Source organism: Pradoshia sp. Z6_59, assembly GCF_058267515.1.
Genome location: NZ_JBZCPP010000010.1, coordinates 1 through 115,343 on the forward strand (window position 1 = coordinate 1; position 115,343 = coordinate 115,343).

Below are 115,343 nucleotides of genomic sequence, written 5' to 3' on the forward strand. Positions count from 1 at the left end.
TATTACGTAAGGATCGAAAAAAAGTTGATACAACAGTTACGTCTAATGTTACGATCGGTAAGGATGAAGAAGATGACGGATTTAAACTCGCTGTCCGTTTAGATGTCTCTATTCCTGGATTGGATAAAGAAGAAGTTAAAAAATATGCTGATATGGCCCACCAGGTTTGCCCTTACTCTAAAGCAACACGAGGAAATATTGAGGTAACCATCATAACGGTGTGATGCTTACTTTCTATATAAGTATTTTTATAGGATAGAGTCTATTCGCTTATAAATAACAGAAAAAACGACTGGAAAACCAGCCGTTTTTTCTTTTTTACTTAAACCGTCCGTTTATCATTGCTAAAATTCTTGGATGAAATCCATTCGATTAATTGATTTTTAGGATAATAGGTAGTCCCGTTTAACACCAGCTTAGGGACATCCTGATATTCAGTCAATAAAGCCTTTATTTCATTCCTATTTAAGTTAAAAACATAGGCTAGGTCACCCTCTTTTAAAAACACATTATAATCAATTACCTTTTTAGACTGACCAAAATTTGTCAGTCCTTTACCTATGTAATGCCCCATTAAAGCTAATCCAGCTCCAATACAAAATAGCCCAAAACTTAGTCCTGCACCTGATATGTCTATTTCCAAATCTATCTCCCCCTCCTTTAATTCTAATCAACATAAAGAAATTTCCCTTCGAATACTGACTCTTTTTATAGCACCTATATTTATTCGATAAAAATACTGTTTAAACCTTTTATGAAGTTTTTTTGATTTTGCAATTTAATCATAAAAAAGTTTATACAAGGTTGCTAACACCTTTGTTTATATAGGAAAAAATATTCACTGTTTCACTTCTCAGCTAAAACTCTATTTCCATCTTCTTAATCTTCTCTCCTAACTTAATAGGAATACTTCTTCTATCCTTGGCATTCATTTAATGGTATAGTATCCATAACAAATCACTTCTAATTTAAAAACTTAAACGGAGAGTTGCCAGCCATGATTGGATTATTAATTGAATATGATTATGATGTCATACAACAGACATTAATAATTGCCTTTTTATTCTCGGTTGTCTTTCCGTTAGCCGCCCTATTCATAGTACATAAGCAAAATAAAGTTCTTTTCAGTAATCACTATGAAGAAGGAACGAATCAACCGATTTTAAAAAGTAATAAGAAACAGCCAATTATAGATAAACGCCATATTCAACGCTTTTTTACTTTATTTCGCATTAAGGTAAATCCCGGAGATAAAGAATCAGCCATTTCCATCCCATCGTATAAATAAATACATGATCGGAGGAAATGGATTGAAAAAATTAATAGGTATTTTATTCGCAGGAATGTTGTTGAGTGGATGTTCAGCCAATTCTAACGGAGACGGTTTTTTCCAACACTTTATTGTCTCCCCCTTATTAGCCTTCTTGGAATTCAATGCAGAATTATTTCAGGGGAATTATGGGCTCGCGATTATTTTGGCTACGTTGCTGATTAAATTATTGCTCATGCCGTTGACTGTTAAACAGTATAAAACTCAAGCTGATATGAAACGGAAAATGGAAGTCTTAAAGCCTGAGATGGAAGCTATCCAAGAAAAATTAAAACAAACAACTGATGCAGCGAAAAAAGCAGAAATTCAGCAGGAAATGATGCAGCTATATCAGAAGCATGGCGTAAATCCCCTCAATATCGGGTGCTTACCAATGCTGATTCAAATGCCAATATTAATGGGGTTCTATTATGCCATTAGGGACTCACATACAATTGCAACTCATGACTTCCTTTGGTTTAGTCTTGGTGAGGCGAACATCATTATGGCGTTAATAGCCGGGTTGATTTACTATCTCCAATTCAAAGTCAGCTCAAGCCAAATGCAGTCTGAACAGCAGAACCAAATGAAGCTTATGGGACTCTTGTCACCTATGATGATTATGTTCATTTCTTTTTCAGCACCGGCTGCTCTTCCGCTCTATTGGATAACAAGCGGAATCTTCTTGATCATCCAGACATTCGTTTTACAAAGTATCTTCAAACAGGAAGAACCAAAAGACCTTCCAAAAATTCAAGCTGAGCCTTCTTTAAAGAAAAGCTAAGCCCTTAGTAAATAAAATTACCCCATAAAAGACAGACATTTCTCTGACTTTTATGGGGTCTATTTATGTTCTTATCTTACTGAATAAACATAATAAAAAAACAGTGTGATTACCATCCATAACCACACTGCATTCTATAAAAATCACTCTTTATAATTCTTAGTCCATATTAATCCAAACACTCTTCACTTCTGTGTAGTTATCGAGTGCATAGCTTCCCATTTCACGACCAATACCGGATTGTTTATACCCTCCAAAAGGAGAAGCCGCATCAAATGTATTATAGGTATTTACCCATACTGTGCCCGCTTGTAATTTATGAGCGATATGATGAGCCTTTTTCAAGTCCTGCGTCCATACACCTGCTGCTAACCCATAGTTGCTGTCATTGGCTTTTTGTATAAGATCATCAATATCATCAAATGGCATGGCCGCTACAACAGGTCCAAATATTTCTTCTTTTGCTATTGTCATGCTATGGTTTACATCTGCAAACACGGTCGGCGATACAAAATAGCCTTTGTCAAATGGAATATCGCCCCCAATTAACACTTCGGCTCCTTCTTCAACACCTTGGTCAATATATCCTTTAACCCTGGACTGCTGCTGAGCGGAAATAAGCGGACCCATCGTTGTATCTTCTTCTAACCCATTACCCTGTTTAATATCCTTGGCACAAGTTATTAAATCAGAGACGACATTATCATACATTTTCTTTTGAACATATAAGCGGCTGCCTGCACAGCAAACTTGCCCTTGATTGAACATAATACCCATTAGTGCACCTGGAACAGCCTTTGATAAATCTGCATCCGGAAGAATGATATTCGGCGATTTTCCTCCAAGTTCCAATGTTACGCGTTTCAGCGTATCAGCAGCTGATTTCATGATTTGTTTACCAACTTTAGTCGAACCCGTAAATGCAATCTTATCGACCATTGGATGATCGACCAATGGTTGTCCTGCAGACGGACCATATCCTGGGACAATATTGACTACTCCATCCGGGAATCCAGCTTCACTAATCAGTTGTGCCAGGTATAATGCAGAAAGAGGTGTATTTTCTGCTGGTTTTAATACGATTGTACATCCGGTAGCAAGTGCCGCTCCCAGTTTCCAGGCAGCCATTAATAATGGGAAATTCCATGGGATAATTTGCCCAACCACTCCAACTGGTTCATGTTTTGTATAATTAAAAAAATTACCGGCTACAGGGATGGTTTGTCCCATGATTTTAGTCGACCAACCAGCAAAATAGCGGAAGTGTTCAATGGCTAATGGAATATCTGCATTAGATGTTTCACGGAAAGGCTTTCCGTTATCCAACGTTTCCAGCTGAGCCAACTCAAGCTTGTTTTCTTCCATTAAATCTGCCAATTTGTATATTAAACGACTGCGTTCTGCAGCGTTCATCGTTCTCCACGGTCCTTGATCAAATGCTTTACGTGCCGCTTTGACAGCTAAATCAATATCTTCAGATTGCGCTTCTGAAATCACAGCCAAAACTTCACCAGTAGCAGGATTCATTGTTTCGAACGTTCTACCAGATACTGAGTCTACGAATTCACCATTCATATACAACTGTTTTGTACCTTTTAGAAACTCTGCTAATTTCGGGCTAATATTGGGGCTTATAGTAGTGGTCATTTAATTCCCTCCATTTATATCCATCATTTTGTGAACGCTTTCAGTATATTCCATCTATTTTCCATTTTCAATTAATTACCATCTATAGAGCGAATGAATCGTTCGCTCCTTTTTGACACGAATTAGTTCAGTACACCATATATTTGTTGAAAAAGAGCAAAGCATGATCTATATTGTACTTTTGTGTTCTTTTAGCAGAATGGATGCGCTTTTGCATTGTTAAACACATGCTTTCAAAATGGATAATAAATTGTTCTCATACAAGATAGTTTCTCCACTTGCCAAAAGGGAAATATATCCATTGTGTAGAATAGTATTAAAGAAGATCCATCTTTACTTTAACGAGGAGGTTCCAATTTGAATCAGTCATTACTTATTGAAGATTTTAAGTCCTTCTTTCTTGAATTTCAGTCTATATGGAATAGCTGTAATACTGAATTGATGATTTCCAAGCTTTCTCCCGATTTATCCGTTCGTTGGGCTAATGCGGATGGTATCGTTTCAGATTGGGGATATAAGGAGGCTTGCCTAGGATGGGCAGAAGCTTTTGAGCAATATTGCGGGCATAACCCAAAATGGAATTTTACTACTCTACATACTACTCCCGCTTCTGAGGATGAAGTGATTGTTTTATTTTGGGTAACATTTGAAATGGACGGTGAAAAGAAAGAGGTTGTTAAGCTGTTTGTACAGCGATTTAAAAGATATATAGATGGATGGAAAGTGCTGCATGAATACTGTGAAAGCTTACGGCCAGAAGCAGCAATATTATAGACTCCATACCTTTCTTCCATACAAAAAAACGAACTGTTTTGAAAACAGCACGTTTCTCTTTACTACGATTGGATTTCGATAAATTGCTCAATTTTATTAATCAAGATTAACAGGGCAGCACGGGTTTCAAACTCTTCCCTTGTTTTTGGTAAATCCATATTCTCAAACTTACCTCTCAGATCCTGTAATTTTAATAATAGACGATTCCGGTCTTCTATATTTGCACCTAAATCATCTACAAAGTCAGCTACCATTTCATTCTGCTCAAATGTTGTTGGCAGATTGATGATTAAGGGAACCATTCGTTCAACGATTTGGAATTGCTGATGCACTTTTGTGAAGTATTGCAAATAATAGGAGTCTCTTTTAAAAAAGGAATTTTCCTCACTTCTCTTAGCTAATTCCATACCCATTTCGATTAACTTCTTTGTTTTAATAATATACTCATCATTCCATACACGTTCTTTTTTTCGAATAAACTGACCAAATTGTAGGAAAATCACTTTGAAATTTCCTTCTAGCTCCTTTAAAATCTTCTTAATCTCACCTTCAACACTTGGCATATATAAGTTGAACAAAAGAGCTACCAGAATCCCAATTGATACGATGCAGATTTGGTTTAAAATAAGCTCATACGTAATATTTTGTGATATGTATAATTGCATGACAATAACAAAACCAGGTACAATACCATCCTGAAGACCCAGCCTAGCCATGACTGGTATATAAATAAATAATAATAAGCCTACCGCAACAGCTGTATAAGCACATCCTTCAAATATCAATACAGCCAATAATATTCCAAGGATACAAGCTGCAAACCGTTGCCAGGCAATCTGGATACTTCTGCGTTGTGTACTCTGAACACTTAATAAGGTGATGACTGCAGCGGTTGCTGTATTTTCCAATGATAAAACTTGAGCAATAACTAAGGCAATCATCGCTCCAATCGCTGTCTTAACTGTGCGGCTTCCAATAGTAAACATGGTTGTATCGATCCCTTCTTTCTTTCATCCCCATTATATAAGAATACCCGAAATAAATAAAATTACCTCAGTACGGAAATATTAACCTAAAGAAAATTCGAATAACTTTTTGTTGATCAATAAAACTTTCGTTATAATAGGAATACAGAAGGAGATGAATCTGATGAATCAAAAATTAGTTGAACGCTTTCTTACATATGTAAAAATTGATACCCAATCCGATGAAAACAGTCAAACATGCCCTTCTACAGAGAAGCAATTTGACCTCTTAAATCTTCTGAAAGATGAATTGCAGACAATTGGATTGGAAGAAATAACACTTGATGAAAATGGCTATTTATTTGCCACCCTTCCCGCGAATACAGATAAAGAAGTACCAACAATCGGCTTCCTTGCTCATGTCGATACGGCTACCGATTTTACAGGTAAGAATGTAAAGCCACAAATCGTAGAGAATTATGATGGCGGTGATATCACGCTTAATAAAAATCTTAATGTCATCCTATCACCGAAAGACTTCCCTGAGCTAAAAGAGTATATAGGTAAAACACTTATCACCACTGACGGCACTACTCTGCTTGGTGCTGATGATAAAGCGGGCATCGCTGAAATCGTAACGGCAATGGATTACCTAATTAAACATCCGGAAATTAAGCACGGTAAACTTCGTGTCGCTTTTACACCGGATGAAGAAATTGGCAGAGGTCCTCATAAGTTTGATGTGGGGCGTTTTAATGCTGACTTTGCTTACACACTTGATGGAGGTCCCCTTGGTGAACTTGAATTTGAAAGCTTTAATGCCGCTGGGGCAAAATTGACTTTTAAAGGAACAAATGTCCACCCTGGATCTGCTAAAAATAAAATGGTCAACTCCTTAAAGATTGCCATGAGTTTCAACGATGAGCTTCCAAAAGAAGAATCACCCGAATATACAGAAGGCTACGAAGGCTTCTATCATCTCCTATCGTTAACCGGTGATGTGGAACGTACTCATGCTTCTTATATTATCCGTGACCATGACCGTGAAAAATTTGAAGCCAAAAAAGCGACAATGAAAGACCTTGTCGCAAAATACCAGGCTAAATATGGAGAAGAGAATATACTATTAGATATGAATGATCAATATTATAATATGGGAGAAAAAATTGAACCTGTAAAAGAAATAGTGGATGTCGCACATCAAGCCATGGAAAACTTGGGGATTAAACCAATCGTTAAACCGATTCGCGGCGGTACAGATGGTTCCCAACTATCCTATATGGGCCTACCTACTCCCAACATCTTTGCCGGAGGAGAAAATTTCCACGGAAAATATGAATATGTAGCTGTAGAAAGTATGGAAAAAGCCACCGAAGTCATTATAGAACTTGTACAATTATTTGAGAAACGGGCATAACTTCTCTTATATGTATATGAGTGTGCAGAAATAGAGGATACCTAATCTTTTATAGAGGCTAGGTATCCTCTTTTATTTGAATGTTAGTTAAACACCTTCATTTTAGTAAATAGATCAGATTGTTGCATTCTTTAATTGTAATATTTTGCAGGAAGTGCAATTATTTATTATTGACCTATAAAACCCCAATTATATCCCTCCGTAAGCCGTAAAATATATGCTACTTATTTTCAATTTACTCCAATAAGGCAATAACTTTTTCATTTTGTGCAATTATTATTTCATTTTGCTTTCTCAGTTTTACAAAGTCAAAGAGAAAGACAAATAAAATCACTATAATAAAAATCACAATCCTATTCCCCTTTCACTGTACAAATTAAATCCATTTATTATTCAACTAACCTACTACATGCCAGTAGGAAAATCCTATTCTATAGATTACGAATCATTTCCCTAATTTCGTCACGTGTTTGAATGGTCGAATCTTTCCCGTTAGGAAAAATCACTGCAATACCACGGTCATTTTCAATATCAACAAGTGTATCATCTAAAAATTCAGTTAATGGAACGTTAAAAGCTTCGTATGAATGATGATCTATTTTAGCAGCCTCTATTTCAGCAAAACTTCGGCTTGGCCAAACTGGAAGCAAAAAATGATATTCTCCTTCATCTTCTAATAGTAATAAGTCGCCATTATTTTTATCACGAAGCAGCCACACCTGTTCATCCGTAACAACCATAGCATAAAAATAAGTAAGCCTTTTTTCAGCAGGACGTTTTAATATAAATTGTTTAATTAACTTCATATAGACCATTCCTTTTCTCGACATATAAATTAAATTTATTCGACAGATACAATAGAAGTCCTGCTTTCTTATGCCGACCTGCCCTTACCTTTATAAGAAATTCATCGAAATAAGGCATTGATTTTTTTGAATCAATACCAATGTCAGCTCTATAACATTATTTATCCTTAATTGAAAAAACAACGTCTGCATAAAAATTATTGTCTAATTTAACTTCATAACGCCATAACCCACTTTGAGGAACTTCAAAATTAACTGTAAAACGTTCTAAAGTAGAATAACCTGGCGATGGCTCTTTTATCTTTATTGGATTTAGAGCCGTTATCTTCTCTTCTGTTTCTTTATGATAGGCATATATAACTAATTCTTTACCCTCAAAGGTTTTAAAAGGGGCAGTGAACTGGAATACATATCCAAATGGTTTACCTGCTATTAGATTGGGTTCTGGATTTACCGTTAATATAATCCTGCCATCTTTTTTATATTCATTACGAACTTGCCATTCTTGATTCATTACGGTTTCTTTTGGTTTATTATTTTCGGTTTCTTTTTCTGGTGAACAACTGACTAAAGTTACAAGAAATATAACCAAAAATATGGACAGAAACCTTTTAATATTAATCACTTCCTCTCCGTTATTTCAACAAACTTCCTTTTATTAAATATCCATATATTCGTGTAAATAGACTTAAAGCTTTGTATTCTGGAAACGAACAAATAAATGATAGACAAAAAAGATAGATATAATTATGATGAAATTATATCCAAAAATTAGGAGAAGTAAAGGAGATGGTTTTATTATAATTTTTAAAAAAACCGCAGTAATGATAACAGAAGTGCTTATAGCCATTTTTGTTATTATCTGCGTTAGCGCATTGCCAACACTCTTCAGAAATATATCTGTTAATTTTTTTGCTTTCATAGTAGAAATCAGAAACACTTTTCTATCTTTATTACACCCTCTGGATATCACTTACGGGATGGGCCTCCAAAGGCCAGTTTTTCCACAAATATTCTACCATTATAAAGAATCAGTCCTACTGATCGTTGCATCACTTTTAATTTCAACCATACTTGCATTCTTATTAACTTACCTAATCCTATTAGTTTTTCAATCAGTAAAAAGTAAGATCATGTGGTTTCTAACGATTATTGAGTCCCTGCCAGATATATTTTATATAATCGTACTTCAATTTCTTGCTATTGTGATTTACAAAAATACAGGTACACTCATATATAATGTTGCTTCCGCTGGTGATGATCGGGCATTCTTTCTACCAATCGTATGTCTTTGTTTACCTTTAACTTTGCTATTGACCAAATTTTTAATACAACAATTCGAGAAAGAAGAAGGAAAGTTATATGTAGAATATGCGGTTTCTAAGGGAATGACATCACTTTACATATTCAATATTCATATATTTAAAAATGTATTATTCAGTTTATACCATTATTCTAAAACAGCGATTTGGTTTGTCATATCCAATTTAATCATATTAGAATATATGTTTAATATGACAGGGATTATGTATTTTATATATAGCCATAAATCAGCAGAAATATTTGTGGTAGGTATATTGATGATATATTTACCGGTATATCTTATTTATCGCATATGCGATTGGTTAATCCCTCCGATTGTAAGAGGAGAAGCCAATGATTAAACTCTTACTAAAAAACAAAACTTTTATGATTGGATTCTCTTTTGTAGCTATTTTATTAGTTTCGAGTTTGACTAATACCATATTTAACGACAGTCAAATTAGAACAGTGCCTATGTATATGGACAATCAAGCAAATATAGTAGATACTCCCCCATACCAGCCGTTTACACATTGGTTTATAGCTGGTTCTGATTCAGGAGGTAGAGATTTATTACATATGCTTATACACGGAGCAAAGTTTACGATAGGAATCGCTCTTCTCATTGCATTCCTGCGTGTATTATTTTCGATAATATTCGGTGCGATAGTAGGAGTTTATTTCAGAAAATATATCCGTTGGTTTGAAAAGATATTTGATCCTATCACAGTAATTCCTTTAACATTAGTGGCCAATTTTGTTTTATTTAGCGTATTGGTCTTTGGTTCATTAGGTTCTGAATATCCATTTTGGCAAAGAGCAATGTTCGAAATTGGTATTTTAACTTTTTATGCGGTACCCACACTGGCCATCTATCAAGCTAATGAAATCAAAAAACTTTTTAATGAAGAATTTATGGAAGCAGCTATGGTATTAGGTGGAAGCAATCTACATAAATTAAGAAAACATATTATTCCTCATTTAAAAGAAAACCTCTTTATTATTTTGATTCAGCAATACATACAAGTATTAGTGGTATTAGCTCATCTAGGAGTGCTGAAAATTTTCTTTGGCGGTACTTATATGGACTCCGAAGGGAATACTTATTCTATTTCATATGAATGGTCAGGCTTGATTGGTAAATATTATGCGAATATGATAACAGATCCTTGGTTAACGCTTGTGCCAATTCTTTTTCTAGGTTTGACAATCTTATCCGCTCAAATGATGTTAAATGGGTTTAAAGATGTGATAAATAATAAGGCTATATATATACCTAAAGTATCTAAGCCAAGAAAACGTTTTGCTAAGAAGAAGATAGAAACATGACAAAAAAATAAATGTGACTGCCCCGTTAGTTTAATAAGATAGGTTAAATCTATTAACCTTAGGAACAAATCATTTAAAATAGCCCAGCCATATCATATAATACGGTTGGGCTATTTATTTACATAGATTTGTAGGTTGGGTATTCCAAGATAACATAAATTGGTACCCTCTCTTCATTAATCTACTTTGAACTTAATTATTTTCCTGGAGTCATCCTTCATCCCTTTGGCTGTTAACCATGCTTCTAGAGTGTATTCTCCAGGTTCAAGGTCTTTCAAATGGATATCATGCGTTAATTGTGCTCCTTTAACCAGTTCTTTTTCAGTAATAACCTGTATGAAGGATTTTCCTTCTGAATACTGGATGATCGTTTTTCCTGCTTGATCCTTTAAAATATAATCAAAGGTTTGGCCGCTATTAAACGTTAATTTAATCGGTTTCTCTGTCTCGTTTTCAACTGTATATACGAACAAGTAATCATTTTCAGCTTTGTTCTTTTGGACTAAGCTTGACGTTAAACTTGCATCATTGACACGATTTGTATTCTTATCTACATTCACTGGTTTATCATCACTTCCTTTGTTTGGACTGGATTCTTGCCCGCATGCTGCCAACAGGAGGATACATAAAATGAAGCTTAGACTTTTTTTCAAACTAACACATCCTTATAATTGCTTTGTTTGTTAGGTTCTACAATCATCTGCCATTCCCCTGCTCAATCATTCTTTGATTTTATTTTTTCCTTTATCCATTTATAGACTGTTACGATTCCTAACACTCCACCCAACGCAATTCCGGATAATGCTACAAATAAAGCAATATATTCAAAGAAGGAATAGGAAGCAGCCTGGGACCAGTTAATATTCCCCTTCCAATCCTGTTCAATGACCAGATTCATGCCGTAAATTCCCGAAATAACCGTATATGTAGTTAAAAACGTAAGTAAATATTCATGTCGTTTCCCTGTTAGCTTTTCGTGGTTTTTATAGAGATTGCCAAGTGTTCCATTCACATGATTATACAGCTCATCCATATGAAAAATTTCTTTCATTTTTGTATAGATTTCTTTCCCAAAAATCCGGCTATGTACTTCAGGCTGATAAAATTGTGCAGAAAAATTCGTAATTCGGATAATAAGCTTTTCAATAGAACCTTTTTTATCGTCCACTCTCAGCTGGGAATTCTCATAGGATAATGCTAATAAGAGCAGTCGATTAAAAAAAAATAAAATATTTGTATAAAAATTTTCTCCATACATACGCTCAGCAATAAATCTACTATTCTCTTCACATTCATTCGATAGACAAACAAACGCATAATTGCTGATTATATAATAGGATGAATCACCCCATCGATCATATACATGCTGATCACAAAAGCGATGAATGTATGCCTCCGATTTAGCACCGGCATATGGATGTCCTTCCTTATCATAACCTTTAATTAAAGCCGCTCTGTATAAAGAAATTTCATCAAGGATGGTATTCTTTTCAAAAGCTAAATAGTAGTATACTTGCATCCGTTCTTCTATAAAAAATGGTAAACTGCCAAAATAGGTTGTATGCTCTTTCTTGGATAAATGATCCTCCAGCCATGGACAAAATTTATTGAAAATAATTCCTTTTGTTTCAGAATATTCTTTTCCATCTAACCTAATAACTATATCATGAGGTTTGTCTAGTTGTCTGAATAGGTCTATAAAATGAAGGACATCATTATAGCTCATATGATCAGGCAAATTAACGCGCATATTCATAATGCCAATATTATATGGACAAACAAAGATATCAAAAGATATTAAATGAAAGTCAGTTTCTAAATACTTGGATTGTAAAGAGCCCTTTTGATTGATAATTTTACTAAAGCGACGAAATGCATTTTTATTCTTTATAGTTGGAGGAAATAAAATGGGCTCCATATTAGGCAGAAAAAATTTCTCCATGCGTTCATGAGATACTCGTATATCTCCATAAAATTTGCATTCCTGACTTGTATCTCTTAAATCAAAAAACTCCCACTGCTCTTTTATTAACTGCTGAACCAAATCTTCACTCCGTGAGTCCTTTATTTGAAATGGAAAGATGAACTGTAGGTAGGATTGTTCCACTTGAAGTTCTGGGATTTCTATCTTAGACATTCTATATACCCCCATCTCTATCTATCTCTCTTTTCCCTCAATACTGGAATAAAAAACTTATTGATTGGTTTATATAATAAGCTATGCTAAATAATATGGTTGATACTTAATATACACAAAACAAGTACTAGCATTAAAATGAATTTAGAGTGGACTATATTCTTTTATCACACCAATTCACAGTCCAAAATAAAAAACCTTCCAGAGAGATTACGACATCACTCTAAAAGGTTTACTAACCGATTTAAAAGGATTAAGATTCTTTTAGTAAATGAATTTGTTAATCGATCATATATACCAATCGCTAACCTATCATCAACTATTCCTATTTGTTTCAATGTGACAATAAAAATTGTAAGGATATCTCATTGAATTGGGCAGCTTGATCTATATTACATACATGACCGCTATCCTTTAATATGACTAACTGACTTGATGATTGTTTTTTTACTAATCGCTTCACTGGTTCTAAAAACACATAATCCTCATCTCCCATAATATATAATGTTGGAATATGTGTATCTTTTTCATTGATTTTCAATAAATAGCTTGCGATATCACCAGTTAGTGATAACCAGCGCAAAAATTCTCTATGCTTTATTTTTCTCGCCTCTTGAACAAATAAATGACGTGAAGTTTCATGGGTTTTTCTCGGCATTAAAATCCAGGCGAATAGTTTATATAACCACATAAACGGGATTATTTTTTTAAACATATTAGCGATACCAAGTAAAAAGTGCAGCCTTGGCGTTATACGTATAACAGCGCCTGCTAGTACCATCGAATGGAACCTTTCAGGGTTTGTTTCAGCTAATTGACGAATCAGCATTGTCCCCAGTGAAATTCCTACAAAATGAGCCTTATCAATCTTTACTGCATCTAGCACCTTTAAAATATCTTCACTAACCAACTCAAGTGTATATTTAGTTGGACTGTTCTCAATCTCACAATCACCATGGCCTCGAAGATCGACGACCAACACGTTAAAATGCTTACGGTATACTCGAATTTGCTTGTACCAAATGGTTGAGCTACCACCTGCACCGTGTACTAAAACAACCCATTCTTTATGTTTTTGACTATAGATTTTATAATGTAACAAGTTTTTCATCCTTTAGTTATTTAACATATGCTATCAATACGAACAGAAACACATTATGGTTTCAAATTTTAGAGTATTTCACATTATTTGTATGCCCAGAACTAATATCCGTAAACATTTATTTATATATTAAACCCAAACGCATCTTTTCTTTATACTGATATCTATTATTAGATATCAAACATATAGACAATTTCATCGTATCCTGCTAGCATTTGTTTAAGCATTTATCACTTCTTACATTTATTTCCTGTTAGTTGCTGGATATACAAATATTTTTATAATGAATGAAGGAGTAGTGCAAAAGGCGAATGATAGCTAATCGTACAGAATTTTTCAGTAAATGACTTTGTGGAACAAACGATATTGAGAGTATTTTATGAAGCCCAAAAGAGAAAAAGGACTTTCTATTCAATGGAAAATTATCATCGGCTGCTATAATAAAAGTCCCATAGACAAGTCTATGAGACTATAAAGTATTATTTCGTTATAATAGCATTATTCAAATATTTATTTTTTCGGACTGCGCCATTTTTCAAGTGCAGTCTGTAGTACAGATGCTAAAAAAAGCGTTTCTCCAATACTGATTAAAATTCGATTCATTGGATTGTGCATATTAATCGATTCTCTATCAAGTTTACCAATTTGTTCTTTTTTTAATTGAATAATAGCTTCTTCAGCTTGCCCTTTTGAGAACCTCAAAAGCTTATTTCCCCAGTCCTGATCATCCTTCGTAAATAATACAGAGTCTTCTTCAATGATTGCAGCAAATTTTACACCGTAATTATTTTTGTAGTGATACGGAGCTTTTTCAAAGAAATCCTCAGGCGTGTCTTCTAACATTTCATGTTCAGCTTGTATAGCCTTAATCTCTTCTTCTACTTCTAAACTAGTGCTTGTAACCATAAATACCAACTCCTTCTGCTAAGTACTTAAAAGTATAAACGGTTTACCAAAAGTTGTCTTCTTATATATGGAAGGATATAAAAAGTAATTATATTTAGAATTTTCTTTTAAATATAACTATCATATCGAAATAATAATTACATTATGTAAGGAATAGTTCTATCCTTATATAATAGTTAATTCTAATTTTCGCCTGATCGTTTATACTCTGATTTATCACTTTAGTACCAACTATAATTAATTATTTTGTTATTTTGGAGACCTTTATGATCCCAATTGTGAATACCTATTCTATGATTATCGTACAATTATTTTATTAAAACTATTTACTCCTTATCCTCTAGACATTTTGTAACCTTCATTTATTTACATTTGTTTCCATACTTGATATTATCAAAATAAAGAGGTAAAGCTGATGAAAAAAAGAATCCATCCACCTTTTTCTCATTCCTATGAAGTAATCTTGCAGGATGCCGTCCAATTGTTACTAGCTATATTCTATAAAAATCCCTCACACCGTTTAATAAAAGAAACTCTTAATGTATCCTATGATTCTATTAGTCATGTAACACAACCCATTACCCACCAACTTCAGAATCGACCTACAGAAAAATTTGAATTCCAGCTTGTTACAGGCATGATTAACGAAATTTATTACGATGAAATAGAGGACCAAAGCATTATCGATATGTATTATAAAAATCTTTCACTTAATGACTATTCCAATGACAATTTAGTTTCTAAGCTGAACGAATTGCTGACAAGAACTCATAATCCTCAGCTCTCCTATTCATCCAGCAGAAAAGCTCTCCATTCATGGGTTGATCTGCGTGAAGATGGTCAAATAAAGAGTATATATTCCGGCCAAAGCTTAAATCAAAGTGATTTGATTGAACAGGATAAACTGCTGGAAGATGCGGCAATTCAGCAAATGAAACAAGTATTGAGTGAAAATTTTGGAGTACTTCATGAACATAAGGAAATACTGATTGAGTCCGTATTACGGTCTCTCCAATTCAATATTGAACATGTCATTCCACAATCGTGGTTTGAGAAAAGACATCCCATGGTTGGTGATCTTCATCATTTATTTACATGTGAAAAAGAATGTAATTCATTCAGAAGTAATATTCCTTATTATGATTTTGAAGACTACAAACCCGGGGCTTATAAAGAAGTCATAAAATCCTTTTGCGGAAAGAGAGATGGCACTCAAAGGTTTGAACCTGAAAATGGTAAAGGTGAAATAGCACGAGCTTGCTTGTATTTTTTATTAAGGTATCCTGATGAAATTGTAGAAGAAAAAACGTCATTGCTTGATGTCAACCTTTACAAAAAATGGCACAATGACCACCCAGTCACTCTTCATGAAAAACATCGAAACTGGGCAATTTTTAAACTCCAGGGGAATCGAAATCCCTATATTGATTTTCCTGAGCTGGATTTCACATGATTATTAGTATATTCTTTCAGAGTTTGCTAACACTTGAAAACTACAGTCATATTTTTGGGGTAACTACATGATCCATACTATAAAAATGAGGGATACGAATGAAACTTAAAAACATTATTCCGCTTTCTGCTTCATTGTTATTACTATGTTTATCAACAATGGCCGCTTTCTATGAGGGAAGTGCTCTCAGAGATGACATATTCGAATGGCGGTGGTCCACTCCATTTACTATGCTGACGACAGAAAGTATTTCACATGCTGATCAAGTATCAAAATTAGATTACCTGGTTTATGCTGCAAAATTCCAACCTTTTTTTCCTGCTATTATGCTGATATGTCTCATTAGTATCCTCATCTTAGCCAGTTATATTGGTATTAAAAACCCGTGGACGCGTGCTTATTATTTTTCTATCTTGGCTTGTGTAATGGCGATTGCAGGTTTAATGATACTCTCTGATCATGTGGCGTCAAAATTTATTTATGCAAGCATCCTACTATCAGGTGTTATTATATCTACTCTCTTAGCCAATCAGCACTTTACTCAAACGAACACACAATCTACATTAAAGCAAAATGAAACATAAAATTATACCAGTAATGAATAGAAGGAGTTGAAATTCCACTCCTTTTTTTCATTATTTTTTGTTTTAACTCCGTATCTAACATGAGATTATCGGCAAAAGCAATCCCATGGTTGATACGTCTAATGGACTAAGTCGATGTTTTTATCATGAATATTTAAAAGGGGAGTATTCCAAGAGGCATAGCTTCTTATGAATTCCTAGCTTCGAGTTGATCTAAACACATAAAAATAAAAACAATGACCAAATTAATAATTGCCAGTATTGCAAAATGGTATCCTTCAAGGATCTTTATAAAATAAAAAAATACGGGGAAAGTAACTGTTTCAAAACCAAATAAAATTAATAGCCACCCTATTCTTTCAGCCAATTTTTTCTCATTCCTCGGAATAAAGACTTCATTAATCCCTGCGATAAAGGACGTTTTTCTTCTTTTTCTAATCGAGTTTCCGCTTATTATGATTAATATACCAATCACCGCAAGTACAACAGAAGGCACAAGCATACGTTTTTCTCCTCGCAATTTCATTAGCAAACTCTTAAAACCTTTATTCTGATTATTCAATAATTAAATCAGAAACTTATTATCAGTTTCATCACCAAAACTTACATTTATGATTTTTAGATGTTGTTTTAAAGGAGAGGATTCCAAGTGATTAAAATTTTACAACTGGATTTCACAAAAATTGGAGGTATACCTTTGCCAATTACTTTATAGTATAAGGTAATACCTAATGTAGGTCTCCTCCCTTATGTTATAAAAACTTCAATTGACATAGTATAAATATAAGTAATGAATACGTGGCTGAATTAAGGTATCAGTTACATTTTTATTTGAATAATGATGTTTTAAAATGTTCCCATTCCTACATCGTGAATAGACTATAAAGGAAAGGAGCGGGTTTTTTTGAACAGAGATAAGTACGATGGTCTTCATTTCTTAGCGATTATTTGTATAACCTTCTTACAGTTGAACTTTGGCTTTAATGACTGGATTTTTGGATTACTGATAACCATATACGCCTTATTTGCTATTTTAGTTATTGAAGGATTATCGAAATACTCCGTGACCAAATTTATCATTTTATTACCGATGATTTTCCTGCTAAGAATCTTCATTACTTTATACTCATGATCTCAAACGATTTATGGCGTACTAATACAGATATCAATATGACCTGCACCAAAAATATATAGTCTTAAGCTCATAATAGCGCAGGTCATATTTAAATGGATTGTTTGTTCGTTCTAATTGCTGGCAAGAATGACAGCTAGCTGATCTTCGATTTTCTTCAGTTGTTTTTCTTTCTTGGCATTGTTAATAATGATGGAGAAAACGTATTTATTCCCCTTCTTTCCATTTACATATCCCGTCAAACTACTAACAGTTGAAATCGTACCTGTTTTGGCTATAACTTTACCTTGTGCGGCTGTGCCCTTCATTCTGTTTCTTAGTGTCCCGCCTATCCTTCGATCACTATTACCTGCTACTGGTAAAGCATTCTTATACGTTTTGTACCATGGTTTGGTTTGCGCTTTATAAAGTAAATTCGTTAATGCGTTGGCTGAGATCATACTTACATGAGACATCCCCGAACCGTCTCTCATAAGTATGGCATCATTTACAATCCCCAAATTGGTAAACTGGCCCTCAATAACTGATAATCCCTTATCCCAGCTTCCCACCTTTCCTTTTACCCTACCCATTTCTTTTACAAGAACCTCAGATATTGTATTATTACTAAGCTTCATATATGGTACAAGAATCGTACCCAATTTAGGTGAATAATCGGTGACAAGCTTTGTATGCTTAGCTGGTAATTTTCCGGCTGTATAATTCCCAGTAATTTTAACGCCTTGCTTTTCTAAAGATCTTTTAAATAACTCAAGGGTATATCGAGTAGGCTCCCAAACAGAAATCCATGTTTTTGTAGTTCCGGAATTTAGAGGGACATTCCCGGTGACAGTAATTCCATTGCTGCCATGTTTCCTATGTATCTTAACGGTATTTTTACTGTTAACCTTACCAACTTTGGTTTTGTTCGATATCTTCACATAACCAGTTTTAGGTGTTACCGTTATAGAGGCTGCTTTACCCACTTTATTGCCAGATTTAACTTGTATAATCACTGTACCTGCATCATAATCGGCATTAGGGGAAAAGGTTAATCCTGAAATTTGAGCTCCATAATACTCTTGCTCGTCACTCCATGGCATATCCAATGATAAACGGATTTGATCATACCATGTGTCATCCGCCACAAGATTTCCTTTAATCTTCTTTATCCCCTTCTTTTTTAGAGCTAAGGCAATATTGTCTAGGTCCTTCTCTCCCAGAGTAGGATCCCCTTTCCCCCTGATATAAACATTTCCCTTTAGGGTGCTTCCTTTTTGTTTAGCATCTGTATAGATTTCTGTTTTGAAACGATAGTTTTCTCCAAGTAATTGAAGAGCAGCAGCACTGGTAACTAACTTCATACTTGAGGCCGGCCTTAATCTGGTATCCCCATTATGCTTGTAAATTATTTTTCCGTTAGATGCATTTCTCACGCTGATTCCTATACTGGCACCTTTTAAATCAGGATGGCTTAACACCTTGGCGATTTTAGAGCTTAACTGGCTTCCCCCAGCCGCATTAGAAGCCTCATCCTTTTTCAAGGGACTGACAGAGCTAAAACTAATAACCATAACAACCATTAACAGACATAACCATTTCATCTGCTTGTACAATGGACTCTCCCCTTTTATATATTTTTTCGGTATTAAACACTTTTATTAAACAGCAAAGTATATATTAGCAAGAAAGGGCATCCACGATATCAATATGAAAATGTCCTATTAATTATACATAAAAGCACCTAAAAGAGAATCACTCATAAAAAATGAACTCACGCTTCTACTAATTATCCTCTCCCTAATCACATGTACTAGTACTGCTTCTATTGTTAATAAATCTGGCGAAGAACATCTTAATCAGAAGTAGTTCGCGGTTATATTGGTTAATTCCCCTTAAAACTATATACGGTAGGATGAATAGACAGCTCAAAAAGACTGTAAAAATAGAAAAAATATATACAAACACGTTCTCAGAAACAGGACTAGTTCCCCAGTGCTTGTCTTGATGTTTGAAGAAAATTTTTGGGGTGGTCAACACTTACGAAGTCTGTGGATGTACAAGTCTGAACAAGGAGTTTACATGGGTGGAATTATTAATACGGAAAAAAGAATATAATTCATAGCGTCGTCCTGGTGCCAGCATTCAAACAGCTTGAATTACCAATCATACTATAAAAGAATAACGCCAGGCGTTAGCATCCTTTTTTTATGATTGGAGCAGCCAAATCCTATTTTAAAATATCTAGAACAAAATTCATGTAGTTTTACAATTTCCGATTTAATATACTAAATCTTAATGACCAATGCAGAGACAAACTGTCATCTTTTCTATGTAGTTAATTCTTATTATACTTTTGGTGGTTTTTAGATACTCTATTCAAAACTTTGACTTATATGTAATCATTCATTTTTAATCCAACTTCTAACTATGTGTTTATAGCGTGCACAACCTAAATAATCGAGGAAATCAGTTCTTCTAATATCATAAATGTGTAAATCACTAAAGCTATACCAGCTACAGCAATGAATCCAACAAATAGTGCAGAGCAAATCATCTTTATAAAAGAAATAATAATAGTGAGCATATTTTTGTTAAATAATATAATATGAGCCATCTTCTTCAACCTTTCTGGTAGTCTTCTACTTTCACTATACCGCAATCCATTACCAAATGTTAACACCTATTTTCCTTTATTTTGTTATAACATTTCCGTAAATCCTGAGGACATCAAACAAAACAAGCCATAAATCCTTGCAGTACGAATGATTTATGTTAGCTGTAATTATAAATATAAAAATCATATTTACATCATATGAAATCAAAATATTTTGTTTTTTTCACCATTTGTTCTATCATAGATTATTAAAAAAGGAAAGTAAGGTCTTAAGATGAAAAAAAACACATATCAGACAATTATTGCAGAACTAAATCAATCAGGCCAAGTTTCTCAAAAATTATTACATTCTTTATCAGCTCCGATTATTATAAAAATGTTTTATAATTTATTCGGACCTTCCGGGACACACCAGTTAAGTGAAAATGCTTATTATAAACTTCTTACTGAATTGAAAGGCCACAAGGAAGAGCTACCAAACACTTCTGTGCCATACGCCAGTTCAACACTGATTCATTTATTTTATGACATGATTGGCCGGCACGTAACTGCTGAGACTATTTTTGAGGACGATGAAGAGAACTCCACAGAAGAAACAAGTGACTTAACTGTAGATGACCTACTGGATTTACTTAATTTCGCAAACGAAGATCATGATGAACGTTATGCAGAACATATTAAAAATCGCCTTTCTCAAATTTGTTCTTTATTACGATAAACAATATAAATGTGGGGATGCTTTATTAGAGGCATCCTTTTTATTAAGTACAATTGTCAATTACAATAAAGTGACCAAAATTGACCAGCAACTATTATAAATAGATTGTTTTGCCAAGCGATCACATAAAGAAGTATGTCCAACAAAGATGTCATCTAATTACAGGGTATTCCTTCTAATAAAGGTAAATTATTTACTATATTGTGACAATTGCAATTATTCAGTTCGCTACAGTGTAAATGATATAAAGGTATATGTTATTATGGTCCCAACAAAATATTGTGCGATTATTATTTTTTGAGGGGGATTTAAATGAAGTCAACAACAAAGGAAATCATAGTATCAGAAATAAGACAGACAAAAACTGTATATGAAAAGCTATTGATATCATTAACAACACCAATCCTACTTACTATTTTCAAGCAATTATTCGGTAGGGACGGAGAGTTTTCTTTATCAGATAAAGGGTTCGATTGTGTTGTAGAAGAACTTGAGTCTCAGAATCGACTACCCGAAACAAATGGAGAAAAAATCACGGATGCTTTATTGGTTGATATTTTCACCGATTTTTATATCAATCAGAATGATGATAACCGAAGTTTAAATCAAATGCCTTCTGATGACGAACAATCAACCTCTCATCTGACACTTGATGATTTATTAGATTTACTTAATATAGCAATGAAACATAATGATATCCTATATGCCAATGAATTAAAAAGACGTTTATTGGTCCTTAACAGGAATCATAAAAATGGAATAGAAGCTTTCTGAAAGTCTGCCTTCCAAGCGAATGAAGCATCCCTTCATTCGCTTTTATTATTCCTTCACTAAGGTGAGTTTAAAAATCAGACAGTTGGATTATTTTGAACTCTAAGCTCCCCAGTTACAACATTCGACCATGTCTTCATTGACGAAATACCCCTGTTTTGGGATACTGAAATGGCTGACTCTAATGAAAAAAGGTGTATAACATGGAATTTGAGATTAAGTTTTTATCTTTCTTTGTTGTGGAAACAGAAGATAAGGAACAGCCTATAGCTAAGCATTATCAAACACTTGATACAGATGAATATGAGGAAAGTGCCCTTAAAGATTTCCTTGATGGTGAATTCAAGAAAATCGTAAAGCGTAAAGTCGATCGTCATCCCAATTCAGAACAAGTACCAACAAAACTGGGCCATTTTATAATTGAACCAGGTCATACGTTGGATTCAAATCCAAACTACAATGCATTTAACCGTACTCGCTTCGCTGATAATAAAGAAGATTTTAAAGCATTCAGTGAGGAATTCGTTCATGCCTATCTTGATACAAGTGCAGTCCGAGGCGGTGTGTTTGTAATGGCTTCAGCCGTACCGCGAAAGTTTTTCGAGCATCGATTTTTATTTTTGATGAAATGTGATTTCGAACCAAAGGTTGCTTCCATTTCTGATGAAAAAACATTAATTCGTAATGTCGAGATGGCCATTACCACTAAAAATATGAAATCCATTCTATACCCTCATATGCCTGAAGAAGGCATGATTGAGGAAAGCGAATTAAAAATTCATCAATCCTCACATGCCCGCTATTTCGAAGATTTTTTAAAATTTGTTGAGTATGGTGAATCTAAACAAGAATTAGTAAAGAATCATGTCATTGACATGGTACAGGAACATATTGGTGAAGTATATGAGCCCGAAAGTGAAGAACGTCGCCAGTTTGAAGAAGCTATTGAAATCTGGGCTGACAGTCCCAAGCGTGAGCTTCAGGAACGATTAACAACTGAACAAGTTGTTGAAGCAGCAGCTCAAATTGTTGAACAAGAACCGGATATTGAACTCAAAATGAAGCTGGATAATACGAATATTAAAGGATTGCTGGCCGATTTTGGTGAAACCATTCATTTAGCCAAAATTAACAATCGTTACGTATTGGTGATTGAGGCAGAGCAAATCTTATTTGAGAAGGGATTCTCCCCTATTGAATTCCACAAACCTGATGACCTTCATAGGGTAATCGATAAAATAAATAAGAAGACCTATGAAAGTAATACTTTTTAAATGTGTTAGAACCTAGGTTTTAAAGCATTTGTGATAAATTCTGTGACACTTTTTGTGATAATTTATGTGATACGAAATCCACTAATATTCACGGCCATAAACTCCTAATAATTAACAAAAACCACCTATTTTCAGGTGGTTTTCTTTTGTCCATCATTCCCATTATCATTACCTAAGTAATGTTTTGTCTTATGGTAGAAATCGATATATGCCCTGACCATTAATTCGTAATTTGGTTCGTTCATGAAAGATGCTTTTACTTCAGGAATATTTTTTTTCTTTCCTTAATCCGTTCCTTGCCCACTTTTTTATCAGTCATTACACACTTCGATTATTTAGATGATTGTCTTTCCACTCATAAATAGTGTTTAGTTTTATGATAAAAATCTATAAACGCTTTAGCCATTAATTCATAATTTGGTTCATTTATTTCGTATACTTCACCTTTTGGAACAATCTTTGTCTTACGTTTTCTTTTATCTCTTTAATATCATCCTGTAAGTTCTTAATCTGTTCCTGTACGAGTTTACTTTCTTCTGTCATTGTTTATCTCCTTAGATGTCCATAAGCACAAGACAGCAACGCCTGAATATATGATAAATCTAGTAGAAAAAGAGAAATGAGCTGAGAAAGAGTCTTGTGATACGAGGTTTGCAACCGAAATAAAAGTCCAGAAGAAAACAGAGAATGTTAAACCAATAGTTCTAAGTCTTAAATTATCCAATGATTTTAATTAAGGCACTGAGCAACGCAATGCCTCCAAAAATATAACGGTTTCCAATGTCATTTAGTGTCTGCCAACTGCCTACAAGAGCATCAGGGTTGGATAACATGAAGAATGCTCAACCAATACTTAGGTAGGTTACTATAATTTCTACGGGAGTCATTGGCCTCATCATTTTAGTACTTCCTTTCAATAGATATCACATCCTTAATAATTAATGTTTCACCTACCAACTCCTTTGGGTATAATGGAATTGGTAGCAATACCAAAAAAGGACTGTCCTTTCTTAACGGGAGGAGACAGTCCTTTTTGATTGCATAAAAATAACCACATTTTATAATGTGGTTGAACAAATTATTTACTGTATTTAATTAACAGTTTGTAATAAAAATCCACAAACTCTTTACTCGTAAGTATGTCTTTGAATGTCAAATCCGTTTCAGTATTATATTTCTCAACAATCTTATATTCATCAAGTCTTTTTTTCTTACTTTTGCTCTTCCCCTTACTCTTGCCCTTTTCCAATTTTTGTTACCCCTTGATGTATTTGAACACTATTGTGACATAGGTAATAGTCAGTAACAATTAGGGATATTTGCATGAAGAGATACAAAAAATGTAAATTAAACAAGCTATGATAATCAAAGTAGCTGCGATTGCGTATAGCATTCTAATCAACTCCTTTCGGTAAAGAAGACAACAAAAAAGACGACCCAATTAAGAATCGTCGTAATAACAATTATTTTTCTATACTTAAGATATTATTTAATTTTTACATTTACAAAATTAATGACTCTATAATTACTATGGTCTCCACCACTACGGAATCTTATATCAAACTTTTTGACCCCTTTAACGTTTATACTGATATTTTGAGGTAGTTCCCCTTCTTTTATATCAACTGTTTTGATTAATTTATTATCTCCATAGAAATCAACAAATGTATCATAATATTCATGATCTGCTAAACCTATTAAGCCACTAATATTTGAATATTTTCCTTGTAGATTAAAACTATAGGAATCTGGTGAACCAGTAAGAAAACTATATCCTTTATTATATGTGATGCCTGCCAGTGACATTTCGTCATTCACATCAGTACCCTGATTATACGTTTGTAAGATATCGCTCATCATAACTCCATCTGTACCTTCACCAACAAATAACTTCTTCTGCTTAGTATCATACTTAATTCCAAGACTCATCATTGATGCCAATGCATTTACCGGGCTGTAATATACCCCTTTGTAGGTGACTAAAGATGGAACAGTACTACTACCGATTTTTATATCCCCAGATTTTGTTTTATCTTGATAAACCAATTGAGAGGCTATTGGAGTAAATACCCGCCCTTTAAGTGTAGTAATTTCTTTATTCTTGGCTACAATCGCTTTATCTTTATCAGCAATTTGTTTTTTCTTAGTAGTGATGTCTTTATCTTTAGTTGTTACTTTTGATTTTAAAGACTTGATATCCTTATCTTTAGTTTTAATCTTTTTATCACGATCATTTACTTTAGATTTTAAGGATTTGATTTCTTTATCCTTAGACTTCACCTGTTTCTTTAACTTATCAATCTGTTGTTTGTACTGCTTTTCTGATGTTTTAGCTTGTACCGGTGTGCCGGAGTAGAATATACCTACAAGCAATACCATAGATAACAAGACTAAAATACTTCTTTTCTTCACAAAAACATCCCCTTTATAATTAATACTATCTATATATCGGAAACGTTTTTATATTTTTAATATAATATTTAAATAAAATGAATATTATTATACTAAAAAAGACGACTACCAAAGTAATCGCCTTTTTCATGATATTTATCAATTGTTCTCAAGAATCTCATTCATTTCTGAAATATAATGAGACAATAAATCGAAATCATTCTTTAATTCGTCTATGCTCTCTTCATCATATGTACTAAGTAAGACACCCTCGTATAAATCAATAGCTACTAGAACATTGTCCTTTAATTTAACTGCATCTTCAGTTTCCACATCTTCTTTGTACACATCTAATTTGGCTTGTTCAAATTTATGCTGTAATTCTAAATTCTTATCTAAACTTTGCATAAATTCTTCGGAACTATCTTCTAATTCACCATATGGATAGTCTTCAAGATATTTCGATGTTTCTTTTATGACAGGTATATAATCCTCGTATACGACCGTTCTTAAAGAATCAAAGTCTTTGTATTCCTTGTAAATGTTAAAAGATACAACTGCTACTATCAAAACTAGAACCAAGCTAACCCCGTATAATATTTTCTTCTTCATCTTAAGACTCCCCTTATGTTGTACATGTTGATTTCACAAAAACAATAGTACCATATTTTAGTATTTTTGGATATATGTACACGAAAAGGAAGTGATTATAATGTAAATTTTCCACCATCTCAAAAAGACCCTCACTGGTTGGCGAGAGCAACTACAATGAGGTATTGTCAATTGAGCTTAACGATACATTATCATCGAAACTAGGAACATCATATTTTCCTTCAATGTGATTCATTTCTTCGATTATTTGCTCAATGTTTTTGGTTTGTGCTTTGTTAAGGGTTCTATCAACAAGTAACAGTGTAGATCCTAATATCAAAGCACAAATCATTACTACCCAGTTTGTAATTAATATCCAAGATGAAACTTCCTGTCCATTATATAATGCAATCAAAGAGAGTATTGCTGATATCCCTGCACCTAATAGTGAGAAACCAAACTCCTTATATGGTCTCCTATTTATCTGGACACAATTTGAAGCTATGTTCTTCAACTTGTCCCAATCCGATTCCTGTATAGGAAGGAATTTCTGTTCTTTTGGCTTATAAATATTGCTAAAATTATATTCAAACAAAATATTAATTATTTTTATAAGGATGCATTTTTTACAAATTTTAGGGTATTGTGTTATTGTTGATTTGATCATTACCCGTATGAATAACCTCCATATGCTCTCTTCATTATGTATCATCTCCGACATAAAAAATTCATTTCCTGATCATAAGTCCGATTGACCATTCAGATAAGCACTTGCAAACTTGCAATTAAATTATACATAAAATGCTTTGCTTAGTATGCTGAGAATGTACTTTGTTTTCAGTAATTCATTATCAAGGAGGAACATATGTTGAAGAAGTCAGTATCTATTTTGGGAAGTATTATTTTGATTTTATTTTTAACTGCTTGTAATCAGGAAGCTGCACCGGTATCTAAAGATGGCAATGAGGTAGCAAAGGCAGAGGAAACCAAAAATGGTGAATCTGAGCTAACAGCCAAGGAAGTATAAAAAAAAATGGTTGTGGCTTCTTCTGAAGTTAAAAGTCTTGGTCTTAAATTAGATATAGAGCAAGAGATATCTACTGAAGCAGATGGAATTGTTATGACCACAGAAACAAGGACAGACTCTAAAATGATTCAGGAACCTCTATCCTTACACCAACAGATTGAAGTTTATTATAATAATCCGGCAACCGGAGAACATGAAGGTAAAATCGAACAATATTTAACTAATGAAGGATTTTTCATGTATGATGTCGAGGGGGATAAGTGGGGAAAATATAATGCAGACTATGAAGAAGTGGCAAAAGCACTTAATTTACAGCCGGGCACGAATCAATTAGATTCTCTGAAAGATCTAGAATCATTTGCAGATGATTTTACCTTTGAGCAGGAAGCTGATCAATATGTTTTAACTTTAGCAGGAAATGATGAAAAATTAAATGAATATGTAAAAGGATCATTACCTACTAATATACCTGAATTAGAAAAGGCCATGAAATCTATGACCCTAGAAGAAGTCGAATATGAAATTTTTATAGATAAAAAAACCTTTTTGCCATCGGCCATGAATGTTGATATGAATATAGGTGTGTCAGAAAACGGAAATTCCCTTGTTTTAGAACAAAGTATTGATTCTAGCTACTATGACTATAATAAAATTGATAAAATCGTACTTCCTAAGGAAGCATTGGATAATCCAAGCGAAATAAATTTAAATGATCCAACCAGTATGTAACTATTAAAAAAACTAAAGCTCCTTATCGCGGAGCTTTAGTTTTTTAAGTTTTATTATTTATTCACATACCCATGAAACGCCGATTGTTCCTACTCCTGTATGGACTCCAGCAACAGGAACTAACAGCATTCGTTCAGTAGGGATGGAGTTAAATTCTTCATTTATTTGCTTTTCCAATTTACGCGCATTTTCTTCGTCATCAGCATGGATAACTACTATTTTACTAACTTTAGATACTTTTATATCTTCTCTTAATAAATCTAAAATATAATGAATGGCTCTCTTTTCAGTTCTAACTTTTTCTCTAATTTTAGCCCCTTCTGTTTCTATAGAAAGAATAGGCTTAATATTAAACAAGTTAGCAATGAGCCTTTGGCTTCCAGAAACTCGGCCGCTTTTATGGAGCTGATTAAGATTGGACGGGATAAGAAAAAGCCTTGCATTCATTTTGATTTCTTCAATTTGTCTGACAATTTCTTCAGCATCTAAGCCCTGTTCGAATAACTCTATACCTTTTTTCATCAAATAAGAAAGAGGGTAAGATCCGGTACGTGAATCAATTGCAAACAATTTAAAACCTACTTGCTCAGCAGCCATTACAGATGTAGAAAAAGTACCTGATAGTTTACCCGAGCAATGGAACGCTATTCCATAATCATACTCTTCTTTCAGTTTTTCATATAATTCAACAAATTCACCAATTGATGGTTGTGATGATTGGAAAGTGGTATTTTCACTTGCCATTCTTTCGTAAAATTCTTTTTCTGTAATATCAATTGTTTCTTTGTATGAAACTCCATCGATAACAATTTGTAAAGGAATAATATTTATTCGATACTTTTTAATAAAATCCTCGTTTAATGTGCATGTCGTGTCTGTAATCCAAGCAATTCTTGGTGGCTCTTGTTTCATTCCCTCTTCCCCTTTTAAACAAAATGGTATGACCAATTTTATATTAAAAATAGTATGTAGTAATCATTACTACATACTTAATATAATTTAACTACTTACTATAGTCAAACGTTTTCTTGGAAATTCGACTTTATTATTATTTATTCAACAAATTTTGCAGCCAAGGCTCAAATTACCTTAACTGTTTCTTCCTCTTTTGAAAGATAAGCTAATGTATCTATGTCGGAATTAGTCGGTAAAAGATACGTATTTTTATACACTTCATTACCTTTTCCCGTAATAAAAATCCAGTCGCCCTCTTTTGCGATTTTCCAGGCATATTCGATTGCCGACGTACGATCCGGTATGACCTTCCCTTTAGCAGCCGGCTTTAAATCATGGAGTGCTTCTATCATCCCCTCAAAAGATTCCGTCCCTAAATCATCCAACGTTAAAATACATAAATCACTGTGCTTTTCCGAGATTTCAACCATACCACGTCTCTTTGTCACATCGCGATTTCCCCTAAATCCAAATATATGAATGATGCGCTTTGCCCCCATTTCTCTTCCGGTTTTAAGACATTGTGCAAAAGCATCGCAAGTATGAGCATAATCTACAATTAACTGTGCACCTGTCGGATGATTCACTACTTCAAATCTTCCCGGCACGCCAGGAAATGATTGCAGTGCATCAATTATTACTTCACCTGGTACACCCATATTTCTTGCTGTTAGAAATGCAAGCGCCGCATTTTGGATATTATGTTTTCCCTTAATAGAAAGCCTTATAGGATAGATTTCTCTATTTTTATATACAAAATGTATATCACCCGTTTTATTTTGTTGGATATATAAATCAGTTCCTTTATTTCCTACACAAGAAATTTGGTCATTAGTACCGCACAACCGTCTTTCCAGTTTACTGCCCCATCTATTATTCGTATTAATTACAGCAGCACCATCTGGCTTTAATTGAGCGAAAAGCTGTGCTTTTACGGAAAAATAATCGTCCATATCCTTATGATAATCCAAATGATCATGGTCTAAGTTCGTAAAGAGGGCATAATCATAGCTAATCCCTTTCACCCTAAATTGAGACAGTGCGTGTGAAGACACTTCCATAATGACAATTTCATCTTTACTTCTTGATAATTCTTTTTGTAATTGCAATGCATCCATCGTTGTATTTACAGATGGTGTAGATTTTTCACCATTTATATAATTATAAACCGAACCAAATAAAGAACAGGATTTACCATAGGCTTCAAGGATATGTTTCAACATAAAAGAAGTAGTGGTTTTTCCATTTGTACCTGTTATTCCAATGATTGTTCGATTTGCTTGCATTGGATAAAAACGTTTAGCCAACTCAGCCAGGATAGCACGGCTATTTTCAACCCTAATATATGGGACCGATAAATCAGTGATTTCTTTTTCGCCGATTATAACTCTTGCTCCTGCTTCAATTGCCTTCTCAATATACGTATGCCCGTCCACCTGAAATCCTGTAATGGCTACAAATATGAATCCCTCTTTTACATCCAATGAATTATTAGCAATCCCTGTAATATATATTTCTCTATCTTTATCTGACACGTTAGCGATATCACTCAACAAATTTTTAAGCTTCAAGTCTTAGCAACCCCTTATGTTCTTCTGTTTCTTTTTATATTTTCTGTGGTATTCTATGGTAATTCATTATCTTTTCCGAATGCTATCTGTATAAAAGATAGTTAGTTATATGTTTTGTATTAGCTTTCATATTATACAAACAGAACAATACCTATACCTAAATTCCTCTATTTACAAACTTATAAACCTTTTTACACTTTTTGATTATTTTTACTTAAATATATACAGTTATTTCAAAAAAACAGGCCTATTTACCCAAAAAGAAAACTCCTTAATCAACTAAGGAGTTTTTTTATACTTTCACTCTTTTCAGAAATAAAGACAATAATAACCCGGTAAATGACGCAACCATTATCAGAATATACCCTTTTTTCACACCGTAAATGAGAGCTTCCATAAGAACCTCTGAATTAGGATTACTCCCTACTTCATTTAAATATGAATTTTGCCCCATTGTCATAAAGGTAATAGCCAATGCAGTTCCAATAGCTCCAGCAATTTGCTGAAGCGTGCTCATGACAGCGGTCCCATCAGGATAATATTTTTTGGGTAATTGATTTAAGCCATTTGTCTGTGAAGGCATCATGATAAAGGCAATGCCAATTGATAAGCAAACGTGCATTATAATAATTGTCGACAAAGGAGTATCAGCTGTGATTTGTAAAAATAAAATACTCGCTATACTAGTTAATACAAACCCAATAACCACCAACCACCTCGCCCCATATTTATCCATTAATTTTCCGTTAATTGGGGACATAATCCCATTCATTACCCCACCAGGCAAAAGCGTTAAACCAGCTGTAAATGCCGATAATAGTAGTCCTCCTTTTAAATACATCGGTAATAAAATGGCATTCGATAAAATCATTAACATAGCTAAAAAAACCAATGATACACCAAGGGAAAACATCGGGTAAGTGAAGACGCGCAAATTAATCATAGGATTATCAGTATAAATTTGACGGAAGGAGAACAATATCAAGAAAAATAGACCGATTCCAATAGGGAGTAACACATGCGCTTCTCCCCATCCACCCCCGCCCTCTCCGGCAGCACTAAATCCGAAAACAATCCCGCCAAACCCAATTGAGGAAAGTATTACTGACCTTATATCGATTTTTGGCTTGGTTAGTTTTGTAACATTTTTCATAAAAAATATCCCAGCACCCAAGGAAAGCAATAATATTGGCAAACATGTCCAAAAAATCCAGTGCCAACTTAACTGGTCTACAATGATTCCAGAGAAGGTTGGTCCAAATGCAGGAGCAGACATGATAACAAGCCCCATTAATCCCATCACTAACCCACGTTTATGCGGAGGAAAAATAATAAGCGTGCAATTAGTCATTAAGGGTAAAAGAATAGCTGTTCCAATGGCCTGGATGACTCGCGCCGAAACCAAGATAGGAAATGAAGGAGCAAGTCCACCGATTAATGTGCCCAAAATCCCCATAGCCAGAGAGAAAAAAAACAGTTGCCTGGTCGTAAACGTTTGGATTAAGATGGCCGAAACTGGTACCAAAATTCCCAATGTCAATAAATATCCTGTGGTTAGCCATTGTGCTGTTGAAGCTTCTATATTAAAGTCATGCATAATATTAATTAGAGCCAAATTTAACGCTGTTTCACTGAATAAACCAATGAATGCTGCAACTGCCAATACTGCCATCATTGGTACAGCTCTGAACGCCTTTTTCTCTTCTAAGTTCACTTTTCCAACATTCAATGAAATACCTCCTATAACTTCACATCAAAAAGCTTCTAATTCACCTATACTTAGTTCATCTGCTAGATCATCTATATGTCTATATAGATACTCCTATATTTTTCTGATATATCATGCCTTATATAAAGCAGATTATAGGTGGTATTTTTTTCTTGAATTAAAAGACAACCTGCTTATACAGGTTGCCAAAGTTAAAGACCCTACTAAATTCGAATAAAACAAGTAGTAATTAGTAGTAATTAGATAAGTAAAAGCTCATTTAACCCTATAATTAACTACCCTGAACATCTTTTCCTTACATATCCAAGGATTCACCGATCGCCTGTCCGCTTCATAGGTATGAATACTATAGACCATCCAGACATTTATAATTTATTTAATAAAAGGAGATAGGAATATGAATAATCCATATGACATGAATAACATGCACCCTGGTTACCATAATAATTACCAAAATTATGATCGTCAGCTTCCTCCAGTACAACCAGTAATATTTATTAATTCAGCTGGCGTCGCCAAGGAGCTTATAAATGATGCCTACACCATAACTAACCACATCCAAAACAACCCTCAGTTTTCAAGACAAATAATGACGTATGCTCAGCAAGGGCAAAAAAATGAAATCTTAAGAATGCTGAACAGTTTACCTTTAAAGCATCGCCCAGAGGTAGTCTTTACACCAGGAGCCATATTAATTAAATTATTCCCAGGCAACCCAAATGACTCGAGCAGCGCCTTAACCATAACCATGCTGTGGCATGAAGCATTTTAAGTCATTAGACAACATAAAAAATCCGAAGAAATGCTGATTTAACAACATTTCTTCGGATTTTTTGTTATTCATTATCATACGGATAGTTCTATGCTACTATTATTTTATACTATATTCCTAAAGGAGAAATCTTGTATGTTCACTTTTTTTAATAAATGCTCCATTTGCAAAAAGAAAGATAAAGATTTGCGCAAATATCAAAATGATAAAGGCAAAAAAATGAAAATATGCAAAGCTTGCACCTTGTATGCCGAAAGAAGGGCATTCCGCAAGATCTGACATCATTTATTACAGCTTTTTACGAAAGGAGTAACACCATTTATCGTAGCCCAACTTTTCTTCATAGAAACGATGAGCATCCGTGCGTGGAAGAGCAGATTCCAACGCTACATAATTCGCACCATTTTGCTTAGCCCATTCATGGATAAAAACAAGCAGCTTTTCCCCATATCCTCTCGAACGTTTACTTTCAGTTGTTACCAAATCATGAACAATGATATGACGTTTATTATAGAAGTTTACACGAGAACTAACACCAATTACAGCTACCACTTCTTCACCTAAAAACAACGCAAAAAGCCTGTACCCTTCTTTACGCATTTGATTCATTAATTCTAAATACGAATGCTTATCCAAATCAGTACGTAATTGCTTCATAATTGAATAGGCATCATCCCACTGGTCAACCGTAATCAATTCCATAATATTTTCTGTGATTATCGTCATGTTTTTCCTCCTGAGGTTATAACTAAATCAATTATAACCCTGCAAAATTTTACGGAGTCAGCTCCGTTACCATTATACACCAACCATTCCATTTCGCTATTGTTTTACATATTTCTATAAACGAAATGAATGTATATACGGATGATAACAACTAAAAATTAATAGACCTATCACGTTAGAATCAGCAGAAAATCATGTATCACATATAAAGTGTGAGCTGGTTAGAATTAAACTCATTAATGGTGGAGCAAATACCTTAACCTTGCCGTATTGCAAGGACTTCTTCAATCGCACAAGCAACACCATGTTCCACATTCGTTTTAGTATGATAGTGGCAAAGTTCTTTCACCTCATTAGAAGCATTTCCCATGGCTACTCCACGTCCAGCCAGCTGAAGCATGGAAACATCATTTAAATGGTCACCAAGTGCCATAACATCCTTCATCTCAATATTAAATTGATCAGCCAATATCTTTAAGGATGTTCCTTTCTGGGCTTTTGGATGATTAAATTCTATGTTTCCGCGCTCCGAAGAGGTAATGATATACTCTGTTTGACCGGCTAACTCGCTATTTATACGTGCCAATGCATCCATATCAGCTGATAATACTAAAATCTTATAGATAATCAATTCTTCATTCTGGTATATACCATCAAAGTTATCTACAAATTGGCAATGTTCAAATTTAAATCGTTCCTCCGCTCTTCTTCTAACATCCTCTAGCATTAGAGCCTCATCGGCATTTGGGAATCTCTCCATTTTTAATTGCATTCTAATATCAATATACTGTTCCATACTTTTAGAAAAAACTCCAACATTAGTAAAAAACTCGATATATACGTTTTTATTTTCCAGTACATTTTGAATAGAGCGGCACCATTCTTTTTGTAATGGGAGTTTTTTTAATACTTCTCCCTGTTCATCTCTTATTTCAGCTCCGTTTAATGCAATGATTGGACAAGACAATCCAGCTAATTCCAATGGCATTAAAGCATAACTGTATGGTCTTCCCGTAACAATTACTACCTGAATCCCTTCCTCTTGGGCTTTCTCAATTGCAATTATATTCTCGTTACTGATACGACCCTTTTCATTCAACAAAGTCCCATCCATGTCTGTTGCGATTAATTTCAATATCTATCATTCCTTTTACTATAACCTAATTAAATACCATACTAGTATACTATTATATTCATCAAATTCGTAGAAGGCACCCATTTTTATAATTGTAAAAATAATGATTTCTATCGAATAATTAAGCAACAAGCATTAGAAGAAATAATGTGAGTTTTGGTATGCAAAATCTATCTTTTAACAAGCCTACGTAAATAAATTTAGAAAAAAGGAAACCTCGATAACTGATTTCCTTTTCTTGATCAAATGTAAATTTACAAATAAACTTTTATATAATCTGTCAATATAGCCTTTTCTATTCTCTCTACATAAAAAACATAAAAAGGATATTAAGTAGTTATTGAAACTATATAACATAATATTATAACAACAATATAGAGTGTTAATATTTACAAACTAATGATATTGCATTATACTAATGATAATAATTCATATTGTACTAGAAAGAAGGAAATTTAATGAAGGACATTCATGTTTATAGTAAAGGGGAAGAAATCGCAAATGCAATTACCCATGGCTTAGGTGTAATTTTAAGCATAGCAGCCCTGGTTCTGCTGGTTTTCTATTCTTCTATATATGGTACCGCTTGGCATATCGTCAGTTTTACTATATTTGGGATAACCATGCTTCTTATGTATCTGTGTTCCACTCTTTTGCATAGCTTGCCTCATGGCAAAGCTAAAAATGTATTTGAAATATTCGACCATTCAGCTATCTATTTTTTTATAGCAGGTACGTACACACCATTTTGTTTTATTGTATTGGACGGTTGGACACGTTGGACTTTATTCGGTATTGTCTGGGGAATCGCTGTTGGGGGAACAGTTTTTAAATCATTTTTTGTTAAAAAATATATGATTGTATCAACACTCCTATACATAGTTATGGGTTGGATGATTGTCTTCGCATGGAAACCATTGGTCAACTTTCTTGAGCCAAATGGAATGATTTTATTAGTTACTGGAGGTATTCTATATACGGTGGGTGCTATCTTTTATGTATGGAGAGGCTTCAAATTCCATCATGCCGTTTGGCATCTTTTCGTTATCGCCGGGAGTGTTATGCTTTTCTTCTGTATACTCTTCTATTTACTCCCATGGGATAAATAATCACATATTCAAGGCAGCTTTCCCTATTCGGAAGCTGTCTTTTTTATCTTTAACGAATGTTCTATTTAGCCTAAAGTCTCTTCTTTTATCCAAACCTGCCTCGAAGTTTTTTTAAAACCCTAATGGCTTCTTGATTCATTTTACTAACTCGTAATGCCTTATTACCCAAAACTGTGTACCTTCTATTTTTTCCTGATTGTTCTGTTACATTCTTAGATGTCATATTTTTCGCTCCCTAACATGTGCTTATTGTTATAGCTTATGTTATAAAACGAAAAAGCAATACAAAAAAAATAACAAAGTTCCATAACTTTGTTATTTTACCGAGTATATATAAGCCAATGCCTTTTTATTCATTTCTTTTACTTTCTTTGTCTGCTTACTGACTGATTTATCAGAGAGATGGGTGATTTTTGGACCTGCCTGAGAGTTTTTCTCCATTATTTCAGCGGATTCTTCAGACTGAATGTTATTTCTCCTACGCCTCATAGCCATCTTACTCCTCTCTTCCTTATCTTTTATACCCTTATTATACCAAAGTTTTACATAAACGAATCATAAATGTGAACTAAATTAGCAATATGAACACCATCCACTTCAATGGGGATGCCCTTGTCTTTCTTTAAAACAATAATAAAATTATACATTTGTAAATGGATAGGAATTAACAAAGCATCGTGATCTTCGAGAGTGATAACCTCTAAATTGAAAATCGAATCCGTAAAGCTCTGTAAAAGCTGCTGATTAAAATCGAAATTATGTATATGATCAATCCTGATAAGCTTCTGTTTAATTCTCTCCCTGACGGATATATCTAAGTCCATCGATTCGTCCGCTTCGTATTGATTGATATCTACTGACAAACCAAATTCATCACCATACAGGGCAAGATATTTCTTTAATTCACTCTCATATTCTTCTCCGTTTTCAGGAACAGGCTTTTGCTCAAAATAATAGATAGCATCCTGTACTAATACGGACATATGCTCTACCTTTGTTACCGTCGCTCGTTGAATCTTTTCATTTTCCTTTATAGTAGCTTCAAGAAATTCAGACCCTGTTATAAACTCTGCCTGCCATATCTTTAAAATGCTTGGTGTTAAAAGAACAGATAAATCAATAAAAACCACGATTGCAGTTAAGCTTAATATATATGTCCAGTTGGTTATATTTATTCCGCCTGCAATAATGCCGATCCCGAGGCAAATCACAAATAACGTATAAAGGCTTCGGCGGAAATTTTTTAAATGCAAGTCAAATATGGAAGGTTTTACGATGGCCATCATACAAGAAACGAGAGAAAAACATACTAGAATAGCAATATAAATTTTTCCAAACATTTCATCCTCCATCGATAATCGTTTATATGAATAATCATACCATTTAATCCCATATTACCATATAGGTATATCTTCTGAATTGTCGGATGAATGTTTGTGATCTATTTCACCTTTAGTTTATAGTGATAGGCAATCTCCTTACCGTTATACATTAGTACTTTATGATTATTGGTATTTAATGTAACCTTCACCTTGTACACCCCTGGTTTAAGTGTTCCTAAATCATAATATTGACCATAAATTCTATTCTTTTTATCTCCATTTATATATAGATGAGCATGTCCCTCGTTGATTTGTTGGTCATTTGAACCAAGTTTTTCAGGTTTAAAGGAAAAGTCTTTTGTGTTTATTTTCAGCATCCAACTCCCTGTTTGATCCTGCTTGATCCACCCATTGATTTCCGGGATTTCCCCTTCACTTATATTGCTTATTTCTAATCCATCATGTTTTCCGGTATGCCCCGCATGAGCATCTTTGCCGAAATGGCTGCTTTGTTGATGAAAATACAGCATGATGGATACAAAACCAGCGATAATAATAAAGCTAATTATTCTATACATGAATCTCTTCCCCACCCTTATTTCTGGAGGCACTTTTTTTCAATAAAAGACCAATAAAAAATAAAATACCTCCCACTATCAGAAACGCTATATCATAAAATAAAGCATTTGGATCACCTGGTTTTACCCTATGAATCTGAAGGATATGATGATTAATAATTCCTTCCAACACATTGAATAAACCTGAGCCAATTAAAAACCAACCAATAACCTTTTTGATGCCCCGATTTTGGTCTGATGGGTTACCTGCAAGCCATAAAATAAAGCCCCCTGCAACCAAAGCGATCGTCACCGCAAAATGAAAGATTCCATCACTTATGATTTGGCCTGAGCGACTCGTTTCCATCACCACACTATGCCATTGTAAAAGTTGATGAAAAATAATCCCATCCATAGCCCCCATGAAGCCGAATCCCAGCAGAAAGCTCCCTATTACTAATAATTTCTTTTTAGTTTGATTCCTCAATCAAAATCCCCTCCATCACCCATTTTTTTACTTAATATCCAATCAGTCTTCTTCGTAAACAACTCGTTTATCATGATTAGCTGATTTTTTTAACAAAACATGGGTATCTATATACTATATTGGAAAAACCGGAGGGGTTAAAATGAATCAATTACCAAATCAATCGAGTTCATATTGGACGAAGTTCATGCAGAATCATGAAGGACTAAAATTTAATAAGCTACAAAATGATTTAGAAACAGATGTTGTTATAGTTGGAGCTGGAATAGTCGGTATCTTAACGGCTTATCAATTGGCCAGCAAAGGAGTAAAGGTTGCATTAGTTGAGGCAAGCGAAGTGATGAATGGAACAACAGGCCATACAACAGCAAAAATAACCGCCCAGCATGGTTTGATTTATGACAAACTGATTAGCACGGTAGGTGAAGAAAAAGCAAAGCTATACTATCAGGCAAATATGGATGGCCTTGAATTTATCCATTCTCTCTACAAAGAAGAAGAGATTGATTGTGATTATGAAGAGCAGGATGCCATCCTTTACGCAGAAACTGAAACATTTGAAAAGAAAATCAAGTCAGAGTTCGAAGCTTATCAAAAACTAGACATTCCAGGTAAACTTGTCGAACAATTACCTTTGCCTTATCCAATCAAAAATGCCATTATTATGCCTAATCAAGCACAATTTCATCCAGTTAAATTTTTAGGCCATATTTTAAACCTGATTATAAAAAAAGGCGGACAAGTATTTGAACAATCGCCAGTAGAAGCTATTGAAGATGACGATAAAGGACCTGTTCAGATTAAAGTGAAGAATGGACATACCATTTATTGCAATAAAGTTGTGATTGCTTCCCATTATCCATTCTATGATATGCAGGGACTGTACTTCTCTCGCCTGAGCCCTAAACGTTCTTACATTGTTGCCGCTGAAATCAAGGAAGACCTTCCAGATGGAATGTATATTAGTGCGGACCAGCCTACACGCTCTATCCGCCATACAAAAGATGGGGATAAAACTCTGGTATTATTCGGCGGAGAAAGTCATAAAACCGGTCAAAGTGAAAATCCATTTAAGCATTATGAAGCACTAAAGGATTTTGCCGAAAAGTATTACACAGTCAATGACCTTCCATACAGATGGTCAGCACAGGATTTAGAAACATTGGATCATGTCCCTTATATTGGTCCATATTCTTCTATGAAGGATCATATTTTTGTTGCAACTGGTTTTGGGAAATGGGGAATGTCGAACGGAGCTGTCGCTGCTCTAATTTTAACTGATTTAGTACGTGGAAAAGAAAATCCATATTTTGATCTGTTTACCCCTACTCGTTCAGAAACACATATACAATCTGCCGGTAAATTCATAAAAGAAAATATAAATGTAGCAAAAGAATTAATTAAAGGAAAACTTGCTGATAAAGATATCAGTCCTGATGAACTTAAACCCGATGAAGGCAGTATCGTTACCTTTAATGGTAAAAGAGCCGGTGCCTATCGCGACCATACAGGTAACGTTTGTGTAGTAGATACTACCTGCACCCATATGGGGTGTGAAGTGAAATGGAATAATGGAGAACGCTCCTGGGATTGCCCATGTCATGGATCCCGCTTTGCATCCAACGGGGAAGTCATAGAAGGCCCAGCAGTTAAACCGTTGGAACGGTTGAATTAATAGATTGGGAAACGAGATCCTAAATTCCATCTATACTTCCTTTGAGTTTTAAAACTAAATACACTTTTTATGCCGGATAGACGTTCTATGTGACATAAAAAGTGTATTTTTTATGATTTTAATAAAGGTTTATATGCTGCTTAAGAACTTAATCCTTTAAACTATTACTGGGACATCAAAAATGGCGAAATAAGTTCTCCATAAGTATATGAAACCAAATGACTTTTTAAATAGAATTGAGTTATATTGAAAGGTAGATACTACCAGAGGAACAATCCGAATCTAAGTACATAAATAAGCGAGGATTTTCATGAGCATACTGTTAGCTTTACTGGCTGCTTTATTTGCAGCCTTAACGTCCATATTAGCAAAAATCGGTATTAATAATGTGAATTCAAATTTGGCCACTGCGATTCGAACGTTTGTAGTCCTAATTATGGCTTATGCCGTTGTTCGAATAACCGGGCAATGGGATGAGCTTTATACTATCCAACCTAAGGCATGGATTTTCATTATCTTATCAGGTATAACCACCGGCCTATCGTGGCTATGTTTTTTTAAGGCTATACAAATTGGTGACGTGTCAAAAGTGGTGCCCATTGATAAGTCGAGCGTCGTTATTACGATTATTTTATCCTTTATTATCCTTCAGGAACCGATGACTCCGTTAGTGATTTCAGGAGGGATCATCATTACGATTGGTACCTTTATTCTGATCGGTAAAAGGGAAAAAAAGAAGAAAGAAGGCTATTTTCAATCGTATATTTTCCTGGCTGTCTTATCAGCCGTTTTTGCAGCACTAACCAGTATATTGGCGAAAATCGGCATCGAGGATGTTGACTCAAATGTCGCAACCTTCATTCGTACTGTCGTCATCTTAATTTTTGCATGGAGCATTGTATTTTTCCAAAGGACGCAAAAAGATCTTAAAACAATCTCTAATAGGTCCTATCTCTTTTTAATCCTATCGGGTATCGCAACAGGCCTATCTTGGTTGTGTTACTTTGCTGCCATACAAATCGGAAAGGTTTCCATCGTCGCTCCTATCGATAAATTCAGCGTAGTCATTACAATGGTTTTAAGCTTTATCATTCTAAAAGAAAAACCAAATAAAAATACGATTATTGGTGGTATTGCGATCACGATTGGTACAATTCTGCTTATTTTTTAGTCAAAGCGGTATTATATCAAAAAATAAAAACAGTGGGAATCCTTAAGTGATTCCCACTGTTTTTATTAATTATATATAGTAAAGTACATGGCTATCCATGCAGTATTGATATTTCTAAATTAGAAGCGGGCAGCAAGTTTAGCTGTATTCTCAAGACCTTCTGCAACAATTTCAACCGTACGGTCTGGGTATTGATTATGTCCTTCAATAACCATAACTTCTGGGTTAGTAATTCCCCAAAGGCTAATAGCAGATTTAACTAAATTAACTGCCATTTCTGCTCCTGGTATAGCTGAGTAATCAGAGCCTCTGGCAGACAATAGCGCAACCTTTTTATCAGCTGCATACCCTATCGGACCTTCAGCTGTATACTTAAACATTTTTCCGGCTTGAGCCAAATACGAAATATACGTAATTAATGGTGCAGGAACAGTTGAATTCCAAAGAGGGAAAGCAAATACAATTTTATCCATAGATAAGAATTGATCGATATATTGATTTGCCAAATTAACATATTTAGTTTCTTCTTCTGTTAATTCGATTCCTTGATTGTTTTTATAAAGAGCGGTAATCGCCGCATTCCCATAGTAAGGGAGTTCTGCTTGAAATAAATCCAACTCTGTAATTTCATCAGTTGGATTTGCTTCTTTATATGCATGTAAAAATGCATTGTACATTTGAACAGAAACAGCTTGGTCTGCTGGTCGATCGTTTACTTTAACAAATAAAACTTTAGTCATATGTATACCTCCATGTAAGTTATATGATTTGTAAATTTATTTTAATATAGTTTGAATTCAAAGCAAAATAATATGCCTATGTTTTACCATTATTTAAAGACTGGACATCTCCTCCCCTTCTCTGCCATAATAAAAAATTGAATTGGTTAACTAAAGTAACTATTCAACAGGGAGGAAAAATGGAAAGACATCAACAATTATTCCACGAGTTGTCTATGGTGCATAAGCCTTATATTGACCAGTTAAATGAAATTCTAAGTAGATACGCTTTGAACAGACCACAATGGACAATTATGTATATCCTTTTTAATTATGGGCCACATACCCTTGTTGAGATATCTAAATATCAAAGTATCGAAAAGCCAGCGATAACCCGCACAGTCAACAGCCTCGAGCAGCAAGGGTATATTCAGTCATTTTCAAGCTCAGATAAAAGGAAGAAAAATATTCAACTGACTGCTAAAGGAAAGGAACAATATATAGTTGTAAGAAGTGAGATTGATGAATTTCAGAATGGAAAGTTAATAGGTATTACGGCAGATGAACAAGAACAATTCCTAAATATCATAGAAAGGATTAAGCAAAATTTTAATGAGTAAGGAGATAACTATGCAAACGGAACGAGCAAAATTATGGACAAAGGATTTTATTATTGTATCCGCCATTAATTTTTTATTAACACTTGTTTTTTATTTATTAATGGTTTCTATTTCTGTATATGCTGTTGAACAATTCAGTGCTTCAACGAGTGAAGCAGGACTGGTTACCGGAATTTTTATTATTGGAGCACTTATTGGCCGACTGCTGACAGGTAGAATTATCGATAAATACGGCAGAAAAAGAATATTATTATTCGGACTTGTCGTTTTTACATTAACAACTATTTTATATTTTGGGATTAATAGCTTATCATTTTTGATGGTTAACCGCTTATTACATGGAATCGGATTAGGAATTGCAAGTACGGCTACCGGTACCATTGTGGCGCAAATCATACCAGCAGAACGACGTGGTGAAGGGGTTGGGTATTTTAGCCTTAGTGCCACTCTTGCTACTGCGATTGGTCCTTTTTTAGGTATTTATTTAAAACAGCATACAACATTTGAAGTCATTTTCAGCTTTTGTATAGCATTGGGAGCTGTTAGCTTTTTAACTGCCTTTCTATTAAAAATACAAAATGAACAATCTCACACTTCTGTTGAATCAGAAAACAATAAAGCTAAAATCTCCAGTTTTATTGAACCAAAGGCTATCCCCATTGCCATTGTTATGATGCTGGGAGCCCTATGCTATTCAAGCGTCTTATCATTTATTACTTTCTATTCAGAAGAGATTCAATTAGTTGAAGCAGCAAGTTTCTTTTTTGTCGTTTATGCAGCAGCGGTTTTAGTGTCAAGACCTTTTACTGGCCGCCTATTAGATTTAAAAGGGTCTAATATTATTATGTATCCCTGCTTACTTGTTTTTGCCCTTGGACTTCTTCTATTAAGCTATGCTAATAACGGATTTATTTTGCTTTTAGCCGGCGCCATTATTGGACTTGGTTTTGGGAATATCCAATCTACAACTCAGGCTATTGCCGTAAAAGTGACTCCTCCTCACCGAATCGGTTTAGCAACAGCAACCTTTTTTATCTTTTTGGATGTAGGCTTCGGAATTGGCCCATATGTACTTGGAATGATTATTCCTTTCACTGGCTATCGAAATCTCTATCTAATCATGTCGATTCTCGTATTGACCTTAATCATAGTCTACTATTTTATGCATGGAAAAAAGGATTCTTTAGAGATGCGCAATAAATTAATAAAGCTAGAGCAAACAAAATCAAATTAAAGATCACCATTAAGGAAAAAAGCGGAAGGTCCGAGATTGGATATTCCGCTTTTTTCTATTAATTCGATTTCCATTCAGCATAATAGCATTCACATTCTCCAAGAAATATTCTGTAATGTAAAAAAGAGTGAGGCATGCATAAAATTGATGCCCCACTCTTCCCTGCGCTATTCTTCTATATTTCCCTGTTTAATATGCCTGAACTTCAGCGAAAAGGTTGCTGATTGATCTGTACTACTTACATCAATATTTATATCATAAATTTCAGAGACCCTTTTAACAATCCATAATCCAATACCTGATCCTGACGTAATCTTCTTAGCTTTACTTAGGCGCACATACTTATCAAAAATCTTATTAATATTGGAATAAAGTATAGTTGAGCCAGTGTTAGTTACATCAATATTAATCGTATTATCAAGCTTGTTCTCTCTAATTCCCACAAAAATGGTTGATCCACTTGTTGAATATTTCACAGCATTATTCAATAAATTCTGTAGGACTAATTCAAATGAATACTCATCTATCCATATTTTAGCAGTTGTACTTATGTTATCGTTTAAAATAAATGTATAGGAGGGGTAATTCCTCATATAGGCAGCCATTAATGGTTCAATACAACCTTTTGGTTCTATCCAGCTATCGGGAGGATTTCCTCCTAAATAATAAAGTTCATGCGATAATTTAATACCTGATAATAACGAATCTATATTACTAGATTCGTTTTTAATATGAAACAATCCTTCTTTAATCTCAGGATGAGTTTCGTTATCAATCAGGTCCTCCAAATATTCAATGGTATTCTTAATATTATGTGCAGGATTACGAACCTCATGGACAATCTCTTCCAAGAAAGCGTGTGTCTCGTCTGTTACAGCCAGCATTTTTTCAACACTACGATTCGTAACATCGTTTAACTCTTTCATCTCTCTTAACATAAAGTCATTCATAAAATGAGGTGTAATATTAAACTTGTTTTTCAACTTGTAATGATTGGTCATCTTTGATAAAGGTTTAAAGATAGTTTCAAATAATAAAGCTTGGAATAAATAGAAAAAGATGAATATGATTAAATATAAATAAGCATTCGTAATGAGTATTTCCTTAAAATCTTCAATAAGCAGAGCTGAGAGATTTATCTTCGTATATAACTGACCATTGAATGCTTCCGTTTGAATGGCATGCTCAATTTCCGCTATTACAGACCCGTTAACCTCATAAAGTTCAACCTTTATTTTTTTATCACTCAACCCATCTTTTACAAAAAACTCATCTTGATTTTGATTTAATAACCACTTAATAATTGGTAAATATTTTTTATCTTTTCCTTCATAAATATTGATATTCTTTGTTGTTTGGTTATAGGCAATATTTTGATAACTTGAGTCATTATCCAAAATCATCATATACTCATACGCACCAGCTAGCTTACCGAACTTATCATTCAAAAAATCTTCCTGTAAACCGTATTCAGCCAGATGAGTTTCAACCAAATAGAAGTTCGGCAATACTTCATTAATCCGTTGTTTTGCAGAATCGCTTACCCGATTAATATTTTGCAGTATTACTATGCATGTAAATATTAAGAACAAAAGAATATTTGACAAAATGGTAAAACGCTTAATGGTTAGCCAATTATTAATCATTGATTTCATATCCAACATTTTTAATCGTATTAATACTATTCTTACCTATCTTTCGCCTAATCCGATTTATCGTTGTATTAATAATGTCATCACTCATATCCCCATGCTCAGTCCAAATTTTTTCCCATAATTCTTGTTTACTGATAACTTGATTTTTATGTTCTAATAAATATGTATACACCTGCATTGGAATTTTTGATAGCGTCTCAACACTGCCATCTTCTTTTGTAATCGTCCCACGAAGAGGCTCAATTTTTAATCCTCTATGTATATAATACGAATTATTTTTTACTGCTGTACTTTCCATAATATTCTTTATATTAAGGACAAGTTCTTTGTAGCTGAAAGGCTTTGTAAAATATAAAAGAGCTCCTTCCTGTAATCCTCGCAATCTTGCATCTGACGAATCAGCTCCGGTTACTAGGACAAAGGGAATATTATGTTTTTTCCTTATGATAGAAGCAGCTTCCAACCCATCAATAATTGCACCATGAATGGTAATATCAAAAATTAATAAATCGTATTTCACTTTGTCACAAGCTATAATTGCATCCTCTGGATCGTCAAAATCATCTACTGTATATCCCTGTAATTCAAGCCTTTTCCTTAGAACTTTTCTCGCAACAGGCTCATCTTCTAAAATTAACATTCTAATGGGAATCACCCTCTTTAAAAAAGTAAATAAATTATATCACCATAATATTTTAAGGTAAATACTTACTTGTATTTTTATACATGAAATTGTCATTCTTAATTCAGGTAATGGTCAAAGCAAAAAGAGTGATTTCTTTAATAGCAGAAACCACTCTTTATAAATTGATCTTTTTAAACACATGAAGCGCTTATCAGACTATGGGCTTGTTAACAACACTATAGTAAAGCTCCATTAAATGTATTACAAGAAACTCACTTTATTAAATGATAAGGTACAGTAGTTATAACTACATTGCGTTTATAAAGCAAAAAAGCACGTATCAATAAGCTTGATTGGTTATGAAGGATATTGTGCCATCCTTTTTTCGGAATAAACTGAGGTATCATAACAGTAACCTGATAATTGGATCACTCGCTTTATGCTCTACTATATCGACAAATTTAGTAAGTGGCTGAATTAAGCTTCGATATTGCGAATGGAAACTAACCAAACGAATATCCGGTTGCCATGCCTTCCATTTTTGTACAAACTTCTTTTCTTCTTCCCGATCAAAGGATACATAAACAGCAATGATTTGTTGGGCTGATAAAGATTTTGCATAATTTAGTGTATTTTCAACCACTCTTGTAATCCCTGCTACCGGTACAATGATTATATTTCCTTCTATAGGAATATTCTTAACTTCTGCAGAAATACGTAATTGTTCTCCTACACCTTCATAATGATTATGAATTTTATGAAAAACAAAAATGATAATCGGTAAGAATACTAGAATAGACCAAACTTGTGTAAATTTCGTGAAAAAGAAAATCATCGTTACAATAAAACTAATAAACGCACCACTTGCGTTAATAGCCAGTTTCTTCATCCACCCTTTTGGTCGTTCACGAAACCATTTAATTGTCATTCCGGATTGTGAGAGCGTAAACGGAATAAATACCCCTACCGCATATAAAGGAATGAGCTGTTCTGTTTCCCCATGAAAAACTAGAATTAATACAATTGAAAGTAATCCTAAAATGATAATTCCATTCGAATAACCCAAACGGTCACCTCGTACCGTAAACATTCTCGGAATGTATTTATCCTTAGCCAAATTAACAGCCAATAAAGGAAAACCTGTGTTAGCTGCCAAAATCAAAATAAGTGCTGTTGTACCCTGCAAAAAATACGACAGTCACTTCATGCCTTGGCGATATACCATAATAAAAGGCTAGAAAAACAATTCCAGAAAATAAGGCGCCAAGTAAGCATCCCATACTAACCAATGTTTTGGATGCATTAAGGGGGGCAGGATCTTTAAAATTCGGGATTACATTCGATATGGCTTCCACACCAGTCAATGCTGAACTTCCTGATGTGAATGCTTTTAACAATAGAAAAAAGCTTATGCCAGCCACTGGTGTTCCAATTGATGTATGTAAATCGGCGGGGACTTGCCCAGTTATGATTTTAACTATTCCGGATCCAATTAAAAGAAATAACGAAAAGACAAATAGATATACTGGATAAGCTAATATACTGGCAGATTCAGTAATCCCCCTTAAATTCAAAATCGTTATTAACACAACAAATAACATAGCTATTTCAACTTTATATGAATGCAATACAGGAATTGCTGACGTAATCGCATCAGAACCGCCTAGACACTTACTGCTACGGTTAATATATAATCCACAAGTAAGGAACCACCTGCTATCAACCCAAAATTCACACCCAGGTTATTTTTTGAAACGAGATAAGCCCCTCCACCATTTGGATAAGCAAAGATAATTTGTCTATAGGAAGAAATCAAGATGGTTAAAAGCAGTAATACTCCAACAGCAATCGGGATGGAATACCAAAAGGCAGCCGCTCCGAGAGTAACTAAAACAATTAAGATTTGTTCAGGTCCATATGCGACCGATGATAAAGCATCGGATGACAATATGGCCAACGCTTTTCTTTTATGAAGCTTTTGTTCTCCAGCATCCGCTGACTTTAATGGACGACCAATGAGTATACGTTTAAATGATGAAACCACTCTGTTCACCCGCTTTTAATAAAGTATGAATGTGTGCTTATTAACGTCTTAATCAACAAAAAACGCCTGCAAGTCATCGATAAATAGATTTGCAGACGTTATATTAGTTTCGTCTCACAAGTTCCACCTTCCTTCTCATAAAACGCTGACGAGGTTAGCTGTCGGATTCGGGACTTCTGAGTAGTCCTACCATAAAGGATTCACCCCAGAAACAATGGGTCCCCCGCGCAATAATGCTTAAGCGATTTAGAAATTAGAAACTGTGATAATAATACTCCCGATATGAGAAATGTAAATATTTTCATCCATTAATTTTTATATAATTATTAATTTATTCACATAAATTTCTTTTTGTTTTTGGTCACAGTCTACTCTGCTTTCAACCTATACATAAAGGAAAAAATCCCACAAGCAAATCAAGCCTTATAAGGTTGATATGAAATTCAAAATGATTCCTAATACTAACAATCCGTTTTAGTATGATAAGAATTTAAATATCAACCTCTTAACTAGGATAAATCCCCTCTTTAATCCTCATATTATAAGTAGTTATCGCAAATAAATAATATAATTATTAATTTGTGGTTGAAAAATGACCGAAAAACGAATATTATATTAAATGTCGTCAAAAACGTTCGCTTTTTCAAGGTGAATAGATGGAGGTATACGAATTGTTAGACAAATTTTTCTCTATAAGCCAAAACGGCTCTACTGTTAAAACGGAAGTTTTAGCAGGTATAACTACTTTCTTTACGATGGTGTACATTGTAATAGTTAACCCGGCAATCCTTTCCGCTTCAGGAATTCCCTTTAATCAGGTATTTATTGCTACCATTATCTCGGCAGTAATTGGTACGTTAATTATGGGATTATATGCAAAATATCCAATCGCTGTTGCGCCAGGTATGGGAATAAACGCTTACTTTACGAGTGTAGTTGCCACACAAGGTCTTAGCTATCAGGTTGTCCTGGGCGCAGTATTTATAGCTGGTCTCTTATTTATTTTATTAAGTTTTACTGATTTAAGAGAAAAGATCATTAATTCCATCCCACTTTCGATTAAATATGGAATTACTTCTGGTATTGGTTTATTCATAGCATTTCTTGGTTTCAGGCAATCACAAATCTTTATTGCCAATGAAAGCAATCTTGTTGGTTTAGGTGATTTAACTGCTCCAGTTCCTTTATTAACAATTGCAGGCCTATTCATCACACTTATCCTGATGGTTAGAAAAGTTCCAGGTGCCCTGTTCATCGGGATGATTATTACAGCCATCATTGGCTATTTTACTGGTATGTTAGATATCACTGCCAAAGAATTTCTTCCTTCATTACCAGAAGGAATGGCATTCTTTGATTTAGATCTTGCAGGTGTCTTCACTAACGGTTTATACTCAGTTGTGTTTTCATTTTTACTTGTAACTATCTTTGATACAACAGGTACAATGGTGGCTGTGTCCGACCAGGCTGGATTGTTAAAAGACGGCAAGTTCCCTCGAGCTAAACAGGCTTTCCTGGGTGATTCTATCGCTACTACAGTTGGTGCCGCTTTTGGTACAAGCCCGACAACTGCTTATGTGGAATCAACAGCAGGTGTTGCTGCAGGCGGACGCACAGGTTTGACATCCGTTGTTGTAGCTCTATTGTTTGTTGTTGCATTGTTCTTTTCACCATTTATCGCAGCTATATCTAACTTGTCAGCTATAACTGCTCCTGTTTTAATCATCGTTGGTTGCTTTATGATGGAAGGTTTAGCAAAGATTACATGGTCAAAATTTGATGAAGCATTTACAGCATTTGTTATCATCCTTGCAATGCCATTAACATCAAGTATCTCTACTGGTATTGCGTTTGGATTTATTATTTATCCAATCTTAAAATTAGCAGGTGGCAAAGGTAAAGAAGTTCCACCTCTCGTTTACATCTTTGGAGTACTATTCCTTATTCAATTAGTCTTCTTAGGAGGACATTAAAAAATATAGAGCTGGATTTCTTTATAAATCCAGCTCTATATTTTTACCCCCGATAAATTATTGATATTTTCTGATATCTAGATGATATACTTTTATAGTAAATAATATTGTATGGGGAGGATTAATCCATGAATAATTTTGAAGAAAAATTAGATCGTTATGCTGACTTGACTGTTAAGAAAGCCGCTAATGTACAAAAGGACCAAATTGTATTCATCATATCCACTATTGAAACTGCACCATTTACACGTAAACTTGTTAAAAAAGCCTATGAAGCAGGTGCAAAGCAGGTTTTTGTGGAATGGAGTGATGAAGAAATTAACCGAACGAAATATTTGCTGGCACCTGACGAGGCATTTACTGAATTTCCTTCATGGATGGCTGCCTCCAGAAACGAAATGGTTGAAAGAGGCGCAACTTTTATAACGATTGTCTCTCAAGATCCGGATTTACTGAATGGGATCGATTCAAATCGGATCGCTAATTTTCAAAAGGCTGCAGGTAAGGCTCTCAATAATTTACGCGAAGCAATGCAGTCCAATAAGATCAGCTGGACAGTCGTTGCTGCTGCAGGTGATGGTTGGTCCAAAAAAATATTCCCCGGACAAGAAAACAGCTTAGATTTACTTTGGGATGCCATCTTTTCTTCAGTCCGTGTTGATCAGGAAGATGTTATTCAAGCATGGGAGGATCATCTAGATACATTAATCAGTAAAGCTGATTATTTAAATAACAAAAAATATAAATACATACACTATAAAGCACCCGGTACGGATTTAAGAATTGAACTTTCCGAGAAACATAAATGGTGTGCAGCAGGAGCTAAAGACTCGACCGGCAAAGAATTCATAGCCAATATGCCTACTGAAGAAGTATTTACGATTCCCTTGAAAAATGGAGTAAATGGCACGGTTTCAAGCACAAAACCGTTAGCTTATGGCGGCAATGTTATTGATGAATTTACGTTAACGTTTGAAGATGGAAAAATCGTAAATGCCGAGGCGAAAAAAGGAAATGATATTTTAAATCATCTCATCAATGTTGATGAAGGAGCTAAATACTTAGGTGAAGTTGCACTGGTACCTCACCATTCACCAATATCTGAATCTAATATCTTATTCTATAATACGTTATTTGATGAAAATGCTTCTAACCACCTCGCCATTGGAGCTGGATATCCATTCTGCCTCGAAGGTGGAGAAGAAATGAATGTCGAACAATTGCATAAGTACGGGGTAAATATCAGCCAAGTGCATGAGGACTTCATGATTGGCTCAGCTGATATGGATATTGATGGAGAATTGCCTGATGGTACACGTGAAGCCATATTCCGTAATGGGAATTGGGCGTTTTGATTTTATTATCAGACTTATAACCCTTTAATAATAGTAGTCCAAAAAACAAAACGCGCTTAGAAAAATATTTCTAAGCGCGTTTTGTTTTCGTTTAGCTAGTTGTTCATTCTTAACTATCACAAAAATTTATGTCTTGTGCAATTTATGCCTTCTCTTTTAAATTCTCATTAATTTTTAATTGCTGTGTTGCAAATTCATGATAAAGCTTGTGAATTTGCATTAATTCTTCATGTGTTCCTCTACCTGTAATTTCACCTTTTTCAATAAATAGCAACTGATCCGCATTGACGACGGTTGATAATCGGTGGGCAATAACGATTGTCGTCCTCCCTACCATTAGTTTATTTAATGCAGCCTGTACGATTTGTTCAGACTGGCTGTCTAAACTTGATGTGGCCTCGTCCAGCATTAGAATACTTGGATTTCTCAATAACGCTCTTGCTATCGCAATTCGTTGGCGCTGTCCTCCTGACAGCTTCAATCCCCTCTCCCCTACATCCGTTTGGAATCCTTCTGGAAGCTGCTGAATGAATTCAAGTGCATGAGCCATTTCAGCTGCTTGCTCCAGTTCAATGGAGGTGACTTCCCTTTCCAGACCATAACATATATTATCCTGGATCGTACCTGCCAAAAGCGGGCTTTCTTGAGATACATACCCAATATGCTTCCGCCACGATTGCAAATTGTATTCACCGATAGGAATTCCCCCTATCCTGATTGATCCCTCACTTGGTTCGTAAAAGCGTTCAAGCAATTTAAACAGAGTCGTTTTCCCGCCACCGCTTGGTCCAACAATCGCTGTTACTTTTCCCGCTTCAATCGTTGCATTTAAATGACGAAGAATCAAAGACTCCTCTGCATATCCAAATGATAAATCATCGATAACGATATCGACATTTGCTTTTACTAGTTCTTTCCCTCTGAGTAAATCCTCTTCTTTTTCATTCAGGATTTCAATTATTCTCATGGTTGCCCCCATCGAACGCTGCAATTGAGTGAAAAATGTCGTGATTTGTCCCATAGGCATAATAATTTGAAAAATATAAAGAATAAAAGCTACAAGCGAACCTGCTGTAATTATTCCGCTTGCTACCTGCATACCGCCATACCCGATAATTCCTACTAGAGCAGCCATTAGCACTAATGTGATAATTGGTGAAACAAGAGACTGGGTCTTCGCTTCTTTTAAACCGAGAGCGAACAACCGTTTTACACCTGACATTCCCCTATTATATTCAATTTCTTCTGCATTGGATGCCTTGACTAAGCGGATTTCAGGTAGGACCTGATTTAATACTCCTGTAAATCTACCAGTTTCAGCTTGGGTCTCCTTCGAGATATTAAGCATTATTCGGCCAATTGGTATTAAAATCATGGCTGCTATTGGGAATACAATAAATATTAACAGGGTTAATTTCCAGTTCATGATAAATAATATCGTTATAGACCCAATAACTGAAATCATTCCAGTAATAGCCCCAACTAAATGGGTAGTTATTAATTCTTTGACGACCATCGTGTCATTTGTTAACCTGCTAATCATTTCACCTGAACCATATTTGTCAGAGTACGAAACAGGCAGCTTAATCAACTTTTTCCATAATAAATCCCGCAAGCCTGCAATGATTTTTTGACCATTATATCCAAGTGCATAGGTCGCGTATGCACTTAAACCAGCTTGAGCAATAAACACCAATACAATTATAAGAATCTGACTTTTAGATAAAGAAGACATACTGAAGCCATCTACCAATTCCTTTGTTAACAATGGAATGAGCAACCCAATAAGGGTAGTAATAATACTCAGACCGAGTGCAAAACCAAGTCTTCCATATGAAGGGTTAGTTGCATGCAATAACCGAAAAAAGCGTTTATAACTCCCCTTCTGTTTTCTTTCATTCATAAACTTTCTTCCTCCTGAGTTTAGCTTCTATATTAACGTTACCGAAGAACTGATATAAAGACAATCCTAATTATGTAAAACATTGGGATTTTAAACTGAATTTAATATGTTTTATACATTATACATTTTTTCAAATCCTATTTCTTTTTTTAAAAGACCTACAAAACCATCGTATTTAAACTGTCATATTTTACACTTTCCGAAACTGTATAGCTATATTGACTTGTATATATTATATAAATATAATTTTATTTGCTTTTAATTTGGTTACTTAACTATTAGGAAGGCATTATTTTAGTAGTGGAGGTATGACAGTAAACAAAGACCAATCAGTTGGAAAATTGAACAGGGCTTTTACACAGTTTGACAAATTGGATTGGGAAAAGAAAACAATAAAAGGATATAAACCAAGTGAAATAAGAGTTTTGACATGTATCAAGAAAAAAACTCAACATATTACCGAGATTAAGGTATCCGAGATCAGCAAACAGTTAAATGTTAAATTACCATCTGTTACCCCAATTTTAAATAAGCTGGAACAGCATAACCTAATTACCCGCAGAATTGATAAAAATGATCGCAGGGTGGTACTGGTTACATTAACATGTGAGGGAGAATCTGTAGCAGATGCAGCACTTGCTAAATTACATCATACTTTTACCCTTCTAGAGGAATATATCGGATTAGATGATAGTAAAGAACTTACCCGATATTAACAAAAGTACATGAATTTTTTGATGAAAATCAATATTAAGGAGTTGTATTAATTTTTGAGGAAATTGTTTCGCTATTTAGCACCGTATAAATTACCGATTGTTTTTATATTCGCATTGGTATTTATACAGTCATTATCAGAATTATTCTTACCCACATTGATGTCTGACATCATCGACACAGGCGTCATTAATCAAAACATACCATACATATGGAAAATTGGCGGATTTATGCTTTTGGTTGCTGCGGTTGGTACGCTTTGCTCTGTTACGGCAAGTTACTTTAGCGCAAAAGTATCCATGTCATTTGGCAAAAATCTTCGCTCCAGAGTATTCTCCCATGTTGAGAATTTTTCACTTCATGAATTTGAACAAGTTGGTACTGCTTCCTTAATTACAAGAACAACCAATGATATAACACAGGTGCAATTGGTTCTGAACATGATTCTTAGAATGATGATAATGGCACCATTAATGGCTATTGGTGGCATTATTATGGCCTTTTCAAAAGATCCTGAACTTTCCTGGGTTATCATTCTTGCGATTCCAGTCCTAGTTGGAGTTATACTTTTTGTCATCTGGAAAGGCGTCCCTCTATTTAAACTGGTTCAACGCAGATTGGATGCTGTAAACCGTGTCATTCGTGAAAATTTGACTGGTGTCCGTGTCATTCGTTCCTTTAATCGGATCCATTTTGAAAAGGAACGTTTTAAGAAGGCAAACACTGACTTAAGAGACACTACTATCAAGGTAAATAAATTAATGGCTACACTTATGCCGCTCATGATGCTGATTATGAACTATACAACGATTGCGGTTGTTTGGTTTGGTGCAATCAGGATTGATCATGGAGAAATGCAGGTCGGTGATTTAATGGCCTTTATGCAATATGCCATGCAAATTATGTTTTCCATGGTTATGCTTTCCATGATGTTTGTCATGATTCCTCGTGCTTCTGCTTCAGCAGCTCGTATTAATGAAGTATTGGCGATTAAGCCTACTATTAAAGATGAGCCAATTAAGCATGAAGCTAAACCAACTAAAACTGGCTACCTGGAATTTAAGGATGTTACATTCAGCTATCCAGGTGCCGAAGAACCTGCCTTAAAAGGCCTTTCATTCAGCGCTGGTCCTGGTGAGGTTACAGCCATTATCGGTGGAACTGGTTCCGGGAAATCTACATTATTAAAATTGATTCCTCGTTTTTATGAACCGACTGAAGGCAGTATTTATGTAAATGGAATCAATATTAAGGAATTGGAATTAATGGATTTACGTAACCGAATTGGTCTAGTTCCTCAGAAAGCTGTTCTATTCACCGGTACCGTAAAGGAAAATATCCTCTACGGAAATGAGAATGCCAGTGATGAAGAAGTCATCCATGCTGCAAAAGTCGCACAAGCCTATGATTTTGTTTCTAATATGAAGGAAGGCTTTGACTCTCCAATCTCTCAAGGTGGGACAAATATTTCCGGCGGACAAAAACAGCGTCTATCGATCGCGAGAGCCTTGGTTCGAAAACCGGAAATCTATATGTTTGATGACAGCTTTTCTGCACTGGATTTCAAAACGGACGCTAAGCTGCGGAAAGCTTTAAAAAGTGAAACCACGGAAGGAACGGTTTTATTGGTTGCCCAACGTGTATCTACAGTTATGGATGCCGATCGTATCATTGTGTTGGATGAAGGAAATATTATGGGAATTGGTACACATGAAGAATTACTAAAATCATGTGAAACCTATCAAGAAATCGTGAAGTCACAGCTTTCTGAGGAGGAGATTGCATGAGCAGAATGACAAGAAGACAATCAAATCCGGGATTTGGTCCTCCAGGCGGTCCAGGAGCACCGATACAAAAAGCAAAAGATTTTAAGGGAACGTTAAAACGATTAATTCGTTATTTAGCGCCTTATAAATTTCGCCTTTTAACTGTTTTGCTGGCTGCTATCCTCAGTACGGTTTTTACCATTGTCGGCCCAAAAGTTTTAGGTAAAGCGACAACCAAAATATTTGAAGGCATTATGGAAAAAATGTCAGGTATTCCTGGTGCAGGCATCGATTTTGAGTATATCATTCGAATTCTCTTCCTACTTGGCGGTTTATACTTGTTTAGCTCACTCTTCGCCTTTATCCAGCAATATATTATGGCAAGCGTTGCTCAAAATACGGTATTTACATTAAGAGAAGAAGCTGAAGCTAAGGTATCTCGGCTCCCTTTAAAGTATTTTGATGGAACAACAACGGGTGAAACTTTAAGCCGGATTGTAAATGATATTGATAATATCAGCACTACCTTACAACAAAGCTTAACACAGCTTATTACCAGTGTAGTAACAATTATTGGTGTTATTATTATGATGCTGTCAATCAGTCCGGTTATGACAGGAATTCTTCTGTTAACATTACCTTTAAGCGGAGTTGTCGCTGTATTTGTAGCCAAAAAATCTCAAACATACTTTGCTGGCCAACAAAAATCACTTGGAAATTTGAGCGGCCATGTTGAAGAAATCTATACTGGTCATGAAGTCGTGAAAGCCTTTGGCCAAGAGGAAAAAGCTTTAGAAGAGTTTGAGGTAATAAATGAAAAATTATACGAATCTTCCTGGAAAGCACAATTTATTTCAGGTGTAATCATGCCTTTCATGCAATTTATCGGAAATATCGGATACGTACTCATTTGTGTAGTTGGCGGTATTTTTGTTACAAACGGAAGAATAACAGTTGGTGATATTCAGGCTTTTATACAATATGCACGTCAATTTACACAACCGATTACTCAAACGGCGAATATCGCTAACATTATTCAATCTACTGTTGCTTCTGCAGAACGTGTATTTGAACTGCTAGATGAGGAAGAGGAAGAAGCAGAAACTCAGAATCCACAAGTGATTTCTAATCCAAAAGGACAAGTTGTTTTTGATCATGTTGCATTCGGATATAAGCAGGATCAGCTATTGATCAAAGATATGAATCTTGAAGTCAAACCAGGGCAAAAAGTGGCCATAGTAGGTCCAACCGGTGCAGGTAAAACAACAATGATTAACCTGTTAATGCGTTTTTACGAATTAAATGACGGTAGCATCAAAATTGATGGTGTCGATATTAAAGAAATGAAACGCGGAGATCTCCATGGATTATTCGGTATGGTTCTTCAGGATACATGGCTCTTTAATGGTACCATTGCAGATAATATTGGCTATGGTCGTGAAGGTGCCACTCGTGAAGAAATTATTGAAGCGGCCCAAGCAGCTCATGCCGATCATTTTATTCGTACATTGCCAGAAGGATATGAAACTGAATTAAATGAAGAAGCATCTAATATATCACAGGGTCAAAAACAATTGCTTACAATAGCTCGTGCCATTTTAGCAAACCCTTCTATTCTAATCTTGGATGAAGCAACAAGCAGTGTGGATACACGAACTGAAATCTTTATTCAGAAAGCGATGAATCGCTTAATGGAAAACCGTACAAGCTTTGTGATCGCTCACCGTTTATCCACGATTAAAGATGCAGATTTAATTTTAGTAATGAATAAAGGAACCGTTATTGAACAAGGCACTCATGACGAGTTACTGAGTCAAAATGGTTTCTATGCGGATCTTTATAACAGCCAGTTTGCAGATGAAGCCGTATAAAACACAACAGATGTGCCGGGAAAGAAAACTTCCCGGCACATTTGATACCGCTAAATAATATTTCCGGAGCCCCACTCTTTGACCAATCACCCCCCTTGTCCTTTTGTTTTTAGATGTTTTCGTTAACTATAATCCTTTAATTCAGACTAAATTCCCCTGTCATAAGTATTTGTCTGATGTTTTAAAAGAACTACTTAGGGATAAATGATAAGAAAGTCGCAAAGCCTGAGGTGTATGATATGGAGAAAACGAAAGCCGAAAAAGACATTAGCAGTTATATAGGACGAATGCTAAGAGAAACCTTCGGACGAGGCCCCAGCCACGTTATTTGTACGTTATCGTCTCCTACTCTTGCTGTGCATCTTACCGATTTCCTATCCCCTATGGAGAAATCCTTATTGGCGAATCAAGATGGTGAAGTTTACGTGCAAAAGAACCGGGACCTTCTCATGGAAACCATAATCAAAGACATCACCTCCTATATTGAAGCAGTATTAGGAACAAAAGTTGATGAATTCTTTTATGATTGGAATTTGCAAACTTCGACCGGCATGTTTATTATTACATTATTAAAAACAGCGACGAGCATCAGTGAATATAGAAATAGAGAGAAAGTCGAGCGAGAGTTAGCAAAGGTTACCGAGCTCGCTCAAAAAGAACCAGAAGAAATCTATTCAACTATGCTCAATAAGCGGCAACTGATGATTGTCCGAAAAGGTATAATGGTCCCGATCGAAAAGGAATTCATAAAATTCGGATTTACAGAACAACTAACGATCACGAAAAGAGATTTGGAGAAACGTCTGATAAAAGAGCATAAAGGCAATTTCGAGAACTATTTAAACACCAAAATAATTGAAGTTTACGTTTTGGAATTTCGGGAAAGATACCAGCTATATTATTTTCATTTTACAAAGTTGATTGGTCGATTGACAATAACCCCCATCTGCGATAAAGTTAGCTGTAAATCTAAATAAAATAACTGATAGCAATGAATGGGCATAGAACCATACATAAGTCAGAAAAGGATCCTTTTCTGGCTTTTTTTATGAATAAATTCAAAAAAACAGGGGATGATTACCTATAAATATGGAAGAATGTATACAAATAAAGAAGGAACTGTTAGACAAGCTAGAATCATTTAAGAAACAGAAATTATTAAGCTGCCATCTAATCAAACGGATGGAAATGGAACATTATTTCGAAGAAGTCGCAAGCTCTTTATCAATTGATTATAAAAAAGAGCTAAATTCGACTAACACTGTTTATTATTTCTGTATCAAAGAGTGTCAATTACAATTGAAATTTTTATTTCGCTACGGTACATATTATACACGACACCAAATTATTAACCGATATGAATAGAGAAAGATTTTATCGGGTGATCCTTTTATTAAATATACTGACTATCCAGCCATCAGCTGTCTTTATGAAATGTCAATTCATTCATATGAAATGTACATATAGACAAAAGAAACCTGATTTTTGTGTACAGCTCCAGATTAATCTTTAGGTTTAACCAGCTGAGATAGTTGTGTCACTAAACATACCGATTTAAGGCAAGAAGTATTAGATTAATCCTTAGGCACTTCATTTGAATGTCTTTCTCTAAACAAATGACAGTAATTAATACCTGATCAACAAACGCACTAAAGGTGCTTGAGGAATTCTTCTTATTGTTTTTTATAATCTTTATCTCTGTATATTCCTTTACCATCCTCCCCTCTTTTAATCTATTAAACCAATCAATTCAGCGCACACTTTTGTAATGTTTGGTATCGTTATAGAATCAGAAAATCATGTCGAGTTACGGAGACAAAACATATTCTATGCTGATTTTCACAACAGAAGTTTAACAGACGAAGTATGTATATAAAAAAATATGCCAGGAATAAACTTCCCAGCATGTTTTTTTACACGTTCTCTGCTACTGTTTCTATTTTCATGGAGGGTCCAAAAAATTCATACCGTACTTTATCTTGCGGTACTCCTAGTTTATAAAGCATTTGAATAACTACCTGCATAAATTCAACTGGTCCACAAACATAGAAAATTCCATTCTGATCTAATTGCCTCAATACATCTTCATTGATTCTGCCTGTTTTATAATTCTCCTCGATTACATCAGCTTCTTCATTATAAAAGTTGATTGTCATATCATGCATTTGCTTGCTTAAAATGGATAGCTCATCAGCAAATGCTTGAAGCTTCCTATTTTTGAATGCGTGTATCAAAGTTATTTTTCTTAATGATTCCTGTTTATACAGTGTATTCAACATACTCATAAATGGCGTTATCCCCACTCCGGCTGCTATAAAAGTGATTGGCTCGGTGTCCTCTTCTAAAGTAAAATCACCCGCCGGTACCGTTAGTTGCAATATATCATCCACATAAACTTCCTTATGCAGGTAATTAGATACTTTACCATCAGGATTGTCATGCATACTTTCACTTTTAACAGAAATTCGATAGTATTCACCGTTGGATACATTAGTTAAGCTATATTGGCGATTCATCATAAACTGTTCTCCTGGAATCTGAACCCGCACAGTTATATATTGGCCTGGTTCAAATTCTGGCACTGCCAGCCCATCAGTTGGTTTTAAATAGAAGGAAGTAATAACGTCACTTTCCTTCACTTTCTTTATGACTGTAAATTCCCGATAGTCTCTCCAACCACCAACCTTATTTTCCGCTTCTTCATACATTTCACGTTCAACCTCTATGAAGATATCAGCTATTGCCCCATAGGCCTCTTCCCAAGCTTTTAAAATATCATCTGTAGCCGCATCACCCAATACTTTTTTAATGGCCTGCAATAAATATTTTCCTACAATCGGATAATGCTCAGGTTTAATCACTAAACTACGGTGTTTATGTGCGATTTGTTTTACAACCGGCAGAAGAACTTCCAATTGATCGATATAATAGGCCGCAGCTGTTACCGTATTTGCTAATGCAGTCTGCTGTCTTCCCCTTTTTTGATTTGCATGGTTAAAGATATTCAAAAGTTCAGGATGTGCTTCAAACATCGTTTTATAAAAAACTGTAGTTATTTCCTTACCTCTTGTTTCTAATATCGGTGCAGTTGATTTTACAATTTCAATTGTTTGAGTAGACAACATAAAAAAGTCCCCTTTTAAAGATGTATTTAGAATACATCTTTAATTTTACTCTATTGGAAAGTAAAAGCAATATTTCAAATACATCTTTTCTGTGAAGTTTCTTTGGCAGCCAATTTATGTATGGTAGTATTATAGATGAGTAGATAATCTGAAGCGGGGCGTGACTATGCGATTAACAAATTTCAGTGACTATTCCATCAGGGTGCTTATGTACTTAGCAAGTCATCCCGATCGACTAGTAAATATAAAAGAAATTGCTGATGCCTATGGCATTTCCAAAAATCATTTGATGAAAATCATATACCAGTTGGGCAAGTTAGGTTATATAGAAACCATACGTGGGCGTAATGGTGGCATGAGACTGGCAATGGACCCTCGTGAAATCAATATCGGTGGTTTAGTAAGAAAAACTGAAGAGGATTTTAACATAGTGGAGTGTTTTTCTGATCATAATACATGTCCCATCTCTCCTGTTTGTACGTTGAGAGGTGTATTAAATAAAGCATTGTATGCTTTTCTAAACGTATTGGATGGCTATACACTCGCAGATATATCACAAAACAAAGAAGTGTTAGCCCAATTTCTAGGAGCATATTCCGAAGTAAACAGTGATTCGAGAAATCCAGGTTAGAAACAACAATTATATACTAATATATTTAATAGGCAGTACGGCAGTCATTCATGGACTGTTGCACTGCCTATCTTTCTTTATAACAAAGGTGGAAATTCGCACTTTTATACACACTTACTTAACTCCAAATATTCCGTATCTCCTATAGAAAGTATCATCCTCTAAATGCCTTAATGGTTCAAGATACTGAATCTTTTTCTTTTTGAATATCTTTCAATGCGAAGGCTGGAAACCTACGGGAAAGAAAATCGACAAGACATTATCTTGTCAAAACAGTAAAGATCCAGTTCCAAAATTGGTTCATTCATTTCTGAGAGTTGACTCTAGACAATAGTTTTTAAGGAATTTGCTCAAAATTTACATAATATTTTGAATGTGGAAAAATTTTAAGATGAATTAACAGAATCTTTTGTGATATTATTTAAATATAACATCAAGAGTAAAGAAGGTGATATAGTGTGCGCTCAGAAAAAATATAATGATTTATTAAATGAGTTACGAAAAAATTATCAAATGTACTATGATAACCGGACAATATCACATAAGGATTTTTATAAACGCCGTGTACATTTAATTATGAAACTTCGTACATTGGATATCAATGAAGATAAATCATTATTAAGCGATATTTCAACCTATTCATCAGATTCCAATAAACACAATTAACCTTTCATATAAATTGAGTTAAAAAGAGATTGAGCAGTTTAAAAATCCATTCAATCTCTTCATGCAATTCTCTTTAGGAAGCAAATTCCTTATTTTTTATATCTTAGTAAGCCGCCTACTCCTATCGTTAGGATATCCCTTGAATGCTCCATATTCTAATGAAATACTAGGAATGCAGACACTATTTTTCTCGTTCACATTTAGAGGATCTGACAAAATTTTAGTGAATCTTCTTTAAATCAATAACCTCCTGAGCCAATGCCTGGATTCTATTATTCTCTTCTTCATTTACAATTTTATTGCCAGGTCCAAAGCAGCTTGTATGTAAAAATACATTATTAAATGGTATTATCGCTTTAAAATAAGATAATATCGGCTTTAATTGGTACTCAGTTACTAAAAAGTGTTTTTCAGATCCTCCATTCGTAACAATTCCCACCACTTTTCCCTTAAAACAATCCGGAGCTAAATGATCAAATAGATTCTTAAGTACGCCCGGTATCGACGCCTGATATATAGGTGTACCAATTATTATAATATCCGCATCATTTAGTTTATTGACTACCGTTTGGGTATCCTGATTATAGGAAGTAAAAGGAATACCTCTTACAAATTCCACATTATAATTTCTAAGATCTATTAATTCTGTATCTAGTTGATTATCTATATTGTTTATAGCTGCCAATACCTCTTCTACTGATTTAGGTGTTTTTTCACCAATAATGGAACCTGATAAACCTATAACTTTCATTACTTATTCACACTCCCACTCTATGCATCTCCATATTTTGTTAGTTCTATACTTTTATCATACTTTTTGGAGAACAGAATATCTACTATTTCTGCTTTTTGTAAAAAGCTTTATTCCAATAAAGTGTGAAATCCTCATTTACGCCAGCAAAACAAGACGTAACTCGAAAGTAGATTCTGAATAAACATTCTATTTTAAAAACAAAAAGCCTTATTTTTTGCAAATAAGGTGATGAAATAGGCTTATAGAATTTGAATAAATGAATTACATTAAAACATCCTGATATTCTTTTTTATTTTCAAGTACCATTTTGGCAAATGGACAGACGGGCTTAATATATTTATTTTCATTTCTGGCATGCAACACTACACGGTTTACTAATGCTTTGCCTAAGCCTTTCCCCCTGTAGCTATTTGCAACCAATGTATGATTTATGATGATACTGCCTTGGTCAGATACCTCTTGCTCATTTGCCACAAATTCTATCTGAGCAACAATATTCCCGCCAACTGCTATATAAAAATCGTTACTATAGCCAGGCACAATAACCCTCTCCCATCTTTCATTATTTATGACATCTGTAAGTAAACAGTAAACGCACTGTTTTAGAAGTAATGATCATAAGGACTATTGAAGAAATAATTGAATACAAATTTTATATTAAAGTGTTAAACTTCGTGAAAGTTAACGTTTCTTTATCATTAAAAGTATATGAATAGTATCTTTTTTTATGGCTGTTGTTTTTCACGTAATAATACTGATTTTATTTTGAGAATTTTCTGTTAAAATAGTTAAAACTGGAAATAAAGGAGTAAAGAAGAATGAATGTGGAGTATTTTATAGGAATTGTTCCACCTGAAGAATATTTGGAACGAATTGAGCATTTTCAAAGTTTATGGATTAATCAATCGGGTGTAGAGCCTCACATAACATTGAAAGCACAAGGAGGACTAACTCCAGATAAACAGTGGATTGATAAGGTACAAACAGTATGCGATACCTTCAAACCTTTTCAAGTATCATTAGATAAGCCTAACTATTTTGGAGATAGCGTTTTATATTTGAGTGTTAACTCAAATAATTTACACAAATTGCATCATAAAATAGTAAAAAAGATTTCACCGTCAGAAGATTTAATAAAACAGTATTTTGAACTCGAGGCCTTTGTACCTCACTTAACACTGGGGAAAGAACAATACAGTGGAAACATTTCTACTGGACTCTCTAAAAAAGAACTAAAAGAAATGGAAATAATAGCAGATAAAGAGTTGAAACCATACCCTGATTTTGAAGTAGATTTCATTAGAGTATATGAACTAAACATTGAAAAGCAAAAATATGAAAGATATTTAGATATCTCTTTAAGCAATTGACCTCACATATCGCGGTCTTTTTATACATTTCTAAACATTACAACAGTTTTATAATTAGATTTTTGCTGAAATAAACATTTGCTCCATGCGTTTATCAAATGCTAAATCTTTTCCTAATTCAAGACAATGGAACCAACAGAGATAGATTTCCAATATTATCCTTAAATCAATTATACCCATTTATACAGGGCACAAACTATACAAAAACAGCCTTATTATTAATAAAATCCATCATTCATGTATATATATCCTTTTAATAACATTAATATGAACTTTTTTAATAAATATGTTATAGGATATATGATTATAAAAAGCAGCAGTCCAACTCTAGATGAATTGAACTGCCATTGTTTTTATACTTATTTATAAAGATTATTCAAAAGTCATGAGGCCAAAGTACGCCAGGCATTAATCGAGGAAAAAGGCCTCTTTTAATTCATCACTAATTAAATGCCACGCCTCTTCAGCCTGTTTCAATTCCCCTGTATGGGTAAACGCATGGGCAGCTTCCATGTACCTTTTCTTCTTAACAGTGACCCCAGCTTCTTCAAGCTGACTTGCATAGTAGTCTGCTTCATCTGCAAGAGAGTCATATTCAGCAGTAATGATTAAAGCAGGCGGCAGATCTTCTAAATCCTCAGCATATACAGGTGAGACCAATGGGTTTTCCGCATCTTTCATTGATTTTAAATAGGATTCATTAAACAGTTTTGCCATTCTGGGTGGTATGGCTTTTTTATGCTTGAATTTCAGGTCCGGATCAGTAGCAAGGTCAAGCGGTGGATAATTAAGGATTTGCTTCACTATAGGGATCTGCTCTCTCTCCTTGTTCAGCAAACAAAGAGCAGCTGCTAAATTCCCACCTGCACTATGTCCCCCAACTGCTATTCGCTTATTGTCTACCTGAAGGACATTGGGGTTCTCATAAAGCCATTTCAGAATATCATAGCATTCGTATAATGCAGCAGGAAATTTGTATTCAGGCGCCAGATGGTAATCAATATTCACGACTAAACAACTGGCTCGGTCCGCAATTACAGGGCACCACGCATCATCCAATTCAGCACTTCCCATCACAAATCCACCGCCATGCATATTCACAAAAACGGGTAATGGTCCCCTTGTTTCAAGTTTTGGCCGATATGTAATGACGCGTGTACTTCCCAAACCTGTTTCAATTAACCGCTCCTCTCTTTCAATGTCAGGTTTTATGCTAGGTTTCAGAGAGGAGGCCTGTACCATCTTACGTTCCATCATACGAATGGTCTTTACGAGTACTTTTTGATTTAGAACAAGCAATATACACACTCCTTTATCCGAGACTGTAACAATTAAGTCAAATAGTACGTTTTTGTACAAAAAGTTTTTGTGATATAAATTATCTATATATTAAAATAATAATAACAATATTCTTTTACGACAGGAGAATGGTGATGGAAAAGACAGCGATTCTTTTAGTTAACTTGGGTACACCTGATCAACCAACCACGACCTCTGTTCGTTCGTATTTAAAAGAATTTCTAAGTGACAGTAGAGTAATTGATTTACCTAGGTGGAAATGGATGCCTGTCCTGCACGGAATTATCCTGAAAACCCGGCCGCCGAAAACAGCAAAGCTCTACCAATCTATATGGACGAATGAAGGATCACCTTTATTAACCATTTCTATTAAACAAAAACAAGAATTAGAGAAGAAATTCGCACATTCTAATGTTAAAGTATCACTTGCTATGAATTATGGTAACCCCTCTATAAACGATGAATTAGAAAAGCTACATAAATGGGGAATGCGCCGATTAATTGTCGTGCCCTTATTTCCGCAATATTCTTCCACTACTACAGGATCTGTTTGGGATCATTTGAACCAAACATTATCTAAATGGAAAGATATCCCGGAAGTGATATTTATACGTGATTATCCTGATCATCCAATATGGATTAAATTATTAAAAACACGTATTGAACTATGCACAAAAGAACATGGACATCCTGATGCAGTAGTCCTGTCTTATCATGGCATTCCTAAAAGATATGTATCAGATGGGGACGATTATCCATACCAATGCTTAAAAACCACTCAGGCTCTAAAAAAAGAATTGCCAGATCACACTATCATTACATGCTATCAATCTAAATTTGGAAAGGAACCTTGGCTTGAACCATCAACCAGTGAAACATTGCGTCATCTTGCCAAAAGCGGTTCTAAACATATTCACATTCTCGCTCCCAGTTTTACAGTCGATTGCCTGGAAACATTGGAAGAACTTCAGGTTGAGAATCATACTATTTTTATGGAAAACGGCGGTGAAAAATATCATTATATAGAAGCCGCCAATGATGATCCTTTATTTATTCAATGCCTGGTGGATATCATTAAGCCCTATTTGGTTCCCATTAAAAATTTCATGTAGAAATATTGAAAAATATCCCAATTTAATCTTATCATAACCAGCAAAAAAATAAACAATAAAGAACCAATCCTTTTCCTGGAACGTCCTTTATTGTTTATTTAGCTTGGTTCATGAAGTTCTACTATCACCTCATAAATTCCATTTTTATCATCTATTCATTTCAAGGACCCTTTTCACTTCGTAAAATAACCTATAAATAAAAACAGTATGATTTTTATATACTGCCCTAACGAACTATCTTGAAATTTTTAATTATGTATAAACTGCTCTTAAATAGGATATCTGATACAACAAGTCCGATTGCAATCCCAACTGCACAGTAACCAACATTTAAAAATCCGATTAACGCACCATCATAGTCCTGTAATGTTAATAAACGAAATGCCTGAAAAGCTGTTATTCCCGGAACGATTGGCACCAGCCCCGGTACATAAAAGACAGTCAGCGGCATCTTAAAGATTCGTGCAGAAATTTGTCCGGCAAAGGCTAATAATAACGAACACACTATACTGGATAGAAATACCCCGTACCCTTCTGTGCTTAAAATCCAGTATCCCATCCAACCGCACATCCCTACAAGTCCTCCTATTGGTATAGACCTGCGCGGAACATTACAAATAACGGCGAAGGATATCGATGATAGAAAGCTAAAAACCATATGAATAAGGATCTGATTCACTTTACCCGCCTCCTAATTGATAAATAAATAATAGACGGTAGCAATTCCCGTACCAATCGCTCCTGCAATGAAGACAGCCTCCACTAATCGGATTGTCCCTGAGAGATAATGCTTTGCCATCATATCGCGAATTGCATTGGTCATCGCAATACCGGGTACAAGCGGTGCAACCGTCCCTATCATGACGGAATTTAAATGACTTCCCATTATACTGTTAATATAATAGGCAACAATCCCTCCCAAAAATGCAGCGATATATTCCACTATGAATGGTGTTTTCATAATTTTAAAGCCAATCAAATAGGTTATATAACACAAAAGGCCCCCGATCATACTCGCCGGTAAATCTACAAATGTTCCATTCATAATCAGCATAACGCTTCCACTCAATACAGCTGTACAAATAAGTCTGAACCATAAGGGATAGTCAAGCGGGTCCTGATCAATTGCTTTCAGTTCCGAAAGAACTTCCTCAATTGTCAGACGGCCTTCCGAGTACATTCTTGATATTTGGTTGACCTTCGTTACCTTTTCAAGATTATGATCCCGATTATCGATTCTAACGAAATTCGTATTGTCCAAGCCTATATTCACGAAAATCCCATTAACTGTCACATATGTAAATGCATTTGTTCCATGCTTTATTCCTAGTGAAGTACTAATCATTCTTTCCATGGTATCCTCTACCCGGCTCGTTTCCGCTCCATTTTCCAGCATAATACGCCCGGCCAGAAGACTGGCATCAATAATAATTTTATTCTTGTCTACTGCCACTTTCGTCAACTCACTTCACATTTAATATCAGTCAATGCTAATATATTGTACAATAATTATTCTGAAAAGATAGAGGTAAAATGAGTGGAAACTAAAACTTTGTTAGTATAGAGGAAAAGAATACTAATCTAACCCTATAATTCACTATTTCGCAATGATTATGTCAATGTTCTCGTTATGAATTAACTAATTATCAGGAAATCTATTCATTACGCTAAATTACTTCAAAACTATTATAGCGCCTCCTCATAATGTACTATGATAAGTCAGTTAAATAACAGGGCTCTGTTCAGGAGTTTGTTGCTAATAAATATTGGAGGCAGCCGAAAAAAGCTGTCTCCATTATTGATCTAACGCCTGAATTTATATATTTAGGATTACTCAATTGAATTTAGTTCATCAATTGTCTTAAAAATTCTCTACACATCTTTTATATGTAGATCATTTTTCTCATCATTATATAAACCATATTCCCAAGTTTTTAATGTATCATCTTCTAATGTAAGAATTCCGACAGCATAACTATTGCAATTCATTGTTTTGTCGTATTCCAAATCTTTTTCAGTAAAAGGGGCATATTGATTTGTTCCCATAAAAAAGAAAGGGACGGCTGAATTAAAGTAAATAGCTGCATATTGACTTTCAGCGGCTTCAAAATGGTTATTTTCCGCAAGAGTTCAATTCTTTGTTTTCATTTCACCAAAAGAAAATTCAAGAAAACTAAGTAGAATAAGTGCAAAAGCAACCATATCTACGAACAAAGCCAAAAATAAAGAACATAACAAATATGACTAATCTGTTATGCTCTTTATTTAATCTACTTTTATTCAATTTATACCTGGATAATTTTTCTCAGCAATAGAGATGATTGGTTACCCTCTTATTTTTATAGATTGCTTAAAAAATCTCTGACTTGATCGGGCGTCTTAGCATTAGCACTATGTAAATGAGCTATTTTTTCTCCATTTTTATAAACTAATAAGGACGGAATTCCCATAACATTTTCTTTTTCTGCTAATTCGGGGAATTCATCTTTATCAATTGTAAACCATTGTTTATCTTCATGCTCCGCAATAATTTCGTCTATAAATATATCCAGTCGTTTGCAATCCGGACACCAAGTAGTCGTAAATATATTTACGGTTAGTTTATCGCTTTTTATTTGATTATCAAATTCTTCTACAGATGTAACTTGTAGCATTCTCTAAATCTCCCTTCCCTTCTCTATTACTATAATAAACATTTTAAATACTTTACACATTTTAAATGCATATAATGATGTTTACAATAATATTTTCATTAATCTATGCTACACCCGCCAACAATTGGTACAATAGTCTTATATAAGGAGATTACTGTAATGGAGGTTTTTTATGCTATTGTTACATCTAATGTCTAAAGAAGAAACAGAAGAATCGATTGAACTATTAAAAAACAAACTGCAGGAATCCGTAGAGAAATACGGACAATACGATTATCGGACTATTGAATTAAATAAACAGCTAACATTATATATCAATCACTACAAAAAACTAAAAAAGCAGAATTAAATGTTCCTGGCTATGATCAACAAATTAAAGTACAGCAAAAAAAGATGAACCTTGTGTTCAACAAAGCCCATCTCTACGTTTTATTCATCTGTTTCCATCTCTGAAAGTGGTAATCCTGTTGTTTTTTCCATTTCAGTAAGAACTTTGGTAACCATTTCATCTGACCATCCATTTGACCACTTTGTTAATTCAATGCTGCCCTCTTCATCAGGATTGCCAAAGTAAACTTGAATTGGCGCTCCCTTATACTCCACTGTACGCTCTGGTAATTCACTGGCTTGTTCATCACTTCGACTGGCACCTATAGATACTCCAGCAGCATAAACTATCGAAAATACAGTCATTAAACCAATTGTCACTTTTCCAAATTTCCTCATTCATTCCACCCCGTTCTTCAAACATTCTTTTATGCCTAATCCTCATCTTATAATCCTATTTTTACCAAATTTACAAACATCAAACATTAATTAAAGGCAAAGACTCATGTTTATTATGTTTTAAATAATTGCCATTTGAAGGAAATAATAAAGAAATACACGTAATAACCTATTCTCCTAATATTGGCTTTCATGATAAACCCATCATTTTAAAAGACATGAGTCGTGAATTTTAATGATATGGTAACACAATAAAATTCTATTTATATTGGAATAAGTGTGTTTTGGCCCTTCTCTTATCCGAATTATTCGAATCACACACTTGAATAATTGTAGTTCTATAAGTTCTATTCGAATTCGAATAACAGATTTATCGGTTCCTCTTTGCTACTGCCTTTTCTATAAATCCTTTTTCTTTGCTAAAGATCGATATGGTCAGTGCCAGCAGGTCCTTTATTCTAGTGTATATCCGTAAAAGCCAGGTTTGTTCTTTTTCTAAGATATTCATCTATTACTACATACATTATTGCTGCTACAATCCCAAGATAAGCAAAAAATATAGTCTCCATTGCTACAAATAAAAATCTTGAGAGGAACATTCCATATATCATAATTTTTATTAGAAGTCGTGCTTTTTTATGTTGTACTAGACCCGCAATTATTTCTCCGATGATTGATGCTATAAATCCATAAAGAAAAACAAACAGGAATGAATATGGAAATGCAAAGAATAAAAAAGATTCAAATAAATGATCACTTTGTTCTCCTAAGATGTATGAAGTAACCATAAGAAATAAAGATGTTAAGACAGAAACGATAATAACCGATTGCAAATTTCTGATGATTATCCTAATGTTTATTCCCCCCAGTACGTTAAACTATACCGTTATATTCTAGATACTAATTTTCTAATCCATATTGAATTACCACTTTCACGAAGTATAAGTTAAACGCATACCTCAAAATAAAATTAGCATATCCAATATTCAATTTCCACTTTTTTCTAAACAATTCGTATAAGGGGTATAAAGTTCTACACCCTGTCCATTCTATTTTCTATTGACTGAAAAATTATAGATGTTCTTATGCCGCTTATCTATCGTCCGGGTCATCTTCCTTATTGAGTTTTAATAATTTTATAGACTCCCAATTATAAGAATGTTGACATACTTCCAAATTAATGACCATAATATGGGATATGAATTTTTTATGAGGAGTAATAGGATGATCACGAAAAACACACAAAAAGTAATGCCATTAAGCCCTGATTATGACCCATGGGAAACCTATATGGATATAGAACAATATGGAAATCTAACCCTTTCTAATATAGAATTTACAACCACAACATTATGTAACATGCGTTGTGAGCACTGTGCTGTTGGCTATACCCTGCAACCGAAGGATCCTGATGCACTGCCTTTGGAACTAATCTTACACCGGTTGGAGGAAATCCCTAATTTACGTTCCATTAGTATAACCGGCGGTGAACCTATGCTCTCGAAAAAGAGTGTTGAAAATTATGTTCAGCCTCTATTAAAATATGCACACTCACGTGGAGTGCGAACACAAATAAATTCTAATTTAACACTTCCGCTAGAGAGATATGAAACAATTATTCCTTATTTAGATGTTTTGCATATTTCACATAACTGGGGAACCATCGATGATTTTATAGATGGCGGTTTTGCTATGATGGAGAGAAAACCAACTCGTGAGCAGCGCGAAGTCTTATTTAATAGAATTATTACCAATTCCCAGGCATTAACGAAAGCGGGAGTACTCGTATCTGCTGAAACCATGCTTAATAAAAGGACGCTTCCCCATTTAGAACATATACACAAACAAATTGTTGAAGAAATGGGCTGCCAAAGGCATGAGGTGCATCCTATGTACCCTAGTTCTTTTGCTTCTGCTTTAGAAACACTTTCATTGGATGAAACAAGGAAAGCCATTCACCATCTTCTGGATATTCGTAATGAAAACATTTGGATGCTGTTTGGAACATTGCCTTTTTATCCATGCAGCCCCAAAAAAGAAGACCTTGAATTACTGCAAAGATTATATTCAAGCAAAAACGTGACTGTTCGGAATGACCCTGATGGCCGATCTCGTTTAAATGTAAATATCTTTAGTGGGGATGTAATCGTAACTGACTTTGGAGATACCCCACCACTTGGCAATATTAAGGAGCAATCATTGCCTGCAGCCTATAATAATTGGATGAAATCCAGTCTGGCTGATTCATTAAACTGTCATTGTCCGGCAGTAAAATGCCTAGGTCCAAATGTATTGGTTAAAAACGCTTATTATCCAGAAATGAATTTCAAATTAAATACAACTAATTTATAACAGTTCAGATTAAGAATATTATTTTAAAGAGGGATGGTCGATTTTAAGAAATCGACCTATTTTTTTGTCTATATAGGGAAAATTGATCAATTAACTTATTGAAAAAATCTCGACCCTGTCAATAAGTTAAAATATAAAAGTTATAGCGATGAGGCCCATATAAACTACCAAACACTTTATTTAATCACCGAAATATCCGTCATTTCTTCTCCATTCTTTTATGTCTTTTTAATCACTCAGGTTTATCCAATTTAGTTTTGTAACCTTTTTACATTTTAAGGTAAAATTAAGTGTAATACCAATAGTTATTAAAGAATGGAGATTGGGGTGAATTAGATGGGGGAATCTATTCATTACAAATTTTGGACTGTTTGTATGGTTCAGAACGGAGATTATGTCCTGTTATTAAACAGACAGCACGATCATTTCAAGGGATTTATACCACCAGGAGGTAAAGTAGAGTTTCCAGAAAGTTTTACAGAGTCCGCTATTAGAGAAGTGAAAGAAGAGACAGGATTAAGTGTAAGTAATCTTGTCTATAAAGGGCTTTATGAGTATGTCAATCCCGAAAAACATGACAGACATATGATCTTTAACTATTTAACCACAAGTTTTAGCGGAACATTGTTGCAAAACTCACCAGAGGGTAAACCTATATGGGTTCATATAAATGAAGCTTCCAATCTCCCAATGCAGGAATCTATAAGAAGAAGATTTCCCTTGTTTTTTGAAGAAGGAACATTTGAGATTCAGGTCGAATGGGATAATGAGAGAAATCAAGAAGGTAAAGTTTCTATAAGGAAGACCTAAGCTAGTTTACAGGAAATACTAGATACTTCTTTTTAAATGCTTATTAAATAAAGTTCTTCTGATAAGACTTAATCATTAAAGTACTGTTCCTTATAATTATAGATATCTATTAGACGCACTTTCATTAATCAATCAAACAAAAACAGCGTCCGATAAACGAACGCTGTTGTTAATTAGAACCATTTTTTAACTTTCGCAAGACATTGATTATGCTTTTTTATGTAGGCTTTGGCTTTACCATACTTCTTAAATCCACCTTCACCTTTGTTATAAGCACTCAAGGTAGCCTCTTTTAAAGCAGTACCTTTATAACCTTTTTTCTTATATTTCTTTTGTAAATCGGATAGCATGTATGTTCCCCAATTCATATTTACATATGGATCATAGGGTTTATTCTTTGTCTTTGTAATTTTAGCTAAATTTTTATGGTTAATTTTATTAATTTGGAAATATCCGTAATTACTTCCACCTTTTGCTTTTACTTTCATATTGCTTTCATGCAGCATTACTGCAAGCGTTTCTTTATAATCTAATCCTCTTTGTTTAGTCATTTTAAACAGATATTGTTGTTGGGCTTTTGGCAAAGGAACTTTTTTAGAATATTTAAATCCAGCTAAACTGCTACTTGCTGCATCAGCTTTTTGTCCCGGTATAGTGGTACTTGCGATTAACGCAAAGATGAATAATAAACTGATAGCAATTTTTCCAAATAGTTTAGGTTGTAATTTAATCATATAAACTCCTTTTCACTAGCAACTTTTTTTTACGTTTTGTTACTCTTGTACTATATCAAAAGTCTTTGCTAGAAATATAGGAATTCATCAGATTATAACCTTATTGTAAGGATGATGTCTTCTATGTAATCTGTTTGTAAAATAAGTAGACTAATTTCAATATAAAATTGAGTGATTCTTATAAAAAGATTTACTTTTTCCAGGAAAATCTGTTTTTAGTATGGTTACAATATAAGTCGTTCTACTAGTGCTATTGGAAAATAAATGAAGAATTGTACAATCTCTTCTTTTCTAAAACAAAGTGTCACAAAAAGGCTATACTTCAATTTAATTTAATCCATGAATAGAAGGTGAATCTATGTTTTTACCCGAGTTAGAAAGATACAGAGAAATAGAAATTCTTCAAGCTGCTACTTTTGCTGCCAGCCTTAAACTAAGAAATGAAGAAACTAAATTGATTGATAATTGGGTGGAGTCGTTGATCGAACTCAATATAAAGAAAGAATATGGGGGCAAACAACCAGAGGATTTTTTTCGATTTATCATACTCTAAAGGAAGCATCAGGTTCTTTAGATAGTAGTTTTTTAAAATATATTTTAGGTCGACTTATTAAGATTAACGACTCTATGTGGGGCAACGTTTTTTCATCCTTTATAGATCGTTCTACCTGGAGGATTAAACAGTATAGAGATGAAGCATTTTCTTTAATAGATGGTTTCAACCAAATTGAGTTCACATCTTTTTTGGCCTATCTTAAAGGAACACCAATTGATCCTAACTCGGAAATTTTTGATTATATTTGGAAAATAGAAAAACAAAGTAAGTTCTTTCATTCTGCTGATTTTTTTATGCGTAATAAAGCTCTAAGATACTTGCTGGACCTAAATGGGGTTAGAGGATTCCATCATACTATCAAGGATTTTAAGAAAATTATAGGATTTATAAAATCAGATAATACGGATATCATACATTACCTTGTTAATTACAAAGTAAATAACAATCAGGGATGTTATCAAGTTATTAGCTTCATTTTTAGTGATCTGAAAAATAGTTATAAGACATTCCAAATAAAAAGAGATTGTATAATATGGTTAGATAATGCTGTTGGCAGTTCACCAAAAAAGCCTTGGATGAACAAATTAACAGCTATTCAGAAAGAACTTAAAGAAGAGGAACTACTAAAAATAGCTCGTTGGGTTTTGAATAATAGAGATTTTGAAAGGGAAGAAAGTACAGGGTGGACTGATAGCGTTTATAAAAAATTCCAAAAATCTTCATCATGGTATCTGGATATCCGAAGTAATGAAATTTAAGGGCGTGTCTGCATTCAACAGTATCATTAAAACAACAGCGGGAATTCTGCTGCCTTTAGAAATAGTATATATTACTGTTTCAAATCACTTTATGGATTCCATCATCGCTTTACGTGCACTTCGTCATATTTTTTTAACCAAGATAATCTTTACAATTACTTATTAGCAGGATTTATATCATTTAATTGATTAGCAAAAAGTGCTACTAATTAAAGAGGAAAACAAATAAATGGAGTTGAATGGTTATTTTATTTTATCAGCATCTATAATAGGAGTTCATTCAGCTTTTTTACTTGTCTTCCTATAAGGATTAAATTATTTTAACTTAATACCTCTTGAGATGTAACAAGCTTTTTCAATGCAAGAATATTCCCCAAATGGATGCCTTCATGAAAAATAGTTCTAACGAGGACTTGTTCCACTGTAAACATTCCAGATTCCGTTACAGAATATTCTTCTTCCAGTCTTTCTCCATATAAATCTCGAATCATAAAAGGCTGTACAGCAAGCAGTCTTTTTAAATAATCTAATTTAGGAACCTCTCCCATCCAATCTTCTGGGCTCGTACCATAACCAAACCATTCATTAAAATGATTAGGGAGGATGATTTGTTCCTTAGTCAAATGTTGAATCCACAAATATTGATCTAAGTATACATGTCCCAGGTTCCATCGTATATTATTTCGAAATCCCTCAGGTACAATATTCACCTCATCCTCATTCATCGAATCAACCGCCACTAACAATTCATGTCGATAATCAGCCAATTGCTTAAAGAGTACTTCATGTCTTTTTAACATATTCAACCCTCCTAATTGTGGTATACCCATTTATTTCGGGTTGTGATTGGCAATTCCCTTCCTACTTTGTAACCAATTAGAATAACTATTTAATTGAAACGAAAAATCAACTAAATCCTACTCGATAGTATGAGACCACTTAAAGTAAGAGATTCAATTCAATAATCATAAAAACATCCAATCTGGCTTGGATGTTTTCTTCTTATCAAGTAGATTTTAGACACTTGAGTATAGTAAGCTGCATCGATATACCGTCTGTTATGATTTTTTTCCGTTCCTTTATCTTGTAATTCATTCCATCAACGATAAAATGTCCATTGCCGGAGTAGACAACATATTTTCCCTGTTTCTCCAACTCATATTTAATGGCAACTACATATTCATTAGCATTTGGATACGTTTCATTCATCCTTAGTATAATTGTATTTCTCTCATCCTGTTTATATTTAATAAACAATAAAAAAGCAATCATAACAATCAATAAAGTTAATATATACACCATGCAGACTACCTCCGCCTCCATATATTAACTTTATTTTATAACAAAATATGACAATACTCCACATACTTTAATATAATTAATAAATTCACTTTTAAAGAACTACTACATGTACATAAAATAGAATCATTTTCACTGTTTTAAAAAGACCTCAGTCCAGTTTTCTTAAATCAGTAAATGGATAAAAGACATATATACCCTGGCCTATAACCTGCTCCTGTTTAATTAACCCTAATCCATTGCGACTATCCATACTTACAAGGCGATTATCACCCATAACAAAATATTCATTTTCAGGAATAAGGATTGCTTCGAAATCTCCATTTGATTTTCCGCCTTCATGAGCTTCTTGGTAATTTTTTTCCAGATATCTTTCTTTTTTCTGAACATCATTAATATAGAGGATATTATTTTTGACTTCCACCTTATCCCCTGCCACACCAATTATTCTCTTAATGAACATCTCATTGTTATAACCCTTAATGATGACAATATCTCCTGTATTATATCTCTTTTCTTTTAATGATTTACTGACCAGTATTCTCTCTTGATTGCGGAGAGTGGGTTCCATCGATACTCCTTCCACTTTATACGGAGTAAATAAGAAAGTCCTAATTAACATAATGGCAACAACAATGATGAAAATGGACTTTATCCAATCAAATGTATCCTTTTTAAAATTTCTTTCAGGGATCAAATAATACACCTCATCTTTCCAAAAAGGGTTGGAAGTCAGTCAATAAATACTCTTTTCAATCCTTCAAGCATATAAGGCTTTAGGTTCTTATGTATCCAATAATTTGTTTATTACATACTATCCAAATCTAGCGGCATCTCTCTATACTTTTCTTATCTTTTCTCCTCCTCATTTTTATTAGCTCGACATACCGCAATTTAAGTGTTCAAAAGCAGATTCCCAGCAAATAATTACCGTGTTTCTTCTATTATAATGATTCACTCAGGAACTAATTAATTATCTTTTTTGACGAATAACGTCTGTTAAACTAATTTATTTAAAAAAACCTTAGAACTATGTCATATTTTAGGTTATAATAGGAATAGATTATTTTATAACAACCAACGAATGAAAATCGGCCAGCTTCTATGGTTTCCTTTCATAGTAGTTAGTCAGAAAAACAAATTTACTAAAGTGGTCTTTCATTGATAATTTTCATTCTCTTAAAAACTAAAATTTCATCTTTTTTTAACTACGAACTATATAATTTTTGATATTTTCATCTTTTACTTTATAGCAATCACATCCATTCATTACCCTTTTCTCCCAATTTTAAGCGCAGTTTTTTGTATGTTTGATATTTTTTCTAAGTTTTTTTAATTCCTTTTTTTACCATTAATTCAAAATAACGGATATTTTTGTGACAATTATGACAAAAACTCCTCTTTTTAAATTTACTAGAAAAATATATTAATACCATGGTTTATTAAGTTTTTTTACCTAAAGTTTTCTGAATATTCAATATATTAGACATATATTTGACATATTCACGTTATATCAGTAATGGATTTAACATCTCCTCGTTATTACTTCTTTCTCGTAAACCTGATAAGATTGTCAATGTTAGCTCAAAACAAACAATTTTAGGAGGTTCAAACTACATGAAGAAAACTTTGTTATCATTCGTAGCGGTAGCTTCCATCGCCGTTGCTATGGGCGGACCCCAAGCATCTGCCCAAGAAATCACAATCAAAAAAGGTGATACACTATGGGGTATCTCAAATAAATACGACACTACTGTTGATCATATTAAAGAACTCAATAATTTAGATTCCGATATCATTATTGAGAATACTAAATTGATCGTAAAGGAAGACCAACCAAAAACTTATACCGTTAAAAAAGGTGATAGTCTTTGGAAGATAGCTGTTAAAAATAAAATCTCTATTAATCAGCTAAAAAGTTGGAATAGCTTAAATTCAGAAATTATTCAACCAGGTCAAGTCCTTAATTTGTCTGGTGTTGGCCAACCGGCAAAAAATAATACTGAAGCTGTTCAACAAAAAACAACAACTACATCAACAACTACTAAAACTGAAACAAAAACAGAGACAACTACTACTACTGCAAAGTCTACTGGACAAAAAGCAGGAAAAACTCTCTCTGTTTCAGCCACAGCTTATACAGCTAGTTGTAACGGTTGTTCTGGCGTCACTGCTACCGGAGTCGATTTAAATGCGAATCCAAATGCTAAAGTTATCGCAGTTGACCCTAGTGTAATTCCATTAGGTTCAAAAGTTTATGTTGAAGGTTATGGATATGCTACTGCTGCTGATACCGGTGGTGCTATTAAAGGGAACAAAATAGATGTTTTCATCCCTACACAAGATGCTGCTCTTAATTGGGGACGTAAACAAGTTAACATTCAAATTTTAAACTAACACATTTCGCTTTAAACGACACCTTCGAGTTTACATCCAGTTCTCGAAGGTGTTTTTTATATATCTTTTTCACTCCACTTTATCTCCTAAAAGAGCATCTGACATACATTCTTATCCATCCAGTCTAAACCTGCATAAATACAATTAATATATCAAAAACAATTACATTCATTTAATTTTTATTTAATGATCTGTTCATCCTCATGATTTCTTGAAGAAATTGGAGGATTTTATATAGCATAACCTCTTTAAAATCAGGTTCTCGCTCAATTTTCAATTAATGATAAAGATAGAACTTAGTGATGCTTCTGATAAAAGCGGTATCTCGCATCTTTATTAGCTTATTAAACTCACATATTTATTTTCGAATCATAAATTGAGAATCATCGCTCACTACCAATCATATATAGTCTCCACTCACTATTTAAACTTTCTTTCCGTATCATGACTTACTAATTAACCATCTTGAATGCTTTTATAAAAAGGCTATTTTCGTACTATTACACGTTAAATTACTATTTTGCAGTGCTATTTTATGAGGGTAGCTGCGGAAAAAGTGTATGTCATATCAAATAAACGTTTTGAGGATATTCCTACTAAGAGAGTTTCTAAAATTATTTGTGATAACGAAACAGGATTCCTATGTATTTTTTTAAAATAGTACTTCTGCCGGGTTAATTTTTTACAGTTTACATGGATGAAAAGCCTTTAATATAGTGGTCTCCCATTCCGCCATCCGGGACTTTAGTTAATGATCTATTGTCCATTTCCTTTTATATTTTTTTACACTAGCGTAAATGGTTTTCTAAGATTAAATTTACAACCTTAGTTAAAATCATTTGATTCACTGGTCTTTAGTCATAAGAAATTGATTAAATAGCGAAAATTTATGTAAATTGCTCTAAAAAAAGCATACCTGCATTAGGTATACTTTTTATCGATCCTCTAATCATGTACTACTTGTATTTATTCATTTTTTTCGACTTTATGGCCGCCAAACTCATTCCGTAAAGCAGCTACAACTTTGCCGTTAAATGTATCATTTTCTTGCGAACGATAACGCATTAATAGAGCCAGTGCCATTACTGGTGTCGAGGCTTGGAGGTCTAAAGCCGTTTCTAGTGCCCATTTTCCTTCACCGGACGAATGCATAACTCCCTTAATTCCTTCCAAACGAGCATCTTTAGCAAAAGCTTGTTCCGTTAATTCCATTAACCAGGAGCGCACAACCGATCCATTATTCCAGACTCTCGCTACTTGTTCATAATCAAAATTAAACTCACTTTTTTCGAGAATCTCAAAACCTTCTCCAATCGCTGCCATCATTCCATACTCAATTCCGTTGTGAACCATTTTTAAATAATGTCCGCTCCCCGAATCACCTGCATATAAATACCCATTTGGTACAGAAGTGGCTGCAAATAATGGCTCAATCACTTTCCATGCCTTTTGATCGCCACCAATCATATAACAAGCCCCATTTCTTGCTCCTTCCATTCCCCCGGAAGTACCGACATCCATAAAATAGATTCCAGCTTCTTTTAATACCCTGCTTCGTCGCATTGATTCCTTATAATTCGAATTTCCCCCATCTATTAAAATATCTCCAGGACTTAATAGCGGAAAAAGCTCTTCTATAACGTTATCAACAACAGTATGTGGTACCATCAGCCATATGACTCTGGGTTGCTCCAGTTTATTCACGATTTCTTTCATATTAAGGCTGCCAATGGCTCCATATTTTTGAATGCTCTCAACCGAAGCTGAATTTACATCATAAGCATGCACCATAATTTGGTGGTCTATTAAATTTTCAGCCAAATTCATCCCCATCTTGCCAAGACCAATCAAACCTACTTTCATCAGGTCTCCTCCTTATTAATATCTTTACTAGTTACATACCGTTATTTCCAACAAATAAACATTTCAACCCATTCCATCTTGTCAAATATTCTAATACTAAACTTTCGAAGCCTAAAATGTGCAGTGAATTTTCCAATTCTTTGCCTAATCAACAAAAATTAGTTAAAATTCTATATAGATAAAGAACGGAGGAGAGAAATAAGATGGCAATTTGCAAAGAATGCTTTGATGGGAATATAGTTGATGAACAACATGAGCAATATGAAAATCTAGATCGTGAGTTAGTTCGCCTTATTGAAGTAAGCCATTTTTCCTATGACGAAGCCTTTAAAAGGGCAACCAGATTATACCCTGCCATAAAGAAATGTCCTGAGTGCAATGGCAATGGAAAAATATAATAGCTTAATAATCAAATTTTGTAGTATTCCTTAAACAAACCATCCATCAATCAATCGTGTATATAAAAATGAGGTATTTTTATGGTTAAATTAAAAGATTCTCAGCAGGAAAAACAAGATATAAAGGTATATATCGGTGATCGTTATCATTCATTTTTAAATGAGAATCATAGAATTAAAAGATGGAATTTTTTCGGTTTAGTCTTTGGGATGTTTTGGTTTGCATATCGAAAGAGATATCTGATTGTCGGTATTTTCATCCTGATTGATATTTTGGTATCTATCCTATTCCGCAACCACCTGTTTTATTGGTTAGCTTTTGCTGCATTAATGCATCTTTATATAGGCAGAAGCGGTAATCTTTTATATTTAGCCGGTACGAAAAAACATGTACAACAGATAAGACATAAACATTCTCATCTCGAAGAAAAGGATATGAAACGCTTACTAATAAAAAAAGGGCGAACCAGCTGGTGTCTTATACTACCTTTACTTATCTATTTTGTTCTTATTCATACCTATCTGTTTATCGATGATATTAAAATTATAGTAGCCACCTATTTTTAAATGATACTTAACAAAAAATTAGAGTGATTATCAAAATCACTCTAACACTATTGACCTATATTGTTTTCAATTTAAATCAGATGATTCCTATCTTTCAGCAAGCATGCACATGTTTTCCTTCTGGCTATCATAATTAGACACCAAAATTACTTCAAGCGCAAATTCCATAATGAATATCCTTACATAGGTTTATTATTCTTCGTTCTTCTTTTGTTCTTCTTCAGATTAGATAGGAGCGGATTTTCGACCAAGGGTTCCTCTAATAATGGTTCCTCTTGTTTGTTGTCTAAAAGATTTTCTTCAATAACATCCTCTTTTTCAGCCTCAGGTTGATCATTATATTCCTCATCCACCTCATACCAGTCTTCAGGAATTTCGTAATAAACTCCTGGTTCATCAGTTGTAACTCCGCCTTCAAAATATCCTTCGTCAATCTCTTCTTCTTCCTCAAAATGATAATCTCCAGTATCCGTATAAAACAAGCCTGTTATATCACCCTCCGATAATGGATTGGAAACCCAACCACTGATTAACGAATAAACATCTTTAAGGGGAATGCTAAACCCAATGGATTCATCCTCAATTGATCTCGCTGAATTGATTCCAATTACTTTGCCTGATTTTACAGAGACCAATGGACCGCCACTGCTTCCAGGAGATATCCGAGCAGTCGTCTGATAAATATTTTCATAAATACGCTCCCCAATATAAAAACTCCGATTAATCGCTGCAATTGTTCCCAAAGTTGCTGTATTAGTCTTTCCGAGCGGACTCCCCAATGCTATTACTTCCTCACCTATCGAAGCATACTCGTCGGTTGCTATCCCCAAGGATTGATGATTCGCCAATTCAGGTATCCTGATAATTGCGACATCATGGATATTTGAATACCCAATGACTTTTCCTGTAAAGGATTGACTTGTATAATCTATTGCTGTTATATCAACAGAGCCCTCTACTACATGAGCATTAGTAAGGATATCTCCTTGATTGTTAATGATAAATCCAGTACCTTGATTATCCTCAGTGAAAATAGTATAAACTTTTGCAAGTGATTCCGTTATAATCTCAGAAACTTCTTTTTTGGTATCTACTTTTATATCAGTTACCGGTTTAGGCGTTGTTTTAATTTCCTCTGCTTGATTCTTTTTTCCATTCTCTTTATGTACCAATTTTATTTCTTTTATGCTTCCATATTCGACCCGCTTATGATTATCCGTTTGATTTGCAGCTAATAAATAGATGCTTGCTGAAAGAATAGCGATGATACTAAAAGAAACCAAGACAATTTTTGATCTATTTCTTTTTGGTCCATTCTTCAATTCACCACAATGCAAACAGTACTTACCTCGGGTTTTTATTTCATTCTGACAATAGCGACATTTCATTCCTTACACCTGCTTCTTCATTGACAGCTAAATGACCTTCATCTCTTATTCATTATTTCGTCATTCAAGCCATAAAAATGAAGTATGGTCATAAAATTTTCTATAATTCAACATAGAACAGCCTCAAAAAAGCTAAACTGAAAAAGAAAAGCGATATTCACGGCGTTTCCTATAGCTAATCTCTTATGTTTTGAACGTATATGTTCTATACACGTTACCAGAAACATCGATCCTATCGAAATATGCAAGTACGGATAAAGCCAGACACTATCTTTCACGATAATAAAATAAGCAATTACAATTACAAATGAAGAACTGATAAACTTAAAAACTTTCATATATCCACCCTTTATCTTTTATCCACTAAAATGATTTATTATATATCCATATTTACTATATCAAAATGAATGAACAGCATAAATAAAACAAACAAGGATTGTCAATAAACTGCTTCAGATCAGTTTATTGACAATCCTTTCATTTACCTGCGGGACACTTTAAATATTAGAATTTCTTAATTTTCTATGGTGGAAATTTTTAAACACGATTCCATGGGTAGGTGAGAACAAAAACACGATGGCAAAAATCAAGCCAGACACTAACAGATTTTCTATGATTATATGAAACTGTTACTAATTAATTAAAATAATTATAAATAAAATAATATCTCAGTTTTGGTCATTAAATAAAATATTCCTCTATGTAAAATTTTGGTCAACAATATTTAAATCTCGCTATGGTGAAAATTCAGATAAAATTATATAATTAAATCTTATAGGACAGCATACACATATGTTTCTTATAAAAACTCATGCTAAGAGTAGAAAAATAAATTAGGAGGGAACTTGTATGAAGGTCATTGTGTATAAAAAAGATATCGATCAATTCCTGGCTGATTTTAAATCTATCTCTTCTTATGATGAAGTTGGTAAGAAGTATTACTTTATCTTTGAAGACCATATTAGAGGTGGCCACTGGACCTTAATGTTTTATGATAAAGAAGGAAAATGGACTGCGCATGGTAAGGGAGAGTTTTATAGCGACATAGATGAATTACAGCTTTCAGGTGATCAATTAAAACTTTTCATTTACAAAAACAGAAAATATATTAATAATGTGATTCGACAATTAAAAGTAGCTATTTAATTCTTAGGATCACAGACAATATAAAGAAGCCAGTGTCTAAAACAGAACACTGGCTTCTTTATTAGTTCTCTAGCACCTTAATAAATTCACGCATGTAATCCGGTAAATCCGGTGGGCGTCGACTTGAAACAATATGTCCGTCTACGATAACTGCCTCATCATACCAGGAAGCCCCTGCATTTACCATATCATCTCGTATTCCAGGTGTACTTGTTACCTTTCTTCCCTTTAAAATATCAGCTGATATCAATACCCAGCCTGCATGGCAGATTTGTCCGATTGGTTTTTGCTGTTCATCCATTTTTTGAATAAACGCTAATATTTCTGGAAATCTGCGAAGTTTATCAGGAGCCCAGCCCCCAGGAACTAAAACTGCATCATAATCATCCGGATTTACCTCTGCAAAGCTATACTCACTTTCTGCAGGTACACCATACTTGCCAATATACTTGACTTTTTCCTGTTCACCTGCCAGATGGACTATGGCTCCTTCTTCACGCAGTCGATGAATTGGATACCACAATTCAAGGTCCTCAAATTCATGATGTACAAAACTTAAAATCTTCTTATCCTTTAACCTCATACTGTCACTCCCTATCTATCATTTCTTATGTACATATTCCCTATTCTTATAAAACTATTCTTCAAAAGAATATCAATCATTTATGTTTTTACTAAATCTTTTGTATCAATCCACTGCTTAGCGTTTCAAAATAAAACGGAATATTCATATTTTAGACTACACAGACAGCCTGTTTATTTATAAAATTATATTAAAATAACAAAAGGGGGATTCATATGAGAAAGTTAAACACAAGAAAAATAGTCCTTTTATTTGTTTTGGCAGGTATGTTTAGTCTAGGATTAATTACTCAATATTACTTTCAGCATTCTAAAGCTTCCGCAGAGCTGGAACAATTAAATAAAGAGATTAATCTTGCCAAAGAAAACAATAAACAATTGGAAATGGAAATTGTAAATTTACACAAAGAAATCGAAAAATATGCCGAAGAGGAATCATCCAGTACCGATAGTGTTGATTCAAATACAATCTCCACAGATGATAAAACAAACACAGCTGAAACAACGAACGCGGTTGAGGATGATGCAACTAAGATTGCGTCCGATGAAGAAAATGAAGAACAACAGGGCACTTCTGATCTCCAAACCGCTCATGATCAGGCAATCAATCTCGTAAAGGGTCATATTGGTTATACCAATGAATCAAATGTTCATTTTGAAGTGCAAGGGAAGATATCAGGCACTGAGGACTTATCTATACATGTTTATGAAGTAGTAGTTGATGAGGGAGAAAGCCAGCATACCGCAACCTGGGGATGGTATGGAGTAAACGTTACAGCAGGTAAAGTTTACGAAATAAATGGTTAAGCCACAGCGATAAGCAACTCTCCACTATGGATAACGTTCTTGCTTATACAGCAAGAAGTATATAAGAGATTATTGACACATTTTGGATGAATTCTAATTTAGCACGATAAATAGTTATATAAAATGTGCTATAAAGAGACATTTTACACCTTTTCACTCGCTCATTTGTAACTTTTGTCCTATAATATATATATACAATACGTTTCGTAAAAGGTGGGAGCAACCATGAAATCCTCTTTTGGAAGCAGGTTAAAAGAGTTGCGTAAAGAGAAGCGTTTGTCACAAGAAGAACTAGGAGCTATTATAGGGGTCGCACAATCAACCATGGGATCTTACGAACGGGAAACACGCGAACCAAGTATTGACGGAATATTGGAACTTGCCCATTATTTTGATGTATCTGTCGATTATTTATTGGGTAATTCTAATGAACGAAAAATACCTGAATTAACACATTTACAAGGATTCTATGACTTGCATAAATTCATGCATGAAAATGAGATTGTGCTATATGGCAGAACCTTAACAGAGGATGAAAAACAGCGTCTGTTAGATATCTCATTAGGCCTCTTCTATCGTTAATCATTTACTGGATACAGGCAGCTTGAAAGCTGCCTGTATTTAACTAGTTTCGTATAAATAGTACACTACTGTACCTTTCAGTACCTCAATTTCTTTTTGATTAATAGCAGACACGATAAAATGTAACTCATTTTCCAATTTTGTTTCAAGCTTTGCCTTTAATCTTATTGAATCGTTCAAAAAGACCATGTCGCGAAAACGAATTGTATAATCTTTTATAAATCCCTCCTCATAATAAGGGGTAAACAGTTTTGACAGATTTCCCATTGTCCACATTCCATGTGCTATAATACCCGGAAGCCCTAATCTTTTCGCTTGCTCCTCATCCTTATGGATAGGATTATGATCCCCTGAAGCATTAGCATACGCAACCAGTACTTCTCTAGAAACAGGTTCCAATCTAATTTCTTCCAATTCATCACCAACCTGCATATCAAGCAAACATGTCATGCTTTCAACTCCTTTTGCACAACTTCATTTATAATAATTACAATGGTAGAAGTAAATATCGCGTTTCCTTCTTTATCCTCACCATTGTTTTCAATCCGAAGAATACCCATCTTTCCGTTACTTCCGATTCTCTCTTTATAATCTTTAACTTTTGCAAAACAATAGACTTCTTCATCTACTAATAAAGGTCTCTCATAATGATAGATTTGCTCTCCATGGATTAATCCTTTAGATGGCAAATCCAGACCTTCTAACTCTCCATAATTGAATACTCTTGGGTATGTTGGTGGAGCGATATTATCCCCGTATCTGGATTTCTTGCCATATTCCTGATCAACAAATATAGGATGCTCATCTCCAATTGCTTTGGCAAATTGTATAACACGTTCTCTATCCACTCTATTTAAAACTCGATTGGAGCTCTTGCCTACCGCTTGAGCAAACATTCATCTCACCTCACTTAATTTTTAGGTCCCCCTGCCACATATAAAACCTGGCCATTTACAAACGATGACTTTTCATCTGCAAAAAATGAAACAGCGTTCGCAATATCTTCGGGTTTACCACTGCGTCCAACAGGAATGATTGAAACGCTTGCTTCAATTAACTGTTCAAATGATATCCCGATTCGAGCTGCTGTCTCCTTTGTCATATCCGTTTCGATGAATCCAGGAGCCACTGAGTTGGCCGTAATACCAAACCCACCCAGTTCAACAGCCAATGTTTTAGTAAACCCCTGTAAACCGGCTTTTGCTGCAGAATAATTCACTTGCCCTCTGTTCCCAAGCGCCGAGGTAGAAGAGATATTAATAATGCGCCCATACTTTTGCTTAACCATATATTTTTGCACGGCTCTAGTCATATTAAAGGAGCCCTTCAAGTGAACATCCATTACCAATTGCCAATCTGAATCTGTCATTTTAAAAATAAGGTTATCCCGGATAACTCCTGCATTATTAACCAGAATATCAATAGCACCATAGTGTTCATATACTTCCTTTACAGCTTGTTCCACTTCCTCTGATGAAGTAACATCTGCTACAAGAGTCAAACAATCTAATTCTTTCTGTTTAAAGTGTTCCGCAGTTGCTTGCAGAGCTTCTTGATTTACATCAAAAAGGGCAACCTTAGCTCCTTGTACCGCTAAATTTTCTGCGATTCCTTTCCCTATCCCTCTGCTTCCCCCGGTAATAATGGCCACTCTATTTTCAAATCTCCCAGTCATTCTACGTCCACATCCCTTTCAAATAAGATAAACGTTAACTAATTCTACAAAAATCTTAAAATTCCTTTTATTGGAAGTGAATTCAACTAAATTCTCCAATTTTCACATGACCTTTTATAAGATTACGGGCGATGATCATTCGCTGGATTTCATCAGTTCCGTCATAAATTCTCCAAAGTCTTGCTTCACGGTACCATCGCTCAATCGGTAATTCTCTCGTATAACCCATACCACCATGAATTTGTAAAACGCGATCGACCACCCTATTTCCCATATTGGCTCCATACAATTTTGCAATCGACGCTACATGCCGGTTATCTTCTCCATGATCAAGAGTAAATGCAGCATTTAATGTAAGCCACCTTGCTGCTTCAATCTCAACCGCAGAATCAGCTATCTGCCATTGAATGGCTTGTCGCTCGACGATTGGTTTACCGAATGTGATACGTTCCTTTGCATAATCAATTGCCATCTGCAATAACCGCTCAGCTGCACCAACAGCACGTGCTCCAACAATCCACCTTGCAAAGCCGATCCACTCAAGTCCCAAATTATATCCTTTATGCAATTCACCTAAAATATTTTCCTCAGGAACTCGAACATTATCAAATACTAATCCGGCTGGACCTCCTTCCCCCATCGTTTGGATAAACTCAGAACGCCATCCCATATCACGATCTACAATAAAACAAGTTACTCCTTCGCGACCTCTTGATTCGATATGCCGCTGTTTATCTGTAATTGCCATAGCCATAACAAAATCAGCATCATTTCCTCCCGTAATAAAGGTTTTCTCTCCATTAAGAACCCATTCTGATCCATCCTTAACAGCTGTCATTTTTATATTTTGCGTATCTGATCCTGCACCTGGTTCTGTCATAGCAAAACAGGACTTCTTGTCACCGTTTATTGTAGGGATCAAGTATTTTTTCTTTTGTTCTTCATTTGCATAGTACAGAATATTATCTGCTGAACCGCCAAAGGTGAAGGGGACAAATGTTTTGGCTACCTCAATAGCTACAATAGCCATCATCATTTGACCTAAGTCAGCGCCCCCATATTCTGTAGGTGTGTTAATGCCCCAAAATCCAGCTTCCTTTGCTTTTAATTGTAATTCCTTAAGCTTACCGGGAGGGAGGCTTGGTTTCCCTTCTCGTTCATTTCGCAACACTTCATTTTCTAATGGCATTAATTCCTTTTCTACAAATCTACGAATTGTTTTTTGAACCATTTTTTGCTCATCAGTCAAACGTAAATACATACTAATCCTCCTTTTCACTTAAATACTAACCAGTCGGTATGTTTTATTTGCAGATGCTCCATAGAAGCACCTGATTATATTCACTGGATTTATAGAGTCGAGTGTCCTTTCTTAAATCATGCCAACTTCACTTTCAGACGTTCTATAGATCTCTTCAATTTTCTTCCCTCTCGCCCGTGATAGAATATCCATCCTTATTTGAAGCTGCTTCATGGCAAAGTTAACAACCTCTTCAGGGCTTGTTCCAAATGCATCTAAATCCGCATCTGTTAACCCCTCTTCTACAATTGTTAGAGCCAGCGGGGTTAACTCCGCCATCCGTTTCATGACAACATCCTCATATATATGAGGATGTTCACAAATCAAACGCTGAAGCAAGTACGTACCATAACCGATATGGCGAGATTCATCCCTCTTCAAATTGCCAATTCCCTCAAGTAATCCTGGCATTAAATTTGATTTCTCCAGTGATTGATAAAACGAAAAATACCCCGTTTCAGCAAGTACCCCTTCCACAAACATGTTATATACCGTTGAGGCGTCTGCTATCGCCTCAGGTGATTGATCTGTAAGCAGGCGATCCATTGTATTTGGTAATATTACATGGAAAACTTGCTTATACGTATCTGTTAATAAGGGATTTAACTCCCCCTTTTCTCCAATTGCGTCCAGGACGGCTCTAAAGAATTCAGTATGCTTTGCTTCTTCAAACAGGAAGGTAGTCAGGAACATTTCCTCTTCAATCCGTCCATCCTTCGCAATCGCCATCATGAGCGGTAATAAATCGAGTGTGACAGCTTCTTCTCCTGCCTGAAATTGTGAAAGAAGACGAAGAATGCTGTGCCTTTGTCCCGGTGTAGCCTGCTTCCAATCAACAGCATCCTTTGTAAAATCAATATCTGCTGGATTCCATGTTCCCACCCTTTTTGCTTTTTGATACAAACGATAAGGAAAAGAATCTACCAAGAGGCCTCTTGAAGTTGCCGTAATGGTTTCTCTCATATTCATAAAACTCCCTTCATTTTAAAAATTATTTATAGTCTCGTTCTACTATTCTCTCGGATGCGGCAGTTCGGAGATGAGTCTTTAAAATTTTCCCAACACCATTCCGCGGCAATGACTCAAAGAATAATATTTTTCTTGGCGTTTTATTTTTTGCAAGATGTTCCTGGCAATATGCAATCAATTCCTCTTCCTGAACATCTGTTTTTGATTCCCTAACAATGCATGCCACCAATTCTTCACCCATACTGGCATCTGGTATTCCTATGACAGCCACTTCAGATACCGCATAATGCTGACTTAATATCTCCTCTACATCACGTGGATAAATATTGAACCCTCCACGGATAACTAAATCTTTTTTTCGGTCGATAATATATAAATAGCCATCTTCGTCGATACGTCCTAAATCCCCTGTATGCAACCAACCGTCTATTAATACGTTGTTTGTTTCACTTTCATTTTGAAAATAACCAGGTGTTACATTATCACCCCTCACTACCACTTCTCCAATCTCTCCGATCGGAAGCTCTAGAGCAGATCTATCCACAATTTTAATTTGTACCCCCGGTATAGGAGGTCCAACAGATCCGGGTTTAACCGGCTGATCCTTTTTATGAGCCGTGACAATAGGTGCTGCCTCAGATAATCCATAACCTTCATAAACCTTCGCCCCAAACTTCTGTTCAAATGCTCTCAGCAATGCAGTGGGTAATGGGGCAGAACCTGAACTTATAGATTCCAAGCTTCGAAGATCGTATTGATTGTAATCGGGGTATGAGACCAAGGCATGAATCATGGCAGGGACACTCGCAAACGATTTAATTCTGTGCTTTTCTATTGCTGCTAATGTTTCTGCAGGGTCAAACCTGGAGAAGATAACGATTGAACTTCCCACTATGTAACATGTATTGGATATGGTTAACCCATAAACGTGAGCAAGCGGAAGAATTCCGAGCGTTGTACCTCTCTCTGTATTAGCATGTTTAGCAGAGTTAACAGCATTTGAATAGAGGTTTAAATGTGTCAGCATAACTCCCTTTGGGTTACCTGTAGTACCTGAGGTATAGAGAATAACAGCAGTATCTTTTGAATCGATATCTTCATAGAATCGCTCATCCAAATCCTCATTGGAATCCATAAATTCATATATATTAATCGCATTACTGACATTATTTTCATCTGTAATTATTATGGTGGGTTTTATGTTTAATAAATCAATTGCTTGTTGGATAGAGTCGAGTATGATGTTAGAGGTGATAATCAGTTTGGCTCCGCAATTTGCGGCAATATAGGCAATTTCCTTCGGATGGAGTGAAAACATAACAGGCACAATGATAGCACCGGCTCTTGTTATCCCTTGATACGCAATTAATACTTCGGGCATATTTGGCATTATGACAAGTATTCTGTCTCCTGGCTGAATTCCTCTATTTCTAAATCCATTGGCCAATCGGTTGGCATATCTCCTTGTCTCCACATTTGTAAATTGCTTGTTTCCGTAGAATAAAAAAGAGTACTCATCAAATGTTTCGATATTCGAATCAAGCAATTGTGATAGCTTCACTTTTTTCTCCTCCAATTCGCGGAATTTTTCACAAAAAATAAATTCCCCTTCTCCAGGTTTGAAGCTTCCTAAAAGAACCTAGCATATACCGCTAACGGGTTTATCAAACTAAACATTGCTAAAGCATGCAGTGTTATTCCTTATGTTGATTTAAAACGTTACGACTCTCTCAGATATTTATAAATTTAACAATGGAAATTTGGACGTACCAGATAACCCTACTCATGCATATTAGATAAAAGTAAGCTTATCCGGTCTATTTTATTCCTCATTTAAGCTTCCAGATTAAATACAAATGATTAAACAAAGTCTATTAACCACCTCCTTTATTGTAAGCGTTTTCAAATAAAGCTTTATAAATTCGTTCATTCTGTGCAAAGCTATCTTCTCCATTCATTGAGATTGGATAACTTTCAGATTATGCTTCTTAAATATGTTCTTTACATGACGCTAAAATTCCTACCTAATATTTTAAAATATTCAGAAAAATTATTATATCAATTTATTTGGGAAAAAAATTATGTTTTTGTTGGGGAAATAGCCAGCTTCTTATAAAGATTGATGAACCAAGTGCATGGTTGAAAGTAGAATGAACAGATAAAGGCACTCAGCATAAATGATCTAAACAAAGAAAGCTAGATTAGCAGCTAACTTTTAGGTGCAGTTCATAAACCGAGTGCTTTTATCTATATATATGTTTCAAATTATTAAATCTATTTTGTTTAGTTTAAGTACTAGTTTTATAGACTGATACAGGTTATATGGACGACGATCTAACTACTTTATAATTATTATGGCGAACGACAGTCCTCGGTGTTTCATAACAAAAATGCTCTGCTACTTCTTCATCTATTTCAACAATACATGATAGCTCACGCACAATTGATACTTTTCCTAAAATAGAAAGACCACGTCGCTCAAATTCAACTATATCTCCTACTTTACCTTTATCTTCTATAGAAACCTCGTTTAGTAGCATATTATCCACTTCTTTTCCTCCTAATCAGACTAATATATGATGTTTTATGCATAATTTAGTAATTAATTCGATAAATCAGTGTAATTTGTGACCATTTACATAGAATTTAACACAAAAAGTATTAAGAATCAATTGAGTTTTCAAAAAAAAGAGTCTATTTTATCATTTTACTCACCAAAATAAATACTATTCTTATTTTTTACCTATTATGATTATTTACGGTGTATTCCTAAATTGTAGAAGCATGTAGTCCGCCTCTCTATTTCACTCGGTAACCTAACAAAAAAGAATCCAGTCTAATGCTGAATTCTTTTTAATCCATCTTATAAGAAACCTTTTTCGAAAATTACGATATCTTCTATTAAACAGCCTTCATGATTTCAAAAAAGAATCATTAAGTGAGACTGAATTTTTCTATTCTATCTTTTAGCTTTAATGCGTTATTATAGCGTTTCATTAGTATGGAAGCTTTACAATTAATGTTTATAGTTGTTTGATTGGAAAGATGTACGTCACACTCTCTACTATCAATCGGGTCGCATCCTCTATAGTGATCTAGTGCTATCCAGGCACATTTTTCATCACGACAGGAATGAGTGGGAAACATATAAATACTGTGCTGGCCGCTAATCTGCAGAGGCAAAATATACCTTCCTCCCAGATATGATTTTGAACTGTTTTTTGCACCCTGATAATCAGCTCCGTATCCAATGATACTTTCTTTTAAAATAGTAAGCGGAGATTTTTCCACCATATAAAAAGTATCCTGAAAGTATAGCTGAGTATACAAATAACCTTCCACAAAAACGGGTAATAAAATTTTTGTATCTATCCCAATATACGGTCTATTTTCTACTTTCATATAGCCACCCTTTTCGAATATATTTGCTTTCTATTCAATAATGGGTATACTACTAATATGTTGGTATACCCAGCAACAGATTATTGGGCCCGGTCCCCCAGACTGCAGGCCCAATTTCTGATATCCTCATAATCTCCTTTCCTGGAAATTGATAGGATTTTTATCCTATCCTTAAATAATTATATGTCAACCGACATTCTTCTCCAAATCTTTCCTGCACCAATTTTCGTAAGCTTCTTTCCCTCAAAATCTATCGTTTATTTACATCCGCAAAATTTTATATTACAATAATATATTTTGAATCTTGTATTATAGCAAAATTATAAAAAATACACAGTTTTTACTGTATAATTTTTATGTTTCTCTGAGGAAAACCTCTAAATTCAGAGCAAATTTGCCTTTAAAATTTAATTTTGAATTTTTCACAATAAATTCAAATAAATGCTTTTACACCTATCATGAAAATAAAAAAAAGGATGACTCTACTACTGTCATCCTCCCCCCTTAATCTATCATCCTGTATTACGAAGACCTGCTGCTATACCATTAATCGTATGTAATACCTGAACAACTAATTGGGTATCCACTTCCTTTAAACTTCTTAGTTCTTTAATTAAATGAACTTGAATGAAATTCAATGGGTCTACATAAGGATTTCTAAGACGAACTGAATCTTTAATATTCGGAGTTTGATCCAGTAACTCTTCATCTCCAGTTATCTCAAGTAAAACCGCTTTAGTTTTGTTGTACTCTTCAACTATATCCTCAAATATCCGATCTCCAATTAAAGGATCTTCAACCAGATCAGCATATTCTTTCGCTGTTTTAAGATCTGCTTTCATTAATGCCATTTGCAAATTATCAATTGTAGATCGAAAGAATGGCCAATCCTGATACATTTCCTTCAATGTCTCTATATTGCCTTTTTCTTTATATGCGTATGTTGCAAGGCCAGTGCCGGAAGCATACCAAGCAGGAAATAACTGTCTGCTTTGTGTCCAGGCAAATACCCAGGGAATAGCTCGTAAATTTTCAAATTTATCACTGTTTTTACGCGCCATTGGTCTGGAACCAATATTCAGTTCACCAATTTCTTTTAGAGGTGTGGCTTGATTAAAGTAAGTTAAAAAACCTTCATCCTTAAATACAAGTGACTGATATTTTTCATAAGAGACATCAGAAATACTTTCCATGGCGCGAACCCAGCTATCATCTCTTAGATGGCCCTGTTCTGAAGATTTCGAAACATTAGCGGCTGTTTCCAGCAGCGTTGACGTTGCTTGCTCTAATGAACGATATGCGATGTCTTCTATTAAATAACGAGAAGATAATACTTCTCCTTGCTCTGTTATTTTCACCCCGTCTCCCAGTGTTTCGAGCGGCTGAGAAAGAAGGCTTCTGCTCAAAGGCCCGCCACCACGGCCAAGAGAACCACCACGTCCGTGAAAGAATTTCGTTGAAATATCATATTCCTTTGCCAGCTCATGCAGTTCTATTTGTGCTTTATAAAGCTTCCAATTGGCGGTCAGAGTCCCGCCATCCTTACTGCCATCCGAATACCCCAGCATAATTTCTTGCTGGTTTCTCAGCTTTCTGAGATGCTCTCGATAAACTGGCAGGTCAAACAATGTTTCTAATATAGCAGGTCCATTTGACAAATCTTCTATTGTTTCTAGTAATGGAGCTACATTCAAATCACTTTCAACTGTACCATCTGCATGAAGTTTATATAATCCCGCTTCTTTGGCCAATAATAAAACCTCCAGCAAATCACTTGCCGAACGTGTCATACTAACGATATAGACCCTAATAGATGCTTTTCCAAATTCTTTATGGGCCTTTTTGATTAATTTGAATACCTTAATAATTTCCTGCGTTTCCTTTGTATATTCTTCATTGTCTAGCAATAGCGGCCTTGGATCCATCAGTAATTTTTCCAGTAGTTTTTCTTTTTCCGGCTCAGATAAATCCGTATAACAGTCTGTTATCTTAATTTTTCTCAGGATTTCATCGATGGCACCTGCATGCTCATCACTATGATTGCGAATGTCTAACGTGCCAAGATGGAAGCCAAACAGCTGTACCTGTCTAATTAATTTATGTAAAAGCTTCAACTGTTGCCCTTTTGGATGATGTGTATCTATACTTTGCTTAATCATTAATAAATCCTCAAGCAATTCTTCTGATGATTGGTAACCCCGTTCATCATTAGCCACCATGCGGACACGTTCAACCATAATAGCTAATTTACGACGATACGCTTCATTTTTGACAGGCCATTTTTTATCATCGCTTATATATTCAGATTCTCCCAATTCTATCGATCTCATTATTTCATCGCCAACTCTAATTTGGACTGTTGAATGAGATAAACGCTTCATTAATTCAATCAAAGCCTTTTCATATTTTCTAAGAACCAATGCTCTATGTCTATTTAGAGTTTCCCATGTAACAGCTGGGGTTACATACGGATTGCCATCCCGATCCCCGCCAATCCAGGAACCGAAATGCAGAAAGTTTGGCACACTCCAGGTTTCACTGCTGTAATGGACAGTCAATTTGTCTTCAACTTCCTGATGTATTTCTGGTATGACATCAAAGAATATCTTGTCAAAATAATACAAACCATTTCTAACCTCATCAATGACTGTTGGTTTCCTGTCTCTTAATTCATCAGAATGCCATAAAGTGGTAATCTCATTATAGAGGTCTTCTTTAATATCCTTATATTCATTCTCGGTTAACATAGGATTATTAAGCGTTTTAAGGAGAAGTAATAATCTCTTTTGAATTTCCAAAATAGACCGTTTAGCCGCCTCTGTAGGATGAGCAGTAATAATCAATTCAAGGGATATTCGTTCAAGAACGTGCTGTATAATTTCACCGCTAATATTTTTATCCTTCATTGATTGGATGGCTTTTTCAATTGAACCGGGCTGCTCATCAGAATTGTTTAGTTGATATTCGCGTTTCCGTCGAATTCGATGATTTTGTTCTGCTGCATTTATTAAGTGAAAATAAACGGAAAACGCCTTGATAACTTGCATTCTCGTCTCTGGGCTAAGCATTTCTATTTCCTTTTTTAATGTATGGTACGTCTCATCTTCCACATGTAAACGAAGAGATTTACACATTGTACGGATTTTTTCAACGGTATTAAAAAGCTCTTGTCCACCCTGATAGATGAGAACCTCGCCCAGTATATTGCCTAGCAATTTTACTTCCTTGCGCAACGGCTGATTCGTATCCTGTTTTGTGACCACTCAAAATCCCTCCCACTTCTCTACCCAATAAATACTGCAAATATTTTGAGTATTTCTATTAATTATATATAACTATCTAAATAAATGACATTATTTTACTCAATTTTATTGTAATATTGATAACCAGGTATGAAGTGACATATCTCTTTCGCTTTTTGAAAAGGATTATTCCATTGTTTTAAGTTACCCGGGAAGACACACACCTGTAAGCATGTATATTGTCAAGCCCTATTTGAAAATGTATACTTTGAACATACAACCAGATAGACCAGGGAGGCTTGAAAAATGAGAGTTGATATATGGTTCGATTTTGCTTGCCCTTTCTGTTATATAGGAAAACGGCGTTTAGAAGCAGCCATAGCTGAATTCATATACAAAGATCAGATAGAAGTCCATTTTCACAGCTATCAACTGCAGCCTGATGCTCCAAAGAATTCAAATTCAAATATTCACGAGCTAATCGCTGCTAAATATGGAACTACAGTTGACCATGCCAAAAAAATGAATGAACATATATCTGAACAGGCCCGTGATGAAGGGATTATAATTCGTTTTGATTCTGTAATTCCTACAAATACGACAGATGCTCACCGTCTTACCCATTATGCTAAAAGTTATGGGAAAAGCGAGGAGATGACTGAACGAATACTTAAAGCTTATTTTTCTGAATCACTGCATATCGGAGACCACGAAACCCTCCTGAAGCTTGCTAAAGAAATAGGACTTCCCGGACACGAGGTACTCGATGTACTTAAAACGGGGAAATATAAGCAACAAGTAGATGAGGATAGACAAACAAGCGTACAAATAGGAATCGAGGGAGTCCCTTTATTCGTATTCAATAATAAATATGCCATCTCCGGGGCCCAAAGCACTGAAACACTTAAAGAAGTGCTTCAGGATGTATGGGAAGATGAATATGATATGGCATTAATGACTGCTTCAAACAAACAACACGCAAATGAATTTTGTACAGATGATGGATGCTTCGATTAAAATCGAATAAAACGCGAGAAGGCAATAGATCCTAATAGCCCCTCGCGTTTTTTAATTTTGAACAGATACTTTCCCTCAACTAAAAAGCCCCTTGTCCTATGCATAAGAACAAGGGGCTGATTGACTTGTTAATTAGCGATTCTTCTAAGCTTTGTTTTCAGTTCATGCGCAGGCACAGGCTCTGAATATAAATAACCTTGAACTTCGTCACATCGAACACTTTTAAGAAATGCCATCTGTTTATCCGTCTCCACACCTTCAGCAATTACTTTCAGATTTAGAGAGTGAGACATCGAAATAATAGCAGCGATGATTTTACTATTACTTTCATAATCATCAATAAAGCTTTTATCAATCTTTAAAGTATCAACAGCCAATTGATTTAAATAACTTAACGAACTATATCCGGTACCGAAATCATCAATGCTGACTTGTATCCCCATTTGGCGAAGCTGTTGCAGTAAATGATTATTCTCCTTTTTATCATGCATCATGATGGTTTCTGTCACTTCAATACCAATTTCTTTCCCGGTTAGTCCATATTCTTTTAAAGCTTCTACAAAAAATTCAACAAAATCCTCCTGTGAAAAATGAATAACAGATATATTAATCGAAATAGGTTGAATAAATATTCCTTCCCTTTTCCATACCTTGATTTGCTGGAATACTTGGCGGATAATTAATCTTTCAAGTGGTACAATCAATTTGGCTTCTTCAGCAATCTTTATGAAAACAGCCGGCGATATGAACCCAAAGGTTGGATGCTCCCATCTTGCAAGAGCCTCTGAACCAATAATCTCTCCTTTATATGTATCATACTTCGGTTGATAAAAAACGGTTATTTGACCTATTTCTATCGCTCTCCTCAAATCATTCTCTAATCCCACTTTTGTCAATGTATCCTCTATCATTCCTTGCTTATAAAATGAATAATATTGATTGCTTTTCAGTTTAACAGCGTTGAGAGCAAGATCAGCATATTTTAAAAGTTCCTCAAACTCTTCTGTATTAGTTGGATAGGTTGCAATTCCAATATTCAGGCTCATATGGAATTCCGCATGATCTACAAGCAGCGGATGTTTGAATATTTTCACTATTTTTCCCGCAATTTTTTCCGTGTCATACCAGGCAGGTGATAAAACACCAAATTCATCACCACTTATTCTTGAAACGGTGCAATCTTTTGGCAGGTTATCTACTAATAATTCTCCAATTTGCTTAAGGATTTCATCACCATAGGTATGTCCAAACGTATCATTAATTCGTCTAAATCGATCAAAGTTGATGTATAGGAAAGAAAAATTAATTTGTTCTTTCATTAACCTTAGAGCCTCTTTTTTTAGCAGACGCCTGTTAGGTAGTTTTGTTAATTCATCATGATATGCCAAAAAATGAATCATTTTCGAATTTGATTTTTCATCTGTAGTATCTCTAATAATCCCATATATGCCTATTATTCTATCGTTCACAATCGTCCGAATAGCCGTAATAATGATATCTCGCTCTTCCCCATCCTTTGTCAGCATTTTTGCTTCAATCTCACTTGTAACTCCTTCCTTGATTTGGTTATAGTAAAATTGCATATTCGCTTTATCATTAATTTTACCTAGAAGGTCCCAAAAAGTTGTCGTTTTTAATTCTTTTTTACTGTAGCCTGTCAATATGCTGGCCTGATCATTTACCTCTTTGATATTTCCTTTTAAATCAATCCAGAACACACTGTTCGGGTTGTATTTAAAAAGTGATTTGTATGATTCTGAGTTCTTTCGCATTAATCTTTCTCCAAAAAAATCAGGAAACAGCATCAATCCCAAATTAGCTAAGATCGTAAATGCAAAGGGTATCAAAATGGCATAAGGCTCAGTCGGATTTAAATACATTCTTTCAAAATCAATAAAGGAGGCCAATACAATAAAAGGGATACTGCCAAGGGAAATCCCCCCCATTATCGATCCCCAAAATGCCCACCTATATGTCATTTTATTTGAATCTTCATTCACGATTTGAATGAGGAAACGAGTTAAAGAGAATGATGTACTAATAGTTAACGGAACTGCCATTAAGATAAAAATGGGCTTAGCAGCAACGTATTCATTCAAAACCGTATAAAAACCAATATAATTACTTCCTAAAACACTTACACTCAATACCACACTGGCTAGTAAATATCGTTTAGAATCATATTGCCGAGTTTGAGAAAAGGAGAGAACATACCAGGATGCTCCAAAACTAAATAAAAAATGAATCACTAAACTTTTCAATCCGGAACCAAAAGATACTTCAAGTTGAAAGGAGTTCTCCAAATACACTAATGACATCGTAAACATGATTGCAAGTACAGTTGCATATTTATATATATTCGATAATCTTTGTCTATCTCTTTTTAATATACTGCTAAACTTGAAGACCAGTATGCAGCACACCATACAGATTAGCAATCTTATCAAAATATCACTAAAATTAAAAATATAATAATGACTAAACAAAGATAGCTCACCTCTTTTCATTTCTAGTAGCCTAATCAATAATTTAGTGAATATTAAATAGAATCCCACTCTATTTATCGACCATTCTCGGGTGAAGTTCAATCGACTAATTCATTTTTATCTAATTAATTCATTATCGAATATAAATATGCCATCAATTCTGAGCGGTTATTTACTTTAAACTTTCTGTATAGCTGACTTACATAATTCTTCACTGTACCATTAGATAAAAATAAATATTGGGCTATTTGTTCATTTGTCTGCCCTTCTGATAACAGTTTAATAATGTCGTGTTCCCGATCGTTCAGGTTAATTCCCTGTTGCTCCAGTTTAATTGGTATTGGAGAGGATGGTTCATTTTGTAAATACATAATTAAATTCTTTTGAATAATAGAAGGTAGTACGATATGCCCATTCACGCATTGCCTAATTGAATAAAGAAGATGCTTCGTTTCTACATTTTTTAAAATATACCCGGTTGTTCCCTTCTTGATACTATCGATGATTTTATCTTCATTAGTGTCCGCCGCAAGCATGATTACTTGACTGGATGGATATGCATTTTTAATGATTTCTAAGGCTTCATTGCCTCCATTTGGAGGAAGATTGCTATCAAGAAGTATTACATGCGGTTTTTGCTCAGACATCATTTTTATTAGGCTATCTGTATCTGCAGCACAACCTGTCATTTCAAAGTCATGTTCATTCTTCAGTATCATAAATAATCCATCACGAATAATAGACTGACTCTCTCCTATAAGAATATTTATTTTACTCACACATTCCACATCACTTCTTACCCTTCGTTACTGGACTATTGAAAACTTTTATACATTTTAACAATTTGTATTTTTTGGCAAAACAAGTCTATAGACCTAGTATAATAACAAGATTTGTCGAAGTATATACTTTTTTCCTAGTTATGCCTAGAATTATAAAATTAAACAAAAACCTCATTTCCCTATAAAGGAAATGAGGCTCTTATGAATACCAGAAAAAAATAGTGTTGATTAGTTATTAATGGATGGATTTACGTTGAGGTATGTATCTATGAAGAATATGGATTCCTCCAGAGTGTCTATTTTCTGATGATCTCATATACTCAGCATATAAAACTTGGGCACGTTCTGAATAATATTTCCGATAATCTTCATGCAATTCCGCATTAATATAATTCATAATTTTTATGTACTGTCTCTTTATCCTTTTTGCATCTTTAGATAATTGAATCATCTTCTCAAATTCCATTAGATAACCTTGAACCAAAAGTACATTACCGGCTACATTTAATAAAACATCAAGTTTTTGATCTGGATTATCCATATAGGGTACCTTTGTACTTATTCTACTTCTATTGTTATGTAAACTCTTATCGTGTGAATGAATCAACAAATCTTTCATCCTCTCTGCTTTAGAGTTTTTCCAACTTTATGATACCAAATATCCCGACTTATTTGTATTTTCAGTATAAGTCGTTACCTATGGATATGAAAAGATGCCCAAAGTCATTTTAATATTTAAACAGAGTAAGCACTTTTGCTTATTTATCTGACTAAAAATCATGAAATTTCTCATAGTTCTATAAGAAAATCAGTGTGCAACTGTATGATTGTTGTCTAGCCTAAAAACAAAGAAAAGAATTAGATTTTTAGTTAATCTAATTCTTCATCGCGCTTACTATAATCTTTTTACTATTCTACTATACAGTCGGTTCTTTTTTTATTTGGTTTAAATAGATAGGTTCATGCTGCATATCTTTATTCATAGCTAGTGGAATGGAGCGGAAAGCGAGTGGCTGCAGCCCATTGGAAGGGACTTTTTCTTCCAGCATAACTCTTTAATAAGCAACAAAGTCTAGTAAGATTAATTTAGATATCGTTCGTGTCCAGGATTGTTTATAAGTTATGTCACAGCCTCTTTAACATTTACTATTTATCTATCTTACCTTGTGATTATATATTTGTTTTTGTTTCTGTTTGTTTGCCGGGATACATGATGCAATAAAGATAATTACACCCAACCCATATGCAATGTAAGCAACGCCCTCTGAAGTTTCCTGATTACGTATTCCAATCGCAATGTATGCCCAAACAAAGACAACGGGATATAAATAATCCGATTCCTTCAATTTAAAGATAATCGCCAGTCCTGTACCAACCACAAGCATAATAGCTGTCCATATCTCATCCGATAAACCAAAGCCGTCCCAACCATATTCCTTCAACACATAAGCTACATTAACGATTGTAGCAACACTGATCCATCCAAGATTGATTGAAAATGGTGTAATGTCAAAAAAGCCAGGATTACTATTTTTCATTCGCCTATACAAGATTATCAAACTGATTAAATAAGTAAACATAACAGCTAGACTAGCTATGAAATATTCATAATGCCATGTCAGGATCCACGTACAATTTAATAGCCCGCTTAACATAAAAATAGTGCTTGTATTAGTATAAACCGGCAATTCTCGACGCTCTCTAGGATACTGTCGAATAATCCATATACCTATTAACAGATAAATTAAAGACCAGATTGAAAATGAGTAACCTGCAGGGGTGATTAAAACCTCTATTCGATTTGATATTTCCCCTGTGGTCTGACCGTTGATTGGCAATATGTTAGCCAAAGCATTAATAACCACAATTAAAATGAAGATAAGTGTATTTAATTGCCGTCTAATCATAAACAACCCCTTCTAAGAATAGGATAGTCAATATATTCCTCTATTTACAGATCTTTAACCATTTATAACCATAGTCAGCTTCTCACCAGAACATGGAGAAAGGTTCAATAATCCCAATCCTATACTGTTTAAACAATAAGTAACGGAAAGAAATCTGCCACATATTGTCTAATTTGCTTCACCATGACATCCATTTTATTGGCTGATTTATACTGACCTTCTCTTTAACATATTTTCTTTACTATACTAACCTGACAATGACCTATTCATTTTTGACTAGGTAAACCTACATTATAATTAGGAAATGCAGCCTTTTAACTAAGATTGCTTTTTTATATTTAGGGGTATGATGATTAATGAAGCTTTTTTCACCCATCAAACGTTATACAGTGTAAGAAAGGAGTGCAATAATATTGAAAAGAGGATCAATCATATTACTTGCTGGGGTAGTGGTTATTGGCATTATCATCGCCATGTTTGCTTCGAGCTATAATGGCTTTGTGAACGCAGAAGAGAATGTCGATCAAGCTTATTCCCAAATCGAAAATCAATTACAAAGAAGGATGGACTTAATTCCTAATTTAGTTAATACCGTTAAAGGGTATGCCGAGCATGAAGAAACCGTTATAAATGATGTCTCAACTGCGCGCGCAAATCTTGCCGGTGCCAATACACCACAGGAACAAGCAACGGCCAATGATGAACTTACAGGTGCATTAAATCGACTATTAGTTGTTGTTGAAAACTATCCTGATTTGAAGGCCAATCAAAGTTTCCAGCAATTAATGGATGAACTGGCCGGTACTGAAAATCGGATTGCTGTAGCAAGACAGGATTATAATACGGAGGTATCCACTTATAATAAAAAAGTGAAGCAATTTCCCGGTGCCTTGATTGCCGGATTATTTAATTTTGACAGCAGGGAATATTTTAAAGCTGCTGATGGTGCAGAGCAGGCACCGACAGTAGATTTTAATGGAACTGAATGATGTTTAAAAGAATTCTCCACTCAATGGCAATTCTCTTATTCTTATTGGTCAGCCTGATTGGAAGTCCAGTATCGGCAGCCGTTCCCAAACCACAAGGGGATATTTATGTTCAGGATTTTGCCAATCTGTTGAATGACAGTGAGAAACAAGAATTGATTCAGTTAGGTCGTACATTGGAAGCTCAAACAAAAGCTCAAATTGCTGTGCTAACCGTGAATTCTTTAGAAGACCAGACACCTGAAGAATTCGCCCTGGATGCCTTCCGCGCATATGAGCTTGGAGATAAAGAACTTAATAATGGAGTCCTTTTACTAATAGCGACTAAGGATAGAAAAGCTCGTATAGAAGTTGGATACGGCCTTGAAGGGGCATTGCCTGATGGGAAGGTTGGCAGAATACTGGATACATATACCATTCCATATATGCAATCTAACCAACCTAATGAAGCGGTCATCAATACGTATAAGGAATTATTTAACGTCATCTCACAGGAATATCAACTGAATGAATCAACCGATTCAAAAGCTTATGTCTCTGAAGTAACTAATGAAGGCGGCATGGCGACCTGGAAAAAGCTATTAATAGGAGCTGCACTTGTTATTTTTATTATCATTGATATGACTTTCTTTGGTGGTACATTCACTTATATGCTTCTTCACATTCTATCTGCATTTTCAAGGAACGGTGGAGGACGCGGTGGTGGAAATCGCGGCGGCGGCGGTTCATCTGGCGGCGGCGGGGCATCGAGAGGTTGGTAATCCAAAAAACAAGGCTGGGACAAAAGGTTTCAAAGCAACTAAACAAGCCGAACTATTATTACATGCATTGTTAGCATGTATAATAATTCGGCTTTTTCTATTTAGATATTCAAAACGTCATTTTGCTTTAAATAAAGTAAATTCAGTTACGTTCGAGCCTTATATTTAATTATAATTTTATTATACTCTGTGTTTTGATCGATTGGTAACAAGCTTCAATAACCTTCATATTTTGCACGGTATCCATTGGAGTATAAGCTGGTGTTTGATCGTTAAGTATACATTCTGCAAAATGATCCACTTGCATCATATATTGATCACACATAATCACTTCTTTTCGGGTCTCTCCACCGCTTTTAACCAATAATTCCCCTTGATGCCCAACAAGATCCGGTCGATAAGCATTTCTGCATATTATCTCACCTGCAGTACCAACCACACGGTATTCATTCCGATTGCTCATTTCAAAACTACAATCAAACATCGCTTGCACACCATTATCCATCATCATATGTGCTGTAGTGGTTAAGTCAACACCATAAGGATTATTCAGATCTGCAAAACCCATTATTTCTATTGGTTCAGATCCTAAAATATTCCTGATGGCATGAATATTATAACAACCAACGTCATATAGGGCCCCTCCCCCTTTTTCAGAAGATAAACGGATATTATCCTCATCATCTCTCAATAAAAATGAATGACTGGCATACATATACTTTACTTCGCCAATTTCCCCCGTTTTAATAATATCTTTTACACGTTTATGCTGGGCATGAAATTGGTACATGAACGCTTCCATCATTTTCACACCATAACGCTCACACGTATTCATCATTTCAATCGATTCTGCCTCTGATATAGATGCGGGCTTCTCAACCAACACATGTTTACCGGCTTTTGCCGCTTCCATTGTCCATTTTGCATGCAAATGGTTTGGTAATGGAATATAAACTGCCTGTATTTCAGAATCTGCTAACAATTCTTCGTATGAATCATATGTCCTCGGAATCCCCAAGCTTGAAGCCACATCCTTAGCCTTTTGACTTTGGCTGGCAATGGCTGTAGCCTCTCCATGGACAGAACGTTTAATGGCAGGAATCACTTGAGTTTGCCCAATATCTGCTGTACTTAAAATACCCCATTTTATTTTTGACATTCTTATTCTCCTTTCCAAAGTCCTAAAAAAACGGATCATTACAATGAATGATCCGTTTCTTAGAAGTTACTTCTATTATAGATAATAATGTACATATTTGGCAATTTTCATCAATATTTTATCTTTCATTTTCAGGTTGTCAAAATAATCTAATTTAATTTCCTTTGAATCCCCGAGATCTACATCTAATTGTTTTTGAACCGTTTGACTAAATGGCGATGATTTCATGAATAAAGTCATTTCATCATTCAACCTAAATGAACGTGAATCAATGTTGACTGTCCCAATCATTAATCTTTGATAATCTACCAGAACAACTTTCCCATGGAAGATTCCTTTATCATATTGGTATACCTTCATTCCATTTTCGAGTGCTTCCCTGACAAAAGGATACGCAGCCTGGGTTAACATTAATCCATCTGAATGTTTCGGCCACATAATGATAACCTCCACATCCCGTTTTCTTGCCCGTGTCAGAGCATCCATGAAATCACGATTATCTGGAATAAAATATGGGGTTGCAATGATAATTTGTTTTTTGGCAGCATCGAATTCTTGAACGAAATCCTCAACCAATCCAAATCCACTTGAATATACCTTCAAATAATGATTGGTTTCTCCTTTTTCCAAGTCAACCTTATGTATGGGTGGTGAGTCACCTGTATTTACCTTCCAATCCTTGCAAAATTGCTGTTCAAAATCCTGAACTCCCTCACCTGTCATGCGGATCTGATAATCATGCCATGTATCTTTGGTATATTTTTGTGCTACATTCAGTCCGCCTGTGTAGCCGATTTTTCCATCTATTACAGCTATTCGGCGATGGTTCCGATGCTGAATGGTGTACCAAATATGAGGAAAATGGGGATCATTGCTATAGGTTATATGAACCCCTGCTTTTTTCATTTCATCAAACCAATCATTCTTACCCTTTAAAGATCCTGCTCGGTCAACCGAATAATAAACATCTACCCCTTCATCCGCCTTTTTCTTCAATAAATTAAAAAATTTCTTGCTTGCTTCACCACTGCCAATTGAAAAATAATGAATATACACATATTCCTTAGCCTCTAATATATCTTTTGAAAACTGGGGATAAAACGTTTTCCAATCCGTGTATAATCCAAAATTACTGTTGCGAATTGGATAGGTATGGGGTTGGCTATTTGCTTCCGCCGCTTCTCTTCCAGCTTTAATATCATAATGAACCCATACTAATAACAAACCTATAAAGGTACTAAACAGTAAAAGACCGTTTATGAAATATATAATTATTTTTTTCAGCATCCTGAATGTCCTTTGATTGGAAAATAAATTATATCTTCCTTTTTGCTTAGTATGTGTTAAAAGAATCCATTTTATTAATGAGTAAATGAATGAAGCCAACTATCAAAAAAGCCACACATCACACCTTTTAATAAAGGAGTAATGTGCGGCTTTCTTAAATTAGCAGCTATGGCTGTGAGAATTATTTTTTACTTTTGAACCAGTTTCTCCACGTAACAAATCTCCATCAGTTGCTTTAATGATTTCATCTGTCACTGTATTAGAGATGACATTAGCTACCATCTGCAGAAGATCATTAACTTCGATCTGCGATTGTTTAAATTCTTGAACAATCGGAATTTCATCCAATTCACGTTCTACCTTCGCTAATTTTTCCTCTGTCTTTTTATAGGCTTCTGTCTTTCCATAATGTTGGAAGTTGACCGACTGCTTTTGTAACCCCTTGATTACTGACATTAACTCAGCTACATTTTTATTTTCATTGATTTGCGCTTCCGCTCGTTTAAAGAAATCAACTTCATTAGTCGTTGAGATCATTTTAGCCAAGTCTTTTGCTTTGTCAATAATTTGTTCTTTCGTGTAGTTCCCCATTTTTAAACTCCCACCTCTACCTCATTTGTTTCTTCCACATACTCACCATCAAGTGACCATGTTTTAGCATTTGTAATTTTCACTTTTACAATTTTACCGATAACAGATTTTGGAGCTCTAAAGTTAACTAATTTATTTTTAGTTGTATATCCTGCCAGTACATCCGGATTGTTTTTACTTTCCCCTTCAACTAAAACATCAAGAATCTGGCCTTTATAGAGTTGATTTTTTTTGTTGGCTGTTTCATTTACCAGTGCATTCAGGCGTTGAAGGCGCTCTTTTTTGACTTCCATCGGAACATTATCCTTCATTTTTGCCGCTGGTGTACCTTCACGCGGAGAATAAATAAATGTATAAGCAAGATCATATCCAACTTCTTTATAAAGAGATATCGTTTCTTCAAACTGTTCATCCGTTTCATTCGGATAGCCGACTATAATATCAGTTGTCAGTGTCACGTTAGGAATCGCTTCCTTGATTTTACGAACCAATTCCAAGTATTGTTCACGTGTATATTTCCGAGCCATGATTTTTAAGACATCATTATTACCAGATTGAACAGGCAAATGAATATGGTCCATCATATTTCCGCCTTTAGCCAGAACTTCAATCAAATGATCATCAAAATCACGGGGATGGCTTGTCGTGAAACGCACACGCGGGATATCGATCTTACGGATTTCTTCCATTAAATCGCCTAAACGATAGTCAATGTCTTCAAAGTCCTTACCGTATGCATTTACGTTTTGCCCAAGCAATGTGATTTCCTGATATCCTTGAGCAGCCAAATTGCGAACCTCCTGAATAATATCTTCAGGTCTGCGGCTCCGTTCCTTTCCGCGTGTAAATGGAACAATACAGTACGTACAGAACTTATCACAGCCATACATAATATTAACCCAAGCCTTGATGTTTCCTTTTCTTACTTTTGGAAGGTTCTCAATAATATCCCCTTCCTTGGACCAAACTTCAATAACCATTTCTTTGGACATATATGCTTCCATCAATATTTCCGGTAAACGATGGATATTATGTGTACCAAATATCATATCTACAAAGGCATGCTTTTGTAAAATTTTATTAACAACAGATTCTTCCTGTGACATACATCCACATACACCAAGCAATAAATCCGGCTTATTTTTTCTCAATGCTTTTAAATGGCCAAGTTCACCGAACACTTTATTTTCAGCATTTTCTCGAATAGCACATGTATTCAATAGAATAACATTGGCATCGTCTACACTGTCAGTTGGCTCATATCCAAGAGCTAAAAAGATACCGGACATAACTTCAGTATCATGCTCATTCATTTGGCAACCGTACGTACGGATATAAAACTTGCGTCCTTCACCCATACCACGGAATTGTTCATTAATATTAAAATCCTTATGATAATTAATCGCTTCTTTTCCGCGTTTCTTAGCATCTTTTAAGGATGGTGGCATGTAAACCGTTTCAAAATACTTGCTATAATCTTTTTCTTGCTTTTTGTCATTTTTAACAGCGGTCGTTGTATCCAAGCGTTGCTGCTCGTTCATATAAATCCCCTTCCATCTATCCACACTTATTAATTAAATCTATATATTATTAAATAGACACCCACTCATAAACACAATTATAAAAGCATTAAACTCAAAAACAACAACTACAAACTGTATTGTAATCATTTTTAAAACTATCGTTGTCACATTCATTTAGTATAATGGTTTTGGGCAAATTTCTCAATATGAAGTGTAAAATAGCCTGTTTTGGGATAAACAAGCAATAAAAATACATACCAGGCATATTAGCAACTTTTCTAATTATTTTATATAGAATTTTGCCGCTTAAAGATTTTTCTCTATCTAAACAATCCCTATACCATCATAATGTCTACAAAAAAATGCTTGTCTGCGTTATATCAAATTATCCTTTGATATAATGCAGACAAACATCCCTCAGTTCTAAACATGTTATTTTGCAAAACCAATATCACTTATAGGCCAAACGCGGAGTTTCACTTCACCAATAATTCGATCCATCGGCACAAAACCAAATATCCTGCTATCTTTACTGTACAAGCGATTATCTCCAAGAACAAACATTTGTCCCTTTGGAACTTTTTGTTTACCTGTCAAATTCTTTAATGTAAAGTCTTCAGTCAGCCGTTCCCTCTTTTGCAAATCCTTCTTAAATTCCTCCAAATAAGGTTCATCACTGGCTTTTCCATTAATATACAGAACATCATCCTTCATTTCAACTGTATCTCCAGGAAGACCAATTACACGTTTTACATAACTATCAGGTGAATCTGTTGCATGAAATACGACCTCATCAAAACGGTTAATCGTTGTCATTTTACTTAAGATAATCCGATTTCCATCCTCGAGACTGGGAAGCATAGATTCTCCCCTAACCGTAGTTGGCGTAAAAACAAACTGACGCATTAAAGTCACAATAATAATCGCCAGTACGACAGATTTAAACACTGACATAGCTTCTTTTCCTATATTTATTTTATCATTCATAAACCGTACTCCTTTAACCTAATTCATGTACACCCGCTCTGTTCTCTTCTTCATTTATTCCCTTACAAAGGGGCATACAAACGTGTTGGATGAATAAGAAGTACTAAGTCACTACACTAACAAGCCTCTATGTTCTATCATTCTTAATAAATTTCCTACACCACACTAATACAGTTGGAGAATACCCATAATATTAAATAGCGTAACAGGACGTAGAAAGAATTAGTCCGCCTAATGAGGGGTATCTAATGGTTCAATAAGGCGTATTCCTCTGCCTTTTCTTCATTTTATTCACCAAATCTACTTTCAGAGATACTGGCCCTCTATAAAGCCACTCAACTAAGTAATTAAACATTAGAAAAGCGGACCCTTTAGAGTAATAATCGCAATTTTCAAATGAATAGTTTTAGGATATAGTTATACTATTAATAAAAAGGAGTTGTGAATATGACCGCGCTTATTGCAGTAGATGTTTTGTTTAACAAGCAAATAATCTAAGGGAGTGTATCTCCGACTGCACCCCTTACTAAAGGGAGAAAAATATGAAACAATTTTTTGATAACTATTTAACAGGTCAAACAGTTTTATTGAAACAAATGGAACCACATCATTTTGAACGCTTTGCTGAAATTGAGAATGAAAATCGTACACTATTACTTGCAAATGATGATATTCCATTTCCATTAACAACTGAAGATCACACAAATTTTTTCAAAACGATTAGTGGAAAAAAAGAAGAGTTTATGTTTGGTATTTTTAAGAAAGAATCAAATGAACTTATTGGATCATGCGGTGTATTCGCCATTAACTGGAAGAACAGCACGTGTTTTGTTGGGATATCCATTGGCAACGAGTGGCACAATAAAGGCTTTGGCACAGATGCCATGAATACATTAACTTCTTTTGTTTTTAATTACATCCATATCCATAAAATCAAACTTCAGGTGTTCAGTTTTAATGCCAATGCAATCCGCTCTTACGAAAAATGCTATTTTCGTAAGGAAGGTATATTACGCAATGAAATTTTTAGATTCGGTTCATTCCATGATGTACATGTATATGGTTTACTGAGGGAAGATTGGAACAAACAACAAGCGAACTAATTAAAAAAGCATTAATTCAGGAAGAGCCTGAATTAATGCTTTTCTGTATTACTATTAACTTGTTAACTTGAGTTATCAATAATTTACTCTACAAAATAGGAATATTCATTTAAATAACTATTTTTAAAGACCTATCTTTATTTAATAATCCCCAGCTCTTTACCTGCCTTTTCAAATGCATTCAAGGCGTTGGCAAGCTCCTCTTTGGAGTGTTCTGCTGTTACAATGGTCCTGACACGTGCATGCCCCTTTGCAACAGTTGGGAATGCAATCCCTTGAGCAAATACTCCATATTCCATTAATTTAGTAGACAGCTGATTTGTCAAAGCCTCATCTCCAACGATAATGGGAGTGATCGGCGTTTCGCTTTTTCCAGTATTGAAACCCATAAATTCCAATCCATCTTTGAAAAACTTCGTATTCTCCCACAAACGCTCAATTAATTCCGGCTCTTCCAATAATACATCAATTGCTTCTATATTAGCCATCGTCACTGCTGGCGGGTGTGATGTACTGAATAAGAAAGGTCTGCCTTTATGAATTAAATAATCAATCAATGTTCGGCTGCTTGCCACATATCCCCCAAGCACCCCTATAGCCTTGCTTAACGTACCTACTTGAATATGAACACGTCCATCCAAACCGAAGTGATTGACGGTTCCACGCCCATTTTGACCAAGTACTCCTGAGGCATGTGCATCGTCCACCATAATAAGTGCATCATATTTTTCCGCTAACTCTACTATCTCGGGCAGCGGTGCGATATTGCCATCCATAGAAAAGACACCATCTGTTACAACTAAACGTTTACGATAGGATTGAGTCTCTTTCAGGACGTCCTCCAAGCTATTCATATCAACATGCTTATAAACACGGCGTGTAGCTTTTGTTAGTCTTATTCCATCGATTATGGAAGCGTGGTTTAATTCATCCGATATGACCACATCTTTCGGCGTAAGAATCGCCGATAAAACTCCTTGATTTGTTGTAAATCCAGATTGAAATACTAAAGCTGCTTCCGTATGTTTAAATTTCGCCAATTTCTCTTCTAACTCCATATGCATATCCAGGGTACCGGCTATCGTACGTACCGAACCTGTTCCCACTCCATATTCTTCAATCGCATCAAGCGCTGCATCCTTTAAACGAGGATGTGAAGTCAATCCAAGATAATTGTTAGATGATAATTGAATCAAATTTTCTCCATTAATCTTAACTTTTGTACCTTGTTCTGATTCCAGAGGAATTAATGGATGGAACAAACCTGTTCCTTTCATTTCGTCTAATTCTGTTTGCAAGTATTCAAACCCCTTCAAATCGCTTCCTCCTCATCCAATTGTTTCCCTTATAATTCCTTCTATTCCCTATATTTTTGCATTATATCCCTCATTCTACACACTTTTACGGGAGTAATACTACTTTTCCACACTCACCTTTAATCATAAGGTCAAAGCCTTTTTCATATTCTTCTAAAGGGAAGTGATGGGTGATTAATGGTTTAACATCAACCTGACCTGATTCGAGCAATCGGGAAACCTGCTGCCACGTTTTGAACATTTGTCTCCCTGTAATTCCTTGAACGGTTACCCCCTTAAAAACGATATCATCAGTAATATTGAGAGGCACAGGCTTAGAAGGTAAGCTTAAAATAGAAAACCTGCCTCCATTCGTAATCATTTTAAATCCTTGATCAATGGCTACAGGATGACCACTCATTTCACAAACAATATCAACCCCATTCCCATCCGTTAAATCATAAACTGCCTGAACAGGATCTGTCTTCGATGAGTTAATCATCACAGTAGCGCCCAATTTACCCGCCAGTTCTAAACGGTAATCATTAAGATCCAACGCAATGACTTGTGAAGCCCCCGCTGCTTTTGCCACTCCAGCTGCCATAATACCAATTGGGCCGCAACCGATAATAGCGACGGTTTTCCCGACCACTTCACCTGACAATACGGTGTGGACCGCATTCCCCATCGGCTCTTGTATAGAAGCCACATCTATAGGCATATCTACAGGATTTTTCCACAGATTAGAGGCCGGTAAGGCTACGTATTCAGCAAAACACCCCTGTGTATCAACCCCAATTATCTTTGTGTTTTTACATATATGATATTGTCCCGTCATACATTGAGGACAGATTCCACAAACCAGATGTGTCTCAGCGGAAACATAATCGCCTATCTGGAAATCCTTCACTTTATTTCCCACTTCAACAATCTCTCCTGAAAATTCATGCCCAAATGCATAAGGAGGATTAACCCTATTTTGAGACCATTCATCCCAAGTATATATATGGACATCCGTTCCGCATATGGACGTCGCCTTTACTTTAATCAACACTTCATCTTCTTTGATAGAAGGAATATCAATCAATTGAAGTTCTGCTCCATAACCCCTTTTATGCTTTACAACCGCTTTCATTTTTCCATCCACCGTATACACACTCCTGTCTAAAAAACCTGGTTAATACCAAAATTTTAAATTTTTAACTTAATTATGTAAATAGGCTATTCCTCGTATGGCGGACAGTTGATTATAAGAAGAATATTTTTTTAAAAAAATATACTAAAGTGTATATTTCTTTAGACTAAGACTACCTACATTGTCATCTAAGAATGAATCCCCATGTATAAGTCGTTATCAATGGTGTCTGCAAATCATAATAAAAACCCCAGATTTATCAAGGGTTTCATTCTTCATCAGATTTCACCATAAAACACTTACCTCACATTACATAAATAAATAATACCGACCGATTACTTGGCCGGTATTTATTCAACTACATAAATTCTGCTGTCAATTTATCAAAATGTTCCTGAGTCAATTTCAAATCAGCAGAAGATAAAGGTTTTTCAGCATAACCCTGAATTAATTCCTGATAGGAAGGCTGAGCAGTATTTTGATAAATTAAGCCGGTAACTAAACCTTTATGCTCCATTAACGTCTGCATCGCTGCTTCTTTATTGGATGGATCGTAACCTTCGATTGATGAAAGCTTTGTTAAATTGCTCTTGAACCAATCATACGTATTCACTTTATTATAGGTCACGCATGGACTGAAAACATTGATTAAAGAAAAACCTTTATGGCGAATACCGGCTTCAATCAGTGCTGTCAAATCTTTTAAGTCGCTGGAAAAGCTTTGCGCCACAAAGGTCGCGCCAACTGACAAGGCCATTTCCATAGGAGATATCGCCTGTTCAATCGAACCTCCAGGCGTAGATTTCGTCTTAAAACCGGCTGCAGAGCGCGGTGATGTCTGCCCCTTCGTTAAACCGTATATTTGATTATCCATAACAATATAGGTAATATCAATATTTCTCCTAATCGCATGTACCGTGTGACCCATGCCAATTGCAAAACCATCACCATCTCCACCAGAGGCAAGCACGGTTAAATCACGATTCGCCATTTTGACACCCTGCGCGATTGGTAAAGAGCGGCCGTGTATACTGTGAAACCCATAGGATTGGATATAACCGGAAATACGGCCAGAACAGCCAATACCGGAAATCACAGCAAGTTGATCCGGTTCCAGACCTACATTAGCTGCTGCCCTCTGGATAGCGGCCTGAACAGAGAAGTCACCACACCCGGGACACCAGTTTGGCTTAACATTATTTCTAAAGTCCTTAAATGTAGCCATTTAAACCAACTCCCTGCATTTTGTAGTCACTTCATACGGCAAAAATGGATTGCCGTCATATTTTAAAAACTTCGTAATCTTCTCGGCATGGCCAATATTCATTTTTAGAATGTTGGCAAGTTGTCCTGTTGCATTATTCTCGATAACAACTACCTTTTTCGCATCCTGGACATAAGGCAGTATCTCATGAGCCGGGAATGGATGAAGAAGCCTTACATGTACATGGTTGACTTTAATCCCGTCATCAGCCAGGTTCTTCATCGTCTCTTCAATGACACCTCTAGTAGAATTAAATCCAACCAATAACAAATCAGGATTCTCATGGACTGCATTTATATGGATGGAATCTTTAAAGCGTACAGAATCAATTTTACGCATTCGTTTATCCATTTGAGCTACACGATTAGAAGCAACCTCTGAGGGTTTGCCCGTCTCATCATGTTCAACACCTGTAACATGATGGATTCCATTTTTCATTCCTGGAAGAGGTCTTGGTGATATCCC

112 protein-coding genes, 2 pseudogenes and 1 riboswitch (1 of these 115 running past the window's edge) are annotated in these 115,343 nt (G+C 34.9%); of the genes and pseudogenes, 46 read left to right on the top strand and 68 right to left on the bottom strand.

The features are described from left to right. Window positions 1-224, top strand: a 224-nt coding sequence (locus tag AC4D4B_RS11685; protein WP_490999969.1) for an OsmC family protein, incomplete at its 5' end; no start/stop codon positions are given. A 98-nt stretch (window positions 225-322) separates the two neighbouring features. Here the strand turns inward: AC4D4B_RS11685 and AC4D4B_RS11690 are convergent. Beyond that, on the bottom strand, window positions 323-643 hold the full coding sequence (locus tag AC4D4B_RS11690) for a DNA-binding protein (RefSeq protein ID WP_490995712.1): 321 nt from the start codon (window positions 641-643) through the stop codon (window positions 323-325). Between the two features lie 354 nt (window positions 644-997). Between AC4D4B_RS11690 and AC4D4B_RS11695 the strand changes: the two genes are divergently transcribed. Together AC4D4B_RS11695 and yidC are read left to right on the top strand one after the other, a co-directional pair. After that, a complete protein-coding gene (locus AC4D4B_RS11695; protein WP_490999970.1) occupies window positions 998-1,288 on the top strand; it encodes a hypothetical protein in 291 nt (96 codons plus the stop codon). 22 nt (window positions 1,289-1,310) lie between these two features. Then, window positions 1,311-2,093, top strand: a complete 783-nt coding sequence (gene yidC, locus AC4D4B_RS11700; protein ID WP_490999971.1) for a membrane protein insertase YidC — start codon at window positions 1,311-1,313, stop codon at window positions 2,091-2,093. Between the two features lie 159 nt (window positions 2,094-2,252). Here the strand turns inward: yidC and AC4D4B_RS11705 are convergent, their stop codons facing one another. Then, window positions 2,253-3,740: an aldehyde dehydrogenase family protein gene (locus AC4D4B_RS11705; protein ID WP_490999972.1), complete on the bottom strand. Its 1,488-nt coding sequence runs from the start codon at window positions 3,738-3,740 to the stop codon at window positions 2,253-2,255. Between the two features lie 357 nt (window positions 3,741-4,097). Between AC4D4B_RS11705 and AC4D4B_RS11710 the strand changes: the two genes are divergently transcribed. Further along, a complete protein-coding gene (locus AC4D4B_RS11710) occupies window positions 4,098-4,514 on the top strand; it encodes a hypothetical protein (RefSeq protein WP_490995716.1) in 417 nt (138 codons plus the stop codon). A 62-nt stretch (window positions 4,515-4,576) separates the two neighbouring features. On the opposite strand, the gene AC4D4B_RS11715 is transcribed toward AC4D4B_RS11710, so the two are convergent. Further along, window positions 4,577-5,500, bottom strand: coding sequence for an aromatic acid exporter family protein (locus AC4D4B_RS11715; RefSeq protein ID WP_490995717.1), 924 nt, complete (start codon window positions 5,498-5,500; stop codon window positions 4,577-4,579). A 163-nt stretch (window positions 5,501-5,663) separates the two neighbouring features. On the opposite strand from AC4D4B_RS11715, the gene pepT reads away from it, so the two are divergent. Next, window positions 5,664-6,896: a peptidase T gene (gene pepT / locus AC4D4B_RS11720; protein WP_490999973.1), complete on the top strand. Its 1,233-nt coding sequence runs from the start codon at window positions 5,664-5,666 to the stop codon at window positions 6,894-6,896. A gap of 431 nt (window positions 6,897-7,327) precedes the next feature. Here pepT and AC4D4B_RS11725 read toward each other — a convergent pair whose 3' ends face one another. Next, entirely contained in the window at window positions 7,328-7,702 is a 375-nt protein-coding gene (locus AC4D4B_RS11725; RefSeq protein WP_490999974.1) for a DUF2750 domain-containing protein, read from the bottom strand. 157 nt (window positions 7,703-7,859) lie between these two features. Further along, window positions 7,860-8,216 (bottom strand): hypothetical protein, encoded by a 357-nt coding sequence (locus tag AC4D4B_RS11730; protein ID WP_490999975.1) that lies wholly within the window; start codon window positions 8,214-8,216, stop codon window positions 7,860-7,862. A gap of 238 nt (window positions 8,217-8,454) precedes the next feature. Between AC4D4B_RS11730 and AC4D4B_RS11735 the strand changes: the two genes are divergently transcribed. Together AC4D4B_RS11735 and AC4D4B_RS11740 are read left to right on the top strand one after the other, a co-directional pair. Further along, window positions 8,455-9,366, top strand: a complete 912-nt coding sequence (locus AC4D4B_RS11735; RefSeq protein WP_490999976.1) for an ABC transporter permease subunit — start codon at window positions 8,455-8,457, stop codon at window positions 9,364-9,366. After that, entirely contained in the window at window positions 9,359-10,333 is a 975-nt protein-coding gene (locus AC4D4B_RS11740) for an ABC transporter permease (RefSeq protein WP_490999977.1), read from the top strand. Before AC4D4B_RS11735 ends, AC4D4B_RS11740 begins: the two co-directional genes overlap by 8 nt. Window positions 10,334-10,509: 176 nt before the next feature. Here the strand turns inward: AC4D4B_RS11740 and AC4D4B_RS11745 are convergent, their stop codons facing one another. The 4 genes from AC4D4B_RS11745 to AC4D4B_RS11760 all read right to left on the bottom strand — a co-directional run bounded on the left by AC4D4B_RS11745 (window position 10,510) and on the right by AC4D4B_RS11760 (window position 14,478). After that, the gene (locus AC4D4B_RS11745) at window positions 10,510-10,986 is read right to left on the bottom strand and encodes a BsuPI-related putative proteinase inhibitor (protein ID WP_490995723.1); all 477 of its coding nucleotides are present in this window, start codon (window positions 10,984-10,986) and stop codon (window positions 10,510-10,512) included. A gap of 62 nt (window positions 10,987-11,048) precedes the next feature. After that, window positions 11,049-12,470: a hypothetical protein gene (locus AC4D4B_RS11750; protein ID WP_490999978.1), complete on the bottom strand. Its 1,422-nt coding sequence runs from the start codon at window positions 12,468-12,470 to the stop codon at window positions 11,049-11,051. 334 nt (window positions 12,471-12,804) lie between these two features. Continuing rightward, window positions 12,805-13,581 carry an alpha/beta fold hydrolase gene (locus AC4D4B_RS11755; RefSeq protein WP_490999979.1) on the bottom strand — a complete coding sequence of 259 codons (777 nt, stop codon included), beginning with the start codon at window positions 13,579-13,581 and terminating at the stop codon, window positions 12,805-12,807. Window positions 13,582-14,082: 501 nt separating this feature from the next. Then, on the bottom strand, window positions 14,083-14,478 hold the full coding sequence (locus tag AC4D4B_RS11760) for a hypothetical protein (protein ID WP_066099998.1): 396 nt from the start codon (window positions 14,476-14,478) through the stop codon (window positions 14,083-14,085). A gap of 415 nt (window positions 14,479-14,893) precedes the next feature. On the opposite strand from AC4D4B_RS11760, the gene AC4D4B_RS11765 reads away from it, so the two are divergent. Beyond that, window positions 14,894-15,931, top strand: a complete 1,038-nt coding sequence (locus tag AC4D4B_RS11765; protein ID WP_490995726.1) for an endonuclease I family protein — start codon at window positions 14,894-14,896, stop codon at window positions 15,929-15,931. Window positions 15,932-16,029: 98 nt separating this feature from the next. Beyond that, window positions 16,030-16,515, top strand: a complete 486-nt coding sequence (locus AC4D4B_RS11770; RefSeq protein ID WP_490999980.1) for a DUF4306 domain-containing protein — start codon at window positions 16,030-16,032, stop codon at window positions 16,513-16,515. Window positions 16,516-16,702: 187 nt separating this feature from the next. On the opposite strand, the gene AC4D4B_RS11775 is transcribed toward AC4D4B_RS11770, so the two are convergent. Then, the gene (locus AC4D4B_RS11775; RefSeq protein WP_490999981.1) at window positions 16,703-17,041 is read right to left on the bottom strand and encodes a hypothetical protein; all 339 of its coding nucleotides are present in this window, start codon (window positions 17,039-17,041) and stop codon (window positions 16,703-16,705) included. 378 nt (window positions 17,042-17,419) lie between these two features. On the opposite strand from AC4D4B_RS11775, the gene AC4D4B_RS11780 reads away from it, so the two are divergent. Further along, entirely contained in the window at window positions 17,420-17,647 is a 228-nt protein-coding gene (locus AC4D4B_RS11780; protein ID WP_490995728.1) for a hypothetical protein, read from the top strand. Window positions 17,648-17,760: 113 nt separating this feature from the next. Here AC4D4B_RS11780 and dacB read toward each other — a convergent pair whose 3' ends face one another. Beyond that, the gene (dacB, locus tag AC4D4B_RS11785) at window positions 17,761-19,242 is read right to left on the bottom strand and encodes a D-alanyl-D-alanine carboxypeptidase/D-alanyl-D-alanine endopeptidase (protein ID WP_490999982.1); all 1,482 of its coding nucleotides are present in this window, start codon (window positions 19,240-19,242) and stop codon (window positions 17,761-17,763) included. A gap of 1,275 nt (window positions 19,243-20,517) precedes the next feature. Between dacB and AC4D4B_RS11790 the strand changes: the two genes are divergently transcribed. From AC4D4B_RS11790 to AC4D4B_RS11800, 3 genes are all read left to right on the top strand, one after another. Further along, complete coding sequence (locus AC4D4B_RS11790) at window positions 20,518-20,961, top strand: hypothetical protein (protein WP_490995731.1); 444 nt, start codon at window positions 20,518-20,520, stop codon at window positions 20,959-20,961. 312 nt (window positions 20,962-21,273) lie between these two features. Further along, window positions 21,274-21,735 (top strand): hypothetical protein, encoded by a 462-nt coding sequence (locus AC4D4B_RS11795; protein WP_490995732.1) that lies wholly within the window; start codon window positions 21,274-21,276, stop codon window positions 21,733-21,735. Between the two features lie 200 nt (window positions 21,736-21,935). Beyond that, complete coding sequence (locus AC4D4B_RS11800) at window positions 21,936-23,006, top strand: DUF3900 domain-containing protein (RefSeq protein WP_490999983.1); 1,071 nt, start codon at window positions 21,936-21,938, stop codon at window positions 23,004-23,006. Between the two features lie 1,078 nt (window positions 23,007-24,084). On the opposite strand, the gene AC4D4B_RS11805 is transcribed toward AC4D4B_RS11800, so the two are convergent. The 4 genes from AC4D4B_RS11805 to AC4D4B_RS11820 all read right to left on the bottom strand — a co-directional run bounded on the left by AC4D4B_RS11805 (window position 24,085) and on the right by AC4D4B_RS11820 (window position 26,655). Then, on the bottom strand, window positions 24,085-24,255 hold the full coding sequence (locus tag AC4D4B_RS11805) for a hypothetical protein (RefSeq protein WP_490999984.1): 171 nt from the start codon (window positions 24,253-24,255) through the stop codon (window positions 24,085-24,087). Window positions 24,256-24,491: 236 nt separating this feature from the next. Then, entirely contained in the window at window positions 24,492-25,418 is a 927-nt protein-coding gene (locus tag AC4D4B_RS11810) for an NPCBM/NEW2 domain-containing protein (protein ID WP_490999985.1), read from the bottom strand. Between the two features lie 138 nt (window positions 25,419-25,556). After that, the gene (locus AC4D4B_RS11815) at window positions 25,557-26,009 is read right to left on the bottom strand and encodes a hypothetical protein (RefSeq protein ID WP_490999986.1); all 453 of its coding nucleotides are present in this window, start codon (window positions 26,007-26,009) and stop codon (window positions 25,557-25,559) included. Between the two features lie 151 nt (window positions 26,010-26,160). Further along, window positions 26,161-26,655: a hypothetical protein gene (locus tag AC4D4B_RS11820; protein WP_490999987.1), complete on the bottom strand. Its 495-nt coding sequence runs from the start codon at window positions 26,653-26,655 to the stop codon at window positions 26,161-26,163. A gap of 201 nt (window positions 26,656-26,856) precedes the next feature. Here AC4D4B_RS11820 and AC4D4B_RS11825 point away from each other — a divergent pair, with 201 nt between their 5' ends. Then, a complete protein-coding gene (locus tag AC4D4B_RS11825) occupies window positions 26,857-27,015 on the top strand; it encodes a hypothetical protein (protein WP_490999988.1) in 159 nt (52 codons plus the stop codon). 12 nt (window positions 27,016-27,027) lie between these two features. Beyond that, a complete protein-coding gene (locus AC4D4B_RS11830; RefSeq protein WP_490999989.1) occupies window positions 27,028-27,744 on the top strand; it encodes a DUF6612 family protein in 717 nt (238 codons plus the stop codon). 57 nt (window positions 27,745-27,801) lie between these two features. Here AC4D4B_RS11830 and AC4D4B_RS11835 read toward each other — a convergent pair whose 3' ends face one another. From AC4D4B_RS11835 to AC4D4B_RS11845, 3 genes are all read right to left on the bottom strand, one after another. Then, window positions 27,802-28,656 (bottom strand): DegV family protein, encoded by an 855-nt coding sequence (locus AC4D4B_RS11835; protein ID WP_490999990.1) that lies wholly within the window; start codon window positions 28,654-28,656, stop codon window positions 27,802-27,804. 167 nt (window positions 28,657-28,823) lie between these two features. Further along, window positions 28,824-30,269, bottom strand: a complete 1,446-nt coding sequence (locus tag AC4D4B_RS11840; RefSeq protein WP_490999991.1) for a UDP-N-acetylmuramoyl-L-alanyl-D-glutamate--2,6-diaminopimelate ligase — start codon at window positions 30,267-30,269, stop codon at window positions 28,824-28,826. A gap of 292 nt (window positions 30,270-30,561) precedes the next feature. Next, window positions 30,562-31,944 carry a DHA2 family efflux MFS transporter permease subunit gene (locus AC4D4B_RS11845; RefSeq protein WP_490996018.1) on the bottom strand — a complete coding sequence of 461 codons (1,383 nt, stop codon included), beginning with the start codon at window positions 31,942-31,944 and terminating at the stop codon, window positions 30,562-30,564. Window positions 31,945-32,395: 451 nt separating this feature from the next. Here AC4D4B_RS11845 and AC4D4B_RS11850 point away from each other — a divergent pair, with 451 nt between their 5' ends. After that, complete coding sequence (locus AC4D4B_RS11850; RefSeq protein WP_490995737.1) at window positions 32,396-32,770, top strand: YuzC family spore coat inner layer protein; 375 nt, start codon at window positions 32,396-32,398, stop codon at window positions 32,768-32,770. 288 nt (window positions 32,771-33,058) lie between these two features. On the opposite strand, the gene AC4D4B_RS11855 is transcribed toward AC4D4B_RS11850, so the two are convergent. Then, a complete protein-coding gene (locus AC4D4B_RS11855) occupies window positions 33,059-33,496 on the bottom strand; it encodes a GNAT family N-acetyltransferase (protein WP_490999992.1) in 438 nt (145 codons plus the stop codon). 256 nt (window positions 33,497-33,752) lie between these two features. Next, on the bottom strand, window positions 33,753-34,631 hold the full coding sequence (locus AC4D4B_RS11860) for a Cof-type HAD-IIB family hydrolase (RefSeq protein ID WP_490999993.1): 879 nt from the start codon (window positions 34,629-34,631) through the stop codon (window positions 33,753-33,755). A 458-nt stretch (window positions 34,632-35,089) separates the two neighbouring features. Between AC4D4B_RS11860 and trhA the strand changes: the two genes are divergently transcribed. Continuing rightward, the gene (gene trhA / locus AC4D4B_RS11865) at window positions 35,090-35,740 is read left to right on the top strand and encodes a PAQR family membrane homeostasis protein TrhA (RefSeq protein ID WP_490999994.1); all 651 of its coding nucleotides are present in this window, start codon (window positions 35,090-35,092) and stop codon (window positions 35,738-35,740) included. A 315-nt stretch (window positions 35,741-36,055) separates the two neighbouring features. On the opposite strand, the gene AC4D4B_RS11870 is transcribed toward trhA, so the two are convergent. The 4 genes from AC4D4B_RS11870 to AC4D4B_RS11885 all read right to left on the bottom strand — a co-directional run bounded on the left by AC4D4B_RS11870 (window position 36,056) and on the right by AC4D4B_RS11885 (window position 38,106). Continuing rightward, the gene (locus AC4D4B_RS11870) at window positions 36,056-36,229 is read right to left on the bottom strand and encodes a hypothetical protein (RefSeq protein ID WP_490999995.1); all 174 of its coding nucleotides are present in this window, start codon (window positions 36,227-36,229) and stop codon (window positions 36,056-36,058) included. Window positions 36,230-36,282: 53 nt separating this feature from the next. Next, window positions 36,283-37,080 (bottom strand): type II toxin-antitoxin system SpoIISA family toxin, encoded by a 798-nt coding sequence (locus AC4D4B_RS11875; protein WP_490995743.1) that lies wholly within the window; start codon window positions 37,078-37,080, stop codon window positions 36,283-36,285. 101 nt (window positions 37,081-37,181) lie between these two features. Next, a complete protein-coding gene (locus AC4D4B_RS11880; protein ID WP_490995744.1) occupies window positions 37,182-37,640 on the bottom strand; it encodes a hypothetical protein in 459 nt (152 codons plus the stop codon). Further along, window positions 37,633-38,106 (bottom strand): DUF2243 domain-containing protein, encoded by a 474-nt coding sequence (locus tag AC4D4B_RS11885; RefSeq protein WP_490999996.1) that lies wholly within the window; start codon window positions 38,104-38,106, stop codon window positions 37,633-37,635. Before AC4D4B_RS11885 ends, AC4D4B_RS11880 begins: the two co-directional genes overlap by 8 nt. 142 nt (window positions 38,107-38,248) lie before the next feature. Here AC4D4B_RS11885 and AC4D4B_RS11890 point away from each other — a divergent pair, with 142 nt between their 5' ends. Both AC4D4B_RS11890 and AC4D4B_RS11895 read left to right on the top strand, forming a co-directional pair. Continuing rightward, a complete protein-coding gene (locus tag AC4D4B_RS11890) occupies window positions 38,249-39,781 on the top strand; it encodes an FAD-dependent oxidoreductase (protein WP_490999997.1) in 1,533 nt (510 codons plus the stop codon). Between the two features lie 310 nt (window positions 39,782-40,091). Further along, window positions 40,092-40,952: an EamA family transporter gene (locus tag AC4D4B_RS11895; RefSeq protein WP_490999998.1), complete on the top strand. Its 861-nt coding sequence runs from the start codon at window positions 40,092-40,094 to the stop codon at window positions 40,950-40,952. Window positions 40,953-41,071: 119 nt separating this feature from the next. On the opposite strand, the gene AC4D4B_RS11900 is transcribed toward AC4D4B_RS11895, so the two are convergent. Further along, window positions 41,072-41,692 carry an FMN-dependent NADH-azoreductase gene (locus tag AC4D4B_RS11900; RefSeq protein ID WP_490999999.1) on the bottom strand — a complete coding sequence of 207 codons (621 nt, stop codon included), beginning with the start codon at window positions 41,690-41,692 and terminating at the stop codon, window positions 41,072-41,074. A gap of 179 nt (window positions 41,693-41,871) precedes the next feature. On the opposite strand from AC4D4B_RS11900, the gene AC4D4B_RS11905 reads away from it, so the two are divergent. Then, complete coding sequence (locus tag AC4D4B_RS11905) at window positions 41,872-42,291, top strand: MarR family winged helix-turn-helix transcriptional regulator (protein WP_491000000.1); 420 nt, start codon at window positions 41,872-41,874, stop codon at window positions 42,289-42,291. Window positions 42,292-42,301: 10 nt separating this feature from the next. After that, the gene (locus AC4D4B_RS11910; RefSeq protein WP_490995750.1) at window positions 42,302-43,525 is read left to right on the top strand and encodes an MFS transporter; all 1,224 of its coding nucleotides are present in this window, start codon (window positions 42,302-42,304) and stop codon (window positions 43,523-43,525) included. A gap of 167 nt (window positions 43,526-43,692) precedes the next feature. Here the strand turns inward: AC4D4B_RS11910 and AC4D4B_RS11915 are convergent, their stop codons facing one another. The 3 genes and pseudogenes from AC4D4B_RS11915 to AC4D4B_RS11925 form a co-directional block, all read right to left on the bottom strand. Continuing rightward, complete coding sequence (locus AC4D4B_RS11915) at window positions 43,693-45,180, bottom strand: sensor histidine kinase (RefSeq protein ID WP_491000001.1); 1,488 nt, start codon at window positions 45,178-45,180, stop codon at window positions 43,693-43,695. Further along, a complete protein-coding gene (locus tag AC4D4B_RS11920; RefSeq protein WP_490995752.1) occupies window positions 45,164-45,820 on the bottom strand; it encodes a response regulator transcription factor in 657 nt (218 codons plus the stop codon). Before AC4D4B_RS11920 ends, AC4D4B_RS11915 begins: the two co-directional genes overlap by 17 nt. Window positions 45,821-46,077: 257 nt before the next feature. Beyond that, window positions 46,078-47,849, bottom strand: a pseudogene (locus AC4D4B_RS11925) (APC family permease). A 127-nt stretch (window positions 47,850-47,976) separates the two neighbouring features. Beyond that, a riboswitch (cyclic di-AMP (ydaO/yuaA leader) is annotated at window positions 47,977-48,103 on the bottom strand. A 417-nt stretch (window positions 48,104-48,520) separates the two neighbouring features. On the opposite strand from AC4D4B_RS11925, the gene AC4D4B_RS11930 reads away from it, so the two are divergent. Both AC4D4B_RS11930 and AC4D4B_RS11935 read left to right on the top strand, forming a co-directional pair. Continuing rightward, window positions 48,521-49,822 (top strand): NCS2 family permease, encoded by a 1,302-nt coding sequence (locus AC4D4B_RS11930; protein WP_490995753.1) that lies wholly within the window; start codon window positions 48,521-48,523, stop codon window positions 49,820-49,822. Between the two features lie 128 nt (window positions 49,823-49,950). Continuing rightward, window positions 49,951-51,177, top strand: coding sequence for an aminopeptidase (locus tag AC4D4B_RS11935; RefSeq protein WP_491000002.1), 1,227 nt, complete (start codon window positions 49,951-49,953; stop codon window positions 51,175-51,177). Window positions 51,178-51,319: 142 nt separating this feature from the next. Here AC4D4B_RS11935 and AC4D4B_RS11940 read toward each other — a convergent pair whose 3' ends face one another. Further along, the gene (locus AC4D4B_RS11940; RefSeq protein ID WP_491000003.1) at window positions 51,320-53,080 is read right to left on the bottom strand and encodes an ABC transporter ATP-binding protein; all 1,761 of its coding nucleotides are present in this window, start codon (window positions 53,078-53,080) and stop codon (window positions 51,320-51,322) included. Between the two features lie 308 nt (window positions 53,081-53,388). On the opposite strand from AC4D4B_RS11940, the gene AC4D4B_RS11945 reads away from it, so the two are divergent. The 5 genes from AC4D4B_RS11945 to AC4D4B_RS11965 all read left to right on the top strand — a co-directional run bounded on the left by AC4D4B_RS11945 (window position 53,389) and on the right by AC4D4B_RS11965 (window position 58,796). Continuing rightward, the gene (locus AC4D4B_RS11945; RefSeq protein ID WP_490995764.1) at window positions 53,389-53,796 is read left to right on the top strand and encodes a MarR family transcriptional regulator; all 408 of its coding nucleotides are present in this window, start codon (window positions 53,389-53,391) and stop codon (window positions 53,794-53,796) included. A 54-nt stretch (window positions 53,797-53,850) separates the two neighbouring features. Then, window positions 53,851-55,581: an ABC transporter ATP-binding protein gene (locus AC4D4B_RS11950; RefSeq protein ID WP_491000004.1), complete on the top strand. Its 1,731-nt coding sequence runs from the start codon at window positions 53,851-53,853 to the stop codon at window positions 55,579-55,581. Further along, entirely contained in the window at window positions 55,578-57,431 is a 1,854-nt protein-coding gene (locus AC4D4B_RS11955; protein ID WP_491000005.1) for an ABC transporter ATP-binding protein, read from the top strand. Before AC4D4B_RS11950 ends, AC4D4B_RS11955 begins: the two co-directional genes overlap by 4 nt. A 239-nt stretch (window positions 57,432-57,670) precedes the next feature. Next, window positions 57,671-58,408 carry a Na-translocating system protein MpsC family protein gene (locus tag AC4D4B_RS11960; RefSeq protein WP_491000006.1) on the top strand — a complete coding sequence of 246 codons (738 nt, stop codon included), beginning with the start codon at window positions 57,671-57,673 and terminating at the stop codon, window positions 58,406-58,408. Between the two features lie 112 nt (window positions 58,409-58,520). Beyond that, window positions 58,521-58,796 carry a hypothetical protein gene (locus AC4D4B_RS11965; RefSeq protein WP_491000007.1) on the top strand — a complete coding sequence of 92 codons (276 nt, stop codon included), beginning with the start codon at window positions 58,521-58,523 and terminating at the stop codon, window positions 58,794-58,796. Window positions 58,797-59,344: 548 nt separating this feature from the next. Here AC4D4B_RS11965 and hmpA read toward each other — a convergent pair. Next, window positions 59,345-60,556, bottom strand: a complete 1,212-nt coding sequence (hmpA, locus tag AC4D4B_RS11970; protein ID WP_491000008.1) for an NO-inducible flavohemoprotein — start codon at window positions 60,554-60,556, stop codon at window positions 59,345-59,347. A gap of 166 nt (window positions 60,557-60,722) precedes the next feature. Between hmpA and AC4D4B_RS11975 the strand changes: the two genes are divergently transcribed. Both AC4D4B_RS11975 and AC4D4B_RS11980 read left to right on the top strand, forming a co-directional pair. Beyond that, window positions 60,723-61,187 (top strand): RrF2 family transcriptional regulator, encoded by a 465-nt coding sequence (locus AC4D4B_RS11975; protein WP_490995769.1) that lies wholly within the window; start codon window positions 60,723-60,725, stop codon window positions 61,185-61,187. A 456-nt stretch (window positions 61,188-61,643) separates the two neighbouring features. Beyond that, the gene (locus AC4D4B_RS11980; protein ID WP_490995770.1) at window positions 61,644-61,853 is read left to right on the top strand and encodes a hypothetical protein; all 210 of its coding nucleotides are present in this window, start codon (window positions 61,644-61,646) and stop codon (window positions 61,851-61,853) included. Window positions 61,854-62,073: 220 nt separating this feature from the next. Here the strand turns inward: AC4D4B_RS11980 and AC4D4B_RS11985 are convergent, their stop codons facing one another. Together AC4D4B_RS11985 and AC4D4B_RS11990 are read right to left on the bottom strand one after the other, a co-directional pair. After that, the gene (locus AC4D4B_RS11985) at window positions 62,074-62,604 is read right to left on the bottom strand and encodes an NADPH-dependent FMN reductase (RefSeq protein WP_491000009.1); all 531 of its coding nucleotides are present in this window, start codon (window positions 62,602-62,604) and stop codon (window positions 62,074-62,076) included. Between the two features lie 264 nt (window positions 62,605-62,868). Then, window positions 62,869-63,180: pseudogene (locus tag AC4D4B_RS11990) on the bottom strand (GNAT family N-acetyltransferase); the annotation flags it as partial. Window positions 63,181-63,425: 245 nt separating this feature from the next. Here AC4D4B_RS11990 and AC4D4B_RS11995 point away from each other — a divergent pair. Next, on the top strand, window positions 63,426-63,977 hold the full coding sequence (locus tag AC4D4B_RS11995) for a 2'-5' RNA ligase family protein (protein WP_490995772.1): 552 nt from the start codon (window positions 63,426-63,428) through the stop codon (window positions 63,975-63,977). A gap of 408 nt (window positions 63,978-64,385) precedes the next feature. Here the strand turns inward: AC4D4B_RS11995 and AC4D4B_RS12000 are convergent, their stop codons facing one another. Beyond that, entirely contained in the window at window positions 64,386-65,279 is an 894-nt protein-coding gene (locus AC4D4B_RS12000) for an alpha/beta hydrolase (RefSeq protein ID WP_490996019.1), read from the bottom strand. 131 nt (window positions 65,280-65,410) lie between these two features. On the opposite strand from AC4D4B_RS12000, the gene hemH reads away from it, so the two are divergent. Next, on the top strand, window positions 65,411-66,388 hold the full coding sequence (hemH, locus tag AC4D4B_RS12005; protein WP_491000010.1) for a ferrochelatase: 978 nt from the start codon (window positions 65,411-65,413) through the stop codon (window positions 66,386-66,388). 226 nt (window positions 66,389-66,614) lie between these two features. Here the strand turns inward: hemH and AC4D4B_RS12010 are convergent, their stop codons facing one another. From AC4D4B_RS12010 to AC4D4B_RS12025, 4 genes are all read right to left on the bottom strand, one after another. Beyond that, window positions 66,615-67,067, bottom strand: coding sequence for a threonine/serine exporter family protein (locus AC4D4B_RS12010; RefSeq protein WP_490995774.1), 453 nt, complete (start codon window positions 67,065-67,067; stop codon window positions 66,615-66,617). A gap of 12 nt (window positions 67,068-67,079) precedes the next feature. Further along, the gene (locus tag AC4D4B_RS12015) at window positions 67,080-67,841 is read right to left on the bottom strand and encodes a threonine/serine exporter family protein (RefSeq protein WP_490995775.1); all 762 of its coding nucleotides are present in this window, start codon (window positions 67,839-67,841) and stop codon (window positions 67,080-67,082) included. Between the two features lie 419 nt (window positions 67,842-68,260). Next, entirely contained in the window at window positions 68,261-68,434 is a 174-nt protein-coding gene (locus tag AC4D4B_RS12020; protein WP_491000011.1) for a hypothetical protein, read from the bottom strand. Window positions 68,435-68,727: 293 nt separating this feature from the next. Next, window positions 68,728-69,042: a thioredoxin family protein gene (locus AC4D4B_RS12025; protein ID WP_491000012.1), complete on the bottom strand. Its 315-nt coding sequence runs from the start codon at window positions 69,040-69,042 to the stop codon at window positions 68,728-68,730. 172 nt (window positions 69,043-69,214) lie between these two features. Here AC4D4B_RS12025 and AC4D4B_RS12030 point away from each other — a divergent pair, with 172 nt between their 5' ends. Beyond that, window positions 69,215-69,391, top strand: a complete 177-nt coding sequence (locus tag AC4D4B_RS12030; RefSeq protein ID WP_491000013.1) for a hypothetical protein — start codon at window positions 69,215-69,217, stop codon at window positions 69,389-69,391. An 80-nt stretch (window positions 69,392-69,471) separates the two neighbouring features. Here the strand turns inward: AC4D4B_RS12030 and AC4D4B_RS12035 are convergent, their stop codons facing one another. Further along, on the bottom strand, window positions 69,472-69,768 hold the full coding sequence (locus AC4D4B_RS12035; protein WP_490995778.1) for a hypothetical protein: 297 nt from the start codon (window positions 69,766-69,768) through the stop codon (window positions 69,472-69,474). A gap of 1,224 nt (window positions 69,769-70,992) precedes the next feature. On the opposite strand from AC4D4B_RS12035, the gene yfkAB reads away from it, so the two are divergent. Both yfkAB and AC4D4B_RS12045 read left to right on the top strand, forming a co-directional pair. Beyond that, window positions 70,993-72,120 (top strand): radical SAM/CxCxxxxC motif protein YfkAB, encoded by a 1,128-nt coding sequence (yfkAB, locus tag AC4D4B_RS12040; RefSeq protein ID WP_490995779.1) that lies wholly within the window; start codon window positions 70,993-70,995, stop codon window positions 72,118-72,120. A gap of 336 nt (window positions 72,121-72,456) precedes the next feature. Further along, on the top strand, window positions 72,457-72,930 hold the full coding sequence (locus tag AC4D4B_RS12045) for an 8-oxo-dGTP diphosphatase (protein ID WP_491000014.1): 474 nt from the start codon (window positions 72,457-72,459) through the stop codon (window positions 72,928-72,930). Between the two features lie 173 nt (window positions 72,931-73,103). On the opposite strand, the gene AC4D4B_RS12050 is transcribed toward AC4D4B_RS12045, so the two are convergent. Continuing rightward, on the bottom strand, window positions 73,104-73,664 hold the full coding sequence (locus tag AC4D4B_RS12050; RefSeq protein ID WP_490995781.1) for a transglycosylase SLT domain-containing protein: 561 nt from the start codon (window positions 73,662-73,664) through the stop codon (window positions 73,104-73,106). Between the two features lie 465 nt (window positions 73,665-74,129). Here AC4D4B_RS12050 and AC4D4B_RS12055 point away from each other — a divergent pair, with 465 nt between their 5' ends. Beyond that, entirely contained in the window at window positions 74,130-74,978 is an 849-nt protein-coding gene (locus AC4D4B_RS12055) for a hypothetical protein (protein ID WP_491000015.1), read from the top strand. Window positions 74,979-75,298: 320 nt separating this feature from the next. On the opposite strand, the gene AC4D4B_RS12060 is transcribed toward AC4D4B_RS12055, so the two are convergent. From AC4D4B_RS12060 to lepB (AC4D4B_RS12070), 3 genes are all read right to left on the bottom strand, one after another. Further along, window positions 75,299-75,778 carry a DinB family protein gene (locus AC4D4B_RS12060; protein WP_490995783.1) on the bottom strand — a complete coding sequence of 160 codons (480 nt, stop codon included), beginning with the start codon at window positions 75,776-75,778 and terminating at the stop codon, window positions 75,299-75,301. Window positions 75,779-75,983: 205 nt separating this feature from the next. Beyond that, a complete protein-coding gene (locus AC4D4B_RS12065) occupies window positions 75,984-76,280 on the bottom strand; it encodes a hypothetical protein (protein ID WP_491000016.1) in 297 nt (98 codons plus the stop codon). A 148-nt stretch (window positions 76,281-76,428) separates the two neighbouring features. Continuing rightward, complete coding sequence (lepB, locus tag AC4D4B_RS12070; RefSeq protein WP_491000017.1) at window positions 76,429-76,974, bottom strand: signal peptidase I; 546 nt, start codon at window positions 76,972-76,974, stop codon at window positions 76,429-76,431. A 920-nt stretch (window positions 76,975-77,894) separates the two neighbouring features. On the opposite strand from lepB (AC4D4B_RS12070), the gene AC4D4B_RS12075 reads away from it, so the two are divergent. Beyond that, complete coding sequence (locus AC4D4B_RS12075) at window positions 77,895-78,674, top strand: 3D domain-containing protein (protein ID WP_490995787.1); 780 nt, start codon at window positions 77,895-77,897, stop codon at window positions 78,672-78,674. Window positions 78,675-79,640: 966 nt separating this feature from the next. Here the strand turns inward: AC4D4B_RS12075 and gnd are convergent. Next, entirely contained in the window at window positions 79,641-80,537 is an 897-nt protein-coding gene (gnd, locus tag AC4D4B_RS12080) for a phosphogluconate dehydrogenase (NAD(+)-dependent, decarboxylating) (RefSeq protein WP_490995788.1), read from the bottom strand. Between the two features lie 203 nt (window positions 80,538-80,740). On the opposite strand from gnd, the gene AC4D4B_RS12085 reads away from it, so the two are divergent. Both AC4D4B_RS12085 and AC4D4B_RS12090 read left to right on the top strand, forming a co-directional pair. Then, a complete protein-coding gene (locus AC4D4B_RS12085; protein WP_140461299.1) occupies window positions 80,741-80,935 on the top strand; it encodes a hypothetical protein in 195 nt (64 codons plus the stop codon). Between the two features lie 81 nt (window positions 80,936-81,016). After that, window positions 81,017-81,502: a hypothetical protein gene (locus tag AC4D4B_RS12090; protein ID WP_491000018.1), complete on the top strand. Its 486-nt coding sequence runs from the start codon at window positions 81,017-81,019 to the stop codon at window positions 81,500-81,502. 179 nt (window positions 81,503-81,681) lie between these two features. Here the strand turns inward: AC4D4B_RS12090 and AC4D4B_RS12095 are convergent, their stop codons facing one another. Beyond that, window positions 81,682-82,890, bottom strand: coding sequence for a S1C family serine protease (locus AC4D4B_RS12095; protein ID WP_491000019.1), 1,209 nt, complete (start codon window positions 82,888-82,890; stop codon window positions 81,682-81,684). An 849-nt stretch (window positions 82,891-83,739) separates the two neighbouring features. Here AC4D4B_RS12095 and AC4D4B_RS12100 point away from each other — a divergent pair. Further along, the gene (locus AC4D4B_RS12100; RefSeq protein ID WP_490995792.1) at window positions 83,740-84,036 is read left to right on the top strand and encodes a hypothetical protein; all 297 of its coding nucleotides are present in this window, start codon (window positions 83,740-83,742) and stop codon (window positions 84,034-84,036) included. A 61-nt stretch (window positions 84,037-84,097) separates the two neighbouring features. On the opposite strand, the gene AC4D4B_RS12105 is transcribed toward AC4D4B_RS12100, so the two are convergent. Beyond that, window positions 84,098-84,619 (bottom strand): type 1 glutamine amidotransferase domain-containing protein, encoded by a 522-nt coding sequence (locus tag AC4D4B_RS12105; RefSeq protein ID WP_490995793.1) that lies wholly within the window; start codon window positions 84,617-84,619, stop codon window positions 84,098-84,100. A gap of 215 nt (window positions 84,620-84,834) precedes the next feature. On the opposite strand from AC4D4B_RS12105, the gene AC4D4B_RS12110 reads away from it, so the two are divergent. Together AC4D4B_RS12110 and AC4D4B_RS12115 are read left to right on the top strand one after the other, a co-directional pair. Next, window positions 84,835-85,425 (top strand): hypothetical protein, encoded by a 591-nt coding sequence (locus AC4D4B_RS12110; protein WP_490995794.1) that lies wholly within the window; start codon window positions 84,835-84,837, stop codon window positions 85,423-85,425. 225 nt (window positions 85,426-85,650) lie between these two features. Next, entirely contained in the window at window positions 85,651-86,007 is a 357-nt protein-coding gene (locus AC4D4B_RS12115; protein ID WP_491000020.1) for a helix-turn-helix domain-containing protein, read from the top strand. Window positions 86,008-86,046: 39 nt separating this feature from the next. Here AC4D4B_RS12115 and AC4D4B_RS12120 read toward each other — a convergent pair whose 3' ends face one another. The 9 genes from AC4D4B_RS12120 to ppc all read right to left on the bottom strand — a co-directional run bounded on the left by AC4D4B_RS12120 (window position 86,047) and on the right by ppc (window position 96,616). Continuing rightward, window positions 86,047-86,457 carry a MaoC/PaaZ C-terminal domain-containing protein gene (locus AC4D4B_RS12120; protein WP_490995796.1) on the bottom strand — a complete coding sequence of 137 codons (411 nt, stop codon included), beginning with the start codon at window positions 86,455-86,457 and terminating at the stop codon, window positions 86,047-86,049. Beyond that, window positions 86,454-86,903, bottom strand: coding sequence for a MaoC family dehydratase N-terminal domain-containing protein (locus AC4D4B_RS12125; RefSeq protein ID WP_490995797.1), 450 nt, complete (start codon window positions 86,901-86,903; stop codon window positions 86,454-86,456). The genes AC4D4B_RS12120 and AC4D4B_RS12125 overlap by 4 nt, the downstream gene beginning before the upstream one ends. 14 nt (window positions 86,904-86,917) lie before the next feature. Then, window positions 86,918-87,682, bottom strand: coding sequence for a beta-ketoacyl-ACP reductase (locus tag AC4D4B_RS12130; RefSeq protein ID WP_490995798.1), 765 nt, complete (start codon window positions 87,680-87,682; stop codon window positions 86,918-86,920). Between the two features lie 82 nt (window positions 87,683-87,764). Next, complete coding sequence (locus AC4D4B_RS12135) at window positions 87,765-88,943, bottom strand: acyl-CoA dehydrogenase family protein (protein WP_490995799.1); 1,179 nt, start codon at window positions 88,941-88,943, stop codon at window positions 87,765-87,767. Between the two features lie 111 nt (window positions 88,944-89,054). Further along, complete coding sequence (locus tag AC4D4B_RS12140) at window positions 89,055-89,951, bottom strand: R2-like ligand-binding oxidase (RefSeq protein WP_491000021.1); 897 nt, start codon at window positions 89,949-89,951, stop codon at window positions 89,055-89,057. Window positions 89,952-89,973: 22 nt separating this feature from the next. After that, on the bottom strand, window positions 89,974-91,527 hold the full coding sequence (locus AC4D4B_RS12145) for a class I adenylate-forming enzyme family protein (RefSeq protein ID WP_491000022.1): 1,554 nt from the start codon (window positions 91,525-91,527) through the stop codon (window positions 89,974-89,976). A 742-nt stretch (window positions 91,528-92,269) separates the two neighbouring features. Beyond that, window positions 92,270-92,491 carry a DUF2187 family protein gene (locus AC4D4B_RS12150; protein ID WP_490996020.1) on the bottom strand — a complete coding sequence of 74 codons (222 nt, stop codon included), beginning with the start codon at window positions 92,489-92,491 and terminating at the stop codon, window positions 92,270-92,272. Between the two features lie 394 nt (window positions 92,492-92,885). Then, window positions 92,886-93,353 carry a competence protein ComK gene (locus AC4D4B_RS12155; protein ID WP_491000023.1) on the bottom strand — a complete coding sequence of 156 codons (468 nt, stop codon included), beginning with the start codon at window positions 93,351-93,353 and terminating at the stop codon, window positions 92,886-92,888. 512 nt (window positions 93,354-93,865) lie between these two features. Further along, a complete protein-coding gene (gene ppc, locus AC4D4B_RS12160) occupies window positions 93,866-96,616 on the bottom strand; it encodes a phosphoenolpyruvate carboxylase (RefSeq protein WP_490995803.1) in 2,751 nt (916 codons plus the stop codon). A 285-nt stretch (window positions 96,617-96,901) separates the two neighbouring features. On the opposite strand from ppc, the gene AC4D4B_RS12165 reads away from it, so the two are divergent. Continuing rightward, complete coding sequence (locus tag AC4D4B_RS12165; protein WP_490995804.1) at window positions 96,902-97,612, top strand: DsbA family oxidoreductase; 711 nt, start codon at window positions 96,902-96,904, stop codon at window positions 97,610-97,612. A 128-nt stretch (window positions 97,613-97,740) separates the two neighbouring features. Here AC4D4B_RS12165 and AC4D4B_RS12170 read toward each other — a convergent pair whose 3' ends face one another. The 5 genes from AC4D4B_RS12170 to AC4D4B_RS12190 form a co-directional block, all read right to left on the bottom strand. Then, entirely contained in the window at window positions 97,741-99,930 is a 2,190-nt protein-coding gene (locus tag AC4D4B_RS12170) for a sensor domain-containing protein (protein WP_491000024.1), read from the bottom strand. A 293-nt stretch (window positions 99,931-100,223) separates the two neighbouring features. Next, window positions 100,224-100,877: a LuxR C-terminal-related transcriptional regulator gene (locus tag AC4D4B_RS12175; RefSeq protein ID WP_491000025.1), complete on the bottom strand. Its 654-nt coding sequence runs from the start codon at window positions 100,875-100,877 to the stop codon at window positions 100,224-100,226. Between the two features lie 238 nt (window positions 100,878-101,115). Continuing rightward, complete coding sequence (locus AC4D4B_RS12180; protein WP_490995807.1) at window positions 101,116-101,421, bottom strand: hypothetical protein; 306 nt, start codon at window positions 101,419-101,421, stop codon at window positions 101,116-101,118. Between the two features lie 376 nt (window positions 101,422-101,797). Next, on the bottom strand, window positions 101,798-101,929 hold the full coding sequence (locus AC4D4B_RS12185) for a hypothetical protein (RefSeq protein WP_490995808.1): 132 nt from the start codon (window positions 101,927-101,929) through the stop codon (window positions 101,798-101,800). Between the two features lie 105 nt (window positions 101,930-102,034). Then, a complete protein-coding gene (locus AC4D4B_RS12190; protein WP_490995809.1) occupies window positions 102,035-102,787 on the bottom strand; it encodes a TspO/MBR family protein in 753 nt (250 codons plus the stop codon). A 413-nt stretch (window positions 102,788-103,200) separates the two neighbouring features. Here AC4D4B_RS12190 and AC4D4B_RS12195 point away from each other — a divergent pair, with 413 nt between their 5' ends. Both AC4D4B_RS12195 and AC4D4B_RS12200 read left to right on the top strand, forming a co-directional pair. Next, window positions 103,201-103,776, top strand: coding sequence for a LemA family protein (locus AC4D4B_RS12195; protein ID WP_490995810.1), 576 nt, complete (start codon window positions 103,201-103,203; stop codon window positions 103,774-103,776). Next, window positions 103,776-104,534 carry a TPM domain-containing protein gene (locus AC4D4B_RS12200; protein ID WP_490995811.1) on the top strand — a complete coding sequence of 253 codons (759 nt, stop codon included), beginning with the start codon at window positions 103,776-103,778 and terminating at the stop codon, window positions 104,532-104,534. Before AC4D4B_RS12195 ends, AC4D4B_RS12200 begins: the two co-directional genes overlap by 1 nt. A 169-nt stretch (window positions 104,535-104,703) precedes the next feature. Here the strand turns inward: AC4D4B_RS12200 and AC4D4B_RS12205 are convergent, their stop codons facing one another. The 5 genes from AC4D4B_RS12205 to lepB (AC4D4B_RS12225) form a co-directional block, all read right to left on the bottom strand. Then, window positions 104,704-105,693 carry a Gfo/Idh/MocA family protein gene (locus tag AC4D4B_RS12205; protein WP_491000026.1) on the bottom strand — a complete coding sequence of 330 codons (990 nt, stop codon included), beginning with the start codon at window positions 105,691-105,693 and terminating at the stop codon, window positions 104,704-104,706. Window positions 105,694-105,768: 75 nt separating this feature from the next. Then, complete coding sequence (locus AC4D4B_RS12210) at window positions 105,769-106,980, bottom strand: phospholipase D-like domain-containing protein (protein ID WP_490995813.1); 1,212 nt, start codon at window positions 106,978-106,980, stop codon at window positions 105,769-105,771. A 159-nt stretch (window positions 106,981-107,139) separates the two neighbouring features. Then, a complete protein-coding gene (locus AC4D4B_RS12215; protein ID WP_490995814.1) occupies window positions 107,140-107,571 on the bottom strand; it encodes a YlbF/YmcA family competence regulator in 432 nt (143 codons plus the stop codon). Between the two features lie 2 nt (window positions 107,572-107,573). Continuing rightward, on the bottom strand, window positions 107,574-109,112 hold the full coding sequence (miaB, locus tag AC4D4B_RS12220; protein ID WP_490995815.1) for a tRNA (N6-isopentenyl adenosine(37)-C2)-methylthiotransferase MiaB: 1,539 nt from the start codon (window positions 109,110-109,112) through the stop codon (window positions 107,574-107,576). Between the two features lie 414 nt (window positions 109,113-109,526). Beyond that, window positions 109,527-110,081, bottom strand: a complete 555-nt coding sequence (gene lepB, locus AC4D4B_RS12225; protein ID WP_490995816.1) for a signal peptidase I — start codon at window positions 110,079-110,081, stop codon at window positions 109,527-109,529. Window positions 110,082-110,623: 542 nt separating this feature from the next. Between lepB (AC4D4B_RS12225) and AC4D4B_RS12230 the strand changes: the two genes are divergently transcribed. Next, window positions 110,624-111,184 carry a GNAT family N-acetyltransferase gene (locus AC4D4B_RS12230; protein ID WP_490995817.1) on the top strand — a complete coding sequence of 187 codons (561 nt, stop codon included), beginning with the start codon at window positions 110,624-110,626 and terminating at the stop codon, window positions 111,182-111,184. Between the two features lie 137 nt (window positions 111,185-111,321). Here the strand turns inward: AC4D4B_RS12230 and AC4D4B_RS12235 are convergent, their stop codons facing one another. The 4 genes from AC4D4B_RS12235 to AC4D4B_RS12250 form a co-directional block, all read right to left on the bottom strand. Continuing rightward, a complete protein-coding gene (locus tag AC4D4B_RS12235; protein ID WP_490995818.1) occupies window positions 111,322-112,500 on the bottom strand; it encodes a glycine C-acetyltransferase in 1,179 nt (392 codons plus the stop codon). An 85-nt stretch (window positions 112,501-112,585) separates the two neighbouring features. After that, complete coding sequence (tdh, locus tag AC4D4B_RS12240; RefSeq protein WP_490995819.1) at window positions 112,586-113,626, bottom strand: L-threonine 3-dehydrogenase; 1,041 nt, start codon at window positions 113,624-113,626, stop codon at window positions 112,586-112,588. Window positions 113,627-113,972: 346 nt separating this feature from the next. Continuing rightward, window positions 113,973-114,839: a 2-oxoacid:ferredoxin oxidoreductase subunit beta gene (locus AC4D4B_RS12245; protein ID WP_490995820.1), complete on the bottom strand. Its 867-nt coding sequence runs from the start codon at window positions 114,837-114,839 to the stop codon at window positions 113,973-113,975. Further along, on the bottom strand, window positions 114,840-115,343 hold the final stretch of the coding sequence (locus tag AC4D4B_RS12250; RefSeq protein WP_491000027.1) for a 2-oxoacid:acceptor oxidoreductase subunit alpha. The gene runs 1,233 nt beyond the window's last position; the window shows 504 of its 1,737 coding nt (coding positions 1,234-1,737); its start codon lies off the right edge, out of view; the stop codon is at window positions 114,840-114,842.

What these genes read in the sequence shown, in the direction of transcription:
- AC4D4B_RS12170 (WP_491000024.1), bottom strand. Translation starts at nt 99,930, where the DNA reads ATGTCATTAGTGTATTTGGAGAACTCCTTTCAACTTGAAGTATCTTTT.
- AC4D4B_RS12115 (WP_491000020.1), top strand. Translation starts at nt 85,651, where the DNA reads ATGAAATCCTCTTTTGGAAGCAGGTTAAAAGAGTTGCGTAAAGAGAAG.
- AC4D4B_RS12150 (WP_490996020.1), bottom strand. Translation starts at nt 92,491, where the DNA reads ATGCTACTAAACGAGGTTTCTATAGAAGATAAAGGTAAAGTAGGAGAT.
- AC4D4B_RS11695 (WP_490999970.1), top strand. Translation starts at nt 998, where the DNA reads ATGATTGGATTATTAATTGAATATGATTATGATGTCATACAACAGACA.
- AC4D4B_RS11910 (WP_490995750.1), top strand. Translation starts at nt 42,302, where the DNA reads ATGCAAACGGAACGAGCAAAATTATGGACAAAGGATTTTATTATTGTA.
- AC4D4B_RS11965 (WP_491000007.1), top strand. Translation starts at nt 58,521, where the DNA reads ATGGAAGAATGTATACAAATAAAGAAGGAACTGTTAGACAAGCTAGAA.
- AC4D4B_RS11750 (WP_490999978.1), bottom strand. Translation starts at nt 12,470, where the DNA reads ATGTCTAAGATAGAAATCCCAGAACTTCAAGTGGAACAATCCTACCTA.
- AC4D4B_RS12045 (WP_491000014.1), top strand. Translation starts at nt 72,457, where the DNA reads ATGGGGGAATCTATTCATTACAAATTTTGGACTGTTTGTATGGTTCAG.
- AC4D4B_RS12030 (WP_491000013.1), top strand. Translation starts at nt 69,215, where the DNA reads ATGCTATTGTTACATCTAATGTCTAAAGAAGAAACAGAAGAATCGATT.
- AC4D4B_RS12085 (WP_140461299.1), top strand. Translation starts at nt 80,741, where the DNA reads ATGGCAATTTGCAAAGAATGCTTTGATGGGAATATAGTTGATGAACAA.
- miaB (WP_490995815.1), bottom strand. Translation starts at nt 109,112, where the DNA reads ATGAACGAGCAGCAACGCTTGGATACAACGACCGCTGTTAAAAATGAC.
- AC4D4B_RS11905 (WP_491000000.1), top strand. Translation starts at nt 41,872, where the DNA reads ATGGAAAGACATCAACAATTATTCCACGAGTTGTCTATGGTGCATAAG.
- AC4D4B_RS11890 (WP_490999997.1), top strand. Translation starts at nt 38,249, where the DNA reads ATGAATCAATTACCAAATCAATCGAGTTCATATTGGACGAAGTTCATG.
- AC4D4B_RS12120 (WP_490995796.1), bottom strand. Translation starts at nt 86,457, where the DNA reads ATGACATGTTTGCTTGATATGCAGGTTGGTGATGAATTGGAAGAAATT.
- AC4D4B_RS11760 (WP_066099998.1), bottom strand. Translation starts at nt 14,478, where the DNA reads ATGGTTACAAGCACTAGTTTAGAAGTAGAAGAAGAGATTAAGGCTATA.
- AC4D4B_RS11705 (WP_490999972.1), bottom strand. Translation starts at nt 3,740, where the DNA reads ATGACCACTACTATAAGCCCCAATATTAGCCCGAAATTAGCAGAGTTT.
- AC4D4B_RS12100 (WP_490995792.1), top strand. Translation starts at nt 83,740, where the DNA reads ATGAAGGTCATTGTGTATAAAAAAGATATCGATCAATTCCTGGCTGAT.
- AC4D4B_RS12165 (WP_490995804.1), top strand. Translation starts at nt 96,902, where the DNA reads ATGAGAGTTGATATATGGTTCGATTTTGCTTGCCCTTTCTGTTATATA.
- AC4D4B_RS12090 (WP_491000018.1), top strand. Translation starts at nt 81,017, where the DNA reads ATGGTTAAATTAAAAGATTCTCAGCAGGAAAAACAAGATATAAAGGTA.
- hemH (WP_491000010.1), top strand. Translation starts at nt 65,411, where the DNA reads ATGGAAAAGACAGCGATTCTTTTAGTTAACTTGGGTACACCTGATCAA.
- AC4D4B_RS11870 (WP_490999995.1), bottom strand. Translation starts at nt 36,229, where the DNA reads ATGAGGCGTAGGAGAAATAACATTCAGTCTGAAGAATCCGCTGAAATA.
- AC4D4B_RS11770 (WP_490999980.1), top strand. Translation starts at nt 16,030, where the DNA reads ATGAAACTTAAAAACATTATTCCGCTTTCTGCTTCATTGTTATTACTA.
- AC4D4B_RS11795 (WP_490995732.1), top strand. Translation starts at nt 21,274, where the DNA reads ATGAAGTCAACAACAAAGGAAATCATAGTATCAGAAATAAGACAGACA.
- AC4D4B_RS11820 (WP_490999987.1), bottom strand. Translation starts at nt 26,655, where the DNA reads ATGATCAAATCAACAATAACACAATACCCTAAAATTTGTAAAAAATGC.
- AC4D4B_RS12200 (WP_490995811.1), top strand. Translation starts at nt 103,776, where the DNA reads ATGTTTAAAAGAATTCTCCACTCAATGGCAATTCTCTTATTCTTATTG.
- trhA (WP_490999994.1), top strand. Translation starts at nt 35,090, where the DNA reads ATGAAGGACATTCATGTTTATAGTAAAGGGGAAGAAATCGCAAATGCA.
- AC4D4B_RS11850 (WP_490995737.1), top strand. Translation starts at nt 32,396, where the DNA reads ATGAATAATCCATATGACATGAATAACATGCACCCTGGTTACCATAAT.
- lepB (WP_490995816.1), bottom strand. Translation starts at nt 110,081, where the DNA reads ATGAATGATAAAATAAATATAGGAAAAGAAGCTATGTCAGTGTTTAAA.
- AC4D4B_RS12125 (WP_490995797.1), bottom strand. Translation starts at nt 86,903, where the DNA reads ATGTTTGCTCAAGCGGTAGGCAAGAGCTCCAATCGAGTTTTAAATAGA.
- AC4D4B_RS11755 (WP_490999979.1), bottom strand. Translation starts at nt 13,581, where the DNA reads ATGAAAAACTTGTTACATTATAAAATCTATAGTCAAAAACATAAAGAA.
- AC4D4B_RS12050 (WP_490995781.1), bottom strand. Translation starts at nt 73,664, where the DNA reads ATGATTAAATTACAACCTAAACTATTTGGAAAAATTGCTATCAGTTTA.
- AC4D4B_RS11740 (WP_490999977.1), top strand. Translation starts at nt 9,359, where the DNA reads ATGATTAAACTCTTACTAAAAAACAAAACTTTTATGATTGGATTCTCT.
- AC4D4B_RS11730 (WP_490999975.1), bottom strand. Translation starts at nt 8,216, where the DNA reads ATGAATCAAGAATGGCAAGTTCGTAATGAATATAAAAAAGATGGCAGG.
- AC4D4B_RS11985 (WP_491000009.1), bottom strand. Translation starts at nt 62,604, where the DNA reads ATGAAAGTTATAGGTTTATCAGGTTCCATTATTGGTGAAAAAACACCT.
- AC4D4B_RS11815 (WP_490999986.1), bottom strand. Translation starts at nt 26,009, where the DNA reads ATGAAGAAGAAAATATTATACGGGGTTAGCTTGGTTCTAGTTTTGATA.
- pepT (WP_490999973.1), top strand. Translation starts at nt 5,664, where the DNA reads ATGAATCAAAAATTAGTTGAACGCTTTCTTACATATGTAAAAATTGAT.
- AC4D4B_RS11715 (WP_490995717.1), bottom strand. Translation starts at nt 5,500, where the DNA reads ATGTTTACTATTGGAAGCCGCACAGTTAAGACAGCGATTGGAGCGATG.
- AC4D4B_RS12060 (WP_490995783.1), bottom strand. Translation starts at nt 75,778, where the DNA reads ATGTTAAAAAGACATGAAGTACTCTTTAAGCAATTGGCTGATTATCGA.
- AC4D4B_RS12105 (WP_490995793.1), bottom strand. Translation starts at nt 84,619, where the DNA reads ATGAGGTTAAAGGATAAGAAGATTTTAAGTTTTGTACATCATGAATTT.
- AC4D4B_RS12245 (WP_490995820.1), bottom strand. Translation starts at nt 114,839, where the DNA reads ATGGCTACATTTAAGGACTTTAGAAATAATGTTAAGCCAAACTGGTGT.
- AC4D4B_RS12135 (WP_490995799.1), bottom strand. Translation starts at nt 88,943, where the DNA reads ATGTATTTACGTTTGACTGATGAGCAAAAAATGGTTCAAAAAACAATT.
- AC4D4B_RS12190 (WP_490995809.1), bottom strand. Translation starts at nt 102,787, where the DNA reads ATGATTAGACGGCAATTAAATACACTTATCTTCATTTTAATTGTGGTT.
- AC4D4B_RS12130 (WP_490995798.1), bottom strand. Translation starts at nt 87,682, where the DNA reads ATGACTGGGAGATTTGAAAATAGAGTGGCCATTATTACCGGGGGAAGC.
- AC4D4B_RS12205 (WP_491000026.1), bottom strand. Translation starts at nt 105,693, where the DNA reads ATGTCAAAAATAAAATGGGGTATTTTAAGTACAGCAGATATTGGGCAA.
- AC4D4B_RS11800 (WP_490999983.1), top strand. Translation starts at nt 21,936, where the DNA reads ATGGAATTTGAGATTAAGTTTTTATCTTTCTTTGTTGTGGAAACAGAA.
- yfkAB (WP_490995779.1), top strand. Translation starts at nt 70,993, where the DNA reads ATGATCACGAAAAACACACAAAAAGTAATGCCATTAAGCCCTGATTAT.
- AC4D4B_RS11775 (WP_490999981.1), bottom strand. Translation starts at nt 17,041, where the DNA reads ATGAAATTGCGAGGAGAAAAACGTATGCTTGTGCCTTCTGTTGTACTT.
- AC4D4B_RS12185 (WP_490995808.1), bottom strand. Translation starts at nt 101,929, where the DNA reads ATGCTGGAAGAAAAAGTCCCTTCCAATGGGCTGCAGCCACTCGCTTTC.
- AC4D4B_RS11920 (WP_490995752.1), bottom strand. Translation starts at nt 45,820, where the DNA reads ATGTTAATTTTAGAAGATGAGCCTGTTGCGAGAAAAGTTCTAAGGAAA.
- AC4D4B_RS11880 (WP_490995744.1), bottom strand. Translation starts at nt 37,640, where the DNA reads ATGTATAGAATAATTAGCTTTATTATTATCGCTGGTTTTGTATCCATC.
- AC4D4B_RS12155 (WP_491000023.1), bottom strand. Translation starts at nt 93,353, where the DNA reads ATGAAAGTAGAAAATAGACCGTATATTGGGATAGATACAAAAATTTTA.
- AC4D4B_RS12215 (WP_490995814.1), bottom strand. Translation starts at nt 107,571, where the DNA reads ATGGGGAACTACACGAAAGAACAAATTATTGACAAAGCAAAAGACTTG.
- gnd (WP_490995788.1), bottom strand. Translation starts at nt 80,537, where the DNA reads ATGAAAGTAGGTTTGATTGGTCTTGGCAAGATGGGGATGAATTTGGCT.
- AC4D4B_RS11735 (WP_490999976.1), top strand. Translation starts at nt 8,455, where the DNA reads ATGAAATTATATCCAAAAATTAGGAGAAGTAAAGGAGATGGTTTTATT.
- AC4D4B_RS11765 (WP_490995726.1), top strand. Translation starts at nt 14,894, where the DNA reads ATGAAAAAAAGAATCCATCCACCTTTTTCTCATTCCTATGAAGTAATC.
- AC4D4B_RS11940 (WP_491000003.1), bottom strand. Translation starts at nt 53,080, where the DNA reads ATGAATGAAAGAAAACAGAAGGGGAGTTATAAACGCTTTTTTCGGTTA.
- AC4D4B_RS12075 (WP_490995787.1), top strand. Translation starts at nt 77,895, where the DNA reads ATGAAGAAAACTTTGTTATCATTCGTAGCGGTAGCTTCCATCGCCGTT.
- AC4D4B_RS11995 (WP_490995772.1), top strand. Translation starts at nt 63,426, where the DNA reads ATGAATGTGGAGTATTTTATAGGAATTGTTCCACCTGAAGAATATTTG.
- AC4D4B_RS12025 (WP_491000012.1), bottom strand. Translation starts at nt 69,042, where the DNA reads ATGCTACAAGTTACATCTGTAGAAGAATTTGATAATCAAATAAAAAGC.
- AC4D4B_RS11835 (WP_490999990.1), bottom strand. Translation starts at nt 28,656, where the DNA reads ATGAAACAAGAGCCACCAAGAATTGCTTGGATTACAGACACGACATGC.
- AC4D4B_RS12020 (WP_491000011.1), bottom strand. Translation starts at nt 68,434, where the DNA reads ATGGGAACAAATCAATATGCCCCTTTTACTGAAAAAGATTTGGAATAC.
- AC4D4B_RS12095 (WP_491000019.1), bottom strand. Translation starts at nt 82,890, where the DNA reads ATGAAATGTCGCTATTGTCAGAATGAAATAAAAACCCGAGGTAAGTAC.
- AC4D4B_RS11935 (WP_491000002.1), top strand. Translation starts at nt 49,951, where the DNA reads ATGAATAATTTTGAAGAAAAATTAGATCGTTATGCTGACTTGACTGTT.
- AC4D4B_RS11945 (WP_490995764.1), top strand. Translation starts at nt 53,389, where the DNA reads ATGACAGTAAACAAAGACCAATCAGTTGGAAAATTGAACAGGGCTTTT.
- AC4D4B_RS12230 (WP_490995817.1), top strand. Translation starts at nt 110,624, where the DNA reads ATGAAACAATTTTTTGATAACTATTTAACAGGTCAAACAGTTTTATTG.
- AC4D4B_RS11955 (WP_491000005.1), top strand. Translation starts at nt 55,578, where the DNA reads ATGAGCAGAATGACAAGAAGACAATCAAATCCGGGATTTGGTCCTCCA.
- AC4D4B_RS11725 (WP_490999974.1), bottom strand. Translation starts at nt 7,702, where the DNA reads ATGAAGTTAATTAAACAATTTATATTAAAACGTCCTGCTGAAAAAAGG.
- AC4D4B_RS12180 (WP_490995807.1), bottom strand. Translation starts at nt 101,421, where the DNA reads ATGGATAATCCAGATCAAAAACTTGATGTTTTATTAAATGTAGCCGGT.
- AC4D4B_RS12110 (WP_490995794.1), top strand. Translation starts at nt 84,835, where the DNA reads ATGAGAAAGTTAAACACAAGAAAAATAGTCCTTTTATTTGTTTTGGCA.
- AC4D4B_RS12065 (WP_491000016.1), bottom strand. Translation starts at nt 76,280, where the DNA reads ATGGTGTATATATTAACTTTATTGATTGTTATGATTGCTTTTTTATTG.
- AC4D4B_RS11790 (WP_490995731.1), top strand. Translation starts at nt 20,518, where the DNA reads ATGAAAAAAAACACATATCAGACAATTATTGCAGAACTAAATCAATCA.
- AC4D4B_RS11915 (WP_491000001.1), bottom strand. Translation starts at nt 45,180, where the DNA reads ATGAAATCAATGATTAATAATTGGCTAACCATTAAGCGTTTTACCATT.
- AC4D4B_RS11845 (WP_490996018.1), bottom strand. Translation starts at nt 31,944, where the DNA reads ATGATGGCAGTATTGGCAGTTGCAGCATTCATTGGTTTATTCAGTGAA.
- AC4D4B_RS12210 (WP_490995813.1), bottom strand. Translation starts at nt 106,980, where the DNA reads ATGCTGAAAAAAATAATTATATATTTCATAAACGGTCTTTTACTGTTT.
- AC4D4B_RS11975 (WP_490995769.1), top strand. Translation starts at nt 60,723, where the DNA reads ATGCGATTAACAAATTTCAGTGACTATTCCATCAGGGTGCTTATGTAC.
- AC4D4B_RS12140 (WP_491000021.1), bottom strand. Translation starts at nt 89,951, where the DNA reads ATGAATATGAGAGAAACCATTACGGCAACTTCAAGAGGCCTCTTGGTA.
- AC4D4B_RS11855 (WP_490999992.1), bottom strand. Translation starts at nt 33,496, where the DNA reads ATGACGATAATCACAGAAAATATTATGGAATTGATTACGGTTGACCAG.
- AC4D4B_RS11875 (WP_490995743.1), bottom strand. Translation starts at nt 37,080, where the DNA reads ATGTTTGGAAAAATTTATATTGCTATTCTAGTATGTTTTTCTCTCGTT.
- hmpA (WP_491000008.1), bottom strand. Translation starts at nt 60,556, where the DNA reads ATGTTGTCTACTCAAACAATTGAAATTGTAAAATCAACTGCACCGATA.
- AC4D4B_RS11895 (WP_490999998.1), top strand. Translation starts at nt 40,092, where the DNA reads ATGAGCATACTGTTAGCTTTACTGGCTGCTTTATTTGCAGCCTTAACG.
- AC4D4B_RS11900 (WP_490999999.1), bottom strand. Translation starts at nt 41,692, where the DNA reads ATGACTAAAGTTTTATTTGTTAAAGTAAACGATCGACCAGCAGACCAA.
- AC4D4B_RS12035 (WP_490995778.1), bottom strand. Translation starts at nt 69,768, where the DNA reads ATGAGGAAATTTGGAAAAGTGACAATTGGTTTAATGACTGTATTTTCG.
- AC4D4B_RS11960 (WP_491000006.1), top strand. Translation starts at nt 57,671, where the DNA reads ATGGAGAAAACGAAAGCCGAAAAAGACATTAGCAGTTATATAGGACGA.